This window comes from Sporosarcina sp. P17b (assembly GCF_002743115.1).
GTDB lineage: Bacteria > Bacillota > Bacilli > Bacillales_A > Planococcaceae > Sporosarcina > Sporosarcina ureae_C.
This window is the reverse complement of record NZ_PDYP01000004.1, coordinates 230687-322941: the sequence shown is the minus strand read 5'-3', so window position 1 is coordinate 322941 and position 92255 is coordinate 230687. Positions and strand designations below refer to the sequence as shown.

The following is a 92255-nucleotide window of genomic DNA, read 5'->3' as shown; positions in this document are numbered from 1 at the left end:
GGCGGTGGTGGATGGCTTCCGCAATGAGCCAGACAGGAAGTGCGCCTGGCTGTCTCATTACTACGCCTACCACGTGCAGCCGCCTTCGTTAGATTGGGGGGTAGGACAGATCGGATTCTTCTTTTGCTAGGATAGGAACTAGTACTACCCAGTTACTGGTTTTATCTCCTATAAACCACAACCAAACTTGGTAACCACTCAGTAGCGCAGGCACAACTGCGGGGTAGGCCGTGGCCAGGAGACAGCTAGCAGCTCCACCGCTAGTTGGCTCATGGCTGGAGGCAATCCCCCACGTGCCTGCGCGAGTCCAAAGCATGACCCTCACTACATTCAATGGACAAGTCAATGACGAGCAACGCCCCCCCAACCCTCAAAATATCATCTAGACTTCGACTGTTGATCCATACCAGCCAGCCTCTTCACCAACTGCTCCAATAACACCGGCATCTCCTTGAACGCACTATTAATATGCAAACGCTCCGTCTTCTGATGCGCATCCTTACCAAACGGCCCGACATTCAACACAGGAGCAGTTAGCTTCCGCATGTCCTCAAACGGAATCGAATACGTATCACCATAGACCGGCGTATTGTCCGCAAACGCCATCCAATGATTCTCCTCATCCTTGTAATGCACATAACTCAAATCACAAATCCCATTAAAGTAATGCACCTGATCGAGCGTCAGATCAAACACCTTCGCACGTTCTTGCAGAAACTCGATAGACTCGATGACAAGCGGATCGTCCGACGAGTTAACTGCAGGATAATAAGGCGGCGCATAGAACAGCACGGTTGCTGGTCCAAGCTCTTGGCACTCCATCATCAACGTATCTACAATGCGAATACATTGTTCGCGGTCATCCCATTCTTCCTGCAATAACACTTCTTGTTTCAATCTGCGTACTTCATTCTTTCCTAATTTACCTTCAGCGTACTTTAATAACTCTTCAAAACGTAATACACGAATGTCCCCCAATGGCTCAGCGGACTCACGATCACATATCGCTTTATACTGTTCATTGCATTGCTCCATCGCTTCATTCGCTACTTGTTCGAATAAATTCATGATTTCTGCAGCTGTCTGCTTGAACAAGAATACATTGTATAGTGCAGCCGCCCGCTGTGGAGTTTGTGTAGAGTATTGGATCTTTAAATCCTTTTGATGCAGTGTGACAGGAAGTGGGGTGGACTCCTCCTGATGCACTTCACGGAATAGTGGATTCCATTCCATCCTGTGCGTTAAAAACGATGCCATATAATCGGCGGTAATACCTTTTAACGGTTCGCCAACATGCGTTTCTTTGCCATAGAACAAAGCGGACGGCATGATTTTTCCAATTGTTCCTGAATAAATATATTCTTTCGTATCCGCAGGTCCTTGTGAAAATGAAGGCTCTCCGTTTAAGAATAATTTATAGTGGCGACCTTCTTGTTCTTGTAGACGCACCAGTTCCTTTACAGCAGCCCGCATTCCAGCCGAATTCACTTCTTCATCTGGAACTGTACATAGCAATAAATTTATCGGCCACTGCTCTAGACTTGCTCGCTCAATCAACTGCATATGTAATGCCAAGCCCATTTTCATATCCATCGTACCTCTACCAAATAAATAATTTCCTGATTCCAAATCAATACGCGCTGCTTCAGGCAACGTATCTTTGTCTTCCAATAGCTTCTTTGTTAGTTCTTCGGGATAGAATGCTAGTGGTTCAAGTGCTCCATATTCGTCTGTTTGTACAGTATCGAAATGACTGATCAAAACGATAGTGTCTGTTGCGTCAGCATGTTCATACAAGGCATGTACCACTTGCCGTCCGAGACCTGCATCGTGAAGTGTAATGTTATCAGGATACTGAGTGAAGTATTCTAGTTCACTTAATTTATTTTGCAATTTCCAGGAAAAAAAGCGCTCTCCTTCCGTCAATGTACGGCTATCCCAGCTTACTAGTTCACAAAGTAATGCACGCAGCTTTTCAGGTGTATCAAAACGGTATCGATTCATTCTATCTCCCCCTTCATAGTTAGCTAAAGTATAGCTGATTCTAAGCCAAATGAGAAAAGAACTTGTACCTAAGGAGGCAACAAGTTCTTTCATTTATTATTTAGACGATGAAACGAGCTCGGTCGGAGACAATTTCACTTGCTCCACTGCCCGCTTCAATTGTCGTAGATGACGTTTTTCGTGGAATCCGACGAATCGGAACCATTGAATTAACGGAACGTTACCGAAAATCGGATGCTTGATCGACTTACAGCGAAGTTCTGTAATAGTAGCCGACTCATAGATATCCAGCAAATAGTTTCTGGATTCATGCAACTTCTCTTTAATCTCTGGAATAGAGAGATGTGTATCTGTCGGTTGCGTGTATTCCATGAAGTATGCTTTCACTAAAGGGCTTGCCGATACACTAATCGGTTTTTTGAACACACGTAAACTCACAGGATTTTTCAATTCTTGGGCGATGTTTGTAGCAACTCGACATTCCATTAATGCTAAATGTTCTACAATCTGTTTGGGTGACCAGCCGCCATGTGATGGTGTTCCGTTAAATTCCTCATCTGTTAAGCCATCAATCAACTGCAAGATGCGTTTACGGACCTTGATGTTTTCTCCAAAAACCACCAACATCTACCTCCATTTCTTCCTTGAAATCTTTTCTATTGCCATAGCATACGCCTTTTGTTCAGAGATTTAAAGGGGCAACGGTTAGATTTTTAGTAAAGCCTGGCAATGGTGACAGAAGAGTGCCATTCAGCCCTGATATAATAGGATTTCTAGCCTCTTTCATTCGTTAGACTTTCTATTCCCGATAACACTTCTTGAGTAGTCGGCATACCACCTTGTGCACCGAATTTTCCTACAGATAACGAAGCCGCGACATTGGCGAACTGAATGGCAGATTGTAAATCGCTTCCTTGTACTATCCGATTGGCAAGCGCACCGTTAAATGTATCACCTGCCCCTGTTGTATCCACTACCTTTGCAGGAACACCAGGCACAGAGATAACTCGCTCACCATCATGATAGCAAACCCCATCTTTTCCTAATGTTACGAGGAGTTGATTCGGATAGTTTGTCACAGTTTCTTCTATAGAAGTACCAAAGAGTTGCGCACACTCTGTTTCATTCGGCGTCAGGTAGCGAACATAGGACATGTATTCCAATTGAAAGCTACTTGAAGGCGCAGGGTCCATCATAACGGGAACCTGCAATTCCTTACACAGCTTCAAGACATACCACACAGTATCTGTTGGCAGTTCAAGTTGCATCATCACAAAGTCGCTGGCACGAATAACAGGTTTTAACTCTTCAATTCGTTCGGGCGTCAGCGCGTGATTGGCTCCGGGTATGGAAATGATTCGATTATCCCCTTCCGTCAATAAAATAACAGCAACGCCAGAAGGACCTTCTACTTTCTTAATATAGGAAGTATCCACACCTTGTTCTTGCAAATTGTCTACAATCATTTCTGCAAATGAATCCGTACCTGTCGTGCCGATCAGCTGAACTTGCTGCCCAAGTCGTGCACATGCAACAGCTTGATTTGCCCCCTTGCCACCAGGTGCTGTTTGAAAACCTTTTCCTCTCACCGTTTCTCCTTGTAACGGAAACTTGTCCGCTTGTGCAATGACATCCATATTCGCGCTACCAATTACCGTAATCATGCGTATTCCTCGTTTCCATTTCTTTTATCCGATCATAGACTTTTGTCCAAGCTATTTCAATATAGACTCTTTACTGACTGAAAAGTTACACTTTACCTTAAAGTGTTTACAACGACTTGTTAAACAGTATAATGAATAAATATACATCAACTAGATTATACACTAGGAGAGAAATATCTTGAAAAAATATACTGTTAGTACATGGTTCGTATTCTTAATTCCTTCTATACTCGGGGTCATGTTATTTATGATTCCACTACCGTTCGCAGCGGGCTGGAAAGTACCTATAGCCAAATTGGCGGATGTTATGTCCGGCGCATTGGAACCTATTATTCCACAACTTATGATGTACTTGATCATTGCTTCTGCAGTGGGATCTGTTCTTTATTTATTCGTTCAGAAAGATCCGAATCGGCCTTCATTCTTTACAAATCTATTCAAGGTTACACCGTTTTGGACAATCACTCGTATTGTTGGGGCGATCTTTGCCATTATGGTCGTCTTCAAAATAGGACCTGAAGCGATTTGGAGCGCGGATACAGGTGGATTACTACTTGCTCGTGATGGCCTTGTTTCATTCCTGTTTAGTATCTTCTTCTTTGCAGGACTGTTACTTCCTTTATTACTAAACTTCGGATTGCTTGAATTCTTTGGAACTTTGATGGTGAAGATAATGCGACCATTATTCAAATTACCGGGTCGTTCTTCCATTGATGCTCTCGCTTCATGGATCGGCGACGGAACCATCGGCGTATTATTGACCAGTAAACAGTACGAAGAAGGTCACTATACACAGCGTGAAGCTGCTGTTATTTCAACTACGTTCTCAGTTGTTTCGATTACGTTTACATTAGTCATCATCGATAAAGTCGGTCTCGGAAACTACTTCCTACCGTTTTACGCAACCGTTCTATTCACGGGACTGATTCTTGCTTTAATCATGCCAAGAATTTATCCACTACGTTCGATTAAGAATACGTATATTGATGATCGTGAATATTCTACTGAGGATGAGAAGTTACCTGCTGGGACAAGCGTGTTTTCACTAGGTCTTGCCAGAGCACTCGATACCGCTTCGAAACAACGCTCTATCGTGAAGACGGTTCGTGCTGGTATGCAAAACGTGCTCGACATGTGGTTCGGTGTGGCACCGGTCGTTATGGCATTCGGTACGATCGCATTAGTGATGGCTGAGTATACGAGTGTATTCCGTATTTTAGGAAAGCCATTCGAATATATCCTGAACTTCTTACAGATTCCTGAAGCTGCTGAAGCTGCACAGACGATGGTAGTTGGATTTGCGGATATGTTCTTGCCTGTCATTTTGGCAGAAGGTGTGATTACATCTGAGATGACCCTCTTTACGATTGCAGCCATTTCCGTTATTCAGCTGATTTATATGTCAGAGGTTGGCGGATTGATTTTAGGGACGAAGATTCCGTTGAATATTTTTGACCTACTGATCATTTTCTTGTTGCGCACAATCATTGCGCTACCGATCATTGCAGGTATTGCACATTTATTGTTTTAATTACATCCCGAACCCGTCACTTCCTTACGAAGTGGCGGGTTTTTAGTTGATTGCCGAAAACTTTGTACTATGAGACTTTAGGCTATGAGCGGTTGTATGAGCTTTTAGAGCGCTTATCACGTAACTATGAGCTGTTAGCGCAGCGCATAGAGCGGATAAAGTAGCACATAGAGCACTCAAGGCTTCTCATAGAGCGGATACCCCGTTACATTGAGCATTCACTAACATTTCATCATTAAAAAAAGCCACTCTCCATAAAGAGAGTAGCAAAATGAAACGGCTTGAAAGTAACCCTGCTAGAATATATTGAATGTCCGCAAGTAAGGGAGGGTTGCGTTTGGGATGCAGCGTGGTAAAGCAATGGTGGGCTTTGGCACGTTGCATTCCAATAAGTAGCTTTGACAGTTCACTTTCAAGCGTTTCCGTGATATACCGTTTGTGCTGACGGATTTCCGAAAGCCATCTATGAAGAGGAGACTTCATTCCACTCCATAGATCACAATCGGAAGGCCAGCGACAACTTGATGCTTGTCGCTGTCTTGATTTACTTACTTTCTACCTTTTCTATCGGCAAGTGTTGAACTTTCACATCAAAAGTCTTTACTTCATTACCGAGGATTGAACTCGGTCCTTGCGGTGCTTTTGCGTCATGCGCTTTTGCATTCTCTCGGCTATGTAACCACTTGTCAAAAAACTGGCGGTCTTCCCATGTTGTACATACTTTTACTTCATCACGCTCTTCACCTTCTTCACTCAGCAACACTTCCATGCGAATGAACCCTTCAAACGTATGAACTGACTTTGCTTTAGCGAAACGAGCAGTGATTTGTTCCCCTTTACCTTTTTCTACATAAATCGTATTAATTGCAACCATTTTCTGCATTATACTGCCTCCATTTTCATCGACTGTAAATATTCAAGTACTGATGCTGATTGTTCTCCACCTGCTGCTGCGTGACGCAGTAACGGAATGCCATGCGGCCCTTTTAATTCGCTCGCATTTGGATACCATTTCAACATCGATTTAACGATCTCGAGTTCTCCTAACATGGCAGCTGCAAATATATCCATACGCGCGCCTTTTTCTAATAAGTACTCCGCGATATTTCGATTACCGGTATGCGCTGCGGCTCCAAGACCACTTTCCCAGTCGTCTCCACCCCAGTTCATCACAGCGTGGACTAAATCAGGCTCCTGCTCAATTAACTTTTGTACTTCTTCAAAATCACCGTGGGTTGCAATCAAGTATTGACGCACTAACGCTTGATCAATTGGTTGTTTCTTTTCTCCTTCGGTTCTCAGAACAATCATCCTTCCGTAATTTACTTGGCGTGAAAAAGCACTTCCCATTATTCATAAATATCTCCGCATCTATCTCGAAAATAGAACGGAACATATCTTTGCACAATACGCACTGCGGAATGCCGTCAAAACGAACACTACCATCTTTTAATACGATGAGCCGGTCACTGTAACTAGCCGCCTGATTGATGTCATGAAGAACCATAATCACCGTCATTCCATACGTTTCATTTAATTCTGTAACCAATTCCATGACTTCGAGTTGATGCGAAATATCTAAATACGTCGTCGGTTCATCGAGTAATAATACTTTAGGTCGTTGCGCAATCGCCATCGCAATCCAAGCTCGCTGACGTTCTCCACCTGATAATGACTGCAACATACGATTTTTGTATTTATCCAACTTTGTCACGCCGATCGCCCAGTCGATAATTTCTTGGTCTTCTGAACTTAACTTGCCGTATCCCGAGCGATGGGGATGACGACCGAACTCCACTAACTCGCCTACGGTCACATCAAGTTGATGATCTTGCATTTGCGGTAGCATAGCCAAATTCCGTGCTACTTCCTGGGATTTCATTCGTTTCAATCGTTCGCCATTTAGCAGAACTTCTCCACTGCCAGGCGTGATCAATCGTGAAATCAGTCGCAGGAATGTCGATTTGCCCGAACCATTTGGTCCTAGCAAACTGACGATTTCTCCTTGTTTAATATGCAAATCTATCTTCGTTAATTCGAATGAATCCGAATGTCGATACGTAAGTTCTTCAGTTATCAGCAAATGAATCCCTCCGTTTTTGAATTAAGTACAAGAAGAATGGTCCACCTAAGAAGGAGAGTAAGATTCCTACTGGCAATTCAATTGGATTGAATAACGTACGGGCAATTGTGTCTGCTACTACGACGAGTAATCCACCACCAAGTGCTGAAGCGGGTAACAAGAATCGATAGTCGCCTCCTACTATAGAGCGCATAATATGCGGTACAACAAGTCCAACAAAACCAATCAATCCCGAAACACTGACCGCCATCCCCGCAAGTAGAGTGCTTAAGACTATGAGAAAAAATCGACTTCGTTCCACGTTATGTCCGAGCAGCTTGGCTACTTCGTCACCTAGACGCAAAATGCGAATATGCTTGACTGAGAAAATGGCCAATACAAATGCCGCAATCGCGTAGTAGATGATCATTTCAAACTGCACCCACCCCACGCCTGCAATTCCTCCAGCAAGCCAAGGCAATACAGCTTGCACGCGGTCGCTGTAAAGCAGCATTAACGCACTCATGCATGCGCCGATCACTGCATTAATTGCGACACCGACTAAAATAATTCGTAAAGGCGATGCGCCACCTCTCCAAGACAACGCATAGATCACAATGGCCGTTGCAAGTGCTCCAAGAAACGCAGCAAGTGGTAGAAACATAATATAGGCCGGATAAATAATCATTATGACTGTCGCTGCAAGTCCCGCACCTGATGAGACACCGATAATTCCTGGATCAGCCAATGGATTACGCATAACGCCTTGTAAAATAGCACCGGCTACCGCAAGACTTACTCCGACAATCATGCCGACTAGTACACGTGGAAAGCGAAGTTCCCATACAATTCGCCGCTCCATCGTATCGTTTGCCACGAAAATCCCATTCCAAATTTCTTGCATGGAGAACGACACTGGACCGATCATCAAGCTTAAAATAGCTGCGATTAACAGTAGACTTCCACTCGTCACGAGAACGATGACACGTTTTCTCGCAAGTGGATGACGTTCTTTCTGCGTTTGCTCTCCTACTGCAATCATCTTATTTAACCTGTCCTAAGCTTTCTTTCATCACGTCAAGTGCTTCAACTACTTTTGTTCCAGGGTTTGTACCGAACAAGTGTGAAGGTAAGACCATCACATTACCTTTTTTCACTGCATCAAGATTTTTCCATGCTGGGTTCTTCAACATTTCACCTTCGAATGCTGCTTTGACTGCTTCAGGTTCTCCGTGAGTAATCAACATGACCATTTCTGGATTGCGTTCAATAATTTTCTCAACGCTCAAACTTGCGTATTGTGGATATTTTTCTTCATTCGGGAAATCGCTTGCAATGTTTTCTCCACCTGCTAGTTCAAGTAGATTTCCTGATAATGAATTAGGTAGTGCCACCATGTATGTACCTGGTGCTCCGTATACTAGTAAAGTTTTCACAGCTTCCGCTTTGTCCGCTGAGCTCTTTTCAATTTGTTCGGTAATATCGTCTTGAATTGTTTTTGCTTCTGTTTCTTTATCGAATAGCTGTCCGAAGAGTCCGATCGTCTTTTTGATATCGTCTACAGAGTTAGCGGCTGTATACACAATTTTTGTACCTTGGCGTTCCATGTTCGCTTCGTGTTGTTTGAAGCTTGGGGCCGCAATGATGACTTCGGGATTTATTTCCGCAATTTTCTCAAAATTCGGCTGATGCGGGTTTCCGATTTCAGCGATGCCTTCTAAGTCTTTGTTTGGTGGTCCTTGTACTGTTGGACGCCCGTCCACTTTTATTCCAAGTGCGAGTAGCATATCGAGGTCGCCTGAGCTTAGCGTGGCGACAGATTTTGGCACTTCATCGAATGTTGAGGTTTGGCCGATCATGTCTGTCACTTCGATAGCTGTGCCAGTCGTTTCTTCTACTTTTTCTGTTTCTTCAGCTTTGACTGCTGATGCGGCTGTTTTGTCTTCAGCTTTCCCATCCTCTGTTCCACATGCGCTGAGTACAAACAGAAACATGAGTATGCTCAACACGCTTGCTAACTTCTTCATCTCTTTTCATTCCCCCTCGAATATAATGAGAATGTTTCTCATTAAAAAACATCATAAACGATAATGAGAATCATTGTCAAATAGATTATTGATAATGAATCGTTTGGACTAGTGGTGGATTGGGTCGTGGCTCGACATTGACTTGATCATTGAAGGTAGCGAGGGTCATGCTTTGGAGCCGCGCAGGCACGTGGGGGATTGCCTCCAGCCAGGAGCCAACTAGCGGTGGAGCTGCTAGCTGTCTCATGGCCACGGCCTACCCCGCAGTTGTGCCTGCGCTACTGAGTACTTACCAAGTTAGGTTGTGGTTTATAGAAGATGAAAACCAGTGACTGGGTGGGACAATACTTCGGTCTTAGTAAAGTCATTAGGAGATAGATTGGATCGTTGCTCGACATTGACTTGTCCATTGAAAGTAGTGAGGGTCATGCTTTGGAGCCGCGCAGGCACGTGGGGGATTGCCTCCAGCCAGGAGCCAACTAGCGGTGAGGCTGCTAGCTGTCTCATGGCCACGGCCTACCCCGCAGTTGTGCCTGCGCTACTAAGTATTTACTAAGTTTGTTTGTGGTTTATAGGAGATAAAACCAGTCACTGGGTAGTACTAGTTCCTATCCTTGCAAAACAAGTGCCTGAACTGACTTACACACTATCAAACGAAGGCGGCTGACAGTGGTAGGCGTAGCAATGAGACAGCCAGGCGCACTTCCTGTCTGGCTCATTGCGGAAGCCATCCACCACCGCCGAAGTGGGGCCAATGCCCGCCCCACTTACTCTGCTAGTCAAACCACTACCTCTGCAAATAACAAAGAAGAGTAAGCCGTCGCAAAACAACTACCCAACATCGTATCCTACTTACCCAATACCAAAACCAGTTTCCAAACCACCAACCAAGGGAATAACAACAACAACTAAACACCAAGAGAAAGGAGCGAAACAGCATGACCGCTGTGCAAATACTGATTTTGTTAACAATCGGCTACATCGCCATGACCATTGATAAAAAACAAAAGAACTTCCCACTTCCCGTCTTTCTGGTCGCAATCGGCTTTGGACTGTCATTCATTCCTTATTTCGACAGCATCAATATCTCCAAAGAAGTCATCTATAACATATTCTTGCCAGGGCTATTATTCGCATCAGCTTACCATTACTCGGCTTCATCCTTAAGAAAGCATGTCAAAGTCATCGGAACGCTAAGTACGGCGGGGTTACTTGTGACTGCCATTCTTTTGGGACTCGCTACCTATTGGATGGGGGCAAGTATAGAGATGACATGGGTTGGCGCTTTACTCGTCGCTTCTATTCTCACACCAACTGATCCAGTCTCTGTCGTATCCATTTTGGAAAAGTCGCTAGATGATCCATCTGTTGCGGATATTCTTGACGGTGAATCTATGATTAATGATGGAACTAGCGTCGTTCTCTTTACTGTGCTATTGACTATGTTCACCAAACAGCAAAGCTTTGAATTCTGGCCATTTCTAGGGGATTTTCTATCTGTATCGATTGGCGGTATCGCAACAGGTGTAGTTGCTGGCTGGATAGTTAGTAAAGCGGTTCACCTATCCACACAACGCGAGAGTCAAGTATTACTGAGTATTATTATTGCGTATGGGGCCTTTCATTTAGCGGAAGCTTTCGGGTTTTCAGGGGTGTTGGCGACGGTCGCTGCCGGTATTATGCTATCTGCTGAGCTCGAACGTGCCAGTGAAGAAGAAATGCATCGGGAGTCATTGAACGGATTTTGGGAGGTGGCAGAACCTGGTTTGCTTGCGATACTATTTTTAGCCATCGGTATTGTGGCCGCTGACTATTTATTAACTTTTGATTATTGGTTGCTCGCGATTGCCATTTTCTTCGTTTCAATTGGTACTCGCTTTATTGTAATCGCGGGGACGATGCAATTATTTTCAGGCTATCGAGAGTTGTTGGACGTCAAAAAAGCCTCGCTCCTATCATGGGCTGGTATTCGTGGTACGATGTCTATTTTCTTATTACTAAGCTTAGCTGATGCGGCAGACAGCTCTGCAGATGTACTTGTTTCATTGGGATTCGCTGTAGTGTTCTTGTCACTCGTTGTACAAAGTATTGGCATTTATCCACTATCTAAAGCACTCGATAAGTAATTACTTCGAGTGCTCATTTTCCTGTTGAATCATCTGCATACGTTCATTGAACAGGGATGGATAAGAGAGTAATCCTAGACATGCACTAGTTAATGCCGCAGTTGTCAGCAAAAGAAACACAATTAAAATCTGAAATTGCACTGCCTCTAAAGGATCAGCGCCTGCAATGATTTGGCCACTCATCATACCAGGCAACTGTACGAGTCCAATCGTCTTTTGACTTTCAATAGTTGGAATCATACTTGCCTGTATCGAGCGAATCAATTGCCTATGTATCGCCTGTTTTGGGGTTCCACCAAGTGATAAAATGAGTTCGCTTTCTGAGCGATGCGTCTCTACTTCCGATACGAAACGATTGAGGAATAAAATCGCAAGCACCATCGAGTTTCCAACTACCATGCCCGTTATGGAAATAATATATTGTGCAGTCGCTGGGACAATTTTGAATCCGAGTAAAATCCCTTGCGTCAAAACTTCTAATAACACAAAAGTCACGATCAACTTCCACGTGATTCCTTTGATTTGAGTCCCCTTCTTACGCGCATTTTGAACTGCCGCGCCGATCATCAAGGCGACCATTAAGAATATAAATACATAACTTTCAGAATCAAAGACAAATTTCAATACGAACCCGACCGCTACTAATTGTACAGTTGAGCGAATCGTAGCGATAATTGTATCTTTCTCCAGTTGTAATCCAAGTGTTTTTGATAGCACGAGCGGAATCAACACAAATATCAGTGTCAGGAATAAGGCAGTGGTACTCATGTAAATTCCCCCTTCAAGAAACGGTTGACTGATGGAATATCCGAATCATCAAGTACAGATATTTCACCGGCATCCACTAATTTCCCGTCCACCATGATCCATGCATACTGCCCCATTCGCTTCGCCTGCTCCAAGTTATGCGTGATCCAGATGACCGTAATTTCATGCTTTTCATGCAAGTCACGAATCAAATCCTCTACTTCATTCAACGAAGATGGATCTAGCGAAGACGTAATTTCATCCATCAATAAAATCTTCGACTCATTTAATAATGTCCGGGCAATCGATACTTTCTGCTGCTGGCCACCTGATAAGTTCTGGCTGTCTCGTTCTAGATACTCTGCTTCAAGACCGACTTGATCTAAAATATCTAGTGCTTTTTCTTTACTCAACTTCTTGTCCTGTAACCGCAATGGTAGTGCCAAATTGTCATAGACACTCCCTGCGATCATCGGCGAATTTTGTAACACCATTCCTGCTTTTCGTCGGAGATCAATCGGCGACATATCATGAATGGCCCGGCCTTGTACCGTAATATCTCCACTCGTAGGACTTAGCAAACCGTTGCACATTTTCAATAATGTCGTTTTCCCTGCACCCGAAGGCCCGACAAGCACTGTGATCTGACCGGTAGGGAATGATCCAGTTATATTTTCAAGAATCTTATTTCCCGCTATTTCAAATGAGACGTTTTGGAAATGGATTGCCGGTTCATATAATGATTTATTTTGTTCACTATCCATAATATCCACCTTTTCTGCTACTTGTCATTCATCCAATTTCAATAAATCCAATGGTGTAATAATGCCCAATAATTTTTCATCTTTACCACCTTGCTCGGTAATCAACAATGCTTCTAGCCGTTGCCCTGACATAATGGATTTTCTGAAATACCCTTCCGCTTCGTAAGCCGACATCGTACATTTGACAAAGCGATAGGTTTTCTTTCGTTTTTCATGATTATATACGTCGAGTAATGTCGGTATTTCCCGGGAAATGCAATCGGTTTCCTGATCGGCAAGCCAATTCATGATACCATTTGCAGTAATCAACCCCATGAATCGACCTTTTTTATAAATGGGCAACTGATTAAATTTCCTTTCTCTTATCAAACGCAAACCAGTCGCCAGTGATTCATCTGACTGCACGGTATGTACTTTTCCCGAAAACAGATCCTTGACGGTGACAGGATGCGATAGTCCTTTATCTATGCTTTCAATTAATTCCACAATTTCATCATGTGGCTCTGCTATAGCGTAGTCAAATCCTGTACGATTATGCACAATCGCATTACGTAAACTACTGAATTCATGTAGTTCATCTTCATAACGGGCAATCAATGCGTTTTGTGATTTCGCTTTGGCGATTTTCTTAGAGAATGATAAATGACTTGGCATATCCGTAATTTTCATCAAGGACTTATCGATTCTATTAAATGCAATGAGAAAACGCTCTGAATTTTTGTGATCCATGACACATCGCCTCCTTTAATAGGGAAAGTATATCATATCTATGTAGATGTCTACTTCTTGGATTACGTTGTCTGTGCTAAACGTAAACATAAAAAAGTCGTTGCAGCGCCAGTTCACTGACACGGCAACAACTTGTTATTGATTTGCTATTTGTTTGATTTGATAATTGCCATATTCATCTATAACAATCGTATACTTCTTATGTTTTTCCAACAATTTATTCGTTCCGTCTTCTTTTGTAAAATCCATCGTCTCAAATGTATATACGTCAATCGACTGATCATTGTACACAATATTCGTTACGGTCGTGTCGATGAATTCGTAGTATTCATTTTTCCCTGACAGATCGTCTAGAAAAGCTAGTAACTCATTTTCAGCCGAACTACCGGATGTGATAAAGGAATTGATATATGAGTAATCCACCTCATCGACAGCATATTCGTATTGGTTTCTGAATTGATCGATGAAAGACTCTACCTTTTCATCTGCAACTTCCATACCATCTACATATTCTTCAGGCTCTTCTTCATAATCACCATCATAGTCGTATTCCTCATCCACTTCTGAATCATCGTAGCCATTGTAATCCTCATAATCCCAAGATGTATCATCAGAATCATAGTACGACTCTGGCACATAATCTTCGTAAACATTGAACAATGTCGCTACCGCTTGACTGCTCATTGGTTCGTTAATCCATCCATCTACTTGTTTTTGCATACTGTGCATCGGAATCGAAAATCCGAATACGGTATTGTCTTTGTACAATAACGAATTAATGCCGATGACTTTGCCTGTCGTTGCATCAAGCAAAGGTCCGCCACTGCTTCCATGATCTATTTGCGCATCGATTTGATAGATTTTTTCATAAATGAAGTCCATTTCCATATCACGATTCAACCCGGTTAAATAACCGATCGATGCCGTATTCTCAAAACCTTTTGGACTTCCGAGTGCAATAACTTCTGTACCGATCGGTGTCTCTCTTGTTTCCGTCACAAATGGTTTGACATGTTTGTTCGCTTCCGACTTAATCAATGCGATATCATAACGATCTGAAATTCCAATGACTTTACCTTCAAAATCTTTCCCTACAGAATTTCTGACAATTACATCGGTATAGCCCGCCACTACGTGTGCATTCGTCACAATATAGCCGCCAGTTTTATAAAGAAATCCTGATCCCGAACCGTCATTTGTCCCAATTGTAAATACACTAGGTAACGATTCTTTGATCAATTGCGTTTTATCTTTAGCTTGTTTCTTTGTTTCATTGACAACAGTTGGTGCTTTTTTTATTCGTAATTCCTTTTCACTTTCGCTACTATCTTCTGCTTTAGTGGAGGCTACTGTCTCTTTCGGCCACTCAAAACTCCAGTCCGTTGCATAGCCATAACCAGCTCCACCAATTAGTAAAGCCAAGACTATTGCAAGAAGTGGTTTATTTTTATTAGACCCGTGCATCGCCTTGCCACAGCCCCCACAAAAGTTTGCTTCGTCAGTATTTTTATGACCACATTTTGGACAGTACATACGGTTCCCCCTCTTCCATTCTCCAATTTACCTGAATGAAATACCGCTTTTATTATATCATATGGACTAATACAAAAGGCATGCACTCGTTATGGAATAGCATCATTTTGTTTTGTAGGCTGAATACAGTAATCCTTTCCAGCGTGATAGGGCAATCACACAAAGAATCACATTTATAAGCTACTCCCTATTTTGTAATGCAATATTTCACTTCACAGAATTAAATCCTTTCTTATTGTTCCTATCCAATGAAGCGGCACAGTTCTCAGGCGAATTTTCACATACGCTAAAGAGAGAGGGAGGTGCATAAAAATATGTCATCCAGGAAGTACAGACCTTACAATGATTACGAATCACCCAATATTTCAAAACGAAAAGCGCGTTGTTATGACCAAAGAAAGATCGTCCATATACTTGTCGATTTACCCATGGGAGCACCTGTGGAGATAACATTAAAGGAGTCGAGAGGGATACAGCATAACGGTTATTACTTACAGTTCGACCGAAAAAGACGTACCGTTCACTTTCAGCCATTTGGAGAACCAGAAGTAGAAGAGATTGATGTAGAAGATATTTGTACAATTAAATATAGTTCGTGAAAGCAATAAAAAATGTACACAGCGTAACTGTGTACATTTTTTTATTCTGTCTGGCTAATTTTTTCACTAATTGCGTCGGTCAACGCATTTACTGTTTCCGGTACATACGTTTTCATCATGGAATTCATAACAGATCCCATCATCCCTTTACCTGTAATATCCAGATAACCTATGAGACTTGTTGCATCTATTGCATCTTCTACTTGAAAGCTTCCGTTCCCTTCTAGATTTTCATTCAGACCTTCTAGAGTAAACGCTACTTTTGAATGTTCGGCTTGTTCTGTAATATCCACTTGCATGACAATATTCTTTTGTATCACACCAAGATCTGCTCGGAACTTCCATTTGAATTGCTGATCATTACTCTTCTCATGTTCAATATAGCCTGGGATCAGTGGAGCCCACTGGTCTACATCTATGAGAAAACTCCATACTTGTTGCGAAGTTGCCGCAACTTTTATTTCCTTTGTACTGTTCGGCATAATACATCTCACCTTCTTTATTCGTTACCTTTTCGTCATAGTACTATGAAACACCACGCTTTACAAACGAGGTTATAGTACGAATGAAGTCAATGTTCCTTTAGTCTTTATCTTCTTATATATTAACCGTTAACAGTAATATAGACTGAAGAAATCAATACTGAAGAGCATGGTTTAAGGCAACGCTGCTTTTTTGTGTTGACCAAGGCGTGGTTTTTTCTATGAGCGGTTGGCTAGTGCCATAGAGCGAATAAAATACAGCATAGAGCGGTGATGGGTTTCGATAGAGCGGATAGCGGTCTGGATAGAGCACTGACGGGCCACGATAGAGCGATTAAGCCGATTGATAGAGCGCGGCCTCCTGAACAATGGCCTATTCTAACTCGCCCAATTCATCCGCATACGGCATTGCAGAAAGAGCTCCTGATTTCATCGCGCATAACGCTCCCATTTTATTGCCAAAACGTATATGATCCAGCATTTCTTCTAAATTATTTGGCTTACCATGCAAATGAAGTCCACGAAGTACGCCCGCAATGAATGCATCCCCCGCACCTGTCGTATCGACCGGCTCAATTGGCTCGACTCCTACATGATGTTGCCTGCCTTCAATTACTGCAAGCGTCCCCAGTTCCCCCATCGTCATCATAACTACAGGAATATTATAGACAGCAAGTCCAGCCAGCGCTTTTTGCACATCTGTTTCCTTCATGAGAAAAGCTAGCTCTTCTTCCGTTAATTTCAGCAAATCTGTCTGATGTAAAAATGACAAAATCGTACTGCGACATATGTCTTCACTCTCCCAGCGAAGTGGTCTCACATTAGTATCTAGTGATAGAAACACGTCATTCGCCTTTGCTAATTCAACAGCCCTTTTAGTAGTAGCTAGAGCGGTCGGGTGAAACATTGTACCCGAGCAAATATGTAATATGGAAGCCTGTCGGAAAGCCTGTTCATCCAGATCGCTCGGTTGTACCTGTAGATCAGGCGTGTCATCTATATAGTTCGCGAATACACGGTCACGTTCTGGCGTTAGATGAACGTAAACACGATTTACTTTTTTCTTAGGAGATCGTAAAGCATATGTTAAATCGACGCCTTCAGTCTCCAGTTCATTTACTGCGAAGTTCGAGTCTTCATCTTCGCCAATTACAGTAATTAATGAAGAGTTGGCACCCAGGCGCGAAACTCCTGCCGCCACATTGATTGTCGCACCTCCGAGGAACGTCTTGAATTTCGTGTTGGTTTTGTCTGTTGCAATATAGTCCACGAAAATATCTCCGTAAATCAGGACATGTGTTTTTGGGGTGTTATTCATGCGTTCGACCTCCTAGAAAGTTTTCTTTCTATCGTATCATAGAAAAAAGCCATCTTCGCTGATTAGTTATCAATCAGGGTAGACGGCTCTGTATTATTTCGACTGTTCAATTACATCCGGTCCTTCCTCTTTCTTCCGGTCCTCCAACACTTTATCAAAGTACGCAGTAAATTCGGATTCCCCCGAATAGGAAATACACAAATACTCCTTCGCTCGTGTCATGCCTATATATAGTAGCGAAGCTTCACGCTCGATGTCTTCTTCTAAAGCAAATGGAATATTATTCGCGCTGACGATAAACACTGCCTGAAAGTCTAAGCCCTTACTGCTTTCGATCGTACTAATTTTGACGCTTTCGTGATCGATATCAAAGTTGCGTTTTGAGTCACTGTTTTCTGCGATCCAATAGTACGGTATATCTTCTTGCTCCAATGCGTTTTTCAATAGCGCGATATAGTCTAGCCCTGAAAATCGTTTGACTCGGTACAGAATTAAAATTTCAGATAAAGGCAACTTCCGCTCACGATGAAGTTTGGCAATTTGCTTGGCAACGATCACAGCTTCTCGCCTGAAACTATCGACACGCACAATCGCAGGTTCATAGCCTTTCCTGCGTGTGCTTTGTGGGGCAATGATATCGCCTTCGAACTCTTTACTGACAACTTTATTCTTTAGTACAGAGTGTTGCTGATAGAAAGCCCATGCGAACGACACGATCTGTGCAGTGTTGCGATAATTAATACTCAAAACTTTGGAGCGCCCTCTAAAGTCGAGACCCGTGTCTTGTAAATACGAACGTCCTCGCTTATAAATGGACTGCGCTCGGTCTTCTACAAGAAGTAATGATTTAGTATCAGGATTTAATAATTCGCTGACCAGTTTGAACCAGTCCGCGTCGAAATCCTGTCCTTCATCAATCATGATAGCATCGTACTTCGGCAAGATCGCTTCGCCCTGTTTTAACTTCTCCAGCAACATAGGAATAGTAGCTTCTGATATACGCAAATCATTGCGCAACCAGCTATGGAAATTCCGGACTTGAATCAAATGCTTGGCTTTTTTTGTGTGAGTTTCTTCTTTTGTGAAGTCAAAGTCGAACAGCGAATCAGGCTCGTTCATCATATGGCGCACCATGTGTTCAATATTTCTTGCCAATGAAATATTGTAACAGAGAATGAGTATCTTCCAGTCAGGATGCTCTCTCGAAAGCAACTTTGCACGACTAGCTAGAATCAATGTCTTACCGCTTCCCGCCACACCTCGGATCAATCTATTCTTATCACCAATTTGCTTGGCCATATTTTCCTGATGCAAGTCCATCGTCTTAATATCATGTAGTGACAGTAATAATTGATCTTGATGCGGAGCAGGCTGCTTGAATTCAGCACTAATTCGCACTTCTGGAAACAGATGATAACGTATCGCATCAATATCATCTTTACCGAGCGGTTCACGCAATCGATACGGGACGACAAACATTTCCGCAATCTTTTCCATTAAATTCTCTTCTGTGAATGCCTCGTGTTCAGGATCCATTTCATCCCGTGTTAACGAAAGGTGAGGTTCGATGACGCCATACAGACCAAGTTCAAGAAAGTCTTTCTGATGAAGGCGCGTGAAAACTGTTCCAAAACCATACGGAAACTTCAACTGTGATTGATACTTGCCCTCAGTTTGTACAAGATTCCCATCTTTCTTCAAAAGATCTACTAATAGAAAAGCATTCTCCCTTGCTTGTTTCTGCGGACTCTTCGTTTTAACTTGTTCACCGTTTGAATTAATCAGTGTCCATTCATCACGATCCAGCTGATACAACGTGTTTTTCGTATAGTCTTTCACTTCGAGAACTAGAATACCGAGATCCGGTCCAATCACTACGAAGTCCGGTCGCTTACCACGTATTTCTGGTTCGTAATATACAATATAATCGTCAGGCAAATAGTTCTTCAATGTCCGAAATAGCAGACGCTCTCCTGCCGTTGCACTCGATCTAATAGTTTCAGGTACTGTATAGGCCACACCAATCCCTCCCTTTCTATTAGCCATTTATTACCTATAGTATACTACATATCTAGTTTTTGTAAAATTCTATTTAATTAGACACAAAAACAAGCTATTAACCTAAAAGGTCAATAGCCTTGTGTTCTCACTGTTTTTTCGTCAGTGCAATCTGCTGTATCCGTAGCCACTCGCTTTGTTCCTCTTATATCCATTTGAACTTCTGCTTCATTCCCATTTCAATCGATCTACATAACTTCCATGTACATACAACACATCATACGGTGCTAGATCTGATCGAATTTGAATCCAAGGGCTTTCAGGCAATTGATCGTTGTTAATAATCAATGGCATACCAATCTTTGCATATTGATAAACTTCAGCTCTGCTAGTGTTAGGATCTTGACGAACATTGAGTTTAACCTCATTCGTCAAACCAATCTTCAACTGATTGGCCATCTCTTTCCCACCCATCGAGCGATCCATCCGATACAAGTGTCCTCCAATTTTAGAGCCCCAATACGGATCGGACGCGTACTTGACGTTCATGCCTATTGCTTTATTGCCGAAATTCGTGCCATTCGCATATTTAGCGCCTGGTGGTAAGTAGTTTCTATTCAAAAATGAATCGACAAGTTCCTGGATGTTCTTACTTACAGAAGCAAAATATTTATTTTGTGGATTATCATCCGTCACATACATACCGAATAAATTATTATAATTCAGCGCGTATGAACTAAGCCCATATTGGCTTTCATGCTGTGCCAGCGCAAGGATATGCATCGCGTTAATATGACTTTCTCGTTCTATACGCTTCAACTCCGCCCCCATCCCAATCAACTTGCTTCTAGTCGTCGCATTTTTGTAGATCGTAGGTTGCGGGTTGGCATTTTCAAGTCTTCTTAACTGATCCATAATATACGCATCAAGTTCATCTGCTGTATAGCGTGTCATACTGCGCATCGGCAAGTATTGGAAGTACTGATGGGCTGTACCGACCGCTTTGCCTGCCACATCATGGAAATGGCTTCCATCCGTGCTATAATACTTGGCACCCTCTTGCATGAAACGTGGTGCCGCGCCCATTTCATATGAAGCAAATTTTTTGGCGTTATGTGAATAAATGAAGTGATAGAGCGAACCTTTCGACACTTTGTAGTACGTGCGATCCGTCACCGTTTGACTTGGCAATAGCCTCGCATTTTGTGTTTTAATGTAGAAGTTTCTTCCCGCCAGTTCAACCTTCACAGATTTCGCTGTTGAATCAACGTAAAGAAGCTCCGTGTCAGCTGGTACATACGTTTCTTGTATAGTTAACGCTTCATTGGCATATAAAATCGTCAATGAACTCCCTCCATATGCTACAGTCGAGACAAGTCCTGCTGGCATATGAATAATCTTATTTTGTAACAATACCACTTGATTGCTATTCATACGATTTGCAGCAGTTTCAAAACTTGGAAATCTTTCTATAATGGATGTTGTACCATTGGCTTGTACATTCGCTAGATCATAAGTTACCCCCGTTTTGATCGAAAACGTCTTCGTAATTGGCGATTTTAACGATTGGCCTTCCGTGTTTTCTACGGCTTGAGTGATAACCAATGTATAGTGTTCACCGTAACGGTAATTGCCTACAGGCGGTGCAATATGTATTTTTTGATCTTTGTCAGAATAGGACAGCACATTCTCCTGTATTTTCCCTTGAGAATCTGTGATATAAATCGAGCCTGGCACTGTTTCACGCTTTACCGGTTTATTGAACGTGATCGTCCAAGACTTGTCCGGCTCCTGATTGGGCGAATGATCCGGCCAAGTTGCAGCTTCGGCTACGAACATCAAGGAAAACGTAACCAGAAAGGCGATTGCAGTAGTTGTGATATGTTTTGTCATGTTTTTCAATTCTAGTAACCTCCCTTTTCGATAATTATACAGGATGTTACTAGAAATCTTATTAAATAAAACAACTATCTCCGCAATACTTTGATAGACACAAAAAGCCACTTCACTTGAAACACACTTCATTTCTAAAGTGTGTCTCAAGCAAGTGGCTGTTCTATTACGACTTATATTATTTCGCTTACTAACATGACGTGTTCATTTCATACACTTGTAACTAAATCACTGTTTTCAAGAATGGATTCTGCAGATACATACTGCAGATCCTGCGCTTCAGCCACTGCTTTGTATGTTACGCTTCCATTCACTGTATTTAACCCTTTACGTAGTGCTTCATTATCTAGAAGCGCTTGCTTAAACCCTTTATTAGCAATTTGGAGTGCATAAGGAACCGTTACATTAGTCAATGCCATAGTAGATGTTTGTGGCACAGCACCTGGCATATTAGCAACTGCATAATGCACTACATCATGCTTAACGTAGATCGGATCATCATGTGTTGTCACTCGATCCGACGTTTCAAAAATGCCTCCTTGATCGATGGCAATATCCACTAAAACGGATCCAGGTTTCATCGATTGAACCGCTTCTTCAGATACAAGCTTAGGTGCTTTAGCTCCCGGAATGAGGACTGCCCCTATCACCAGATCTGCTTCTCTAACAGATTCTGAGATGTTAAATGGATTGGAAACGAGTGTCTGTATACTATTACCGAAAATTTCATCCAAATGACGTAAACGATCGACTGATAGATCTAGAACCGTTACGTGAGCACCCATGCCTACAGCAATACGAGCCGCGTTAGCACCCGCCTGCCCTCCACCAATCACTACGACTTTTCCACGAGACACACCAGGCACGCCAGCTAGTAGAACACCTTTTCCACCTTTTGTTTTCTCAAGATACTGAGCGCCAATTTGTGTAGCCATCCTTCCAGCCACTTCACTCATTGGAGCGAGCAGAGGTAATGAATGATTAGGTAGCTGAACCGTTTCATAAGCAAGACCTACTACTTCATTTTCAAGGAGTGCATTCGTCAACTCTACTTCAGATGCTAAATGTAAATATGTGAACAGTATTAATCCTTTTCGGAAAAAGCGGTATTCAGAAGCGATCGGTTCCTTTACTTTCATCACCATGTCTACATTCCACGCTTCTTCTGCTGTCTGGACAATTTTAGCCCCTGCTTCAACGTAGCTCTCATCTGTAAAACTAGATCCTAGACCCGCTCCCGTTTCAATAAGTACTTCATGGCCTGACGTACAAAGTGTGAAAACGCCTGCCGGAGTCATCGCTACCCGATTTTCATTATTTTTAATTTCCTTCGGTACACCAATTAACATGCTCATTCCTCCTCGAATAAAAGATAAATGTTACGTAGTTTTCGGCTGTTATAACGCTAGTAAAGAAATAGAAAGTATTGCATAGAAGAAGCACCTCTAGCTGCTCACTACATCAAGTAGACAAGAGGTACTTCTTTATGCACGCAAAGGATAGACTCGCTATTTACTCATTCTCTTTAAATACTTTTTTAATAACAGATACAATAAAGTCAAAGTCTTCATCTGTGCAGGAAAGTGGCGGGCATAGTGCAAGCACGTTATTGAAACCTTCCACTGTTTCGCCGTTTCGGCCAACAATGAGTCCGTTCGCCTTACACTCTCCAATGATTTTTGTAATACGAGCATTTGAAGCAGGCTCTTTTGTTTTTTTGTCTTCTACCATCTCAATACCCATTAAGAATCCAAGACTTCTGATGTCTCCCACATACGGGTGATCTTTCAAACTAGCTAGCTCATCCGACAAACGATCGCCAAGTTCAGCAGAACGATTGATTAAGTCTTCACGTTCCAAAATTTCTAAGTTCTTTAGTGCGACTGCACAAGCTGCCGGATTGCCTCCAAATGTATTCACATGGCGCAAATGACTATGCTCTTCGCCCGTATCGAACTTTTCATAAATATCTTTTCGGATTGCGGTAACTGATAGCGGTAAGTATGCGCTAGTCAAACCTTTTGCCATCGTCACAATATCAGGTTTTACCTTGAAGTGTTGGTGTCCAAATGCTTTTCCAGTACGCCCAAATCCGCAAATTACTTCGTCGATAATTAATAGAACGCCATGGCGTGTACAGATCTCTTGCACCTTCTCTAAGTAGATCGGGTGTGGAATCAAAATCCCACCACCTGTAATAAGTGGCTCCATAATGATTCCTGCGATTGTCTCTTTTTGCTCCCAAATAATCTTTTCTTCAAGCTCTAAAGCACGCTGGATATTGTATTCTTCCACCGAAATCCCTTCTGGTTTTCGATAGTTATCCGGAGGCGCTACATGCAAGAATCCTGGCACTAGTGGTTCATACTTATACTTTCGAAGTGCTTGGCCTGTAGCAGATAATGCACCCATTGAACTTCCGTGATACGCACGATAGCGGGAAAGGAATTTATATCGGGATGGTTGCCCATTTTGCTGATGGTATTGACGTACTAGTTTAAATGCTACTTCATTCGCATCCGATCCACTATTAGAATAGAAGATTTTATAGTCGTCTCCCAACATTTCATTTAATTTAGCAGCAAGTTGAATGGCCGGTTCATGGCTTTGTGTCATCGGAACATATGCTAGTTTTTTCATTTGCTCATATGCAACTTTTGCAATTTCTTCTCTTCCGTAACCGACATTCACACACCATAATCCTGACATGCCATCTAAATAACGATTTCCTTTATGATCTGTAATCCATGCATTGTCTCCACTCTCAATAATCATCGGTGGATTCTTTTCATTATAAGCAGAAATATGATGCCATACTTTATCTCGATTTTGTTCTGTCAATGACTGTTTATTATTTTGATCCTGTTCATGTATAGTTTTCAATATGCGTTCCTCCCTTTTCTCAATATTCATGACGTGCAGTCAACATTTTCTTGCGTGTGTAGAATTCAATTCCATCACGGCCGTTTGCATGCAAATCGCCGTAAAATGACTTCTTATAGCCCGAGAATGGGAAGAATGCCATGGGCGCTGGTACACCGAGATTAATACCGAGCATTCCTGCATCGATTTCTTCTCGGAATTGACGAATAGCCTTCGAGCTATCCGTGTATAAACAAGCACCATTCGCAAAATCCGACTCATTTGTAAGTTGAATTGCTTCGTCTAATGTCTCTACTCTGATCACCGAGAGTACTGGCGCGAAGATTTCTTCCTTCCAAATTCGCATTTCGGTCGTAACGCCTTCAAATATTGTCGGCCCTACGAAATAGCCGCCTTCTGAAGTAGATTGATCGCCACGGCCATCACGAACAAGATTAGCGCCCTCTTCAATACCTGCTTCGATGTAAGAAAGTGTTTTATCTTTATGCGATTCACGAATAACAGGTCCAAGGAACACTCCTTCTTCCAAGCCATTTCCAATCGTCATATTATTTGCCTCTTCGACTAATCGTTTCACAAGTTCGTCAGCAACATCTCCAACTGCGACTACGACAGCAGCAGCCATACATCTTTCACCAGCAGAACCAAATGCCGCATTAGTAATATTCGTAACTGTTAAATCCATATTTGCATCCGGCATAACAATCGAATGGTTCTTAGCGCCTGCTAGTGCTTGAACGCGCTTACCATGAGCAGTTCCTGTTTTATATACATACTCTGCAACCGGCTGCGATCCTACAAATGAAACTGCCGGTATGTCTGGATGGCTTAAAATTCCGTTAACGATATCATGTGCTCCATGAACGATATTGAAAACTCCATCTGGTAGTCCCGCTTCAGTTAATAGCTCTGCTAATCTATTCGCTAAAAGAGGTGTACGCTCTGAAGGTTTCAAAATGAATGTATTACCTGCTGCAATGGCAAGTGGGAACATCCAACAAGGAACCATCATGGGGAAGTTAAACGGTGTAATCCCCCCGACAACTCCTAAAGGATAGCGATACATACCCGATTCAATGTTGGTAGCAATATCGGGTAGTTGGTAACCCATCATCAAGGTTGGTGCCCCTGAAGCAAATTCCACACACTCAATCCCACGCAGAACTTCTCCATAAGCTTCTGCATAGTTTTTTCCATTCTCTATTGTAATTAGTTGTGCCAGCTCCTCCCAATGAGCCACAAGAAGTTGCTGATACTTAAATAGAATACGAGCCCTTTGCGGTACCGCAACTTTCTTCCATGAAGAAAAAGCTTTTTTGGCTGCATCTACGGCAACTTGTAGATCTTCCGCAGTTGAAACGGGTACTTCCGCAATAATTTCGCCTGTGGCAGGATTTGGCACCTCTTCATATTTATCCGTGAGTGATTTTACCCATTGTCCATTAATAAAATTAGAAAGCGCTTTCTTTTCTACAACCAATGTATTCATTTTTCTTCCTCCCCTTCTTCTAACCTTGCTTTAGAGCAAGACTTGAGCTAAGCTACTATCTATAGTTTAACGACTATTCTAATAACTTTCATTTTACATTGTGTAACATTGTTCCAAGTATTTTTTTACGTTATGGAGGTCTGTAATGATGAACGAACTTTCTTTGACTGTTCAAGACGTCCTTGCCCGCGACACCTTTAAGCATGCAAGACTCTTAGCAGGAAAAAACGGCTTAGATCGTCAAGTTAGATGGTCACACATACTCGAAGTAAGCGATTTCAGCTCATTGGTCAACGGAGGTGAAATCATTTTAACAACGGGCATACATTTACAGCTTGATACAGAAACACAATTACACTATATAAAACAGTTAATTGAATTGAATGTGGCATGTCTATGTGTTGAAATTGGAGTTCACCTTAGTGAGGTGCAGCAGGATATTATTGACTTTGCCGATGATCAAAACTTTCCTATCATTATTTTTGAGAAGTCTGTAAAATTTGTTGATATTTCACAAGACTTGCATACAGTAATCATTAATCGGCATTATGAGATGCTTTCAAAAATCGATACACTATCTAGGAAATTTAATGAGTTAAGCTTAATGCCTAATGGAATCTTAAAAATCTTACAAGAGTTACAAGTGCATTTTAAACAAGATGTGTTGTTTATTTCTGACGATGAAAGATCCTATTATTACCCTATTGAATCAAAAACTTGGAAAGATGATCTGCAGCGTTTCTTAAATGATAATCGTACAGAAACTTTTGAGCACGACGTATACATGGTAAACGGAGAACCATTCGCACTGCTGTCAACAAGTGGTTTAGGCCAAGACTTAGGTTATCTGTGTTTACATCTACCACAATCGCTGGCTGATGACTTTATTTATTTAATTTTAGATCGAGCCTCTCTAGCCATTGCGCAAATATTACTTCGAAATCGTACTATACAAGAGAGAAACCAACATTATGAAGATGAATTTGTTCGTAATTTACTACATGGTCGTTCAGTAGAACAAGAGGATTATCAATTTTATTTACCAACGAAAAGTCGTAATACACATTATCGTATTTTAATGATTCAAATGGATACTCATGACTCCGTAATAGATGACTATAATTGGGAAGAAATCCGTTCGCAGCAGGCTATGATCATTCGTTCACTTTGTAAGCGACACAGTATTTTCCCCGCTCTTACAGTTAGTAAAAATGAAATCACAATCGTTGCCTCCTTCATTGCATCCGATCAGCGTATAAAAGATACAAATCGCTTCACTCAGCTAATCAAGCAGATCCAGAGTACGGATGATAATGCTTTCTCTAACGGTCGTACGTATAAATTTGGTATTAGCTCTGTACACCAAGACCCTTCAAAGATTCCAACTGGCTATATGGAAGCCAAAAAAGTAGTGGATATTAAGCAAAGTTTTTCATTTGAAAGTGATTACTATGAAGACTTAGGTATTTATAGATTGCTTCTATTGATTAAAGATGAAGGATACCTTGATCACTATGTAGAAGATTATCTCCAATCTTTAATTGACTATGACACTAAAACAGACAGTGAGTTATTTGAAACTCTACGTATTTATCTTGAGTGTGGAGGCTCAAAAAAAGAAACGGCAGATCGTCTCTTTATTGTTCGGCAAACGCTATATCACCGACTGGAAAAAATCGAAACGATACTTGGTCCGAATTTCATGTCTCCCCTAAATCGCATTGCGCTCGAAGTGGCTATTATGGCCAAACAAATTTTAGTCAAAAATGATTAATATAACTTACAGCTGCTACTTCCTGGACTATACAAGTAGTGGCTGTAAGTGCATGATATCTCTTCGTATTCAAGAACTACTACTTCCCCCTGCAATAAGAGCTAGTTTATTTAGTTCTATCCTGCATCATAATGGATGATAACTACCGCTAACTGCATCTACAATAAGTTGTCCTTGCTTATTATTCGGCAACTTGAAATCCGTCAACCAAAAAGGGCGATAAAAAAGATTTCTTTGTACTTCTATGATTTTAGGCATTGTTACGAATTTTGCTTTTGAGGAAGCATTATCAAAAACAAATCGCTCCGCTATACTAATGGCATCTTCCTCTGCAATGACAGGCTGAGGAATTCTTCCAGTTTCTACTGTCCGGTCAAAGAACATAGGTTTGACGTCTACAAGTGACCCTCTTCCACCAAGTGCGTCTACCGTACAGGCTACTTTCCCCTTAAACTTCAGCAAACTTTTTGCGCTTACTTGATATTCAAAGAAGTAATAGGGATAGTAAATTAAATCTTGAATGTGAAACAGCGTTTGTTTTTCATACTGTTGCAACCCAAGCAATACTTCTTCTTCCGAGAAATCAATTTCTTGTACTAACAGGGTGCTCATAACTATCTACTCCCGCGAAATATTTATCGTTCATCAAAAACTTAGATACATTACTTGCCTCTGGCGCCAGATCGCGTGTGATGTTGCGATCAAACTCCTTTGAAAAATAGCGTTTTTTTCTAGACTGTTCAAATGCTTCTTGTACTTCTTCTGAAGGCTGTCGACCAAATTGACTTCCAATCATCATACCTAGAATCGATACAATTAGACCTGCCAAAAACGGATGAAGTCCAGTCGATGTTTCCAATGACATGGAAGTCCAAATAATATTTGTCATCGCTCCACCGATCATGGCAGATAAGCAGCCTATATAATTAGCTTTTTTATAGTAGACGGATGAAACATATGGAACTAAGAAAGCATTTCCTAGTGTACCGAACGCAAACAGAACTAATGCAAATACCGATGGCGGCTCATAGATCGCTACAATTACACCTACAATACCTCCCATTAAAATACACAGTCTGGATACGAGAATCATAGTTTTTTGACTAGCATTCTTGTTGATGAACCGTTGATACACGTCACGCGAAAGAATAGATCCCGCTTGCATCAAGATAGAATCTGCAGTGGACATAACAGCAGACATAATTGCCGAAAGCAATAATGCTGCAAAGATTCCTGGGAATAACGTATAGGCCAGTTCAGTAATAATCATTTCAGGATCTGCAATTGTAGGAAGCAAAATGATACCGATCAATCCTAAAATATAAGGAACGAAAATGAAAAATTGGTTCCAAATAGCACTGATCATGACTGCTCCTTTTACTGTTTTCGTACTCTTCATAGACATATGGCGAACGACTACGTGTGGGAGTCCCATATAGCCTATAGAATAGATAAGGATTGCACCAATCACCATTCCCCATTGCCCATAATATGCCAAACCTTTACCCCAGATACTCAAGTAGGTAGGATCAATAGCTTTTAAGGCAACGTTCAATCCAGTCAATCCCCCCACATGGAAATACGCAAGGAAACCGATACCTACAACACCAAACACCATGATCAATCCTTGTACAAATGAGGTATACGCAACAGCTAAATAGCCTCCAGCTACCGTATAGACGATAATGACGCTAATACCGATAATTAAAGATAGTTCGTACGTGAAGCCCGTTAGTGTAGCCATAGCCTTTCCAGCTGCAATAAACTGGGCACAAACATAACCGAATAAAAAGACGATGGAGATAATCGATCCTACTACCCGAACGCTTGGACTTTCAAAGCGTTTCTCTAAATATTCAATCGGTGAAAGCGCTCCCATAATTTCAGACATTCTTCTCATCCGTTTACCTAAAACGGATAGGTTGATGATGGATCCACCGGCATCTCCAATAGCGTACCAAATAGCATACCAGCCGTATTTAAAGGCCATAGCAGGAGCACCCATAAACATGAACCCGCTCATTGCAGTCGTTTGCATGGTCATTGCAGTAACAGCAGGCCCTAGAGAACGACCACCAAGTAAATATTGTTCTGTCGAGGATGATGATTTTCTGGAAAACCATAAACCAATCGATAATAGAACACCAAGGTAGACAATAAAAATAATCCCATCGATACTCATTGAATCCCCCCATTGTTACTGCATATTTTGTTGTTGTTTTTCATGTTCGTCCATTTCATCTTCTAAATCATCTTCTCGCTTTAATTTAAAGTATATGATTACAGCCAATCCTACCCAAATAAAAGGCCATGGTACAAACCACCAAAATGTTTCAGCAGGAAATCCAAGCATATTTTCACCTCCTCATTAGATCCGAAAATGTTATCAGACTATTTAATCTATTATATTTGTAAATCAGCTGTAACACATTGGACATAGTGTAATGAAATATCAATAGAGATTAGATGTTTTGTAATTCATGGATATTCTGTAAGTAGTTACACATAAAAAAGGACTATAGAGTAGCCCCTTCATAAAAGAGCTTTCTATAGTCCTTATTTTGTTGGTACATTAAATATAAAAATGAAGTTACTTCTTATTTCACATAACTGAGGGGCTTTTCATACTCGACTACCCCATCGATGATCGTCATGACCACGGACACATCTTTGATTCTTTCTGTATCCAATGAAAGTATACTTTCATCCAATATAACCAAATCAGCTAATTTCCCGACTTCTATACTACCTTTTATTTTTTCATCAAAACTAGCATAGGCCCCCATATAGGTATAGGCCTTTATCGCATCTTGCACACTTACTCGTTGGCTGACTCCTACATCCTGTCCTGAAATAGATTTTCTATTGACAGCTGCATGGATGCCAAGAAGTGGATTATGATCTACTACTGGTGTATCAGAAGCGAATGCAAATGGAATTCCTTTTTCTAAGTAATCATTTGCGGGATACATTACATTTACACGATCCCCAAAGTTTTTAATATAGGAATCACCATTCGCGTAGATGAAAGCTGGATTAGGAATAATGACAACTCCTAATTCCTTCATTCGATCTTGAAGATCAGGGCTCGCAATCCCCGCATGTTCAATGCGGTGGCGGTGATCAGAACGCGGATTTTCATTTAATGCATTTTCTATACAGTTCAGCAACATTTCAATCGCTCTATCTCCTTGAGCGTGAGCAGTGATTTGATAACCTTTGCGATGTGCTTCCCCAAGTATTTCATTCATTCTATCCTGTTCATAATACAGTATGCCTGTATCTGTTGGATCACTATCGTATGGCTCGCGAGTGGCTAATGTTGGTCCTGTACTACTGCCATCTGTAAAGAGTTTAGCCGGTCCAATTTTGAGCCACTCATCGCCATCTCCAGTTACCGCTCCTTCATCGATCATATGTCGAACGAAAGACTCCGAATCCGTCAATGAACCAATGAGAGTATAGACTCTGTTTTTCACATCGCCAGAATCTATTGCTTTTTTAATCAATTGTAAAATATCCGGTCCCCATCCGTAGCTGCCTGCGTCATGGAGACTAGTGATACCAGATTCCACGAATACTTGTGATGCTAGCTTTAGTCCTTGTGCAATTTCCTCTTCGCTATAATCTGCTACGCTGAATAATTGCATATGTGCGTTTTCAATCATTTTCCCTGTCAAGTCACCTGATGAATCTCGTTCTATTTCTCCGCCAGCTGGATTCACAGTTTCTCTTGTAATCCCTGCAAGCTCCATTGCTTTGCTATTTGCAATAGACGTATGATTACATACTCTAATAATCACTATTGGATGTTCAGTGGAAATCGCGTCAAGCTCCTGTATAGTAGGAAAACGCTCCTCCTTCACAGCACTTTCATTAAAACTCGTCACACGAATCCATTCACCCTTAGGAGTGGATGTAGCACGTTTTTTAATTTCAGCAAACAAATCTTCCAAGGAATGAATGTCAGGACTTGCACAACTAATACCTAGTAAGTTTGTTCCATAGATAGTCAGGTGCAAGTGCGGATCTATAAACCCTGGGAGGAGAGATTTGCCTTCCAAATCAATAACCCTAGTCTCTTCTCCAATATAACATTCTATCTCATCGTTCTTGCCTACAGCGACAATAATATGATCTTTCACCGCCACGGCTTCTGCAATAGTTTCGTTTTGATCAACTGTCAGTACTTCTCCATTAGTAAATACTATGTCTGCGTGCATAATTAGCCACCTCTCCAAATTTAAATGAACATATGATAGTTAGCTGCGAAGATAAATGTCTTCCTCTTCATTCCCAGCAGTCTTCGTAAATAGACTTACAACTATCATGATGATCACATTAGCAATCAATCCAATGATTCCGGCATGCATTCCAAATGGTGTGGATTCTGCGACCAATTGGAAGTAGAAATTCAACGCCGCTCCCACTACTAGTCCGCTGATGACGCCAGCTGCGGTAGCACGTCTCCAATATAACGCACTATACACACCTGGTGCGAATTGAACGATCGCCCCATAAGCACCTAATAGCAAGACAATTAATCCTTGCCCACCAAAAATCGTGATAATATATGCCAATCCACCGATTACAAAGACACCTACGCGCATGATAGTCAATACCGTCTTATCAGGCAGATCTTTAAATATAGCGCGAATAATCCCATCTGTCGTTTCCAGTGTAGCATTGTGTGTAATCGCATCAGCAGATGACATCGCAGCAGCAAGTGCACCCGCACCAACTAATCCATATACCCAGCCTGGCAAATTCATGACAGTTGTGATTAAGAATGGTAGAATCTGATCCGCACTTTCAATCAAGTTCGCATCTACAATTCCTTTAGCCGCAAATCCTACTAGCAATAGTGGTACTAGGAATAATGCGAAAATCGGATAAACCAGAACCGTTTTCTTTATGACTCTAGGACCTGTCGCATAAGATTTTGTGAATAGATGCGGCCACATAAGAAATCCGATTACAGAGACTAGAATAGTAGTCGTGAATGGTATAGTCCCCATATTTGACCCTTCTTTTCCAATCTGTAAAAATTCAGGTGTTTCTGTAGCGATATTCGTGAACATCACACCAACTGAATCATGCAACTGATTTACTATAGCCAATCCTACGACCCATGAAATGATAATCATCAATAGTCCCTGGAATACGTCTGACCAAGCTGCAGCACGCAATCCTCCTGTTGCTACATAGACAACAACAATGCCATATGCAAGGAGTCCTCCCAGCCAAAATGGAATTCGCCCTTCAGTCATGATGTTAAAGATATGTGCCATTCCAGTCAGTTGAGTAGCTAAGTATTGTATGGATGCTAGTAAAGCAAGTACACCAACAATAATACCGAGCCATCTACTTTTATATCGAATTCTCAAAAAGGATGAAAGCGTATACAAATTAAACTTTTTACCGATCTTAGATATCTTAGGTCCGATGATATACCAAGGAAGAATCGCAAAAGCTGTATAGATGATAATATAATAAGCAGGGGCTCCTTTTTCATATGCCCAACCTGGTGCACCTAAGAATGAGAAGGCGCTAAATACAGCTCCACCCATCAAGAACCACATAACGATTAACCCTAATTTACCTCCTGCAACAGCAAACTCATCTAGAGAACTGGAATCTTGCCCTTTACCTGCCCACACCCCGACTACTAATGCAATAACTAAGTAACCCACCATAATGATTAATGCGATTAGCCAATTTTCCATTATTCATCACCTTCTTCCAACGCGCGATCTGGATCAAATTGATGCAGTATGATTATTGCAACAAACGTAAGTAGTATAACTAAGATAATATAGAAGAATGAAAAGGGAAGTCCCATAACTATTGGCGTTGCTCGATTAGCTAGCTCAAACAACGGAAATATTAGCAATAGAAAAGGGATAGTAACAGTAATAACATAAATGGTATTAAACTTTTTCCTACTCATTGAATTCCTCCATCAATACTTTATTTTGTAATCTATTACTTTTGACAAGCCATTCTAAATACGGTCTTATAGAGTAATTCTGCTCCTAATGCAATATCTTCTGGTGAACTATACTCCTTTGGATTGTGACTTATACCATCTTTGGAGCGAACAAAAATCATTCCATAATCACATACATAGGACATTTGAAGTGAATCATGAAATGGTCCACTCATTAACTCAGGTGGTGTTAAACCCATTTCACTACTTTCTTCTCGCATGATTTGCATAATGTTTTCGTTGCAGAATCGTGGCTCGTTCCTCGTATCTTCACTGATTTTATAGGTCAAGCCGTGTTCTTCTGCAATTTCATCTATATGCTGTCGTAAAACTTTCTCGATTTTATCACGTCTATTCTCATCAATATCACGAAGATCTACAGTGAAAGTAACTTTTTCGGGAATGATATTGCGGGAATCAGGAAATACTTGCAAGCTTCCTACAGTACTAACGGTCGGTGCCTCAGGAATTTCTTGTGCTAATTCATTTAATTTTACAATGACTTTAGCAGCGCCAACTAATGCATCTTGCCGCATCGACATAGGAACAGATCCAGCATGTCCTGCAAGCCCCTCCATTTCAACCGTCATCCATAACGGACCTGAGATGCCTGTCACAATACCAATCGGCTCATCTTTTGCTTCTAGCACAGGCCCTTGTTCAATATGTAGTTCTAAAAATGCTGCGATCTTTGAAGTATCTATTAGACATTCTGTAAACTTTGATGGATCCGCTCCAAATTCAATGAGTGCCTCACGCCTAGTCATACCTGTCTTATCCTGACGATCTAGTTCTCCTTCTTCTAGCTTATCTAGGATGCCTCTAACACCAAATAATCCTTTATTGAAACGAGAACCCTCTTCATCAGCAAAGGCAATTAAAATAATAGGGATCTCGGGTATGATTTTATCTTCATAAAAAGATTCCAGTACTTCTAATGCCCCCATCACGCCGAGCGCACCATCATATCTTCCACCGTATGGCTGTGAATCTATATGAGAGCCTATGACTAATGCTGGCGCATCATTTGCTAATCCATCCATTCTGCCAATCAAGTTTCCAAAATGATCAATTGTTGTATGCAATCCTATTCCATCCATATACTTTTTAACGTGTAAGACAGCTTGTTTATCTTCAGGTGAATGTGCGAGTCTTGATACCCCTGTCGAACCGATTTTACCTATCTCTGCTAAACTTTGAAGATTATCATTCAATCTACCTGCATTAATCGATTTTGATAACGCTTTCATTTCAACACTCCTTCAACCTTATAATTCTATTCCAGCTCTATTATTGATTATATATTCAAATCTGTCTATGCTCACTTGACATAGTGTAAATATTTCGAATATAAAGACATACAAATAGTCTAATCTTTTTACTTTTAAATTAAATCTGTTTTTACAAGTAGAGTAGTCATTGAGACAATGAGTTGTCAAAGCAGGATTAATACTTTATTTCGCAAAAAAACTCCCCAGCCATAATTATAGCTGGGGAGCTTCTCTAAACTATACTTACTCTTTAATTAACTCTAACTCAACTGGAATGTCCGCTTCTACGTCCTCGCCATTTAGCGTAGCAACCGCCGCTTCCATTGCCTTCTTCCCGATTTCCTCAGGCTTCTGTGCAACCGTCGCTGACAACTTGCCATCTTGAACAGACTTGACTGCGTCGTCCGTAGCGTCGAATCCAATTACTTGAATATCTTTACCAGCCGACTGAATCGCTTCCAATGCACCTAGCGCCATCTCATCATTATGTGCAAATACACCTTTGATGTCTGGATTTGCTTGCAAAATATTTTCCATAACCGTCAATCCTTCTGCGCGGTTAAAGTTCGCTGTTTGTTTTGCAACAATATTTACTTTACCTTCTACCGCTTCGTTAAAGCCGGCTCCACGGTCACGTGCTGCCGATGACCCTGCGATACCTTCAAGCTCTGCTACTTGTGCATTATCTTCGCCAAGTAACTCAAGCATATATTCTCCTGCCAACACGCCGCCTGCTTTATTATCCGACGCGATGTGGGAAACCACTTCTCCACCTTCTGCACTACGGTCTACTGTAATGACCGGAATGTTCGAGCTGTTAGCTGATTCTACTGCAGATACAACCGCTTCAGAATCTGTCGGGTTGATGATCAGTAAATCTACACCTTGTTGAATTAAATCTTCTACATCACTTGCTTGTTTAGATGCGTCATCTTGTGCATCTACTACTATAACTTCTGAACCTGAATCTTTTGCTTGCTCCTTCACTCCGTCACTCAATGTTACGAAGAACGGGTTGTTCAACGTGGATACAGAAAGACCGATCTTATATGCTTTGTCCCCGTCTTTTGCTGCATCTTCTTTGTTATCTGATGAAGATTCTGAACCCGGCTGATCCAACGAACAAGCTGCCAGTACGAACACGACTGCCATAAGCAATAACCATTTAATATTCTTCATACACTTCTCATCTCCTTATGCTGTTTTTTTGCGATCCAAGAGCACTGCGATTAATATAACTGCACCCTTTACGACCTGTTGGAAGAAAGAGGATACGCCAATCAAATTCAAACCATTGTTCAATACACCAATAATCAATGCACCGACTAATGTACCAACAATCCAACCACGACCGCCAGTCAAGCTAGTCCCACCAAGTACTACGGCAGCGATGGCATCGAGTTCGAACATATTACCAGCTGTCGGCTGCGCGGAATTCAAGCGTGATGTCAAAATTAATGCAGCAATGGCCGTCAATCCACCCGCCAATGAATACACATAAATTTTGATTCGATCGACGTTGATTCCAGAAAGACGTGACGCTTCTTCGTTGCCACCTACCGCATAGACGCGGCGTCCAAACGTTGTTTTCTTCAATATGAAGTACAGCACCGCAAAGGAGATAGCCATCGTAACGACCGGAACGGGAATACCTAGAATATATCCTTTACCGAGCATTTGGAAAGTGAATGAATCACCAAGTCCTGAAATCGGTCGGCCTTCAGTATAGACCAACGTTAATCCGCGGAAAATGGTCATAGTCGCAAGTGTTGCAATAAATGGTGCGACCTTACCTTTCGCAATGATCAATCCGTTAATTGCACCGAGCAGAACACCCAATAATACACCGAGTAGCATAGCCAAAATTGGATCCATACCGCCCGACATCATGCCAGCTGTTACAGCACCCGTTAGCGCGAGAATCGATCCGACCGACAAATCGATTCCGCCTGTCAAAATGACAAACGTCATCCCGAACGCAATCAAGGCGTTAATTGAAACTTGACGCAATACGTTGAACAAGTTGTTCAACGTTAAAAAGCTTGGACTCATAACTGAAATAATGACAATGATCAAAAGTAAACCAATGACCGGCCCCAATTTCTGTATGGACGATTTCATATTAGTTTTGGACAACTTTGTCACCTCCTGTTGCAAAATGCATAATCCGTTCCTGTGTCATTTCTTCTTTTGGCAAGTTGGCCATCAACTGGCCTTCGTGCATGACGAGCACGCGGTCCGCCATACCGATCACTTCTGGTAGTTCAGATGAAATCATCACAATCGCAACTCCACGCTCAGCCAACTCATTGATGATGCTGTAAATTTCTTTCTTCGCTCCAACATCGACGCCTCTTGTCGGTTCATCCAAGAATAGAATATCCGGCTCAATCCCAAGCCATTTCGCGATAACTACCTTTTGCTGGTTACCACCGCTCAACGACTTGACGCTTTGTTCAGGTCCAGATGTGCGAACACCGAGACGTTGAGACATCGTGTCATACAACTGATTTTCTTTCGTTCGTTGAATGACTCCTGAGTTAGAAATACGATTGAAATTGGTCAGGCACATATTTTCTCGTACCGAAAATTCAAGAATTAACCCTTCAGATTTCCGGTCTTCCGTAACGTATCCGATCCCAAGCTTTTTCGCTTGTAAAGGATTCGAAATCACTACATGCTTTCCATCAATGAAAACTTTACCTGCAGTTGGCTTCTTAAAGCCGAAAATAGATTGAATCACTTCCGTACGCCCGGCACCCATCAATCCGGCAATACCGACGATTTCACCTTTTCGCACTTCAAATGATACATCTTCAAAATAGTCACTGCGCGAGAGGTTTTCTACTTTCAATTTCACATCGCCTATTTCACAAGCACGTGCTGGGAATCGTTCACCCAATTCACGTCCGACCATCATCTGGACGATTTCTTCAAACGTCGTATCTTTAATATTTCGAACACCGACGTATTGACCGTCTCGCAAAATGGTAATGCGGTCGCACATCGCGAAAATCTCTTCCATGCGGTGAGATATATAAACGAATGAAACGCCTTCTGCCTGCAATGCGCGAACCGTTTTAAATAACGTTTCGATTTCACGATCCGTCAGTGCTGCAGTCGGCTCATCCATCACAATCAGTTCGGCATTAGAAGAAACCGCCTTCGCAATTTCAATAATCTGCTGTTTACCGACAGACAATTCACGCGTGATGGTACGTGCATCAACATTCAATCCTAACTTCGATAGAATCTCTTCCGCTTGACGATTCATTTCCTTCGTCTTCAAAATTCCAGTCTTGCCAAACGTCTTTTCTTTACCTAAATAAAAGTTCTCCGCAACGGTTAAGTCAGGTAAAATATTAAGCTCTTGGTGAATAACCGCAATGCCTGCAGCCTCAGCTTCTTTAGCACTTTTGAACTCTACTTTCTCACCTTTGACGTAGATCTCACCTGAATCACGCGTATAAATCCCTGTCAAAATCTTCATCATCGTAGATTTCCCTGCACCATTCTCGCCCATAAGCGCATGGATTTCACCTTTCACCACATTAAACTCCACATTATCGAGTACTTTATTTCCATTAAAACTTTTCGATATTCCGCTCATCGCAATCATCTCTGCTCACCCACTTTCAGAATATGACGCCCGACTGCACGATAATATTGGCGTAAGGTGTCGCTTCTCCTGTACGAATAATTACTTTCGATAGACTTGATTGTTCTTTCAATTGCTCATGTGTCAGCTCATCTATCGGACATTCTAACTCTTTGATTTTACTGTATACTTTAGAGTTCTCCGCTTTTATTTCACCAGCAATATATACTTTTTCTACTTGAAAGTCTTGTAATAGTTCAGTTAGTACTTCAGTGAATGAAGGTTTTCCGAGTGTATACGAAAGATCGATACACGGAACACCTTCTGGAATTGGTAGACCGCAATCGGCTATCGTTAGTTGATCAGTGTGACCCATCTTAGCGAGCACAGCCGCAATATCACGATTGATCATACCTTGCTTTTTCATCGCCTTTCCTCCAAACGCGCTTTCACTTCTTCAAATGAAGGCATGCCACCTTGTGCGCCAAACTTCTCTACGGAAAGCGATGCCGCTGCATTCGCAAAACGAACTGCTTGTTCCAATTCCATGCCGGTTACAATTCCATGGGCAAGCGCTCCGTTAAACGTATCACCTGCGCCTGTTGTATCCACGACATTTGTCTTAAAGCTCTCTACAATCACATGCTTTTCTCCATCAAAGAATCGTGCGCCGTCGCTACCTAGCGTAATAATCAAACGGTTCGGATACTTTTCTAATGCACTCACCATATCCATGCCAAAGATCTGCTCACATTCCGTTTCATTCGGCGTCAAATACTTGATCGATGGCATCATATCCAGCTCAAAGCCTCGTGCTGGTGCAGGATTTAACATCACGGGAATATTGAGTGCTTGGCATTTCGCCAACGCATAGATAACGGTCGGAATAGGGATTTCCAATTGAAGCATCACCAGTTTACTGCGCTTGATGAGTTCCTCAATTTCGTCAATATAACTAGGCATCAACGAAGAATTGGCGCCTGGAACGACGATAATCCGATTATCTCCTTCCGACAGTAAAATATTCGCAATACCGGAAGCTCCTTCAACCACACGAACACCTGTGACACCGACTTTGTTTTGCTCTAGATTATTCAATATACTCGTACCGAACATATCATTCCCTACACAAGCCGCCATATGCGTTTCGCTACCTAGTCGCGCTGCCGCAATTGCCTGATTCGCGCCTTTTCCACCCGGCACCGTATCGAAGACATTTCCAAGAACCGTCTCTCCTTGATCCGGAAAATTCTCCGTGCCGACTACCAAATCCATATTGGCACTGCCAATGACCGTTATCATCACGTCTCACTCCTTGTCGTCTCACGAATGAGCAACTCTGCCGGAATTAGTACTTCACGCTCCGTCAGCTCGTGCCCTTCAATTAATTTAATAAGCATTCTTGCCGCCATCGCACCAATTTTGTATAAGTCCTGAGCAACCGTTGTTAGACCTGGCGTTAATTGGCTCGCTAGCATCGTTCCGTCATATCCTACGATTTGAAGCTGATCCGGTACGTGTATGCCTAAAGAATACGCAGCCTTCATTGCACCTGCCGCGGTGACATCACTACTCGCAAAAATCCCATCGATCGGTACATCTTGCAACACCTTCTTGACCATCGTCTCAGCTATTTCAAAATGGAACGGACATTCAATAATATGTGTTTCTATATCTTTCCCGTTCACAGCATCATTGAACCCAGCAAATCGATCATCTGCAGGACCTAATCCCGATGGCCCTCGCATGCAAAGAATATTTTTACAGCCACTCTGTAATAAATGCTCCGTTCCAATGCGTGCACCTTCGCGGTTATCCGTCGCAATATACGGAATCGACGAATGAATTCTGCGGTCAATCGCTACGATCGGAACGTCCAAACCGGTGTAATGTTCAGCCTCTACATGACTCGTCGCCACAATAAAACCGGCTACATATTTCTGCTGAAGCGTTCGGACATAATTAATTTCCTTTTCCAAGTCTTCATCTGAATTGCATAGGATGACAGTATATCCATAAGCTAACGCGATATCTTCTATCGCACGTGCAAGTTCCGGAAAAAATGGATTGACGATATCTGGCACAATCAACCCAATAAACGTCGATTGCTTCGTGCTAAGCGAGCGCGCGATCATGCTTGGCTCATAGTTCAATTCCTCAACGGCTTTGCCAATGACTCGTTTCGCTTCTTCACTTATGTATCCTTTATTATTTAAATAACGTGAAACAGTCGCTACTGAAACCCCTGCATGTTGCGCGACATCCCGTATATTAGCCAACTATTCCACCTACAATCTATCGATATGTAACCGGTAACACATTCATATGTGGTACCGGTTACACATAATGATAACAGACAAGGTTTTTTAGTGTCAATGGGGAAATAGAGCGGGCGCGGACTCGCATAGAGCGGATATCCCGGCCAATAGAGCGGTCGCGGACTCGCATTGAGCGGATAACGCGGTGGATAGAGCGATCACAGACTTACATAGAGCGAATAGCGCACATGATAGAGCGAACCCGGACCAGCATAGAGCGGATACCACATCAAATAGAGCAACTACCCCCACTCACCTCTTCGCTAAAAGAATCAACATCACTTGTTTATACATATTTATATAGGTAAAATGGAAATGGAGTCTTCGTTACTATCCATAAAGGAGAGATCGGTATGATAGTTTCTCATGAAAATGAAAATGTCCTATATGAAATTCCGGTAGATTTACGCAAAAGCATAGATTACGTTAGTGGGGATTTATTTATTACAGATCAACGCTTTCTTTTCCAGCCACGAAATATGCATTTTAAAAGAGACGCGATGGAATTTACTATTCAGGATATCAATAATATTGATTCGTCATATGTATTAGGCATCGTACCGAATGGCATTACCGTAGAGTTGAATGACGGCACTACGAACACATTCGTGTTGGAGAGTACATTGTTCGTCAAGTGTGATGATATTATCAAAACCGTTTGGAGTTTAATGGAGAACAGGTAAAGTGGCTAATGTTATATGTTGTATATAAAAAGTCATTGCATTGAATATTCAAAACCCTCTTGTATTTAATCTAATTTTCTTAGTAAACTAAGTATAGCGAATTACTGAATTAAAATATAAGAGGTGCATTGTTTATGAAGAAGTCTGAACGAGAATTGAATCTTGAACTAGAAAAACTTCATACAGAAAATAAATACTTAAAAATGATAGTACAGAACCATTTACCTGCATTTCAGATTAAAGAATCTACCAGTTTAGTTACCGATACTTCGACCGCACAAGAAAAGGTTCAGTTATTTCAAAGTTTATTTCGAGGTAGAATGGATGTTTATGCAACTCGATGGGATTTAGATAATGGAAAGAGCGGATATTCACCAGCTCGTAAGAATAAAGCCTACATCCCTCTTACCGATCAAACTGTTTACGACCATTTAAGTGGGAAGCACGTTGTCGGTTTATATCCATTGTTAATAGATAACTCTTGTTGGTTTCTTGTAGTCGACTTTGATAAAAAAAATTGGCAAGACGATGTATTAGCGTTCGTAAATATCTGCAGAAATATTCAGCTTCCTATTAGCATTGAAAGATCTCGTTCTGGTAATGGAGCGCATGTATGGATTTTCTTTTCAGAAGCCTTACCTTCTTCATTAGCTCGCACCCTTGGCAAAACACTTATTAACTATGTCGATAAGAACACAACAGCTAAATTAAAGTCTTTTGACCGTTTGTTTCCAAGCCAGGACTTCCTTAAAAACAATAATAGTTTAGGGAACCTAATCGCATTACCTTTACAACGCTATGCCCGGGATGTAGGCAATAGCGTTTTTGTTAATGATAACTTTCAACCATTTGAAGATCAGTGGCTATACCTATCTTGCCTAAATAAAGTAGACGAGAATGCTATGAATAACTATTTGAAACTACTTAATGTACGGAATAATATTAGTAAATCTATTAAAGAGCAGAGCGCGTTAAAAGTCATTAAAAAGAATGGCATTCATTTCAAGCTAGAAGATCTTTCTGATTCACTTACTTCACAACTCGAAAACTTAGCTACTTTTGGAAATCCTGAATATTTTAAAGCAAAAGCTAAACGATTATCTACCTATATCATCCCTCCCCTCATTGAAAGTTTCGATAAGACTACTACCCACTTAATTCTTCCTAGGGGATGCGAACAAGCTATTCAAGATTTACTAACATCTAAAGGTATTAAAGTAGACTGGGCAAATGAACGCTTTTTAGGTCATCCAATAGAAACACACTTCTCTGGAACTTTATCTCCACAACAGTTGGATGCGCTAAAACAGCTGAAAGAAAATGATAGCGGAATTCTAGCAGCCACTACAGGATTCGGAAAAACAGTAACAGCCGCAGCTTTGATTGCTGACCAAAAAGTCAATACACTTATTATAGTCAATCGAAAACAACTACTAAATCAGTGGATTGATCAACTCTCAATATTCTTGAACTTATCACATAAGGAAATAGGACAATTTGGTGGTGGAAAACAAGTAGCTACTGGAAATATTGATGTAGCAACAATACAAACTCTAACTTCTAAAGGTATTAATCCTATCATTACTCAATATGGACAGATCATAGTAGATGAATGTCATCATTTATCAGCATATACTTCAGAAAAACTGATGAAAATGGTTCGAGCAAAATATGTTTATGGCCTGACTGCTACACCTACACGTAGGGATGGACTTCACCCAATAATCACCATGCAATGCGGACCAATCTTATATAAAACTGATGCTAAAGAACAGGCTCTCATACGACCTTTCCATCATCTAATCTATGAAAGAAAAACTTCATATAAAACTAAATCTGAAAGCATACAGCAAATGTACAATGAAATTGCAGTGGACGATAAGCGAAATCGACTTATTTTCGATGACGTACTTTTAGCATTAGAAGATGGTAGGACACCATTAATTCTAACCGAAAGAGTTAACCATGTTAAAATACTACATGACTTGCTCAAGGGCTTCTCAAAAAATATTGTTATTCTTTCAGGAGAACTATCAAAAAAGGAACAAGAACGAGCATTGAACATGATTCGTAATTTACCAAGTGAAGATGAATTAGTAATTATTGCGACTGGCAAGTATATTGGTGAAGGATTTGATTTACCTCGATTAGATGCATTATTTTTAACTATGCCTATCTCCTGGAAAGGTCTTCTTACTCAATATGTAGGAAGATTACATCGTAACTATTCCGAAAAGCAAGAAGTACGTGTGTATGACTATATTGACCAAAAGGTTCCCATTCTAATAAATATGGCCAAGAAGCGATCAAAAGGATTTCGAGATATGGGTTATGTTAATGGAATCGATGACAAGAATAATTCTCAACAAATGAAGCTATTCTAACGGATTTTATTCTATAAAGTTTAGATACACGTAAAAAGGCTGCATGAAAAGTTATTAATAACTTTCCATGCAGCCTTTATTTATCATCACATCACAATATTACTTTCCTTCGCTTTCTCAATAAACTTATCACTCGATTTATTAAAGAATTTCTTCAATCCTATTCCCACACCTAGCGATAATGCGAAATAGATGAACAGGTAGAGAATTTGTTTCCAAGCCACCGCCCAGATAATGCCCCCAATGGATTCACGCAATAAAGTGATTGCATGGGTGAACGGCATGAATGCAGAAATGCGTTGGAAGAATTCGGGTGCCATCTGGATCGGGAATGTTCCGCCTGACGCACCGAGCTGCATGACCATCAAAATAATCGCGATGACTTTTCCAGTGTTACCAAATACGGATACGAGTGTGTAGACAATAGTAACGAATACAACACTAATGATCACACCGAATATCACAAATGGCAGCTTATTCACCACATAGACGTCCATGATAAATATCTCACCTAGCGTGACGATCAATGATTGAATCGTCCCGATCCCGGCGAAGATGATTAACCGACCAATATACGTTTGGTAGCTCTTGAACCGTGTTTTCTCACGAATATCCACTTTTAACGTGGATACCATTAACAACGCACCGACCCATAATGATAGCGTTGTATAGAACGGGCTCATTGCGGAACCGTAGTTCGGAATCGGATAGAGCTGGTGCTCATCCAATACTACCGGTTCAGCGAAAAACTTACTAACACCAGTAGGATCTGTTGCGAGAACATCCAATAATCTATCCAAGTCGCCGTCTTCTTCTAATTTGCGGATTTTCTCCGCCATCGTTTCAATCGTTTCACGCGCTTCTGGGAAGTACTTCTCCGCTTTCGCTAAATCCGTTTTCCCTAGCGCAACCCCTGCTTCTGCCTTTTCAAGTGCCGTACGCAAACGTGGAATCCGTCCATTCACTTCATCCAATACGTCGGACACATCATATAAAGCATTTGTTGCATCACGCATCGCCGACTTATACTTTCTTGTCAAATCGCTGTTGACGAAATCAATAGCTTCCCCAACCGAGCGATCCAATTCTCCGGATACGCGATCGACTTCGGCCAAATGTTTCTTACCATTTGCTTTTGATTCATTGATTCGACCAACCAATCCGTCTACAGATGAATTGGCAGATGATAAACTGTCTTGCACCGTTTTGATGCGTTCAATCTCTCCTGAAAGCTTATCGGAATGAATGAACTTCTCTAAATCTGTTAGTCCACTTGTAATTGATCCAATTGCTGACAGCCCATTATCGATACGATCTACCATCGTTTGAAGTACGCCAATCGTAACCTTTGGATCTTCTGCTGTCCCTAACAATCCTGCAAGCTTCTCATCAATTTCTGTCTTTGAGGCTTGGAGTTCATTGAATCGATCACGCAATCCCTCATCAAAAGTCTGCAGTTGTTCAATTGCATCAGTAATCGCCTTTTGGCTATTCGCATCAAATTGATTTCGCGCATCCACAATCTTTTGCTCGCTAGCTTCCAACTGTCCTTTCAATTGATTCAACAACTCAAGACTTGGCTTTTCGCCTTTATTGATGGCGGCTTGCACTTTGTCAATGACTTGTTTAGTCGATACTAACTGTTCTCTTAACGAAACAAATCTCTGTCCCAAACTAGCAATTTTGTCACTACCGGTTACTTTTCCAGCGGCTTCAAGAACTGAAATCACTGTATCCGTTTTACCGATTTGATCTTCAATGGCAGTGGACATACTGTCGAGCTGTTCTTGGAATTGACTGAAATCAATTGACTCCCGCTTATCGATCAAGCCTTGCACAACTTTCTGCGCATTCGTATTCACTTCCGTTGCACGGTCCAGCAAGCTTGTAATATTCACAGAAAGCTCTTTCAACTGCTTCATCAACTTTTCCGTTTGAGGAGACAATATATTTTCATAATTACCTTTGATTTTATCCATATCTTCAGCAAGCTTGTCTGACAGCGCCTGTGTTTGTGTGATCAGATCCGTCGCTGGATTCTTACCACTTTGTAAATCTGAAATGATAGTTTCCAAGTTCTTCTTCAGACGACTTAAATCCGCCACGCTGTCACTCAAAGAACTCTGCAAGTCTTTAATATTGGATGAATCTTTTAAATTCTGATCCTGCTTCTTCAAATAATCATAAATATCATCTAACCTAGCATTTGTATCTTCCAATTTACCTTGCTTATCACGCAGTGAATCGACGATACGATCCACATCTTCCCCTTTACCTGACAATTCACTTGTCAGATCAGGCACTTTACGGAATGCGGTTTGCGCACTCTCCAAGTTGGATGTAATGACCCGCAATGTATTATCCACGGTCTTTTCATTCTCTTGCAACTTGCTGATCAATCGTGCATTCAGTTTTTTCGCATTCGCATGCACCGAATTGACATCGTCCAATACCAGATCCACACGATCAATAGAAGAATCCGCGAAATTTAACCCTTTATCCACTAGCTGCAATTTCGAATAAATGTCGGGAATATCATATTCTAGTTGATAAACTAAATCGCGTAGTTTTTCAATATTGACACGATTGTTTTCCAGTTCCACTCCTAGATTATTGAATACCTTGATCACTGCTTTGTTCGCTTCTTCAACGAACGTGCTATCGATATTCTCTACTATAGCAGATGCGCCCTTGCCTGCTACTTTTGGAGAAATCGCATTAATCTTTTCATTGATATAATAATCCAATGTCGGTTGTTTAATATCGTCTGTAACGATACTGCTTAAATTTTCCGAGAAATTCTTGGGGATGATAATCGCAGCGTAGTAATCGCCGTGCTTAACACCTTTTAAGGCTTCGTCTTTCGTCACGAACTGCCAACCGAGATCATCATTCTTGGTCAGCGAAACGATTACTTCATCTCCGACATTGAATTCCTTACCCTCAATTTCTGCGCCTTGATCTTCACTAACAATCGCTACTGATACGCCTTTCGTATTGGAATATGGATCCCACGAAGCCAGGATGTTCATCCATGCATAGAGCGACGGTAGAAATGCGATGGCCGCAATGACGATGAGCGCTGCTTTATTCTTGAATATATTTCGGAGATCTCGTTTGACTATAAACAATATTTTATTCATCTAGTATAAACCCTCGCTCTGTATTCCGACATTCGCATATCACACCAATAGACTAGAGAAAATCGTATAGTTCAACACATCTGTGATTTGCTCCTCAGTCAGCTGGTCATCATGCGTTTTCGACCAATCCACTACTAACGCCAAATAAGATTTGAATAATAGATACGCGATCAGTTCACTATTACATGGCTTCAATTCACCTTTGGCAACACCGCGTTCAATCTTACTAGCAATAAACTGCAATATTTCCTTCTCTATAGAAGTTAACACATCCCCGACAGCTGGTGTGCGTAACTCTTTTTCCTCTTCAATCAGCTTAATGAATAACTGATGCGTCTCACGAAACTTCAATAACTGCATAATACGCGCATGGGCATTCTCTTGAAACGATGCCCCTTCTATAGCCGTTCTTTCCGACGCCTCTTTCATTTCGTTCACCATATTCCAGACAATCGAATGAAATAATTCTTCTTTATTCGAGAAAAACGTATAAATAGTACCTTTCCCCACATTCGCTATTTTCGCCACTTGGTCCATTGTCGTCGCCTTATAACCAAACATCGTAAACGATTTTCCAGCCGCCAACATGATTTCTTCCCTACGATCCATTTTGACACATCCTTCGAAATTGACCGTAATACCATTTCGGTCTGATAGTCATTATACTACATAGATTTTCAATGAAATGCAAGATGCTTGCTATTAATGGGTGAAAAGAATAGTTTGATCGACATTCAAAATATTTACTGAATTAAAGTTGACTACTTTACTAGAATATGAAACGATAAGACATGGATAAACACTAGGGGTGCTTTTGCTGAGAGAGGCTATTTGCCTTAACCCTTAAACCTGCTCTAGATAATGCTAGCGGAGGGAAGTGGACATATGACCGGTCTTGGCCGAACTATGCAACCGCTTCGCACAAAAGAAGTGGTTTTTTTGTGTGGATTTTTGAAGAAAAGAGATGTGAAAAGAATATGCCTAATAAAATTTTAGAATTTACCGATGTATCCTTTCATTATCAAGCAACCAAAGCTTCAAAACCGACGGCTATTTTTGACCAAGTTGATTGGCATGTAAATGAAGGCGAATTCGTCAGCATCATTGGACCGAGCGGTTACGGGAAGAGTACGTTGTTCCGATTAGTTACTGGCCTTGAGAATCCTGACAGTGGAGAAATTTCATTGAACGGTGAAGTCGCAACGAGGCGTTTAGGAAAAGTCGGTTACATGCCGCAGCAAGATTTACTCATGCCTTGGCGAACCATTCTAGAAAATGTTCGATTGCCAGTGGAACTCCAAAGTGCCAAAACGACTTCCGATGAGATGATCCAGCTCCTTGCAGATTTTGGGCTAGCTGGTGAAGAAAACTCTTACCCTGGCAACTTATCAGGTGGTATGCGTCAACGTGTTTCTTTTTTACGAACGATTCTAACCGGCTCTGATATTTTATTGCTGGACGAGCCTTTTAGTGCGCTCGACGCCATTACCCGCTTGACGATGCAAGAGTGGCTAATTGATCAGTGGAAGAGGCTCGATAAAACCATTGTCTTCATCACCCATGATATCGACGAAGCATTATTTCTATCTGATCGTATCTTTGTACTTGCTGAAAAACCTGTGCGGACAATTCGCGAAGTAGCCGTTCCTCTTGATCGACCACGTACGATGAGAGACTTGGCACGCCCAGAACTGGTTGAATTAAAGCAACAACTCATCATGGAGCTACGTTCGGAGGCACCACTATGAAAAAGATTACTTCTTATAGTAGCTCCATACTTTTCGTCGCGATCTTACTTGGCATATGGGAAACCGGAGCGCGTCTTTATGATAAAAGCTTCTTATTCCCGTCTCCATCTGCGATTCTACTCAAGTTATGGGAACTAAAATCGGAGCTGTTTATCCACCATTTACCTCCGACAGCTGCAACAATAGTAATCGGCCTAATTATTTCGATACTTATCGGATCGGCACTTGCGATCGCGATGTATAGCAAGAAGCCTATCGAGCAAGCGTTTTATCCACTTTTGATTGCGTCACAGACGATTCCCGTCATTGCGCTTGCACCGATTTTCGTGCTGTGGTTCGGCTACAGCATTTGGGGAAAAGTTGCAGTCACTGTACTGATCACCTTTTTCCCCATCACTGTCAGTGTGTTCGACGGCTTGCGTTCATCGGATAAAAACTTACGTGAATTAATGCTCACGATGGGCGCGTCTGCAAAAGATATTTTCTTTAAACTGGATCTACCTTCCGCACTACCTTCCTTTTTCTCTGGACTTAAAGTGGCGGTCACACTCAGCGTGATCGGTGCTGCAATCGGAGAATGGCTTGGCGCACAGGCGGGTCTTGGATATTTCAGCAGAAGAATGATGACTCAATTCGATAGTGCGGCTGTATTTGCACCGATTGTTTTACTATCTGCTGTAGGCATTATTTTCTTTTTACTTGTCGTTTTATTGGAAAAATACTTTTTACAATGGAGGAACCACGAATGAAAAAACGTTTGCTACTTGGGATGACCTTTCTTCTTTTGCTAGTCGCTGGCTGCAATAATGATGCAACCGCAGTAGATACGGAAGAGTCACAGAACGATGATAAGAAAAAAGTTAGTATTATGCTCGACTGGTACCCAAACGCAGTACATAGCTATATTTATGTGGCACAGGAAAAAGGTTATTTCAATGATGAGGATGTCGAAGTTGATATTCAATTCCCTGCCAATCCAACTGATCCAATGAATTTGACTGCTGCAGGAAAAGTGACACTTGGATTGTACTACCAACCCGATGTCATTTTGGCTCAAGCGAATGAAGATATCCCTATCAAAGCGGTCGCATCTGTCGTACGTGAACCACTGAACTACACGGTCATGCTGGAGGACAGTCCCATTCAATCGCCGAAAGATCTAGAAGATCTGACGATTGGTTATCCTGGCATTCCACTCAACGAAGCCTTGATCAAAACAATGATCACAAATGATGGTGGCGATTACGATAAAGTGAAAATGATTGATGTTGGATTCGAACTAGAATCTTCATTAGTTTCTGAACGGGTTGACGCTGTGACGGGAACATTCATTAATCATGAAGTACCTGTTATGAATGCTAAAGGGTTCAAAACACGCTATTTTAATCCCGTAGAATACGGCGTTCCTAACTACAGTGAAATTGTTTTGTTAACGGGTAACGATACGTGGGAGAAGGAACATGACGCAATCTTGGCCTTTTGGAGAGCCGCACAAAAAGGGTATGAATTCATGGTGGAACAGCCTGAAGAAGCACTGGAATTATTGCTTAGCAACCAAGATCAAGCGAACTTCCCACTCGATAAAGCCATTGAGATGGAAAGCTTGAGTATTTTATTGCCGAAGATGGAAACAGGTGGAGAACCCTTTGGCCAGCTTGATGAAAAGTCATGGGAAGAAGTACGTGATTGGCTTCATGAGATGGAATTGATCAAGACGAAACCACAAGTGGAAGATATGATCATAGATATCAGTTCTAAAGAAATATTTTCTAACGTAACAAAGTAATATAAAAAGCTATTGCGTAAGTCTACATGACTTATTGCAATAGCCTTTTTGGTTCTATAGGATTAATCCGGCACGACCGTAAACTTCACAACAACTGATTTCTTCAGTGCCACACCTTTTGTATTCTGCAATCTTTGATCCACGCGTAAGTAATGAACACCTAGTTGCCATTCATTATGAGGTGTGACGAGTAATTGCTGAGGATCTAGTGGATTCAATTTCGCGGTAAATCCTTCTATGCGTTCTGTGCTATTTGGTAGATGTGTAATATAAATATGCTCGCTGTAGTCTTTGCCAAGTACTAGTTTATTAGTAAACTTGATTTTGAATACTTTGTTCTTTTTCACAACTAAGTCAGGGAAATCACCAACAAAATCCTTTGGTTGATTTGGATTGGCAGCAGTTGGCAACGCATAGCTAAGTCGTTCTAAATTTAGTAGTCCTGCACCGAAATGATCGTCTTTACCGAGTTGCCCTAAGTCTGTGGCAGTCATTTCAAGTAACTCTCTAATTTCAGTTGACTTGGCTTCCGGTTGCAAGGACTTCACCAAAGCTGCTGCACTTGCCACCATAGGTCCCGAGAAAGAAGTTCCACTCACTGATTTATATGTGTTATTAATGTACGTGGTAGAAATCACCGCGCCTGGTGCAACTAAGCTGACTTGAGAATTAAAATTTGAAAACGAAGCGCGTTGATTTTTGCTATCGGTTGCTCCCACTGAAATTACGGAAGGATAGGACGCAGGAAACATGACGGAATTCCCCTTTTCAGCATCGTTTCCTGCAGATGCCACGACGGTGATCCCCGACTCGATCGCTCGTTGTATCTCTTTTTCTTCTAGTTGGGACGGCTGGCTACTACCATAACTCATGTTGATCACATCGACTTGTTTCATAATCGCATAATCAATCGCTTTAATACTATCTGATACTTTGCTAGTTCCATTCAAGTGCGAAATTTTCAATGGCAAGACTTTCGTGTCGTATGTTCCCGCTAGACCTGCCACACCTATGTGATTCCCTGCCCTCGCAGCAATGACGCCCGCTACGGCCGTTCCGTGTCCATTGACGTCCTGAACATTTGCGTTGTTAGCGTAAAAGTTATAGCCACCTGGCTGAATTCTTCCTTGTAGATCTTCATGCTGGATATCAATACCTGAATCGATAACTGCCACAACCGCATTCTTCTTTTGTTCTGTCACTCTTGACCAAATTAACTGCGGCTTCAGTTGCGGAATCCACCACTGCTTCACGAAAATAGGATCATTGAGGACGATATGCGAATAGCGCTCGTAATTTGGTTCAACATGTAACACGTTTGGATCACCAAGTAGTTGTTCTTTCATTAACAGCATTTCTGCCGAATCTGCAAAACTCCATAATTCCACTTCATCTGATATAGTCTCACGGCTTTCAACGCCTGGTAGCCCTTCATCAATAGAAAACGATTGGCGATTTCCTTCATACTCAACCAATAGTTCATTGGGTACTACATCCGCATTGACCACTCCTTGAAATCCTAGTACCATCATCCATACGATGCAAAAAACCAACACGATATGCCGCTTCTCTCTCATATGCATCCTCTTCTCTTCCCTAGCCCCTACCTTGGAAACACAGGATTCTTTTATACTATTATAGCTTGTACGTTTCTAATTATATACAGCAAACACTGAATATAGTACTACGTAAAAAACATAATTTTAAATTTCAATTTCACAAACATACCATTTACTCATTATCCTTATATAACAACTTTCCTTACATCTAGAATAATCCGGCCAATCATAGTATAATTTTGACTACATTGGTATCTACTCTAGTTTCCAAAAGAGAGAGCCATAGCATGAAGTAGGAGAATTCAAATGAAAAAATGTCCAATTTGTAATGAAATGAATGATAAGCAGCAAGAATTTTGTACAAACTGTAAAGCATCTCTTGCGTCACGTCGTTTGAATAAAAAACGTTCTATATGGAAAACACCACACTACCCAATTGTATTAATTGTTGTCGTGCTTGTAGCGATCATTGGCTACTACACTATTGAAAGTAAATATGGGCGAAATGCTACAACAGAGAAATTCATTACCGCTTTGATCGAGCAGGATCGCGACACATTGCAAGAATTGATTGTACCGAAAGACAGTCGGATTGCAATTAACGCAGATAGTTTGCAAGCGCTGCTAACGTTGGTTGAGAAAAACCCTTCGATCGTACAAGTAGTGGAAAACCACTTACATGAAAAATCCGAAGACGGCATGTTTTCCATTCGTGCAGCTGGTAAACGATTGGGGCTTTTCCCGCGATACACAATCAATCCAGTAGGCTATATCGTCAAAGTACAATCCATCGGGGACGAAACGGTACTGTCCATCCATGATGCGGAAATGGGCTATATTAAGAAGCGGAAAGAACAGGCTGAATTTGGCCCTTTCATGGCGGGAATCTATCCTATTAAAATGACAACGACTCTGGATGACGATACGGTACGTGAAGAAATCCAGGCGAACGTCTTTGGGGCGAAACAAACTGTTCATCTAGATTTTGATTCCATTAAAGAATTGGCTACCGCGGCCAACACAGATGTAGAAAAGGATAACGATCTGCCCGTTGTTCAAAACGACATTGTAAAAGAAGAACCTGTCGAGACGGTCATTGTCAAAGAGATTATTAAAGAAGTTCCAGCTGACGTTCCAAAGGATCATTTCATCATTTCATACAGCGGAGACGTGTACCTCGATAAATCCGATTTAAAAGGATTATCCAAAGACGATTTACGTTTGGCGCGCAATGAAATATACGCGCGACACGGCTATGTCTTTGAATCAAAGGAATTGCAAGACTACTTTGGTTCGCAATCTTGGTATACGCCCGATCCATCATTTAACGGAAAGATGGCGAAGTGGGAGAAACACAATGTGGAACTGATTAAGTCGCATGAATAAAAACAGGAGCAATCGAAAAAGTCTAATGACTTCCTTGATTGCTCCTGTTTTCTGTAGTTAAGCGCGGACACAAGCCGAGTTAGCTCGCTTGCTCCACGTCTTCACTACTCTCGCCTTCTTCTATTAACTTCTTCATAGCTTTCGCTTCATACGTAACCCAATCGACATTCGGTTTGCTAATTAATTCGTCCAGAATCGCTGTTGACTCGGCATTCTTATTTAGCTTCCATAATGCACGACTTTCTTGCAAGCGCATCCCTTCTCGATAAGGGGACTCTTTATAATGCTCACTTTCTTCTTTATAGAAAGCTTTCGCAGTATTGACGACTTCTTCATACTTCTGCTCGCGTAAATAACTTGATGCTAAGAAATACGACGCATCGTCTGTAAAGTAATCACTTTCTTCAGTGCGCACAGCATACTCTAAATAGGCCACTGCCGCAGGGAAGTCTTCATTCAGATATTGCTTATAACCTTCGTTATAATACATTCTCGCCTCTTCATTCGATACGAATTCAGGCTCAACTTCCTCTTCAGGTTCTGTATCTGGCACTTCTACTGGCTCTTCTTTCACCGCTTCAGTCTCTGTTATGGCTGGTTTTTCAACCGGCACAGTAGTCGGCAACCCACTAGCTGTATCGGGCTGCGCCAGTAAGTTGGCAATTAACCATATTACGAAGACTAATAAAACCGTTGCAATGCCCGCGAATAAAGCCGCCGCACCCTTTTTCAGCTTGCGTTTCGGCTTCGGTTTTGGCACTGGACGAGCGATATCCGGACGTGGAGGTTCTGCCGCCACGACACGTTTGATAGTCGGATCGTCAAGAACATGCAAAGGCAATCCAACCGTATAGCGTGATAACGTGCCCGCTTCATAACGTGCCACCAGAATGGTTTTCATACGATATAATTCAATCGGAATTGGCATTTTCCCTGCCATTTCCATGGCGTTATCTACTATATGTAGGACATTTTCGGTATAGCCCAATTCAATTTCAGATACAGCGTAGTTATACTCAGCGATCACCTTTGTATAGGTGTCCCAATTACTAAGAATCACTTCTTCCAGCTTGGCGACATGAGGCTCCTCGCTATCGAGTTCCTTCAAGTACGCTAATGCCACATGCAGATTGCCGACTTTACTCTCAAGCAAAGCTTTATGCCACAGTATCTGCTTTCGGTTCACACTAAGTTTTTCAAGTTCTCGGATCGTATCAAGCGCCATCGTGTAACGCTTCTGGCGTATCTCTTGTTGCATTTGCTGAATCAACATAGGAATGTTAGTGAATGAACTCATCGAATCACCTCCACCTACTTAATGGGCGGACGCAGTGACTGAGCCATTGATCCATTGTAATGCTTGTCATACACGTTCCCCCTTTTACGTAACTGTTTTCACGAATGCATCTTGAATAACTTGTCCTTCTATTGAAAAGGCTCTGCGGAATACAGCCGCTACTTTAAATCGCTCAATTCCTGGCGCTTCTTCAGCAGGTATAGTGCCGACCGCTTCCATAAAGCTTTCATCGAAATATTCATCATACACCGGTAACTCTTGTATACCCATGTCCTCAAGCAAATGATGCGCTTGATCGATTACGGTATCCAATTGCGCGATCAAATCGATCGACTCCGGGTCCACCGTCTGACGTACGTCTTCGAATAATGTAAAGATCTCTACTGCCCGTTTCGCCATATGTACACGGTCTTCAAACGCTTCATCCTGCAAACGAGTAATCGCTTCATCAACCGGCAAGACGGCTTGATTGCTCTCAAGCAATTCTTCTAGCGACCGGAAACTCGTTGATGTGAATTGCTGAAACTGTTTCAAATCTTCTTGCGTAACCGGCTTCTCAATAGGATCTACTTCAAAATCTTCAATAGTTATTTTCTCTAGCTGCAATAATTCCTTATCCAATATACGCTGCAACTCTTCCGGCCTGTTATCCGCGGACTCATGTATAGTACTCATCGAATTCCCCTTTTCGAAAAAACATATGTAATTCTCAATCAAGCAAGAAAAGCCCAGTCTACTCTCAGGCTATTATACTGATAAGATAGCACTTTTTGGGGTCTAACACAATACTGGGCCATGAATTGTCGGAGGAATGGGACGTCTTGCATACATGGGGTGACAGGTTTTTACAGGGTTTGGCATGGAAAGACAGAAGAGCCCTCCAGTAGGAGGACTCTTCTGATGAACACTAATTTACTTATAATAGGAATAAAACATAATCCTACTTTCCTTACGTAATGAAAGATAATTAGTATTTTGAACGTTTTTTGTCACTGTTAGATAATGATAACCTTCCTGCCAGAACTGATTTGGCTCAATCAGTAGTTGATTATAGTTCAGAGGATTTACTTTGGCAGTAAAACTTTTCACACGCCCTACACCATTCGATTTTCTGGAAATCACAATATCTTGGCTATAATCTTTAAACGGAGATAACGGCTGAGTAAAGGTGACTCGGAAAACTTTATCCATGGGGACGTCTTGATTTGTAAAGTCGCTTGTAAATTCATACCCTTTGCCGTTTCGGACAACATGTACAGTCGCAATTTCCGCCACTCCACCTAATCGTGCTCTAGCTGTGACAAATACGGTACCCACACTTTTCGCTGTAACTACACCATTCTGATCGACTTCTGCTATGGAAGGGTCTGATGACGACCATATAATTCTTTGATCCGTTGCGTTATATGGAAAAACCTTTGCGGAAATTGTAAACTTTGCTTCTATCGTTGTATCTACCACATATACGGGCAGGATTTTCCTAGCGTTTCCAATATAAAACGTGATGGTCGCACTTCCCGGATAATTCGCTACCACCATCCCATCGTAGTCCACGTAAGCTACTTCCGGATTAGATGATTTCCACTCCACGAGGTTATCCTCTTTGTTCAAAAAGTATTCTCTATCTCCTCTTTTCATAGACACTTCGTCCAATATAATATCAGGAATTTCTACATCACTATATTCCGGGATAAAGATACTCGATATTTCATATTCCTGTTCCACAAATCTTTCGTTATATGATGATTCTTGATGAACCTTCATATAATAGTAACCTTCTTGCAACTCTACTTTCATAGCTAATCCTTTTCTACCGTTAGCCAACTCTTGATAATCAGCTTTTGCAACCCAGTTCTTTTTTTCATCATATAAATCTACATTTAAAAATTGATTATCAGAACCATCTTGCGAATAACCTTTTGTCCAATATATTTCAACATCAAGCATCCCTGGCTCATCCCTTACTAATTCATAAAAATCTATGTCCTTAGAAGTTTTGTTTATTCTTCCCCTCATAGTTTCATAGTAATAATTTAAAAAGGAAGTAGCTTGGGAAATTGTATCGTTTGGCTCTATTTCATACGAAGCAAACTCAGCTAACTGGTTTTTATTCGCGGAAAGTGCCTTTACTTCACTCGTTGCATAGCCCAATGACAAATCCAGTGTCACAGCTTCTGTGTTCAATTCTACTCGTTCAACTGGAACTATTTTAGGCGGCAGTCTATCATGCAGCGCTCGTAGATTCAGTAAACCTGAACCAAAGTAAGCAGGTGTAGTAAAACCACCTAACGGCATCGCAGTATCTTTCAGCAAGTTTTTCATTTGTTGCGGTGTGGTATTTGGTTGCAACGATTTATACATAGCCACCGCTCCCGCCACAATCGGTGAGGAAAACGATGTGCCCTCGCCCATAGTAAATCCATGGTTGGGGCTTGTAGTGTAAATTGATGTACCTGGAGCCACCAAAGTTAGACTGTTATTGTAATTAGAAGATTTCACGTGCTGATTCAACTGATCCACGGAACCAACGGAAATCACATTGTCGTAGGAAGCGGGATAAAACAGTGGATTCCCTTCCTCTGCTTTATTTCCGGAAGCAGCCACAACCGTTATTCCAGCCTCGATCGCTTGCTGTATCGCGTTGTTTTCTATATCTGACTTCAAATCTCCACCCAAGCTCAAGTTAATGACATCTACTCCACGTGAAACAGCATAATTAATGGCCGCCACTATATAGGAAGTCTTTGTTTTATTTCCTTCGCCAAATACTTTTAAAGGTAAAATCTTCACGTCATATGGACCTACAATTCCTGTGACCCCTATGCCATTTCCATATTCAGCAGCAATTACCCCTGCCACTTTCGTACCGTGTCCAGTTACATCAAAAACATCCGTACTACTATCATAGAAGTTATACCCACCGGTTCGAACTCTTTTTTCCAAATCAATATGTCTAGTATCCATACCTGAATCAATCACTGCGACACTAATCGATTTCCTTTGTTCTGCTACACGCGACCAGATCATTTCCGGACGAACATGTGATATCCACCATTGAGCATTTAATCCAGGATCGACGATGTCTGCTGCGATTTCACGTTCTGCATTCAGCTCGACGTATGCGATAGTAGGATCCTCTTGCAACTGGAGTTGAAGTGCTTCAACGTCCGCATCTTTTGTCAAACTCCATAACTCTACTTCATCAGAAATCCTCTTGCGCGTTTCCACTTGCATCTCCACTTCTTCACTAAATGTCATTCGGACATCTTCTGCGTATTCCACCAACAACTCTGTAACCGGTGACTGCGCATTACTATGTATAGGTTCACTATTAATTAATCCAAGAAACACCAGTACCAACAGTAGACAACGTAAACTACTTTTCTTCACAACATCCCTCTTTCCTAATAAAGTTCATATTTTCAATCCATCAATCGTTGCATGGAATAGATGACTTTAGTCCATTCTACCTCCTAGAAACGAATAGGACTACAGGTAATTCCATATTAATGAAATTAGTCAAAATTCGTATGTTCCTTATCTCCATAGAAAAGTAATGGTTGCATTCTTCATACATACCAAGTACAGTAAGGGTAATTAAACTTTCACTTATTTCGATAATTCGGAAATAAGGATAGAGGCGCAAAAACCATTAGTACACAATCAGAGAATCATGAGGTTCTGTGAAGATTGTTGAAAGGGGAATTTGCCGAAGCTGCGAGACACTCATGATCTCCAAGCTGATTCTGGACTGAACAAGTGCAGGATTGTCATATGGGAAACTGTATGGTGGGCTATCTCGTGCAAAGAAATAATTCATTATTTCAACGCAACAGCGAGCCCTCGTTGTTGCTTTTTGCGTTCACTTACGTATCGCCCCCACCTCTATGTTTTTTAATAAAATGATAGGATGTGGAGAATAATGAATTTTGGATCAGTTATGACAGCGATGGTAACTCCGTTTGATGAAAGAGGAGACATCGATTACCCAGCAACGAAAAATCTAATCAATCACTTACTAGCCAATGGAACAGACGCATTAGTCATCGCAGGCACGACAGGAGAATCGCCTACGCTTACAGCAGAAGAGAAAGTGGAACTATTCAAGTTTACTGTCCAAACCGTAGCAGGCAGAGCACCTGTCATTGCTGGAACTGGAACGAATAGCACGAGAGAATCTATCGATTTGACGATCCAAGCGGAAGAAACCGGTGTCGATGGAATTATGCTGGTCGTCCCTTACTACAACAAGCCTTGTCAGGAAGGACTCTACCAGCACTTCAAGACGATTGCGCAAACTACGACATTACCTGTCATGCTATATAATATCCCGGGTCGTAGTGCAGTCAATATGTTGCCAGAAACCGTTATTCGGTTGGCTAACGATGTGTCGAATATTACGTCCATTAAAGAAGCAAGCGGCGATCTAGAAGCCGTTGCAGCCATAATTGAACATACGGGCGATGACTTCTTTGTCTATACAGGAGACGATGCTTCTACACTTCCTGTATTAGCCATCGGCGGAACAGGCATTGTGTCGGTTTCTGCGCATATTATAGGAAACGAAATGCAAGAGATGGTACAGAACTTTAAAACCGGTAACACAAAGCAAGCAGCGGAAATCTACCGTGGTTTATTGCCAATCATGAAAGCGATGTTTGCTGCACCTAACCCTTCTCCAACAAAGGCCGCGTTGAATTTACTAGGCGTACCTGTCGGCGGAGTTCGTTTACCGATGATCGATTTGCCTGAAAACGAAGTGGCGGCTTTGAAGGAATTGTTAGCCCTTGAAGACAATGCTACGATTGGATTGTAAAAGTAACGAATAGAAAATATGCTGCCTCAAAAACTCTACTTGTAGATTTTCTGAGGCAGCTTTTTGCATCTACAAGTAAAAGCCTGTTTAAGATACGTATCTCCCTTCAAAACGAACTCAGTACAAACTATGTAATAGATGCGTTATACTGTGTAATAATCGATGAAAATAGATACATCATGGAGGCTTTTATGTTTAACGATTCTTTTATTAATACACTCATACAGTTGGAAAATGATAAAAAGTGGATGTCTGTAGCGAATTGGATGAATAAAAATCCCCCAGTTATCCAACTAGATCAGACGTTGCTAGAAGCAGCTAAAGTACTGAAGGAATTGAAAATCGAGTTTCTCCCTATCGTTGATCCACAATATAAGCCGGTCGGTATCATTACTGCTGAACACATACTCGAAGCTTTCGTCAATGGCCGTAATAAGCACACAACACTAGAGCATATAGTACTTATGCAAGTAGCTACAATAGACGAACATACATTATTGAATGAACTCCCTTTCGATCCAGACAATACAAATGTCTATGTTGTAAAAAACAAACAAGGTATCCTCATGGGTCTGTTAACTCAAAAAGAAATCGTCAAAGGGCTATCGGCATTGATTGAAAGTTATATAAAAAATGAAAAGGTCTCTGATATTTTGACGGTCATTCTGGAAAAAGCGTATGAAGGAATTGCTGTGGTCGATGAATTGGGTATGATCATCGAATTCAATGAGGCCTATAGTAAATTCACCGGTATCCCTAGATCGGAAGCAATTGGACGGCATGTCACAGAAGTAATCGAAAATACAAATCTACATGAAACCGTACAGAAAGGTATGCCAGAAAGAGGCGTTCTTCAAAATATTCAAGGGCAAGATATGGTCGTTCACCGTATTCCTATTTGGAAAAACGGTAAAGTAGTCGCAGCAATCGGTATGTTGATTTTCGAAGGTGTTTCAGACATTTATCGCATTTATGAGCGGTTACAACTACAGAAAATTATGGCTGATACTGAACTTCCTCCCCTATCTCCTGAAGGCTTTTCCAGTCTCAATCAAATTATAGGGACAAGCGAAGCGATATCCGACTTAAAGAGAAAAGCGCGGACTGCTGCTCGAACACAAGCTGTCGTTTTATTGTCCGGTGAAAAAGGAACGGGTAAAAACGCATTTGCAGAAAGTATCCATCAGTTAAGTCCGATCGCATCCAAACCATTTACAACTATATATTGCAAAGTCCAAGCAGCGCGAAATGTGGAAGAACAACTTTTCAGCCCACATGGAATCCTCCATTCCGGACAACCAAGCACGCTTTATTTACAAGATATAGATGCTTTATCTATGAATATACAGATGAAATTAGTGGAGTTTCTAAAACAAGCTCCAGAAGATTTCCCTGTTCAACTAATCATTTCGTCTACACAAGACTTACACGAATTAGCCGAAAGAGATGCTTTTAGTTCCGAGTTATATGCCAAATTAAATCCACTGCAGCTCTCTATCCCTGCGCTTCGTAACAGGAACGAAGACATCCCTTATCTACTGTCACATTATATGCAGGAAATATGTTTCGCACATAAAATTCCTGAGAAGTCATTCTCTACTACCGCTGTAACGTATTTAATGAATTATCAATGGGAAGGTAATATTGAGGAATTGATAGATGTGCTAGAAGACCTAGTAAGCATTGTTGACTCCGATAGTATTGATGAGACAGATTTGCCGCAACATATTCTGGATGGACAAAATTTAAGTACGTTAGAAGACTTCAGAGAAAAACAAGAGGCGGAAGAAAAAAAGATTATATTAAATTTATTGGATCAAACAGAAGGTAATAAATCTAAGACAGCCGAGCTGCTTGGCATACACAGAACTACATTGTATAAAAAATTAAGAAAATTTAATATCTTGACCTGAGTGTAGCGTGGATGCTACACTCAGGTTACAAAATAAAAGTGTAGCCTCAACGCTACACTTTTTCTTGTTCTATTGTAAATACACACTCTAGTACAGGAAATACAATTTAAGGAGCTGACCTAATGGAAACTTGCAAAACGTTTCAAATGCCCCCTACTATTCTGTATCAACAACATTCTTTCGAACAGATTGGGGAAAAAGCCACACGCCTCGGTAAAAAAGCGCTGATCATTAGCGACCAAATCATGCAAAAACTCGGTTACGTAGAAGAATGCCAACAGAAATTATCTTCTCATTCTGTTGAAAGCGCTATCTTTCTCGGTGTAGCTTCCGAACCGAATGATCAATATGTAGATGAAGCACTTCAATTGTATATAGATGAAAAATGCGACCTCATTATTTCATTGGGTGGCGGTAGTTGTATCGATACGGCGAAAGCGGTTGCAGTAGTCGCGACGAACGGTGGGAACATCGAAGACTACGTAGGCATGAAGAAAGTTGCGCAAATCGCGCCTGTCCCTCATATCGCCATTCCAACTACAGCAGGTACGGGTTCAGAAGCAACGGACGTAACGGTCATTACGAATTCAACAACTAAAGTAAAAATGATGATCAAACAGCCTGCATTCATGCCGAATGTAGCGATTGTTGATCCATTGCTCACTCTGTCTTCCCCACAAAAAGTAACGGCTGCAACAGGTGTCGACGCACTGAGTCATGCGATTGAAGCCTACATATCCAAAAAAGCACATCCTATGACAGATATAATGGCTTTATCCGCCATTCAATTAATCTCAAAGAACTTATATAGAGCATTCACGGACGGTCAAGACATCGAAGCAAGAGAAGGCATGTCACTCGCTGCCCTTCAAGCAGGAAGCGCATTTTCAAACGCGTCTGTTTGTCTAGTCCACGGCATGTCTCGACCAATCGGTGCACTCTTTAATGTACCGCACGGCTTCTCTAACGCGATGCTCTTACCTGCCGTTCTAGAGTATAGTAAAGATTCATGTATCGATAGACTGGCAGATATCGGTCGTATCTTCTCTTCCGACGCGGCACAGTTGTCAGATGAAGAAGCGGCAGAAGTAGCTGTACAATCTGTTAGGGACTTATGTAAAGCACTAGACATTCCAAATCTTGAAACATGGGGTATCCCACGTGAAGAATTTGTAAGCGCTCTCGAAAAAATGTCTAAAGACGCGATCGATAGTGGAAGTCCCGGTAACAACCCAAAAGTTCCTTCAGAAGACAAAATCGCAGACTTGTATCAAGTGTGCTATGAATACCAATTTTAATTTGACACGCAATTACACTAGGAGGTCATATACATGACAACAGCTATTAAAACAGTACAAAACTATATAAACGGTGAATGGGTATCCGCTACGACGGACCAGACAGAACCTGTATACAATCCTGCTACAGCAGAAGTAGTGGCACATGTTCCTATTTCAACAAAAGAAGATTTAGACACTGCGATACAAGCAGCGAGTGAAGCATTCGTAACGTGGAAGGAAGTACCGGTTCCACGTCGCGCACGTATCCTATTCAAGTATCAGCAACTATTAGTCGAGCACTGGGATGAACTTGCTCGAATTATCACAGTTGAAAACGGCAAAAACTTTACCGAAGCGCATGGTGAAGTATTGCGTGGAATCGAATGTGTGGAATTCGCAGCTGGAGCACCTACTTTAATGATGGGAGATAACTTGCCATCTGTCGCAACGGGACTAGAATCTGGAACGTATCGCTACCCAATCGGAGTGATCGGCGGCATCACACCGTTCAACTTCCCTATGATGGTACCATGCTGGATGTTCCCGATGGCAATCGCAACAGGAAACACGTTCGTACTTAAACCATCCGAGCGTACACCGATGCTAGCAAACCGCCTGGCTGAACTACTTGAAGAAGCCGGCTTGCCAAAAGGTGTATTCAATATCGTGCACGGTGCGCATGACGTAGTAAACGGCATCCTTGATCACGAAAAGATCGCAGCGATTTCATTCGTAGGATCACAGCCTGTTGCAGAGTATGTCTATAAACGCGGTACAGATAATCTAAAACGTGTTCAAGCACTGGCAGGAGCGAAAAACCACTCGATCGTATTGAAAGACGCAAACTTAGACAACGCGGCTACACAGATCATCAACGCAGCATTCGGATCCGCTGGAGAACGTTGCATGGCTTGTTCAGTCGTTGCAGTAGAAGACGATATCGCAGACGAGTTTGTTGAGCTATTACTTAATCGAGCAAATGAACTGACAATCGGTAACGGTTTGGACGAGGGAATCTTCCTAGGGCCTGTCATTCGTGATGCGCATAAAGAACGTACAGAACAATACATTGCGACTGGAGAAAAAGAAGGCGCTACAATGATTCGCGACGGACGTACAGACGATGCTGCGAAAGAAAAAGGATACTTTGTCGGACCTACAATCTTTGACAACGTAACGAGCGAAATGAAAATTTGGCAAGACGAAATTTTCGCCCCTGTCCTTTCTATTAGCCGTGTTAAAGACTTAGATGAAGCAATCCAACTATCCAATAAATCCAATTTCGGTAACGGAGCTTGTATTTTCACAAGAGACGGTGGAAATGTGCGCAACTTCCGTGAAAACATCGATGCAGGCATGCTCGGATTAAATATCGGCGTTCCAGCACCGATGGCATTCTTCCCATTCTCTGGTTGGAAAGATTCATTCTACGGGGATCTTCATGCGAATGGTAAAGACGGATTGAACTTCTATACGCGTCAGAAAGTACTTACAGGTCGTTGGGAATAATCAACAAACTTCCTGATTCGTCTACAATGAAATAAAACTCCAAAAAGACTTCTAACCCAATTTGGATTAGAAGTCTTTTTGCTTTGTATAGTATTAATTAGGTAGCGATCATGCAGAAAACTATTCTGTCCGTACTTCAGGAACTACTATTAATTAATCCCCATAATCCCAAGCGCAATCGCAGGAATCAACGATAACATAGGGAATACAATTGCGATGACGCCCATCTCTTTGTAAGACTCCTTATGCGTCATCCCCGTTACAATTAAAATCGTTATAATCGCCCCATTATGTGGCAGGGAATCTAACCCGCCCGAAGCAATGGATGCTATCCGGTGAAAGGCTTCTGGTGATGGGCCAGTAGTTGTCGCAATTTCATAATAATGCGAGCCTAGCGCTTCCAACGTAATACCGAGTCCACCTGAAGCAGAACCTGTAGCTCCTGCTAGAACGTTTACTGCTATCGCTTCAGAAATTAAAGGATTGGCATTAATGCCTAAAATAGCATCGCTCAACTTTTCAAATCCTGGAACAGATCGCACAATAGTTCCAAAACCAACAGCGGCACTTGTATTGATCATCGCCATAACGGAATCACTCGCCCCGCTATTGATCGCTTTCGTAAAGCCTTTAAACTCCTTGAATGAAATAATTAATATGAGAACAATACCTGTACCTAACGCGAGAACGATATCCCACTTTAAAAAGTTCAACGTCACGATTACAGCCAATAAAGGAAGTAGAGAAAGAATGACATGTGGATAACTAGTTCTTTCTTCCATATTCGCATCTTCTTTACGCTCTTCGAATCCTTCACCCGCTTCTCTCAATACGCGTACACGTCTATTCAAGTACAGTATGGAGCAAACGATCATGACAGCTGATGAAACGAGACCGATAATCGGTGCAGCTGCAGCAGTCGTATTAAAATACTGCGTCGGAATCAAATTCTGGATTTGTGGAGTACCCGGCAATGCCGTCATAGCAAACGTCATCATCCCTGCTACGATCGTTCCTGGAAGGAGTCGTCTACTAATATCGGCTTCCCTGAACATGTTCACTGCCAAAGGATACACAGCAAATACTACAACAAATACACTAACACCACCATAAGCCAAGACACTTGCTGCGACAATTACGCCGATAATTGCACGCTCTTTACCAAATACGCGTGAAATACCAATAGCTACAGAATGAGCCATGCCGCTAGACTCCATTAGTTTTCCAAATATCGCCCCCAACATAAACACGGGGAACCATTGCTTCGCGAAGTTCACGAAACCGGTCATATATGTATCTGTATACGCATCCAATAAGTTCAATCCACCAAATAACGCGACGATCCCTGCACAAACAGGTGCAATCCAGATGATCGACCAACCTCTATAAGCCAATACCATAAGTAACACTAAGCCTATGAATATCCCTAACATCCTACCCCTCCTCTATTAGGCTATACACTCTACAAGAATTTCGGGCTTATCTTTTCATAACGAATGCATTCTAGAAAGAAAGCAGGATCGGAGTTTATTATTCACTACGATCCTGCTTATGGTTAATTAGCTACTTGGGAAGTCGAAATCTGTTTTGCTTTCATCATTATAAGCAGTATCAAACCATCTCTCAGAAATAGTTTTTGTTTTTGTGAAGAAACGTACAGTATCTGGACCAAACATTTGCCCTTCTCCGAATCTTGAACGTTTCCACCCACCAAAGTTGTGATAACCAACTGGAATTGGAATCGGAACATTGACGCCTACCATTCCTACTTCAATTTGATCAGTGAACATTCGCGCTGCTTTACCACTGTCCGTAAAGATCGTCACGCCGTTACCATATTCATGCTCATTGATTAGATCGATGGCTTCTTCAAGCGTATCTACTCTAACGACAATTCGAGCTGGTCCGAACACTTCTTCTTTATACACATTCATATCCGTTGTCACATGATCTAGCAATGTCGGCGCTAAGTAATAGCCGTTTTCATTGTCTACTTTAGGATTACGTCCGTCTGCAGCAATCACAGCGCCCTCTTCTACAGCCAAATCAATAGACTTGATGACACTTGCCTTTGCTTCTGCACTGATCACCGGGCCAAAGTCTGCGTCTTGATCGTCGAACTTTCCGACTTTCAGTTCGTTCACTTTCTCCGTCAACTTCGCAACAAATGCATCAGCCGTCTTCTGACCTACAGGAATTGCAGTGGAAATCGCCATACATCTCTGTGATGCAGCACCATATGCTGCGCCTAGGAATGAATTTACTGCTGTATTGATATCTGCATCCGGCATGATAACCATATTGTTCTTTCCGCCACCAAATGCCTGTACGCGCTTATGATGTTTCGTTCCTTTTTCATAAACCGCTTCCGCCACTCTCGTCGAACCGACAAAGCTCACTGCCATAACGTCTTTGTTCGTCAGTAATGCATCTACGGCTTCTTTATCACCATTGACCACATTCCAAACACCCGCTGGCAATCCTGCTTCAGCCCAGAGTTCCGAGAGAATCAACGCAGAATGAGGAACTTTTTCTGAAGGTTTCAAGATCATCGAGTTACCGACTGCGACAGCCATCGTACTCATCGCTACAGGTACCATTACCGGGAAGTTAAATGGAGATATACAAGTCACAACGCCTAAAGGTTTGTGCATAGAGTAAGAATTGATTTCTCCTCCTACATTCACTGAGTGCTCACCTTTCAACAAGTGTGGAGCTCCAAGCGCAAAGTCTACTGACTCAATTCCACGTGTAATTTCACCCGCTGCATCAGAAAGTGTTTTCCCGTTCTCTTCACCTATCGCTCGTGTTAATCGATCCGTGTTTTCTACAAGTAGCGCTCGGAACTTGTGAAGAACTTCCATTCGCTTGCCGACTGAAATCTTCGACCACTTATTAAATCCTTCTTTCGCCAATTGCACCGTTTCATTCACTTCTTCTGTCGAAGCCAATGGTACTTCAGCAATTTTCTCTCCGATAGAGGGATTGAAAACATCGCCAAATCTTCCACTCTTTCCTTCTACCATTTCACCGTTAATAAAATGAGTCAACGTCTTTACACTTGTTTTTTGCATATCGCTATTCCTCCTAGTTTTATTATGAATTTTGTTTTTGTTTAGTTAACTTATCCTGGAGCATCAAGTAACAAGAAGACATATCTTCATGCGCATGGCCTTTTTCTACTTCCGCTTCATAGTATTCTATCAACTGTGATGCAATCGGTAACTCGCCCTCAAGAGAGTCGGACACATGCTTTGCAAGCTTCAAATCTTTTAATAATAACGAAGTAGTGAATGCGCCTTTATTGTACTCATCCTGCGAAATATATGTTTTGTAATTTCGAGTAAGAATGGTACTTGCGCCTGAACTCACATTGACAATGTCATAGACAATATCCTGATCCACGCCAGCAAGCTTTGCTAGTGTAAGTGCTTCTGCAACGGCTTGATTGTGAATACCTGCCATCATATTATTAATAAGCTTAACGATTGTACCGACACCTGGATCCTCACCTACATGGAATACGTTCGACCCAATTGCTTGTAGATAAGGCAACACCGATTCAAAAGTTTCTTTTTTACCACCGACCATGATCGATAACGTAGCATTCACCGCTCCACTGACACTACCGCTAACTGGAGCACCTAAATATTCAAGCCCTCGCTTCAATGCTTCTTGCTCGATACTTCTATTTAACTCAGGTGAGATCGTACTCAAATCCACTAAGACCAATGGCTTGATCCCGTTAGGAACAATACCGTCCTCGCCTAAATAAACACTTTCAGCAATAGCAGGAGTAGGTAGACTAGTGAAAACCAGATCTACTTCTTCTAATAGTGAAGACGTTGTCAGCCCTACATGCCCACCCAGTTCTGCAAATCGTTTTTCGGAATCCTTATTAATATCCAATGCGTATACTGTGTACCCATTTTTCAATAAATTTTCCGCCATCGGGAAACCCATATTCCCGAGACCGATAAACCCAATCTTCTTTTCGTTCGCCATACATACTCCTCCTTTTAGTCTGCTGAAAATGAAAGCGTTATCATTTAGTGCAAAAAAATATAAAAACGTATTGGACAATATATAAATCTCTAGTACAGTATGAATAAATCTTTCACATACCGCGGTCACATACTGCAGTCACTTAAGAATACCGATGAATTTCAAAATAGTCAACCAATTTATTGAAATTCTTTAAATATGCTATCATAGTACTAATTAACAAGCATTGTAGAGGAGGAATAGAATTTGACAGAACTAACAGCTAGACAAATAAAAGCATTAGAAACTAAAAAAAGCCTCCTTGAAAAGGGCTTGGAGCTTTTCCATGAGAAAGGTTTTGATAACGTAACGGTTGAAAGTATTGCCAAAGCATGCAATGTTTCAAAAGGGGCATTTTATGTTCACTATAGTTCGAAATATGACATTTTCCTGGAGAAATTTAAAGACATCGATAACTTTTATCTATCCTTTGTCCCTAGCATCCCAACTGAATTAAGTGCTTCAGAAAAAATCATTCTCTTTTATCAAGGTCAAATGACGTATTTACGCGATGTCTTGGGGAAAGACTTTATTCGAACGATCTACACAAGCGCACTCGCCTTAACGATAGACGACGATCACTATTTAACGAATCAAAATCGACAACTTTATCAAATCATCCACTCCTTTGTCGAAGAAGGAATAGAACGCAATGAATTCCGACAAGACTTTTCAGCTAATTATATATCCATGCTCATCACACGTTGCATGCGCGGGACGATTTATGACTGGATTATTTTTAGAGATCGTCTAGATCCGGTAGTAGAAATTCAAAGTATGACTTCTGCTGTGTTGGATGGATTAAAATCTACTAAATAAAACAAGACCTCAAACCAGTATAGGTTTGAGGTCCATTCATCATTCACAAGATTACTCTACGCAAAACCTTACATAACCAATCGCTTAATCGTCTCAAACAACACATCTGTACCATCCGCCAAATCGCCAGCATCCGACCATTCTTCCGGACAATGACTGAGTCCATCTTTACTCGGAATAAATAGCATGCCACACGCTGTGAAATCAGACAGAACCATCGCATCATGTCCTGCCCCGCTACTCATGGAGCAATACGGGATCGACAACTCATCACTCACTTCTTTCAACAAACGACGAAGTTCAGTATCCAATTCTTTCGGCTCAATAAACAACTGCTCTTCAGCAGATATAGTGATGCCACCCACTCCATTATGAGCAGATAGTAATTCATCCACTTGCTGTCGCGCTTGGCTAATCTGTTTTTCTTTGCCCGAGCGAATATCAACCGAAAAGACTACTTTATCCGGAATTACATTGGCACCGTTTGGAAACACGTGTAGTCGACCTGTTGTAATAACCGTTCCATGGCCTGTTTCCTTTGCAATCTGTGGAAACGTTGCTATCAATTTGGCCGCAGTAACAAGCGCATCGGAACGATAATCCATTGGCGTAGTGCCCGCATGCCCCGCACGTCCTTGCACAGTTACTTCTAGATGATTGAGTCCAACGATCGCTTCCACAACACCGATGCGAATTCCTTTCTCTTCTAGAATCGGGCCTTGTTCAATGTGAAGTTCAAGAAACGCTTTAATGGTTTCAGGTGATCTCACTTTCTCCTTAGAGTAATCCAGTCCGATCTCGGACATGGCATCCGTAGCGAGAATGCCGTCTTTATCGGCTAAATCATAAAAGTCTTCTTCCGATAATAAGCCCATCATGCCCCTTGAGCCCATCAAACCTCCGCCAAATCGTGATCCTTCTTCTTCAACCATCGCAATGACTTCGAGTGGATATGTAGGCTTCAGTTGCAACTCTTGGAATAGTGCCGCTACTTCTAGTCCAACGACCACTCCCGCTGTTCCGTCATACGCTCCCCCGTTAGGAACCGAATCAAAATGTGATCCGACTATAACGGAAGGCGCGTCTGATAACGTTCCTTCTAGCTTTCCGAAGATATTACCAAACCCATCCTCAGAAACAGCAAGGCCATACTCCGTCATTTTTTCTTTAATATAATTTCGAGCTTGTAAATCTTCTTTACTGTATGTCAATCTCGTCACACCTTGTCCAGGCGTCGCTGTAAATTGTTTGAGCGCATCAATATGTTGCTCGATTCGTTCTTTATTTGCTGTCATACTATTCCCTCCATATTATAAGAATCCAACGAAAAGACCGGCTAAGATAACAGAAACAACCGTCACACTGACAAATCCTCCGACAAGCATCGGTGGCAACATATGACTCGTTAACGCTTCTCTTTCTTTCTCATCCTCCGTTAATGAATTAATGACTTCATTGGTGATAATATAGTCTGCTGGAAAGCCATACAATGCGGTTAATGAAACAGCAAACGCCATTTCCTTACTCACTTTTAGTACTTTTCCAATAAAGAACGAGAAAATATACATTCCGACAACGGCTATTGCGATACAGCCAACAAGCGGATACAAAATCTCCATCATCATCTCAGGTGTTGCCTTCTTCAAGCCATCCAATACATACAAGATCAATGCAAGCATCGCAAAGCCAAACCCATTTCCTTTTTCAAGCACTTGTCTTTCCAAGAAACCTACACTTGTTGCAAGAATCCCGAATAATAAGCAAAGAACATATGGACTGATCACGACAATTGGCGCAAGAAGTGTAGAAGCGCCGTATGCGAGAAAGGCAACAAACGCTAAGCGGAAAAATTTAAAGTAATTAGTATTATACTTTTCCGGCATATTTCGGAACATTTTCGGTTCAGCATGCGTAATCGGCTCTTCTCCAGGAGAATATTCCTTCATTTCTAGTTCTCCCTTACGATATTTACTAAGCAGCATCTTACCTTCCTTTTTCAACACAACTGAAGTCAAAGGATATCCTGCAAAACCTTGCATGACATAAATAACTACCGCAAAAACTGATAAAGTAGCTAGGCCCGCTTCAGTCGCACCTTCAGACATGATCAAGGCTGAAACAATGCCTCCAACTAACGGTGGTATTGCGACCAATATCGTTTTTATATCAAATAACAGTAATCCAATAGTGAAAAGAAATACGATAATACCTACTATTCCTGATAATGAAATCAATATCGTCTTCCATTGCTGTTTCAACTGTTGTACAGAAAGCAATGTCCCCATATTAGTAATTAGCAAGTAAATCAATAATGAAGCCACGACTGGCGGTATACCCGCAGTAGCTACCATTTCCTCAGGGAAAAATGTCCAATAACCGAATAACATTAAAACCGCACAGACAAAAATTGATGGAATCCATGCTTTTGTACGAACTGCAATAAAATCTCCGATGAATAAAATCCCTGCTAAAATAACGAAAGCAAGCATCTGTGGCATATCATCCACTCCTCTCTAGTTGTATAGACGTTTTCTAGTTTATCATAAAATTTGTCGAATAGTAGGACAGATTGTAATAGTCTGATTATCCTTTTTACATGACGACCACTTTCTGTTTGCCTTCTAGCAATTTCAAACTATCCAGCAGAACATCGCCTTACCCACCAATCGATTCTAGCTAGTTTTATTACATTAACTCAAAACTTGCTATGTATAAATACCCTTTTACATTAACAACCGAGTGTATTGCATTACATCGCCTTATGAGCTGCTACATACAGTACAGCATGGAGGTGAAGTTTATGTCGAAATGTCTAAACGTAAGTAATGAATGGCTATTTTTCTTTGGGATTTTAGCCGCATATGCAGTATTGGGATTGTTTTTAATCGTCCCTACTTTGTTAGCATGTCTCACAGGACACTTGTTACTAACAGTCGTTGTGGGAATTTTAATCATCGTCATCGTATTATTTGCCTTGGCGATTATTTTAAAAGGACTTTCAAGACTGCTTTATTCTTGTAAGCGCTAATGAAAACAGCCGCCATTATAAAAATGGCGGCTGTCTATACATATATCGAATCTATTACTCGATATTACACCGGTCCCCATCCAATCATGACCGCAAACGTCAACATAATCACAGCGATCACTGTCCAGATCAACAACAATGGCAACATCCACTTCGCCCATTTCACCCACGCCACACCCGCAACAGCCAAACTTGCCATTAGGGGGCCTGATGTAGGAAAAATACTATTCGTGAATCCGTCTCCAAACTGATAAGCTTGAACTGCGACTTGTCGAGTTACACCAATCATGTCCGCTAAAGGTGATAGAATCGGCATTGCAATAATCGCTTGTCCGCTTCCTGAAGGTATGAAGAAATTCATCACACCATTGGCAACAAACATTCCAAGTGCGCCAAATACAGGAGATAAGCTTGCCAATGGCACAGAAAGAGCTTGAACAAACGTATCCAAAATCTGAGCATTTTCCATTACGATCAAAATCGCTCTGGCAACCCCAATAATTAAAGCACCATACACAATATTTTTACACCCATCAAGAAACGTTATCGTAATTTCATTGTAATTCATTTTAGCAATGATACCGGAGCCTATACCGATAATAATGAAGAATGCAGCCATGTGATCAATAGACCACTGGAATTTAATCGTTGCGAAAACAAAGAATGCTAAACATAAGCCAACAAAAGATAAGATTACTTTATGTCTTCCTGTAAAAGGAGCTATCAAATCTTCTGCAGAGGCGTTCGGATCACTATCGTCCAATACACCGATTAAACTCTTCGACGGATCATCTATAATCTTTTTTGCATAACGCCACGTATATAAAATAGTCACACCAACAATTACGACAAACGCTACAACGCGCAGCAGCATACCTGAAAACAGTGGAACGTCCGCAACAGTTTGTGCAATTCCTACTGTATAGGGGTTTAGGAACCCAACGTTAAATCCAGCAAATGTAGCACCAAATGTAATCGCCACCGCTACAATCGCATCGAGTTTTAGTGCTCTTGCAATAATTACACCAATCGCAACGAATGGAATGATAGAGTTAGCAACAGCACCAACTGCTCCACCTAGCGCGAATAAAATCGAAACGAGCGCAATCAATAAAAACTCTTTACCTTTCGTTTTATCGACCGCTCTCAAAATTCCACCTTTAATCGCTCCCGAGCGCTCTACTACTTCAAATGCCCCACCCGCAAATAATACTAGAAAGATTAAGCCGCCAGATTGAACCATTCCTTCTTGCAACGCCAAAAAGATATCCATAAATCCAGTAGGATCCTTGTCAGCCTGTGCGTACGTATTAGGAATGACCCTTTCCACTCCCTCAATCGTTTCTCTTTCAAATGAACCCGCTGGTACTATGTATGTCGCGGCCACTGCCACTAGTAACACTAAAAATAAAATTACATATGTATCTGGCATTTCCAGCTTCCACTTTTTTCTCTCGTTCGGCTGTGGTTTATGTTCTTTCTCTCTCGATGTCACCATATACAGTTGATCTTCCTTTCTTATACTGAAATTGTATTGGTCCAGTATATCTGATATTGCATACCAATAGTGCACTATGTTCTAAATTTTCTATTTAAATAATAAAAATAGTATAATAGCAATATGAGTATTCCGCAAAATTCAAATAAAGCCTTCATAATCGATTTACCGATTATGAAGGCTTTATTTCTTTTTTCACAATGTTTTCAAGCAGATCTGAACACTTTTCACTAGATCATCCAAAGACCAACTCGGTAATTTTTTATTTACTAAGGCTAACTCATGTGAGGCTGGGATATGAATGAAACCTGCCCGATAGGACACCTCTTGTTTTTCTGCATAATTTAGAGCGGCATACATGATATTATTACAGAGATATGTACCTGCAGTATTAGAAATAACGGAAGGTAATCCAGCTTCTACTAGTCGATTAGTCATTTCTCGAATGGGAAGCGTTGAAAATATTCCATCAGCGCCAGCAGGATCAATCGGTTCATCAGATGGTGCGTATCCGTCATTATCCAAATCCCCATCTTTTACATTAATCGCGATTCTCTCGGGAGTAATTTTAGAACGCCCAGCCGCTAAACCTAACATCACTACCACGTCAGGATTCGTCTCTTCAATTGCTTTTAATAACTCTTTTTCTGAATGATTAAATCTAACAGATAATATCTTAGGTATAATCTCTAAACCGGTAATTCCTTCCGATACAATAGCTTTCACTACTTCTTTCGTAGGGTTTATTGGATAATCTAGAAATGGCTCAAAACCTGTTAATAATACTTTCATGTAATCATATCCTTTCTGTTAAAAATGAAATTTCTCTTCATTCTTCTTATAGTTGTGAAGGCATGATCTATGTTAACATACAATCAATTTTATATAATCAAACAAATCTTAACAGTTAGATATGCTTTTCAAAAGACTGTAACTGCCTTTTTGGCATCATTTAATAGCTAAAAAAAGCCTTCTGAACTTAATCAGAAGGCTTTTTGAATTTATTTACTTATGAAAATCAATAATCGTTAACAGACAACTCCGTCTCAACTGACTGCTTTATAACCTCTAATGCCGCTGCTTCGCTGTCGACAATCGGGAAGATTTTATCACATTGGGAAATGGCAAATAACTTGCGGACGAATTCATCCACTATAATGATGACGATTTTTTCGTTTTTTAAAGAAACCTTTTTGGCAAAGTTTACAATCATACCGAAGCCTGTGCTGTCGATATTTTGTACTTTGCTCATATCTAAAATGAAACTGCGACCTTCTTTAAACGGTGTTGTTTGCAATCGTTTTTTCAACGCTTCAATCAACGCGTATTGCAAATGGCCCGAAAACTCGAGACTCACGTACGTATCTTTTTCCACCACTTGCAACGCTGCTGTTTTCTGTTCCATACTACTAACCTCCATTACATTTTAAACTTATTTACTTCTTCACGTAAACGATCCGCGACCTCTGCTAAACTGGTTGTATTATCGGCAATTTCAGCGACTGTTGCATACTGTTCTTCAGATGAAGCGGCAATTTGTTCCGTCGCTGCAGCGGATTCTTCAATGATAGCTGAAATGTTTTGGATAGCGTCTTGGACAGTAAGCGAATTGGAATTCACTGCGCTGAATGCATCTTTTATATGCACTACACCAGCCTCTGTCACACTTACTTTCTCTACTATGAGCTTAAGTGCTTCCCCGCCTTGGTTAATAATAACCACTTGTTCCTCTACTGCTGTTAAATTACTTTCCATCGTCCGCACTGTAACCGATGTTTCTGCTTGAATATCTGTAATTAAATCCGTAATTTGCTGGGCAGCTCCTGTTGATTGTTCAGCTAGTTTACGAACTTCTGCTGCAACAACCGCAAATCCTTTACCATGTTCTCCTGCTCTTGCCGCTTCAATTGCCGCATTTAGCGCAAGTAGATTCGTCTGTTCCGAAATTGCGGTAATAACGGTAATAATACCGCCGATTTCTTCAGAACGCATACCTAATTTTTGTATCGAATCAGTCGCATAGCTTACCGTTTCTGTAACTGTGCCTAAATGTGAAATTGCTTTACTGATTGACTGCTCGCCTTCATGCGCTATGACTGTAGATTCTTGCGCGTTCTTTAAGCTCTGTTCAACATTTCCTAAATTGCCTTCTACTTCTACGATCGTATCACGCATCATGCCTGCGATTCGTTCTGCTTGTTCAGATTGATTCGTCACGCCTGACGCAATTTCATTCATCGTGGAAGCGATTTGACTAGCCGTTTCATTTGTCTGCTGGGAGGATTCTGCCAATGCGACCGATGAATGAGCAATTTCATTGGCATTTCGCGCAACGTTTTGCATCGTTTCCGTAAGTTGCTCTTTCATATTTCGAAATGCAACAGATAGTTCAGCAATTTCGTCCGTTCCTTTCGCTTCGTATAGCTCGACGTTTAAATTTAAATCAGCTAATTCATTCGCATTATCACGTAATCGATTTATAGGCTTGATCAGCATACGCTGAATGATAAAGCTCACGATTAGAATGATGAGCAATGCAAGCACTAGCGAAATAATAATGGTCTGCATAGCAGAAGAAGTTGCGATCTTTATATAAGGCGCTGTCGGAACAGCCACTGCGATAATCCCGATCACTTCTCCGTCTTTATCAAGTATCGGATCATAGGCTGCTTGGAATGGCTTGCCGAGTACATCTGCGGTGCCAAGAAAACGTTCTTTTTTGCCGAGCACGACGTCTCCCACTTCAGCCGCTACTTGTGTCCCTAAACGTCGTTCTCCATTTTCAATAATATTTGTCGCAATACGTGTATCCCCTTGGAAAATAGACATCGTATTTCCATCTGTCAATTCGCCCAACTGATCAGGAATCGCGTACGCCTCATACATATCCATTTTTCCTTTATGTAATGAACCATTCGTAATGGACCAGTCGCCCGGCACGGAAATTTCCAGCAACTCTAAACTCAGTGTCAAATCGGAAATGAGCTTAGCTTCTGCCGCCTTCAATAAGTTCCCTTTGGTCGCATTATAATTCAGGCCACTTAAAATGCCTGATAGTAGTAAAATCGCTAGTAAAATAACTACATTAATCTTTTTCCCAATCGTCCACTTCATTTACTTTTCCACCGCCATCACTAAATTTTTCTTCACACCGACTAAAAACTGTTGATCGGACAGCTGTTCAAACCACAGCTGATCGACCATATGCTGAATGAACAAAAAGCCGCGTCCACGCTCACAAAAACTCTCATCGTCTATAGTTGCATCGAGCACGACCGGCCACTGTTCTTCCGGTATCCCCTTCGCAAAATCAGACACTGTAATCTGCACATATTGTTCATCATTTTGCATACGTACTTCAATCGACTCTGTCCGTCCTTCTTTCTCCATTGCCTCCACTGCATTAATGACCAGCTCGTGCGTCACAAAACAAATTTCTGTTGCGAATGGAATCGAATACAGCGCCATGTAACTCTCCATTAATTGATCAATCAACTGAATCGACGGCTGATTGGGGGTAATTGTGAACTTGAATTCCATACATTCTTCCCTCACTTATAACGAAGTGGTAATCGAAACCACTGTAATATCGTCTTCCAATGGCAAATGTGATAATCCGAACTCTTCCGTAAACTTCCGCAACATGACGCGACTATTTTGCGAACTGTGCGAATGAAAAAAGCTCCAGTCAATTTTCAGATCAGGATATAACGTCCCTAACCCGTCTGTATACAAAATAATACGATGCCAACCTGTCAAACGAATACTTTTCGCCTGCACTTGAATCGATGGAAACAGACCGAGAATGGGAGAATTCGCATGCATCATCACAGTTTCTCCATACTTCCCGAACATGACGCCTTCCGGATGCGAAGCGTTCACATACTGCAGCGTACCATTCTTCTTATCGATTACAGCATAGACGGCCGTCACTAAAAACGAGTCCAGTCCATCAGTAGAAAACAACTCATAAATCTTCCGGTTCACTTCTTTTATCACAAGTACCGGATCAATCAACTGCATAATAATTTCCTTGAGCAAGGAACGAATCGACATTGTTACAAGTGACGCCGCAACCCCATGCCCCATCACATCAAACAACATGACTGCCGTTAAATCTTCATCGAGCTGAAACCAACAATACATATCCCCGCCCAGAGCTTGAGAAGTAAAATAGATTCCATCCACTTCAATATGTGGTAGCGACAACGCGGGAGTCAATGCACTCTTCTGGACGTTTTTCGCTATCGCTAAATCTATCGCCAACTGATACTCATGCTCTTTTCGTTTTTTTGTTTCCTCATAATATGTAAGCGCAATTCGAATCCGCGTTTTGAGCTGGAAAAAGTCAAACGGCTTTAGAATAAAATCAAAGATCCCAACTTCCAGTAAGCGCTCAAAGATAACCGGCTTCTCATAAGACGTCGACAACAAAATCGGCACATCCCGCCATACACACAGTGCCTCTATTTCCCGACAATGCGCTTCACAGTTATCTGCATCCAAATTCGCATCATAAATAACCAGCTTGATTTCTTCTTGTAAAAACAAATGTTCATATTGAATCGCTGTATAGGCACTTTGAAACACATGAATCGTATACAGTCCCAGTTGCTGCAAGCTTTTTTGAATTTTAAGGACATCATTTCCTATGTCACCGATAATTAGAATCGTCATCATTCAATGTCCCCTTAAAATTAGTAATTTACTGGTTCTTATTGATTATACGATAGGACAATGTAGAAAGATACAGAGTATTGTTTAAAAAAGCCTTTCCATCGTTTACTGCGATGGAAAGGCTTTACTGTCTAAAACATATTTTATTGTATAACTTATTCCATAGATTGTATTAAAGTAACATTATATTGTTCTATGTCAGTTAGTTCATAGTTGTATAGAGTATCTGGTACATACCAAGACTGGGAGGAGAAATATTTTTGCAGGTCAGCAGATTCAAATATATATCCATGTCTCGCATATATCTCATTTCGTGCTATCCGTAAATCTGACTTCGACAAACCATAAAGCTGCGTTTCTACCAGTTTAGTATATTGACTGTCCGCTAAAATATAGTAGTCATATGCGCTTCCAGAACCCTCTGGCAACCCATCATCTTTCACGTCTAAAAATATCGTATTGTCAGTTGTACTATCTTCCTGCCATTCATAGCTTTCATTATCATATCCCCAGTCATTCAAGATATAAAAAAGTGGAATTATTGCAATTGCTAACAGAGTGACAAATACCCCTAATTGATTTTTCTTTTCTGATTCAGGAATTGAACTGACTTCCACTTTCTTTTGTTTATCTTTTCGTACAGACACATTAATATTTGAAACAGCCTTCTGTTGGTTCCGTTTAACTTTGAGTGGTAAATTGTTTTCAATTAGATTTTTCTTGATTTCATTTTCAGTGACCAAAATTTCAATTAGTCGTTCCAAACTCTCACTAGAAAAGTAGTCGGACACTCTACGTGCATTGAACTTTTTAGATCTCATCATCCAGCTATAGAATCCACTTGACTCTCGAGTGTAGAAAAAGTGTTTAGATAAGAATTTGTTCTTCCATTCTTCTTCCCAACCAAGAACTTCTGCACGATGTAAAAATTGTTCTTTAGAGATCCCGTTAAATACTACGACAGATGAAATTATCTGATGCGGGTCTTGTCTCATTGAATTCGTTAGATGCGATGAAAGTGTGCTTTTAAGCTCACTACGATAATTTTCTGCTTGTTTCAGCGGTTTGTGCTGACCCCTTTTGGTCAATATATTTCCATTTGGATCAAATCGTTCTATAAATCGTTCATTCCAAGTCTTTACTTCCAAAAACATAAATCCGATATTTTCCTCTATAACTAAAATGTCCGCCTCATAGTGAATCAATGTAGGGTTATGGATTACATGAGCATCGTCAGGCAACTGTTCTTGTAGCATAAGCAAGATTTCTTTTTCACCAAGCAACCCTTTATGAGTATTGGCATCAGTTTCATTCAGAATCATGCGCTTCAATTGCTGCATTCCATAGATGTTTGCCATTACGCCTCACCCCTATCAGTTCATATAAAGATTCACTAATGCATAACAACGTTCTTTAGTTAAATCAGCGGATGTTCCTATATAAGTGACTGGCTCAAAACTCCCGCCAGCAAATTCCGCTGCATTGACACTAGCGGTGTGATCACGATATTTTATCCATTCACGTTGCTTTACACGCAATTGTTCCATATCCTGCGCAGATAGCTGCTTCTTCAATACGCCATATATCTCATTAAGCGCATTATCCCATCTTGTATATCTTTCGTTTTCCGCCTCAGACATTTCAGACGTAATACCATTCGCATATAAATGATTCAGATCAGCTAAGCCTACTTCAATTGCGTCTAGCTTATTGCGATACTGTTGTTGCTGGCCCGTTTGTTTTGGTATCACGTCCAATTGAAGCGCAGTACTTTGATCTTGCTGAACGACGGGAGGTTGTACCACTACAGGTGGAGCTTGTTGTTTTTTTAGTTCATCTTCTAATCGCTTCTCCAAACTAGCTAGTTTTTCACTGAATTCGTCTAGTGAAGCCTGACCTTTACGGAGCTCTTCTATTGTTTGTTGCGCTTCCTCAAGCTCACCTGCTTCAACAGATGTCTCAATGTCTTTTACATGAGCCGCCACTTTTGCAGACACTTGTTGATTCGTCTTCACCGTATCGACCATGTCTTCTAACGATTTCCGTAGCCCGGTGGCTAGCTTGTCTTGTCCAAGCATCTTTTCAGCCTTTTCTAGGGCGACGTCCCAGTCACCGTCTTTCATCTCTTGCTTTACCGAATAAAATCTATTCAAATCTTCTTTCATCTCAAGTGCCTCTTTATCACTAGGTTTTTCATCCAATGCTAAGTCGACTGAAGACAGCGCTTTATCATATTCACCATTCGCTAACGCAAGCTTACTTTGTTCCATCGCTTGATCAAACGTGCTACTTGAGCAACCTGTCAATAGAAAAACTAGTAATAACAGAATAACGGTCTTTTTCATCATCCACTTGCCTCCTTTGCTGATACTTCGTTTAATAAAATAACTTAAGCTGTTATTAATGGTGTTTTGTAGATGCACTTCTTAATATTTCATGTATTAATCGGACTTTACATTTTAGATATATTATACCATTACAAAAAGCTTATCCACTAGATTTCCGGCAATAATTCTACTTTCGAAATACTACTATTAGTTAATTATCCACTGAATATAGTATATATGGCGATTCCTAACGATCCTTTCGAGGTAATATATAATTTGGAGCTATTACTTCCGCTTTCCTCCGTCTACTGTGAATAGATCTAAGGAAAAGATGTTTTCTTGTCAGCCTTTTACGCAGATTTTCCATAAAATTAGTTATGTAGGAGCTTGGTATTTGTTCTTACACCCTATAGACTATGCCCTCACTAAACGCACCAAAAAGAGCTTCCCGATCGATATCTTGATTAGGAAACTCTTTTTTATAATTATCTAGTTGAAGGAATAGTGTCTGAATAATATGAGGCACAAGAACCCTTCACTAATTCCTGTTCAATTGTATGCTATTATAAGGACCACGATTTACAGTAGCCAAGGTTTTTTTCCACATGACTTCCCTTTGCATAATATCTGTTCCATCATCAAGTAATTCTAATACTAAGAACTCGATTTCGTTATATCCGTTTTCAAGTACGAACAAGTTTAAATGGTGGGCATTGCCATTAGATGTTAAGTGTTTCATCCAACGCCCTAAGATTCCGCCACCTCCGTAAGCACTCCCTACATATCTACTTGCCCCATCCTTGGAACGCTGAAGGTAAACCCCACTTTTCGACAATTCTTCTTTCAAAATATTTTCTTCCGAGTCGTCTTCATAAATCGCAATGATTTGACTCCATTCAATAGGTCGACCAAGAACCGTTGCATCTGTCACATCAATGTCTTTCAGCACAAGCCCTTCAAACTGAGAAATCTTTGCAATATCACTAGTTGACTTACAAACTTCCATAATTTCTTTTTCTAGCAATATATCTTTAATCATTTTAGCCAAAGCGACATAATCATTAGTTTTATAATCAATTTTACGATTCGTACTATTTTTAGCCCCAGGTATTTCGATTAAACGTTGTTTTAAGATGGGATTTAATTTACTGCCGTAATAAATTCTAAATTCAAAGGCATTTACGTCTCCCCATAACTCAAAAGCCCGAATTCTATATAAATTAAATTGGACGCGGTAGGCCACATGTGGGTTAGGAAAACTCGTTCTATCATTTTCTTCTTTCACTTCGAATAATTGACTTAATCCACTATCCTCCAATATTCTCTTCAACTGATTTAGCATATTCATCCTCCTCATTTCATTAATACAGACAAGTATGAAATGTACATGTTTTCTCCTGTATTGATTATATCATCATATTTTAAGCATGTTATCCAAAATATATGCACTAATGGTACGTTTGTATAATTACTTGTGCATTAAATCACATTTATGAGAAAACAGAAGTATTTGGGCCGAATGACGTGGAGCACTCTTTTATTTTTGAAGATAGAAAATCATCTGCGAAATACTGCGAAACTTTTTTTCGCGATGCTAGTAAGTTATTTTATGAAATTTAATTGTGTGAGGAATTCGCATCTGTTCTTATGACCTATAGACTATCCCCTTGCTAGAAGCATCAAAAAGAGCTTCCCGGTCTTATCTTGATCAGGAAACTCTTCTATGTGATCACGTAGTCATCTTAATAGGGTCCGATTTCTGTAGGGACCTGGTACATACTCTAGGTCAAACAGAATAATACAGATCCTCCTCCCTTTCATAACGCACTGGGACGGATTTACCATCGTCCACTTCAAACTGCAGGCTTTGCGTATCCAGCTGACCAACGAGTATAGAAAACGAATGTCTGTCTTGACGCGAAGGCAGAAGTGAGTAATGGATAATATCATGAATTAGGGAAGATAGATCCTCATAAGACGTAAAAACATAGTATTCATTAACCATATAAGCTGGCATCTTGCTCATCTCCTTTAGTTTACAATCAAGTTGAATTTTTCAGAAAGGGGTCCGTCTTTTCTATGAATCAATCGTTTAAAAACTCGTATAGGAAAATGTAAGTACTCTACGTTAAAGATAGTATAGCAAGCCGTTCTTACTTTTTTCTTACATTTAAATGATTACATAAAAAAAGCACAGAGGATTTCATTCCCCTACGCTGTTGTTTGTTATGCCTCACACTCAATTATTATGCTCTCCAAGTCTTCTTCCCTGATCACCGGCTTGATTTTATCAATCAAATCTCCCAATTGTGTTATACACTCATTCTCTTTATAATAGTTGGCCAGTTCGTTTACGAGACGTACGTACTGTTGATAATAGTTTTCCGTTTCACTCATGCACCAGATATAGCCTTTCCCATCGAATAATTCTCCTTGATACAGGGAGACGGCTTTTTCAAAGTCCTTAAGGTTTTGGCTGTTAATCTTCAGTTTTTTATCCATAAATTGATCGAACGCGATTAAATCACAGTGAACTCTCGGTAGCATGATTTTATACATGCCGTTTTTCCTCTCCAACTCAACAGGAATACCGGCTTTTTTTAATGTTTTCTTGAGTCGGAAGATCATCGTGTAGAGATTTTGTTGGGACTTTTCCATGGAGTGTTCTTCCCATAAAATATCAATGATTTGCCATTTGCTGATGCCATTTTTTCGGTGCATGATCAATAAGGCAAGAAGCTCTTCCAGTTTGGCGGTCATGAACTCGGTTCGGGAATCATTCATACGTAAATGTATGTTTCCGAACAAACAAATCTCGCCTACTGTTTTCGTCTCTTCTCGCGTTATTCGCTTTTTCTTGTATACTCTATTCAATACTTCTTCTACCGACTGCTTGTCTACCGGCTTCAAAATATAATGAATCGCATTTAGCTCGAAAGCATGCATCGCATATTGTTCGTATGCCGTTACAAAAACTATCGCCATTTCATCATTGTTATTGATTTGGATGAGTTTTTCCCCCAACTCCATTCCGTTCATTTCGGGCATGTCCACATCCAAAAACAACACATCCGGCTCCAATCGTGGAATTTCAATTAGCGCAAGTTCAGGATCCGTAAACGTACCGATTACTTCGATGTCAGTTGTCTCTCCTACAATCTTCTCTAAGTAATTTAACACCAACATCTCATCGTCCACCAACACCGCTTTAATCATTGGCTGTCTCCTCCTCGTCATCGTGTAAAGGAATAATAAAATAGACATCTGTGCCTAGGGGATTTGTTTCGAATTGCAGCTCAGTCTGATAAAAACTTTGCAATCTACTATGGATATTCGCCAAACTTATACCGTTACCAGTCAGCGATTCTAGGTTTCGTTCCCCGCGTCTAATAGCATTCAATTGATGCGGATCCATACCTTTTCCGTTATCCTGAACACCCACATATATGCCGTAATCCTGTTTTTTAATTGTCAATTTCACTTTGCCTCCACTTTTATTTTTCAAAACACCGTGCCTGATGGCATTTTCAACAAGAGGCTCGATAATGAGTGGAATGATCTTGCACGAAAGAATTTCTTCGTCTACGTCATAAATCATGTCCACTCGGTCGCCGAATCTTACTTTCTCGATCTCGACATACGCTTGAATCAATTTCAATTCATTGTCGATGGTGACATAATCGGTGTGAATATCTATTTGGAAAGACCGCTTCAGGTAGTTAGACAAATCGGACAGGACTTTGCCTGCACGTTTCCCGTCCGTATAGCAAAGACTGATGATACTGCTAAGCGTATTAAATAGGAAATGCGGTTTGATTTGCGCTTGTAAAAAGGCCAATTCATTTCTCTTTGCGATCTTTGTCGTTTGATCGAGCGTGGAGAACGTTTCAATTAATTGCGTCGACAATTCTTCATTCTTTTTGTAAGAGTTCGTATATCGGAAAATCAATAGGACGGACAAAGCAATGCTGTAGACGGCGATCATCAAGAACGAAATCAACATATCCTGCTTTAACCCCGTACTGTACAAAATCATATCGAACCAGAACAAGTAAACGCTGAGCAATGAAACTATCATGGCAATATGTTCTACACTGTCAATTTCAGGACCGCCTTTCTTGATGAACAGGCAGAGTACTCTTAGCCATACAAAAAAGTAAAAGACGACTGTGGTCACCATGTAAAACTCCAATATATTGGAGTAAATAGTCATGGGGAGCGAAAGTATAATTAAGATGAAAATGCTGTAAAAAATCAACATACCATTTTTTATTCGATTGGATAAAAAGATGGGACTGATCTGATTGAGCACGATCAATACGGTAATCACTGTGAAAGCACTCATTAAATGCCCAAAACGAAATGTGCTGTCCATGCTGATCATAGGGAATATCACTGTAATAATTCGTTCGCTGTATATACTGCTCATAATTCCATAGAATAGACAGCTTAATGCGAGCGGAAGTGTGGCGGGCTCCTTCTTTCGATAATCTGCATTAATCAAGAACAAGAAGAGATAAAAAATACCGATAATCACTACAATGAGAATCATCGCAAATTCAAACATGACATTTCGCTGATGCAGTTGCATAATCTCATTTTGCGTTCCAAACGTAATCGATTTTGCTATACCTCCAACGATAAAATCATGATTGGATGCCTGAATGATAATTTCGGCGGTCGAACTCTCCAATTCAAAAAAAGCCGCCATCGAGTTATTACCGGATACATTCGTTTCCGGCGACTCCGAAATATCCCCATCTTCCAAAACCAATTTCCCATTTACGAATATCCGGCTCGCATTTCTTATATTCCCTTTCAGTAAACCAAAATACTTCGTGTCCGACGGTATATTCGCAACCACCATCCTGTACGTTGCATATCCCGTACTGTCATACGTATTGCCTTCTTGGTCGTGCATCCAACTTCCTGGAACCACTGTGTACTGCAGATTGTGTGGGGTTTCATCGCTGAAATCTTCAGGACTTCGTAACTGCTTCCAATAAAACTCCCACTCTCCGTCAAGTGCAATTACACCTTTTTCTTGAAAACCTGTTTCGGATAGATCAACTTTCCCGTGGCTGATGGAAGTATCCGCCTTTAGGGCTTGTGAATAATAATAGGCAAGAGCTATCAACGTTATGACAATGACGATAACAAAGTATTGCTTACTACGTTTCAATAGTCTCACCTTCTTGTCATTTATTTCTTATTATTTTACCATGGAATTACAATATTAATAGTTCTTAATGTGCATATATTTTTAATTTTCTTTCATCCTTAAGCTGATTATCTACAACAATCTAACTCCTTCTTCCATAATACCGGCAGTAAAATATAACCCCCAGCTTCTATTGCCTTTCCCAAGTATGCGAAAGGACATTAAAGAACGCTTTTTCGGAAAACGTGAAAATCAACCACTCTTGCTTTTACGATCAGCACTTGGCATAATTGGCATCATCTTACTGTTTTACGCAATCGATCATCTGGTGATAGCAGATGCCGACATGCTCAACAAAATGAGCCCTTTCTTCACGATCATTTTCGCAGCATTCTTTTTAAAAGAATATGTAAAACCGTATCAAATCTATAGCATTGTAGTAGCTTTCCTCGGCACTCTGTTCATCATAAAGCCTTCATTCTCGCTTGATATTGTCCCATATGCAGCTGGGATCTTATCAGCAGTTTTTGCCGGAGCTGCTTATACGGCGCTACGAGCACTTGGCAATCGAGAACAGTTTTACACGGTGGTGTTTTACTTCTCAGGATTCACCACAGTAGTGCTCTTGCCATTTGTCATTTATGGATACGAACCGATAACTATGCAGCAGACATTGTTCTTACTTCTTGGTGGCGTCTTCGCAACGATTGGGCAATTTGGTATCACGCTCGCTTACAAATTTGCACCTGCAAAAGAAATATCTGTTTTTAACTATTTCACGGTAGTGTTTACAGCATTACTTGGTCTAGCGTTTCTCGGACAAGTACCTGATCGTTTTAGCGTCCTTGGTTATATCATCATTTTCGGTGCATCGCTCTTTATGTTTTTGAAAAACAAAGGGGAATCTAAAGATACGTAACAAAAAAAGGAATTCAAAATTATAGTGATTTTGAGTTCCTTTTAATCGACCGTATGAAATGGTAGCAGATTGACTACAAACAGTTGCCTGAAAGCACATTCGAAATAATTGCGAGACGTGTAGGTAATGCTTTTTATGCTGGAATATACTCGGAAGAATGCACTACCTTCCTTTCTAATTTCTCGATACGTTCTTTTTCAATAATTTCAATTAACAATTCAAATATGTTTTTTCTTTGATCGACTTCTCTATAGATTTATTTAAACATACAAAAACACTTACGTATCACTGCCGATCTATAGCAACTGTTATTTGTCGTCCACCTTTTGCTTAAAGGAAATGTACGTAGCAATGGATAAGGTTATTAGAGAAATGCTCACAATTATTTGAGTTAGGTGTATTATTTGTTCGAATATATTTAAACGGGGTTCGTACGATAAATTGAATCCCATCGTAGCAATACTTTCAAACAAACTGACTATCAATATTTTTACTGTGCTATATATGTGCGATAAATCGTAATTTGCTGCACCGTTTACAATGGGCTCACTATACAAATTGTAAGCACTTCTTACAATAGCTGCCAACAGCATAATTTCAATCAGACTTTTAACAGCCAACAACATACGGTCTTTCCCGTCTAAATCAGATGATTTCTTCTCTTTGGATAATATGTCTTTAAAGAAAGCAACGACTATTTCAATGGATCTTGATAACAATCGCGCGAATAACACCACTGTAATGCTTAGTAAAAAATTGCTTAGCGAGAATACTTCATTTTTTGTTTTCCATGAAAATATATCAAAAGTATAAAAAATGAAATAGGCACAGAGAATCAAAAGGAATTCCATATACAAAAACAGTGAGAGATTTAAATTCTTCTTATTGCGACGTATAATATACCCGCTCAGCTTCTGCGGTACATCCACGTGAGGATTTTTCCCCAACTTAGCGTACTTTAGATCAGATTTGAGCAATTCAACTGCGTAAGAAGAAAGAAGTACAAGAATTTCACTAAATAGCAATATAACTATAAAAAAGCGATAAGAATACAGTAGATCTAGTTTATATTCATATGTGATTAATAGAGTAAATAATGTTGTCATAAAAATAGGCGTAATCGCTATAAATAGATGAGGTCTATTTCTCTCTACAGAATCTGACGAAAATTCGGGATTTTTCAATGGAACAGTAAATAATAGATATATTGCTAAAAAAATAAATATTGAAAAGGACAAAGTATTCCGTTGAATTTGCTCTGCTATCATTGTAGCAATCACACTAATACGTAAAATGACTATCACTTTTGACTTAAAAATCAGATAGACTGAAGTTCGAGTAAAACCAACTTGCTCCACCGAAAGCAATAATTTCTTTTTTATGGTTGCCAATTTATCCAGCAAATCTTGACAACCATTTTCAGTTACCACAAATTTATTTACTAGCCATGAGAATAGAAAAGCGGCCGACAGCATTATACCTAAACCTAGCCCCCGGAGTAGTAGTGGTGAAAAAAGTTCATCCAAAAATTGTTGAAATTTTAACCCGTCTTTAGTGAACTCCTTTATCAGGCTACTATCCAAACTTTGAAAACTCATAACATAAATAGAAAAGTGAAAAAGGAGTAGCGAAAAAAATAAAAATACGAGAATCCATAGGGCGTCAGAATAATGTTTAAAACTTTTAAGAACTCGGTCACATGTCTTTTTGATCATAATTATAATCGCCTCCACTCTCTGTATGTAAAATACAGCCTTACTTATAATACTAAACTTGCTATAAAATTTGTATTTCAATTCGCTTTTACAAACTGAAGGTTCTAGAGTGCAACATTTATTAAGGAATACATTTTAATTCCTGATTGTTTATACACCGCAGAACAAATGGAAGTATGATCGTCATTATAGTTAAAACCATAAATATAACAGCGAGTCGGCGTGAGGTGAAGAAGTTACATAAATAAATTGTATCTGTTCGTAAGACAGTGTTTAGAAACATTTCTGTCATTCTACAGTAAATTCAATAGCGGCAGGCTCTTTCAACTGTGAACCTGTACCAGACGAAACACGCTTGTCCACAATCAGAGTATACGTTGCACCCGACTTGAAACTTTTCTCCGGAATAATTTCTAATACGGTACCACCTTCTTGCAAGGCATAATCGACTTTAACGGACTTGCCGGATTCTTTTTCTACAATATATGTATTACCGCTGTTGATTGTATTTTCATCTACAGACTTATTAAGTTTCACGCTCCACGTCTTAGTTTTCTTAACGTTTTCTCTCTTTTTAGATGTTTTGAATCCTTCCAATGAATTCAAACTATCATTTTCATTTACAACACCTTTTTCTGATAAAAAATTAAAATTAGTCATCTCATCGTTAGTAGAGTTATAGAACTTCACATTATATGGTGCGCCATATTCCGCAAAATACTTCGGCAACAACTCCACGTTGTTTTCTTCATTATACGTTTCATCATTGAAGAAAGCTTGTATACCATTCAACTCTTTTGTAATTTCTCCCCCCTGTTCAATCACTATTTTATAAGGGTTAGCATCTAGTAAATTAACACCTACTCCACGATATCGCAAATCCGGCATTTGCGAATGATATGTAGTACTGATATAAGAATCTTCTGCCACCACGTCTTATGAATTATGTTCTTGCAATTGCACGAATTCATTAAATGGTAGTCCAAATTCTATTTCCCTAGCTTTTTCCTCTTCTTTGTAATACTCTTCAATAATCTTATCCATTTTTGTTATTCTATTATTTTTTTCATCACGTAAATATACATCAGCAGTCTGAGAAAAATCTACATTAAGCAAGTCTACCGTCATAGCAAATTTCGTACTTTGGACTCCTATTTGAAATGGATTCACAAACCCTATAGCTGGATTTTCATAAACCTAAATATGATAGTCCTTCACTCTAGCCACTTCACTACTTCCTAAATACAACACAATATCTACAGTATTTTCACCATTTACATTTTGCGACTTATTAATGAATTACAACAATAACTTTCTTCTTGGGATAGTCTGAATGTATCATTGAAGCTTGCTGTATATCTATTTGTATGATACACATATACCATTTATAATTTGAGTATTCAGTAAAATAATCACCTGAGTCAACAGGTATCATACCCCTTCCTCTATCCGTTGCACCTAAGAATTTATATTGCTTAAGTTCATATTTTTCATTTTCATTTCTTAAAAATGAAGTTATTGATATGCAACTTTTTTATCTATTCTTCGTAACCTTCCTTCAATTGTTACTCGTTGCGTATATGCCGGCTTAATCGAATAAAAAAGCTCTCCAACAAATTTCTCAGTTGAAGAGCTCCTCGTTTTATTATTCTTTAGTTGTCTAAGTAGGGGCTAAATTGTTTAGGGACCTGGTAACTGTTTCGATACGTTCTAAACCAAGCTGCTCCAGTAGTTAATCCTTTTCAGCCGGCAAATGCTGAACGAGCGTCAAATATGTAGATAGTTCAGTTCCAAGAATCGGATTCTCTTCCGGCTGTCCGGAAGGATTTTGTTCTTGTATAGCACGAGCCTGTGCTTTATCAACTGCCCGCTTTTTACGCCATGCCTCAAAATATTTTTCATCTTCCCATGTAGTGCAAATGTGAAGTTCATCATGATCTTCAACATCTTCTTTCATCCATACTTCCATCCGAACGAATCCCTCAAACGTATGGACAGCTTTTGGTTTTTCAAAACGTGCCGCAACTTCTTGACCCTTTCCTTTTTCAATCCGAATTACATTAACTGCCGTCATCTGGCTCATATGAGCGCCTCCTTATCAATGAATCCTTATGTTAACGCACAATACATTGCGCATCGTAAGTGTCTATACTATAAGGATACTCTTTTACTTCACCTGTGTACATTCAAAGGTATATCAGCAAAGGCGCAGGGAAAAATAACATTGGGTCTCGCAAAATTCATTACTGTTTTAAATTTTGGAGACTGTTTACTTCTTTTCACTTTACCCTTCGTCTTCTATCCATCTCAAGCAAACAATAGCTAACGTAGCTAGAACGAGTTTTCTAAAAAGGTGGCGGCAAGTACCTCAGAATGGAATGCGAATCCATACATGAGATAATGTTCTGGCGGTTATTCCCAAGCATCACCACATGAAAATAGGTATTCGGGCGCCAATTTCGCTTACATTTGAATAGCACCTACACCCCCTATCGACTGCAAACTAGTAGGCAGCTTTTTCCACACAAGCGCTTCTTCCAGTGCTTCCATCGATATATCCCGCCTTCCTTGCAAGTCCGATATTGTGCAGGTGATCCGAATGAGTTTTACCTGCGTACGATTACTCCATTTCCGTTCGAAACAGACATCACCTATTATATTCAACTGCCCAGCAGTAAATCTCGCAGTCTGTTCCAGTTGTTGAAACGAAACCTTACCATTACGGAGATCATTGCATACCGCATACGTTGGAGTTCGCGTGTTTTCGCTATCAAACGATGGGTGTAATTCAACTACGTTCATGAAAATCTCCTCTATAATGAATGGCAACTACTTTCTATCTCTAGTATAGAAAACTCGATGGGTGAAAAATCAACCATCTTGGACTTCTGTATCACATTCGAGTCTTGCCTGTGCTATACTTTATTGATTGAATAAGTTAAGAGAATCAGAAGCCGGGGAATTCGGTTGAAAGCCGAAGCTGTTTCCGCAACTGTACATGCCGACGAAGTGAGAACATGCCACTATTTAGTTAACTTGATGGGAAGGCTCTCACGGATGGATGACGCATAAGCCAGGATACCCACCTGATTCATTCAGTATTTTGCTCTTCGGAAGATAAGGGAAGATACGGCATACTCTCTATTTGGCATGCAATTTGCTATAGATTTTTTTGCCGCCGCCCGATATCGATATCGTGGCGGTTTTTTCTGTTCGTACATAAGCAAAATGCAGAATTTGTTCAAAATCTATTGAAAGGAGTTGGAATGAATGAAGAAAGACAACCGGTTTCTTTGCTATCCATTTATGAGGGAATCCGTTTCGACGGTAGACTTTGAAATCCGTACAGACTCATTAACTACGCGAATTGGCGAAGCAATTGCTGTAAATCCTGTTCAGCGGGTGTGTGATGATTTACATTATCTGCAGCCCATGGCCTATCACTTGAATGGTTCTGTACGCGGTAAAACCGCTATCTTCTCGGAAGACGTGGAAAAACTGAGTGAGATGTATGACTTTTATACAGATGAGACGCAAAGTTTGATTGACCGCTTTGTGCTACCACAAGGTACCCATGCCGCTTGCGTGTTGCACGTTTGTCGAAGCGAAGCGAAAAAATCTGTACGCGCACTGCATAAAGTGTCACTTGAACGTGAAGTGCCTGATATTTTATTCGACTATACACACTTGCTTGCCAATGTGTTGTTTGTGATGGCCGTCTATACGAATAAAGTATGCGGTGTCGAAGAAATTCAATTCGTTAG

Annotated in this window: 82 protein-coding genes and 3 riboswitches (1 of these 85 cut by a window edge); of the genes, 21 read left to right on the top strand and 61 right to left on the bottom strand. The window is 40.9% G+C overall.

Annotated features, from left to right (window positions below; translation table 11 throughout):
- Positions 1 to 88: 88 nt before the first annotated feature.
- The 4 genes from CSV76_RS17240 to rbsK (CSV76_RS07250) all read right to left on the bottom strand — a co-directional run bounded on the left by CSV76_RS17240 (position 89) and on the right by rbsK (CSV76_RS07250) (position 3668).
- Positions 89 to 334, bottom strand: coding sequence for a hypothetical protein (locus tag CSV76_RS17240; RefSeq protein ID WP_158232756.1), 246 nt, complete (start codon positions 332 to 334; stop codon positions 89 to 91).
- Between the two features lie 44 nt (positions 335 to 378).
- Positions 379 to 2004 (bottom strand): M20/M25/M40 family metallo-hydrolase, encoded by a 1626-nt coding sequence (locus CSV76_RS07260; protein ID WP_099625117.1) that lies wholly within the window; start codon positions 2002 to 2004, stop codon positions 379 to 381.
- Positions 2005 to 2100: 96 nt separating this feature from the next.
- Positions 2101 to 2631, bottom strand: a complete 531-nt coding sequence (locus CSV76_RS07255; protein ID WP_085428288.1) for a DinB family protein — start codon at positions 2629 to 2631, stop codon at positions 2101 to 2103.
- A 146-nt stretch (positions 2632 to 2777) separates the two neighbouring features.
- Positions 2778 to 3668 (bottom strand): ribokinase, encoded by an 891-nt coding sequence (gene rbsK, locus CSV76_RS07250; RefSeq protein WP_085428287.1) that lies wholly within the window; start codon positions 3666 to 3668, stop codon positions 2778 to 2780.
- A gap of 178 nt (positions 3669 to 3846) precedes the next feature.
- Between rbsK (CSV76_RS07250) and CSV76_RS07245 the strand changes: the two genes are divergently transcribed.
- Entirely contained in the window at positions 3847 to 5199 is a 1353-nt protein-coding gene (locus tag CSV76_RS07245) for a YjiH family protein (protein ID WP_085428286.1), read from the top strand.
- Positions 5200 to 5743: 544 nt separating this feature from the next.
- Here the strand turns inward: CSV76_RS07245 and CSV76_RS07240 are convergent.
- From CSV76_RS07240 to CSV76_RS07220, 5 genes are read right to left on the bottom strand one after another with little or no spacing between them, the layout of a single operon-like run.
- Positions 5744 to 6082, bottom strand: coding sequence for an antibiotic biosynthesis monooxygenase (locus CSV76_RS07240; RefSeq protein ID WP_085428285.1), 339 nt, complete (start codon positions 6080 to 6082; stop codon positions 5744 to 5746).
- A complete protein-coding gene (locus CSV76_RS07235) occupies positions 6082 to 6510 on the bottom strand; it encodes an ankyrin repeat domain-containing protein (protein ID WP_085428284.1) in 429 nt (142 codons plus the stop codon). Before CSV76_RS07235 ends, CSV76_RS07240 begins: the two co-directional genes overlap by 1 nt.
- Positions 6467 to 7282, bottom strand: a complete 816-nt coding sequence (locus CSV76_RS07230; RefSeq protein WP_085428283.1) for an ABC transporter ATP-binding protein — start codon at positions 7280 to 7282, stop codon at positions 6467 to 6469. The genes CSV76_RS07235 and CSV76_RS07230 overlap by 44 nt, the downstream gene beginning before the upstream one ends.
- Entirely contained in the window at positions 7269 to 8300 is a 1032-nt protein-coding gene (locus CSV76_RS07225) for a FecCD family ABC transporter permease (protein WP_369823304.1), read from the bottom strand. Before CSV76_RS07225 ends, CSV76_RS07230 begins: the two co-directional genes overlap by 14 nt.
- A gap of 4 nt (positions 8301 to 8304) precedes the next feature.
- A complete protein-coding gene (locus CSV76_RS07220) occupies positions 8305 to 9288 on the bottom strand; it encodes an ABC transporter substrate-binding protein (protein ID WP_085428281.1) in 984 nt (327 codons plus the stop codon).
- Positions 9289 to 9455: 167 nt separating this feature from the next.
- Between CSV76_RS07220 and CSV76_RS17235 the strand changes: the two genes are divergently transcribed.
- The 4 genes from CSV76_RS17235 to CSV76_RS07215 all read left to right on the top strand — a co-directional run bounded on the left by CSV76_RS17235 (position 9456) and on the right by CSV76_RS07215 (position 11414).
- Positions 9456 to 9620, top strand: a complete 165-nt coding sequence (locus tag CSV76_RS17235) for a hypothetical protein (protein ID WP_158232755.1) — start codon at positions 9456 to 9458, stop codon at positions 9618 to 9620.
- Positions 9617 to 9844, top strand: coding sequence for a hypothetical protein (locus CSV76_RS17230; protein ID WP_158232754.1), 228 nt, complete (start codon positions 9617 to 9619; stop codon positions 9842 to 9844). The genes CSV76_RS17235 and CSV76_RS17230 overlap by 4 nt, the downstream gene beginning before the upstream one ends.
- A 113-nt stretch (positions 9845 to 9957) precedes the next feature.
- Positions 9958 to 10104 (top strand): hypothetical protein, encoded by a 147-nt coding sequence (locus CSV76_RS17225; protein ID WP_158232753.1) that lies wholly within the window; start codon positions 9958 to 9960, stop codon positions 10102 to 10104.
- Between the two features lie 122 nt (positions 10105 to 10226).
- Positions 10227 to 11414 carry a cation:proton antiporter gene (locus CSV76_RS07215; RefSeq protein WP_099625115.1) on the top strand — a complete coding sequence of 396 codons (1188 nt, stop codon included), beginning with the start codon at positions 10227 to 10229 and terminating at the stop codon, positions 11412 to 11414.
- On the opposite strand, the gene CSV76_RS07210 is transcribed toward CSV76_RS07215, so the two are convergent.
- The 4 genes from CSV76_RS07210 to CSV76_RS07195 all read right to left on the bottom strand — a co-directional run bounded on the left by CSV76_RS07210 (position 11415) and on the right by CSV76_RS07195 (position 15187).
- On the bottom strand, positions 11415 to 12182 hold the full coding sequence (locus CSV76_RS07210) for an ABC transporter permease (RefSeq protein WP_099625114.1): 768 nt from the start codon (positions 12180 to 12182) through the stop codon (positions 11415 to 11417). It abuts the gene before it with no gap.
- Positions 12179 to 12925: an ABC transporter ATP-binding protein gene (locus tag CSV76_RS07205; protein WP_099625113.1), complete on the bottom strand. Its 747-nt coding sequence runs from the start codon at positions 12923 to 12925 to the stop codon at positions 12179 to 12181. The genes CSV76_RS07210 and CSV76_RS07205 overlap by 4 nt, the downstream gene beginning before the upstream one ends.
- 24 nt (positions 12926 to 12949) lie before the next feature.
- Entirely contained in the window at positions 12950 to 13654 is a 705-nt protein-coding gene (locus CSV76_RS07200) for a CBS domain-containing protein (RefSeq protein WP_085428277.1), read from the bottom strand.
- Between the two features lie 135 nt (positions 13655 to 13789).
- On the bottom strand, positions 13790 to 15187 hold the full coding sequence (locus CSV76_RS07195) for a trypsin-like peptidase domain-containing protein (RefSeq protein ID WP_143560355.1): 1398 nt from the start codon (positions 15185 to 15187) through the stop codon (positions 13790 to 13792).
- A 314-nt stretch (positions 15188 to 15501) separates the two neighbouring features.
- Between CSV76_RS07195 and CSV76_RS07190 the strand changes: the two genes are divergently transcribed.
- A complete protein-coding gene (locus tag CSV76_RS07190) occupies positions 15502 to 15786 on the top strand; it encodes a hypothetical protein (RefSeq protein ID WP_085428275.1) in 285 nt (94 codons plus the stop codon).
- A gap of 41 nt (positions 15787 to 15827) precedes the next feature.
- On the opposite strand, the gene CSV76_RS07185 is transcribed toward CSV76_RS07190, so the two are convergent.
- The 7 genes from CSV76_RS07185 to CSV76_RS07155 form a co-directional block, all read right to left on the bottom strand.
- The gene (locus CSV76_RS07185; protein ID WP_099625112.1) at positions 15828 to 16268 is read right to left on the bottom strand and encodes an SRPBCC family protein; all 441 of its coding nucleotides are present in this window, start codon (positions 16266 to 16268) and stop codon (positions 15828 to 15830) included.
- A 373-nt stretch (positions 16269 to 16641) separates the two neighbouring features.
- On the bottom strand, positions 16642 to 17586 hold the full coding sequence (locus tag CSV76_RS07180) for a carbohydrate kinase family protein (protein ID WP_099625111.1): 945 nt from the start codon (positions 17584 to 17586) through the stop codon (positions 16642 to 16644).
- Between the two features lie 93 nt (positions 17587 to 17679).
- A complete protein-coding gene (locus CSV76_RS07175; protein ID WP_099625110.1) occupies positions 17680 to 19605 on the bottom strand; it encodes a 3'-5' exonuclease in 1926 nt (641 codons plus the stop codon).
- Positions 19606 to 19812: 207 nt separating this feature from the next.
- Positions 19813 to 21477, bottom strand: coding sequence for a glucosaminidase domain-containing protein (locus tag CSV76_RS07170; RefSeq protein WP_233204427.1), 1665 nt, complete (start codon positions 21475 to 21477; stop codon positions 19813 to 19815).
- A 209-nt stretch (positions 21478 to 21686) separates the two neighbouring features.
- Positions 21687 to 22826, bottom strand: a complete 1140-nt coding sequence (ald, locus tag CSV76_RS07165) for an alanine dehydrogenase (RefSeq protein WP_099625108.1) — start codon at positions 22824 to 22826, stop codon at positions 21687 to 21689.
- Positions 22827 to 22989: 163 nt separating this feature from the next.
- Complete coding sequence (locus CSV76_RS07160) at positions 22990 to 24390, bottom strand: aspartate aminotransferase family protein (RefSeq protein WP_085428269.1); 1401 nt, start codon at positions 24388 to 24390, stop codon at positions 22990 to 22992.
- Positions 24380 to 25849, bottom strand: coding sequence for a CoA-acylating methylmalonate-semialdehyde dehydrogenase (locus CSV76_RS07155; RefSeq protein WP_099625107.1), 1470 nt, complete (start codon positions 25847 to 25849; stop codon positions 24380 to 24382). Before CSV76_RS07155 ends, CSV76_RS07160 begins: the two co-directional genes overlap by 11 nt.
- 145 nt (positions 25850 to 25994) lie before the next feature.
- Between CSV76_RS07155 and CSV76_RS07150 the strand changes: the two genes are divergently transcribed.
- Positions 25995 to 27623, top strand: coding sequence for a PucR family transcriptional regulator (locus CSV76_RS07150; RefSeq protein WP_233204423.1), 1629 nt, complete (start codon positions 25995 to 25997; stop codon positions 27621 to 27623).
- Positions 27624 to 27749: 126 nt separating this feature from the next.
- Here the strand turns inward: CSV76_RS07150 and CSV76_RS07145 are convergent, their stop codons facing one another.
- The 13 genes from CSV76_RS07145 to CSV76_RS07090 all read right to left on the bottom strand — a co-directional run bounded on the left by CSV76_RS07145 (position 27750) and on the right by CSV76_RS07090 (position 40760).
- Complete coding sequence (locus tag CSV76_RS07145) at positions 27750 to 28235, bottom strand: hypothetical protein (protein WP_085428267.1); 486 nt, start codon at positions 28233 to 28235, stop codon at positions 27750 to 27752.
- Entirely contained in the window at positions 28207 to 29805 is a 1599-nt protein-coding gene (locus CSV76_RS07140; protein WP_099625106.1) for a sodium/proline symporter, read from the bottom strand. The genes CSV76_RS07145 and CSV76_RS07140 overlap by 29 nt, the downstream gene beginning before the upstream one ends.
- 15 nt (positions 29806 to 29820) lie before the next feature.
- On the bottom strand, positions 29821 to 29976 hold the full coding sequence (locus CSV76_RS17535) for a hypothetical protein (protein ID WP_198166169.1): 156 nt from the start codon (positions 29974 to 29976) through the stop codon (positions 29821 to 29823).
- Between the two features lie 244 nt (positions 29977 to 30220).
- A complete protein-coding gene (locus CSV76_RS07135; RefSeq protein WP_099625105.1) occupies positions 30221 to 31846 on the bottom strand; it encodes an amidohydrolase in 1626 nt (541 codons plus the stop codon).
- A gap of 39 nt (positions 31847 to 31885) precedes the next feature.
- Positions 31886 to 33349, bottom strand: a complete 1464-nt coding sequence (locus CSV76_RS07130) for a sodium:solute symporter family protein (protein WP_085428264.1) — start codon at positions 33347 to 33349, stop codon at positions 31886 to 31888.
- On the bottom strand, positions 33349 to 33573 hold the full coding sequence (locus tag CSV76_RS07125; protein ID WP_085428263.1) for a hypothetical protein: 225 nt from the start codon (positions 33571 to 33573) through the stop codon (positions 33349 to 33351). The genes CSV76_RS07130 and CSV76_RS07125 overlap by 1 nt, the downstream gene beginning before the upstream one ends.
- A gap of 35 nt (positions 33574 to 33608) precedes the next feature.
- Entirely contained in the window at positions 33609 to 34862 is a 1254-nt protein-coding gene (locus CSV76_RS07120; RefSeq protein ID WP_099625104.1) for a M20 family metallo-hydrolase, read from the bottom strand.
- Between the two features lie 264 nt (positions 34863 to 35126).
- Positions 35127 to 36062, bottom strand: coding sequence for a ribose ABC transporter substrate-binding protein RbsB (gene rbsB, locus CSV76_RS07115; RefSeq protein ID WP_099625103.1), 936 nt, complete (start codon positions 36060 to 36062; stop codon positions 35127 to 35129).
- A 15-nt stretch (positions 36063 to 36077) separates the two neighbouring features.
- Positions 36078 to 37019: a ribose ABC transporter permease gene (rbsC, locus tag CSV76_RS07110; RefSeq protein WP_085428260.1), complete on the bottom strand. Its 942-nt coding sequence runs from the start codon at positions 37017 to 37019 to the stop codon at positions 36078 to 36080.
- Positions 37006 to 38502 carry a sugar ABC transporter ATP-binding protein gene (locus tag CSV76_RS07105; protein ID WP_085428259.1) on the bottom strand — a complete coding sequence of 499 codons (1497 nt, stop codon included), beginning with the start codon at positions 38500 to 38502 and terminating at the stop codon, positions 37006 to 37008. Before CSV76_RS07105 ends, rbsC begins: the two co-directional genes overlap by 14 nt.
- A 16-nt stretch (positions 38503 to 38518) precedes the next feature.
- Positions 38519 to 38908, bottom strand: coding sequence for a D-ribose pyranase (gene rbsD, locus CSV76_RS07100; RefSeq protein ID WP_099625102.1), 390 nt, complete (start codon positions 38906 to 38908; stop codon positions 38519 to 38521).
- Positions 38905 to 39783, bottom strand: a complete 879-nt coding sequence (gene rbsK, locus CSV76_RS07095) for a ribokinase (RefSeq protein WP_085428257.1) — start codon at positions 39781 to 39783, stop codon at positions 38905 to 38907. The genes rbsD and rbsK (CSV76_RS07095) overlap by 4 nt, the downstream gene beginning before the upstream one ends.
- Positions 39783 to 40760 (bottom strand): LacI family DNA-binding transcriptional regulator, encoded by a 978-nt coding sequence (locus CSV76_RS07090; protein ID WP_085428256.1) that lies wholly within the window; start codon positions 40758 to 40760, stop codon positions 39783 to 39785. The genes rbsK (CSV76_RS07095) and CSV76_RS07090 overlap by 1 nt, the downstream gene beginning before the upstream one ends.
- A 392-nt stretch (positions 40761 to 41152) precedes the next feature.
- Here CSV76_RS07090 and CSV76_RS07085 point away from each other — a divergent pair, with 392 nt between their 5' ends.
- Positions 41153 to 41482 (top strand): GRAM domain-containing protein, encoded by a 330-nt coding sequence (locus CSV76_RS07085; protein ID WP_085428254.1) that lies wholly within the window; start codon positions 41153 to 41155, stop codon positions 41480 to 41482.
- A gap of 134 nt (positions 41483 to 41616) precedes the next feature.
- Entirely contained in the window at positions 41617 to 43866 is a 2250-nt protein-coding gene (locus CSV76_RS07080; RefSeq protein ID WP_199173041.1) for a DEAD/DEAH box helicase, read from the top strand.
- An 86-nt stretch (positions 43867 to 43952) separates the two neighbouring features.
- Here the strand turns inward: CSV76_RS07080 and CSV76_RS07075 are convergent, their stop codons facing one another.
- Positions 43953 to 47009 carry a YhgE/Pip family protein gene (locus CSV76_RS07075; RefSeq protein ID WP_099625101.1) on the bottom strand — a complete coding sequence of 1019 codons (3057 nt, stop codon included), beginning with the start codon at positions 47007 to 47009 and terminating at the stop codon, positions 43953 to 43955.
- A gap of 39 nt (positions 47010 to 47048) precedes the next feature.
- Entirely contained in the window at positions 47049 to 47618 is a 570-nt protein-coding gene (locus CSV76_RS07070; RefSeq protein WP_085428252.1) for a TetR/AcrR family transcriptional regulator, read from the bottom strand.
- 185 nt (positions 47619 to 47803) lie between these two features.
- Positions 47804 to 47902, top strand: a riboswitch (TPP riboswitch).
- Positions 47903 to 47986: 84 nt separating this feature from the next.
- On the opposite strand from CSV76_RS07070, the gene CSV76_RS07065 reads away from it, so the two are divergent.
- The 3 genes from CSV76_RS07065 to CSV76_RS07055 are packed head-to-tail and all read left to right on the top strand — an operon-like array spanning position 47987 to position 50543.
- Positions 47987 to 48757, top strand: a complete 771-nt coding sequence (locus tag CSV76_RS07065; RefSeq protein WP_099625127.1) for an ABC transporter ATP-binding protein — start codon at positions 47987 to 47989, stop codon at positions 48755 to 48757.
- Positions 48754 to 49506, top strand: coding sequence for an ABC transporter permease (locus tag CSV76_RS07060; RefSeq protein ID WP_099625100.1), 753 nt, complete (start codon positions 48754 to 48756; stop codon positions 49504 to 49506). The genes CSV76_RS07065 and CSV76_RS07060 overlap by 4 nt, the downstream gene beginning before the upstream one ends.
- Positions 49503 to 50543, top strand: a complete 1041-nt coding sequence (locus tag CSV76_RS07055) for an ABC transporter substrate-binding protein (protein ID WP_085428250.1) — start codon at positions 49503 to 49505, stop codon at positions 50541 to 50543. Before CSV76_RS07060 ends, CSV76_RS07055 begins: the two co-directional genes overlap by 4 nt.
- Before the next feature lie 62 nt (positions 50544 to 50605).
- Here the strand turns inward: CSV76_RS07055 and CSV76_RS07050 are convergent, their stop codons facing one another.
- Positions 50606 to 52099, bottom strand: coding sequence for a S8 family peptidase (locus tag CSV76_RS07050; protein WP_158232751.1), 1494 nt, complete (start codon positions 52097 to 52099; stop codon positions 50606 to 50608).
- Between the two features lie 309 nt (positions 52100 to 52408).
- On the opposite strand from CSV76_RS07050, the gene CSV76_RS07045 reads away from it, so the two are divergent.
- Positions 52409 to 53488: a YARHG domain-containing protein gene (locus CSV76_RS07045; protein WP_099625098.1), complete on the top strand. Its 1080-nt coding sequence runs from the start codon at positions 52409 to 52411 to the stop codon at positions 53486 to 53488.
- Positions 53489 to 53567: 79 nt separating this feature from the next.
- On the opposite strand, the gene CSV76_RS07040 is transcribed toward CSV76_RS07045, so the two are convergent.
- The 3 genes from CSV76_RS07040 to CSV76_RS07030 all read right to left on the bottom strand — a co-directional run bounded on the left by CSV76_RS07040 (position 53568) and on the right by CSV76_RS07030 (position 58175).
- Positions 53568 to 54785 carry a tetratricopeptide repeat protein gene (locus CSV76_RS07040; RefSeq protein ID WP_099625097.1) on the bottom strand — a complete coding sequence of 406 codons (1218 nt, stop codon included), beginning with the start codon at positions 54783 to 54785 and terminating at the stop codon, positions 53568 to 53570.
- A gap of 84 nt (positions 54786 to 54869) precedes the next feature.
- A complete protein-coding gene (gene grpE, locus CSV76_RS07035) occupies positions 54870 to 55460 on the bottom strand; it encodes a nucleotide exchange factor GrpE (RefSeq protein ID WP_085428246.1) in 591 nt (196 codons plus the stop codon).
- 237 nt (positions 55461 to 55697) lie between these two features.
- Entirely contained in the window at positions 55698 to 58175 is a 2478-nt protein-coding gene (locus CSV76_RS07030; protein ID WP_099625096.1) for a S8 family serine peptidase, read from the bottom strand.
- Positions 58176 to 58412: 237 nt separating this feature from the next.
- Positions 58413 to 58590: riboswitch (Lysine riboswitch) on the top strand.
- A gap of 117 nt (positions 58591 to 58707) precedes the next feature.
- Between CSV76_RS07030 and dapA the strand changes: the two genes are divergently transcribed.
- From dapA to CSV76_RS07010, 4 genes are all read left to right on the top strand, one after another.
- The gene (gene dapA, locus CSV76_RS07025) at positions 58708 to 59601 is read left to right on the top strand and encodes a 4-hydroxy-tetrahydrodipicolinate synthase (RefSeq protein ID WP_099625095.1); all 894 of its coding nucleotides are present in this window, start codon (positions 58708 to 58710) and stop codon (positions 59599 to 59601) included.
- A 191-nt stretch (positions 59602 to 59792) separates the two neighbouring features.
- Positions 59793 to 61514 carry a sigma 54-interacting transcriptional regulator gene (locus CSV76_RS07020; RefSeq protein WP_158232750.1) on the top strand — a complete coding sequence of 574 codons (1722 nt, stop codon included), beginning with the start codon at positions 59793 to 59795 and terminating at the stop codon, positions 61512 to 61514.
- Between the two features lie 122 nt (positions 61515 to 61636).
- Entirely contained in the window at positions 61637 to 62812 is a 1176-nt protein-coding gene (locus CSV76_RS07015) for an iron-containing alcohol dehydrogenase (protein ID WP_099625093.1), read from the top strand.
- 33 nt (positions 62813 to 62845) lie between these two features.
- Entirely contained in the window at positions 62846 to 64303 is a 1458-nt protein-coding gene (locus CSV76_RS07010; RefSeq protein WP_085428241.1) for a CoA-acylating methylmalonate-semialdehyde dehydrogenase, read from the top strand.
- 149 nt (positions 64304 to 64452) lie between these two features.
- Here the strand turns inward: CSV76_RS07010 and CSV76_RS07005 are convergent, their stop codons facing one another.
- The 3 genes from CSV76_RS07005 to CSV76_RS06995 all read right to left on the bottom strand — a co-directional run bounded on the left by CSV76_RS07005 (position 64453) and on the right by CSV76_RS06995 (position 68308).
- A complete protein-coding gene (locus CSV76_RS07005) occupies positions 64453 to 65736 on the bottom strand; it encodes a GntP family permease (RefSeq protein ID WP_099625092.1) in 1284 nt (427 codons plus the stop codon).
- A gap of 126 nt (positions 65737 to 65862) precedes the next feature.
- Positions 65863 to 67377: a CoA-acylating methylmalonate-semialdehyde dehydrogenase gene (locus tag CSV76_RS07000; protein WP_085428239.1), complete on the bottom strand. Its 1515-nt coding sequence runs from the start codon at positions 67375 to 67377 to the stop codon at positions 65863 to 65865.
- 22 nt (positions 67378 to 67399) lie between these two features.
- Entirely contained in the window at positions 67400 to 68308 is a 909-nt protein-coding gene (locus CSV76_RS06995; RefSeq protein WP_099625091.1) for an NAD(P)-dependent oxidoreductase, read from the bottom strand.
- 246 nt (positions 68309 to 68554) lie between these two features.
- On the opposite strand from CSV76_RS06995, the gene CSV76_RS06990 reads away from it, so the two are divergent.
- Positions 68555 to 69166, top strand: a complete 612-nt coding sequence (locus tag CSV76_RS06990; RefSeq protein ID WP_085428237.1) for a TetR/AcrR family transcriptional regulator — start codon at positions 68555 to 68557, stop codon at positions 69164 to 69166.
- Positions 69167 to 69234: 68 nt separating this feature from the next.
- On the opposite strand, the gene CSV76_RS06985 is transcribed toward CSV76_RS06990, so the two are convergent.
- Positions 69235 to 70461: a Zn-dependent hydrolase gene (locus CSV76_RS06985; protein ID WP_099625090.1), complete on the bottom strand. Its 1227-nt coding sequence runs from the start codon at positions 70459 to 70461 to the stop codon at positions 69235 to 69237.
- Between the two features lie 15 nt (positions 70462 to 70476).
- Positions 70477 to 71664, bottom strand: a complete 1188-nt coding sequence (locus CSV76_RS06980) for a hypothetical protein (RefSeq protein WP_099625089.1) — start codon at positions 71662 to 71664, stop codon at positions 70477 to 70479.
- 302 nt (positions 71665 to 71966) lie between these two features.
- Between CSV76_RS06980 and CSV76_RS06975 the strand changes: the two genes are divergently transcribed.
- Positions 71967 to 72194 (top strand): hypothetical protein, encoded by a 228-nt coding sequence (locus CSV76_RS06975; RefSeq protein ID WP_099625088.1) that lies wholly within the window; start codon positions 71967 to 71969, stop codon positions 72192 to 72194.
- A 64-nt stretch (positions 72195 to 72258) separates the two neighbouring features.
- Here the strand turns inward: CSV76_RS06975 and CSV76_RS06970 are convergent, their stop codons facing one another.
- From CSV76_RS06970 to CSV76_RS06915, 12 genes are all read right to left on the bottom strand, one after another.
- Positions 72259 to 73692, bottom strand: a complete 1434-nt coding sequence (locus CSV76_RS06970; protein WP_233204422.1) for a YfcC family protein — start codon at positions 73690 to 73692, stop codon at positions 72259 to 72261.
- 195 nt (positions 73693 to 73887) lie between these two features.
- Positions 73888 to 74484 (bottom strand): pyroglutamyl-peptidase I, encoded by a 597-nt coding sequence (locus tag CSV76_RS06965; RefSeq protein WP_099625087.1) that lies wholly within the window; start codon positions 74482 to 74484, stop codon positions 73888 to 73890.
- A 226-nt stretch (positions 74485 to 74710) separates the two neighbouring features.
- Positions 74711 to 75097, bottom strand: coding sequence for an STAS domain-containing protein (locus CSV76_RS06960; protein WP_099625086.1), 387 nt, complete (start codon positions 75095 to 75097; stop codon positions 74711 to 74713).
- Positions 75098 to 75111: 14 nt separating this feature from the next.
- The gene (locus tag CSV76_RS06955; RefSeq protein WP_099625085.1) at positions 75112 to 76806 is read right to left on the bottom strand and encodes a methyl-accepting chemotaxis protein; all 1695 of its coding nucleotides are present in this window, start codon (positions 76804 to 76806) and stop codon (positions 75112 to 75114) included.
- Positions 76807 to 77232 carry an ATP-binding protein gene (locus CSV76_RS06950; protein ID WP_085428228.1) on the bottom strand — a complete coding sequence of 142 codons (426 nt, stop codon included), beginning with the start codon at positions 77230 to 77232 and terminating at the stop codon, positions 76807 to 76809.
- A gap of 15 nt (positions 77233 to 77247) precedes the next feature.
- Positions 77248 to 78372, bottom strand: coding sequence for a fused response regulator/phosphatase (locus CSV76_RS06945; RefSeq protein ID WP_233204421.1), 1125 nt, complete (start codon positions 78370 to 78372; stop codon positions 77248 to 77250).
- A 152-nt stretch (positions 78373 to 78524) separates the two neighbouring features.
- Positions 78525 to 79727 (bottom strand): YARHG domain-containing protein, encoded by a 1203-nt coding sequence (locus CSV76_RS06940; protein WP_085428227.1) that lies wholly within the window; start codon positions 79725 to 79727, stop codon positions 78525 to 78527.
- Between the two features lie 15 nt (positions 79728 to 79742).
- Entirely contained in the window at positions 79743 to 80714 is a 972-nt protein-coding gene (locus CSV76_RS06935; RefSeq protein WP_158232749.1) for a lysozyme inhibitor LprI family protein, read from the bottom strand.
- A 520-nt stretch (positions 80715 to 81234) separates the two neighbouring features.
- Positions 81235 to 82038, bottom strand: coding sequence for a GIY-YIG nuclease family protein (locus CSV76_RS06930; RefSeq protein ID WP_158232748.1), 804 nt, complete (start codon positions 82036 to 82038; stop codon positions 81235 to 81237).
- Positions 82039 to 82482: 444 nt separating this feature from the next.
- Positions 82483 to 82713, bottom strand: coding sequence for a hypothetical protein (locus CSV76_RS06925; protein ID WP_085428224.1), 231 nt, complete (start codon positions 82711 to 82713; stop codon positions 82483 to 82485).
- A 209-nt stretch (positions 82714 to 82922) separates the two neighbouring features.
- Positions 82923 to 83912 (bottom strand): response regulator, encoded by a 990-nt coding sequence (locus CSV76_RS06920; protein WP_158232747.1) that lies wholly within the window; start codon positions 83910 to 83912, stop codon positions 82923 to 82925.
- Positions 83905 to 85878 (bottom strand): histidine kinase, encoded by a 1974-nt coding sequence (locus tag CSV76_RS06915; RefSeq protein WP_099625082.1) that lies wholly within the window; start codon positions 85876 to 85878, stop codon positions 83905 to 83907. The genes CSV76_RS06920 and CSV76_RS06915 overlap by 8 nt, the downstream gene beginning before the upstream one ends.
- 172 nt (positions 85879 to 86050) lie before the next feature.
- On the opposite strand from CSV76_RS06915, the gene CSV76_RS06910 reads away from it, so the two are divergent.
- Positions 86051 to 86776 carry a DMT family transporter gene (locus CSV76_RS06910; protein WP_483315644.1) on the top strand — a complete coding sequence of 242 codons (726 nt, stop codon included), beginning with the start codon at positions 86051 to 86053 and terminating at the stop codon, positions 86774 to 86776.
- Positions 86777 to 87084: 308 nt separating this feature from the next.
- Here the strand turns inward: CSV76_RS06910 and CSV76_RS06905 are convergent, their stop codons facing one another.
- From CSV76_RS06905 to CSV76_RS06885, 5 genes are all read right to left on the bottom strand, one after another.
- Positions 87085 to 88491, bottom strand: coding sequence for a hypothetical protein (locus tag CSV76_RS06905; protein ID WP_099625080.1), 1407 nt, complete (start codon positions 88489 to 88491; stop codon positions 87085 to 87087).
- Positions 88492 to 88779: 288 nt separating this feature from the next.
- The gene (locus tag CSV76_RS06900) at positions 88780 to 89379 is read right to left on the bottom strand and encodes an Ig-like domain-containing domain (protein WP_099625079.1); all 600 of its coding nucleotides are present in this window, start codon (positions 89377 to 89379) and stop codon (positions 88780 to 88782) included.
- Positions 89380 to 89427: 48 nt separating this feature from the next.
- Positions 89428 to 89619 (bottom strand): hypothetical protein, encoded by a 192-nt coding sequence (locus CSV76_RS06895; protein ID WP_099625078.1) that lies wholly within the window; start codon positions 89617 to 89619, stop codon positions 89428 to 89430.
- 604 nt (positions 89620 to 90223) lie between these two features.
- The gene (locus CSV76_RS06890) at positions 90224 to 90574 is read right to left on the bottom strand and encodes an antibiotic biosynthesis monooxygenase (RefSeq protein ID WP_085428219.1); all 351 of its coding nucleotides are present in this window, start codon (positions 90572 to 90574) and stop codon (positions 90224 to 90226) included.
- A gap of 380 nt (positions 90575 to 90954) precedes the next feature.
- Entirely contained in the window at positions 90955 to 91293 is a 339-nt protein-coding gene (locus CSV76_RS06885) for a magnesium chelatase subunit ChlI family protein (RefSeq protein ID WP_099625077.1), read from the bottom strand.
- A 116-nt stretch (positions 91294 to 91409) separates the two neighbouring features.
- Positions 91410 to 91596, top strand: a riboswitch (cobalamin riboswitch).
- Between the two features lie 165 nt (positions 91597 to 91761).
- Between CSV76_RS06885 and CSV76_RS06880 the strand changes: the two genes are divergently transcribed.
- On the top strand, positions 91762 to 92255 hold the 5' portion of the coding sequence (locus tag CSV76_RS06880) for a hypothetical protein (RefSeq protein ID WP_085428217.1). The gene runs 46 nt beyond the window's last position; only the first 494 of its 540 coding nucleotides appear in the window; its start codon is at positions 91762 to 91764; its stop codon lies off the right edge, out of view.

Excerpts from the sequence above, each read along its gene's own strand:
- CSV76_RS07170 (WP_233204427.1), bottom strand. The coding sequence starts at position 21,477 with ATGACAAAACATATCACAACTACTGCAATCGCCTTTCTGGTTACGTTT.
- CSV76_RS17235 (WP_158232755.1), top strand. The coding sequence starts at position 9,456 with ATGCTTTGGAGCCGCGCAGGCACGTGGGGGATTGCCTCCAGCCAGGAG.
- CSV76_RS07130 (WP_085428264.1), bottom strand. The coding sequence starts at position 33,349 with ATGGAAAATTGGCTAATCGCATTAATCATTATGGTGGGTTACTTAGTT.
- CSV76_RS07140 (WP_099625106.1), bottom strand. The coding sequence starts at position 29,805 with ATGAGTATCGATGGGATTATTTTTATTGTCTACCTTGGTGTTCTATTA.
- CSV76_RS07210 (WP_099625114.1), bottom strand. The coding sequence starts at position 12,182 with ATGAGTACCACTGCCTTATTCCTGACACTGATATTTGTGTTGATTCCG.
- CSV76_RS07215 (WP_099625115.1), top strand. The coding sequence starts at position 10,227 with ATGACCGCTGTGCAAATACTGATTTTGTTAACAATCGGCTACATCGCC.
- CSV76_RS17535 (WP_198166169.1), bottom strand. The coding sequence starts at position 29,976 with ATGCTTGGATTTCCTGCTGAAACATTTTGGTGGTTTGTACCATGGCCT.
- CSV76_RS07120 (WP_099625104.1), bottom strand. The coding sequence starts at position 34,862 with ATGAAAGCGTTATCAAAATCGATTAATGCAGGTAGATTGAATGATAAT.
- CSV76_RS07040 (WP_099625097.1), bottom strand. The coding sequence starts at position 54,785 with ATGAGTTCATTCACTAACATTCCTATGTTGATTCAGCAAATGCAACAA.
- CSV76_RS06885 (WP_099625077.1), bottom strand. The coding sequence starts at position 91,293 with ATGAACGTAGTTGAATTACACCCATCGTTTGATAGCGAAAACACGCGA.
- CSV76_RS07065 (WP_099625127.1), top strand. The coding sequence starts at position 47,987 with ATGCCTAATAAAATTTTAGAATTTACCGATGTATCCTTTCATTATCAA.
- CSV76_RS07220 (WP_085428281.1), bottom strand. The coding sequence starts at position 9,288 with ATGAAGAAGTTAGCAAGCGTGTTGAGCATACTCATGTTTCTGTTTGTA.
- CSV76_RS07145 (WP_085428267.1), bottom strand. The coding sequence starts at position 28,235 with ATGAGCACCCTGTTAGTACAAGAAATTGATTTCTCGGAAGAAGAAGTA.
- CSV76_RS07155 (WP_099625107.1), bottom strand. The coding sequence starts at position 25,849 with ATGAATACATTGGTTGTAGAAAAGAAAGCGCTTTCTAATTTTATTAAT.
- rbsD (WP_099625102.1), bottom strand. The coding sequence starts at position 38,908 with ATGAAAAAGCAAGGTATGATCAATCGTGATATTGCGGCTGTGCTCGCT.
- CSV76_RS07005 (WP_099625092.1), bottom strand. The coding sequence starts at position 65,736 with ATGTTAGGGATATTCATAGGCTTAGTGTTACTTATGGTATTGGCTTAT.
- ald (WP_099625108.1), bottom strand. The coding sequence starts at position 22,826 with ATGTTAATTGGTGTACCGAAGGAAATTAAAAATAATGAAAATCGGGTA.
- rbsB (WP_099625103.1), bottom strand. The coding sequence starts at position 36,062 with ATGAAGAATATTAAATGGTTATTGCTTATGGCAGTCGTGTTCGTACTG.
- CSV76_RS07045 (WP_099625098.1), top strand. The coding sequence starts at position 52,409 with ATGAAAAAATGTCCAATTTGTAATGAAATGAATGATAAGCAGCAAGAA.
- CSV76_RS06945 (WP_233204421.1), bottom strand. The coding sequence starts at position 78,372 with ATGATGACGATTCTAATTATCGGTGACATAGGAAATGATGTCCTTAAA.
- CSV76_RS06950 (WP_085428228.1), bottom strand. The coding sequence starts at position 77,232 with ATGGAATTCAAGTTCACAATTACCCCCAATCAGCCGTCGATTCAGTTG.
- CSV76_RS06905 (WP_099625080.1), bottom strand. The coding sequence starts at position 88,491 with ATGATCAAAAAGACATGTGACCGAGTTCTTAAAAGTTTTAAACATTAT.
- CSV76_RS06900 (WP_099625079.1), bottom strand. The coding sequence starts at position 89,379 with ATGCCGGATTTGCGATATCGTGGAGTAGGTGTTAATTTACTAGATGCT.
- CSV76_RS07125 (WP_085428263.1), bottom strand. The coding sequence starts at position 33,573 with ATGAGTAGGAAAAAGTTTAATACCATTTATGTTATTACTGTTACTATC.
- CSV76_RS07195 (WP_143560355.1), bottom strand. The coding sequence starts at position 15,187 with ATGTACTGTCCAAAATGTGGTCATAAAAATACTGACGAAGCAAACTTT.
- CSV76_RS06920 (WP_158232747.1), bottom strand. The coding sequence starts at position 83,912 with ATGATTAAAGCGGTGTTGGTGGACGATGAGATGTTGGTGTTAAATTAC.
- CSV76_RS07080 (WP_199173041.1), top strand. The coding sequence starts at position 41,617 with ATGAAGAAGTCTGAACGAGAATTGAATCTTGAACTAGAAAAACTTCAT.
- CSV76_RS07135 (WP_099625105.1), bottom strand. The coding sequence starts at position 31,846 with ATGCACGCAGACATAGTATTTACTAATGGAGAAGTACTGACAGTTGAT.
- CSV76_RS07055 (WP_085428250.1), top strand. The coding sequence starts at position 49,503 with ATGAAAAAACGTTTGCTACTTGGGATGACCTTTCTTCTTTTGCTAGTC.
- CSV76_RS06975 (WP_099625088.1), top strand. The coding sequence starts at position 71,967 with ATGTCGAAATGTCTAAACGTAAGTAATGAATGGCTATTTTTCTTTGGG.
- CSV76_RS06995 (WP_099625091.1), bottom strand. The coding sequence starts at position 68,308 with ATGGCGAACGAAAAGAAGATTGGGTTTATCGGTCTCGGGAATATGGGT.
- CSV76_RS07020 (WP_158232750.1), top strand. The coding sequence starts at position 59,793 with ATGTTTAACGATTCTTTTATTAATACACTCATACAGTTGGAAAATGAT.
- CSV76_RS06970 (WP_233204422.1), bottom strand. The coding sequence starts at position 73,692 with ATGGTGACATCGAGAGAGAAAGAACATAAACCACAGCCGAACGAGAGA.
- CSV76_RS06980 (WP_099625089.1), bottom strand. The coding sequence starts at position 71,664 with ATGCCACAGATGCTTGCTTTCGTTATTTTAGCAGGGATTTTATTCATC.
- CSV76_RS07105 (WP_085428259.1), bottom strand. The coding sequence starts at position 38,502 with ATGATTGCGATGAGCGGAATATCGAAAAGTTTTAATGGAAATAAAGTA.
- CSV76_RS06895 (WP_099625078.1), bottom strand. The coding sequence starts at position 89,619 with ATGACGGTAGACTTGCTTAATGTAGATTTTTCTCAGACTGCTGATGTA.
- CSV76_RS06960 (WP_099625086.1), bottom strand. The coding sequence starts at position 75,097 with ATGGAACAGAAAACAGCAGCGTTGCAAGTGGTGGAAAAAGATACGTAC.
- CSV76_RS07070 (WP_085428252.1), bottom strand. The coding sequence starts at position 47,618 with ATGGATCGTAGGGAAGAAATCATGTTGGCGGCTGGAAAATCGTTTACG.
- CSV76_RS07150 (WP_233204423.1), top strand. The coding sequence starts at position 25,995 with ATGATGAACGAACTTTCTTTGACTGTTCAAGACGTCCTTGCCCGCGAC.
- grpE (WP_085428246.1), bottom strand. The coding sequence starts at position 55,460 with ATGAGTACTATACATGAGTCCGCGGATAACAGGCCGGAAGAGTTGCAG.
- CSV76_RS06930 (WP_158232748.1), bottom strand. The coding sequence starts at position 82,038 with ATGCTAAATCAGTTGAAGAGAATATTGGAGGATAGTGGATTAAGTCAA.
- rbsK (WP_085428287.1), bottom strand. The coding sequence starts at position 3,668 with ATGATTACGGTAATTGGTAGCGCGAATATGGATGTCATTGCACAAGCG.
- CSV76_RS07205 (WP_099625113.1), bottom strand. The coding sequence starts at position 12,925 with ATGGATAGTGAACAAAATAAATCATTATATGAACCGGCAATCCATTTC.
- dapA (WP_099625095.1), top strand. The coding sequence starts at position 58,708 with ATGAATTTTGGATCAGTTATGACAGCGATGGTAACTCCGTTTGATGAA.
- CSV76_RS07060 (WP_099625100.1), top strand. The coding sequence starts at position 48,754 with ATGAAAAAGATTACTTCTTATAGTAGCTCCATACTTTTCGTCGCGATC.
- CSV76_RS07190 (WP_085428275.1), top strand. The coding sequence starts at position 15,502 with ATGTCATCCAGGAAGTACAGACCTTACAATGATTACGAATCACCCAAT.
- CSV76_RS07015 (WP_099625093.1), top strand. The coding sequence starts at position 61,637 with ATGGAAACTTGCAAAACGTTTCAAATGCCCCCTACTATTCTGTATCAA.
- CSV76_RS07255 (WP_085428288.1), bottom strand. The coding sequence starts at position 2,631 with ATGTTGGTGGTTTTTGGAGAAAACATCAAGGTCCGTAAACGCATCTTG.
- CSV76_RS07000 (WP_085428239.1), bottom strand. The coding sequence starts at position 67,377 with ATGCAAAAAACAAGTGTAAAGACGTTGACTCATTTTATTAACGGTGAA.
- CSV76_RS06935 (WP_158232749.1), bottom strand. The coding sequence starts at position 80,714 with ATGAAAAAGACCGTTATTCTGTTATTACTAGTTTTTCTATTGACAGGT.
- CSV76_RS07010 (WP_085428241.1), top strand. The coding sequence starts at position 62,846 with ATGACAACAGCTATTAAAACAGTACAAAACTATATAAACGGTGAATGG.
- CSV76_RS07185 (WP_099625112.1), bottom strand. The coding sequence starts at position 16,268 with ATGCCGAACAGTACAAAGGAAATAAAAGTTGCGGCAACTTCGCAACAA.
- CSV76_RS07200 (WP_085428277.1), bottom strand. The coding sequence starts at position 13,654 with ATGGATCACAAAAATTCAGAGCGTTTTCTCATTGCATTTAATAGAATC.
- CSV76_RS07260 (WP_099625117.1), bottom strand. The coding sequence starts at position 2,004 with ATGAATCGATACCGTTTTGATACACCTGAAAAGCTGCGTGCATTACTT.
- CSV76_RS07240 (WP_085428285.1), bottom strand. The coding sequence starts at position 6,082 with ATGCAGAAAATGGTTGCAATTAATACGATTTATGTAGAAAAAGGTAAA.
- rbsK (WP_085428257.1), bottom strand. The coding sequence starts at position 39,783 with ATGATAACGGTCATTGGCAGTGCCAATATGGATTTGGTAGTCGGCACG.
- CSV76_RS07075 (WP_099625101.1), bottom strand. The coding sequence starts at position 47,009 with ATGAATAAAATATTGTTTATAGTCAAACGAGATCTCCGAAATATATTC.
- CSV76_RS07160 (WP_085428269.1), bottom strand. The coding sequence starts at position 24,390 with ATGAATATTGAGAAAAGGGAGGAACGCATATTGAAAACTATACATGAA.
- CSV76_RS06955 (WP_099625085.1), bottom strand. The coding sequence starts at position 76,806 with ATGAAGTGGACGATTGGGAAAAAGATTAATGTAGTTATTTTACTAGCG.
- CSV76_RS06925 (WP_085428224.1), bottom strand. The coding sequence starts at position 82,713 with ATGCCAGCTTATATGGTTAATGAATACTATGTTTTTACGTCTTATGAG.
- CSV76_RS06965 (WP_099625087.1), bottom strand. The coding sequence starts at position 74,484 with ATGAAAGTATTATTAACAGGTTTTGAGCCATTTCTAGATTATCCAATA.
- CSV76_RS06940 (WP_085428227.1), bottom strand. The coding sequence starts at position 79,727 with ATGGCAAACATCTATGGAATGCAGCAATTGAAGCGCATGATTCTGAAT.
- CSV76_RS07235 (WP_085428284.1), bottom strand. The coding sequence starts at position 6,510 with ATGATTGTTCTGAGAACCGAAGGAGAAAAGAAACAACCAATTGATCAA.
- CSV76_RS07085 (WP_085428254.1), top strand. The coding sequence starts at position 41,153 with ATGATAGTTTCTCATGAAAATGAAAATGTCCTATATGAAATTCCGGTA.
- CSV76_RS06985 (WP_099625090.1), bottom strand. The coding sequence starts at position 70,461 with ATGACAGCAAATAAAGAACGAATCGAGCAACATATTGATGCGCTCAAA.
- CSV76_RS06890 (WP_085428219.1), bottom strand. The coding sequence starts at position 90,574 with ATGAGCCAGATGACGGCAGTTAATGTAATTCGGATTGAAAAAGGAAAG.
- CSV76_RS07180 (WP_099625111.1), bottom strand. The coding sequence starts at position 17,586 with ATGAATAACACCCCAAAAACACATGTCCTGATTTACGGAGATATTTTC.